Genomic DNA, 115,343 nt, shown 5'->3' with positions numbered 1-115,343 from the left:
TCGACGAAGTGCCCGTTTTCCGGGGGTTCGCTGTCGGCGCCCGTGCAGGTCGGGTCGGTCACGATTTTGTTTACAGTCCATTCGGCCTGCACCTTGCCCTTGGAGTCCAGGGCCCGGGCTGTGTCGCCAGCATGTCTGACAAGGTTGCCCCGTTCATTCAGCTCGGGATTTCGCGTGGATTTGGCGGCTCCGTTGTGCTGTTGCCCCGTCGCCCCGGTGCCGGGGGACCCGCATCCGGACAGGGTGAGCAAGAGTGCCAGGGAGGCGGTGAGGATGGCTGCTGGTCTTTTCATTTCGGCTCCTTGTCCGCAGTGACTCTCAGCAGACTACCAGCCGGGGCGAACCCTCACACCAACCTTAAAGAAACCTGAATTCCGGGTGTGGCGAACAAAGATAGGCTCAGACCGTGAGCGTTAACGGTATCCGGCTGGTCAGCGAGTCGGTCTCTGTCAGCTACCGCAACGGTCCAGGCGGATAGTTCGAGGGGTCGAATACCAGTGATTCCAACGGGTATAACGTTCCCGCATATCGGGAGTGTCGTGTAAGGTTGTTGGAACAAATCAACTAATCCGCCTCGCAGACGGACAGATTAAGGAGCTCCTCTCGGTGAACAACCGCAGTCTCTTGGAATGCGATCGGGCCCAACTGGCATTCCCCATCCAAATTGACACCCGGTCGGCAAAGTCATATCTTTAAATCACCATTCGAACAAAGTGTGTTGGTTTGGTGAAAGCGCTTGGGTCGCTCTGACTCTCTGTAGAGGTGGAGCGCCGATGGCATGTAAAAAGGGGCCCTCTCCCGCCAAGAAGCTGGACCCCTTCAATCACTTACACCTGAAAGGAGGTGCTTGCTATGCAGTCTACACGGATTCTGTTAACAGTGCGTCGGAGTAGTCGCGGAACGCAAAAGACACATAGACAAGGAACTTGAATTGTATACAGCCAACGAAGCACATGTAGTACTAAAGCGATGTAGTGCAGAGAGCTGCACCTGTTTTAGCTTTGTGGTATCGAAGGAGATAAAGAGGCGCTGCGATATGCGAGCAGTGGGGTCGCTGCTTAGTGAGGCGTGTCGGATTCCGATAGCCCGCGAGCCTCGTCCACAATGCCAAATGCGCTCGTGTAGTCAAAAAGCTGGGCGAGAGCGCTTAGGTCATGAGTATCCCACGCATCAAGTCCTCTGATGCGCAATGACACGTATGTAGGGGATTTGCCAATTTGTCCCGCTATATAGGAATTTGACATCCGTTTCTTGGCGGCCAAGGCCTTGACGGAAGCGGAAATGATCCGAGAAAACGGGTCCATTTCGGGTAATTCGCTGTTTCTAACCATATGACGAGATTAACTCAATAGAGTTATTTGTCAACTCTATTGCGCTGTTAGATAGGCCAAGCGGAAGTCCTTTTCCTAAGTGCCAGCTCATATGAGTTGACAAATAACCGGGAAAGGTTACTATAAACAAATACCAACTCAATTGAGTTGAAAAAAGCAACAATGAATGACTTCGCGAAGAACTTGAATAAGGCAATCGAAGCAGAACGAGGCAGGTCAGGCATCAGCAAGAAGGTACTTTCTAGACGCCTTGGCTGGGGGGGGGGGGGCGAAATCTAACCCGACTCAACGCGCGCCTGTCAGGCGATTCTGGCTGGACAACGGCAGAAATTGATCAGGTTTCCAATGCTCTCGGCTTCTCTGATGGCTGGGCTCTTCTAGACCTAGCTCGGCAGGAACAGCGTCTCGCCGACGCCGGTCTGGCGGCGTGAGATGGAGTGGACTGAATTGTTGCAGGATGCGGCGATTGTCTGTCTTGCTGTCTCGGCGGTGTGCAACCCGGTGAGCGTCTCACGTTTGCGGCGTGCTGAGAATCTTGACAGCTGGATGCTTGACGACTGCCGGAGGACCTTGAACGACCTTACGGCTCGCGTCTGCCACTTGCTCGTTTGCTCTACCGGTGACGCAGCTGTCCTGTTCGGTCACGATGGTGCCAGCTCCGATGCAGGAACCACTGCCCGCCCGTTTCGGAGATCCTGCTGGCAATTTCCCATTTGTGAGGTGACGTAGGAATCGAAATGCGCTGATAACGGCAATGATTCAGCCGAGTCGGAGGCGTGACCCAATGCACTTCCAAGGCGCTCGATTTGCACAGGCTGTTCCTTTTCACGAAGACCCATAGGTCGTCGTTAGTGGAGAAGACCCTGTTAATAGTTGGGATATAAGGGTCCTGTTCTGTGCTGATGGTCGTCCTTCCGTAGCAATCGACGAAGGATATGGACAGGTTGTACCCGGCACCATCCCCAACGTTTTGAAGATGATAGGCAACGTGGGCATTCATGAACGTAGTGAATTTGAGAGTGTTGACTTTTTGCAATCGTCGGAACAGAGGTATTGGGCCCAGGTGCTCGATCAGCGTGAACGATGCCTGCGGCCGATGCCTGTTTGGTATCCAGAGGTTGATTACCACGCTGATGAAGGAAATGAACGCGGCCACCCATGCCGCCGTGGTCCCCGTGAAGCTATTCACCCAATGCATAACAACATTTTCTCACAAAAAATGCCGCAGTTGCAGCTGCGGCGATGACAAAGAATGAGATAACTATGTCAACTGACATTATACAGCCCTTCGACTTCAAGGGCCATCAAGTAAGAACCCTGACGTTTGAGACGGGTCAGACCTGGTGGGTGCTCAAGGACGTGTGTGATGCGCTTGAGCTCTCAAACCCGAGTCGGGTGGCGCAGCGTCTGGACTCGGACGAGGTGACCAAGTTTGACCCTAACTCTGGGTTAGGGTCACGTAGCAACGAGCCGGTCAACATAGTCAATGAGTCCGGTTTGTACAAGATCGTCCTCCGTTCGGATAAGCCCGAGGTGCATGAGTTTCAACGTTGGGTGACGCATGAGGTGCTCCCGTCGATCCGTATGCATGGGGGTTACATGCTGGGGCAGGAGCGTATGACTCCCGAGCAGATGGCCTTGGCTTCCATGCGCTGGCTTCAGTCCAAGGTCCGCGAACAGGAGGAGCAGCTTGGCCAGCAAAGGCCGAAGGTACTGTTCGCGGATGCGGTCACTGCCTCGCACGCGGACATCCTTGTGGGCGACCTGGCGAAGATCCTCAAGGGCAACGGGGTGGACACTGGGGCTACCAGGCTGTTCGCCTGGATGCGCGAGCACGGGTATCTGATGAAGTCAGGCAGTTCGAAGAACATGCCCACGCAGAAGTCCATGGAGCTTGGCCTGTTCAGGGTCAAGGAGACGACCGTCGTGCATTAGGACGGCCATACCACCATCAACAAGACCCCCAAGGTCACCGGCAAGGGGCAGTCGTATTTCATCAGCCGCTTCCTCGATCAGAAGGACATGGGGGTGGTCGCATGAGCAGGGAAAAGGAGAAGGATCCTCTCAAAGCCGAGTTCGTCAGCTCGTCCATCCGGCAGGGCCATGAGGTGCGGGCCGCGCGGCTAACTTTCGGTTTTGCTGCGCTCCATAATCCGTTGCGCGTCCTCAAGGATTTGATGTGGCGTAAGACCCATAGCTCCTGCCAGCGAAGCAAGCTGGGTCACCTTTATCTCGCCCTTTGCGCCGAATACACGGTAGATGGCTTGCACGTTCATTCCTGTTTTCTTTGCTAGCTCGTCATATGTAAGACCGCTGACTACTCTAGCGGCATGAAGGGCCTTGGCTGTAGCCTGATTTACATTCATAACTCATATATTACTATCAAAAACGATAAGTGCAATATGACTTTTTGAAACACTCCGGGTTGACAGCATCCATTTGAACGGCGCTATGAAGTTTTAACAGTTCACTATCAAAAATTGATAGTACAACTTCTCTTTTTAAAAGGAGTGGGCATGGACACTGGTAAATATGCCAATCTGCTAGCATCCGCTATCAAGGATGCCATAACCGAGTCAGGGAAATCAATGGGCTCGGTAGCTGAATGTGCAGGCATCCCCTGGGCAACTTTCTCTCGGCGCTTGAACCGAGCCGACCGATACCCATTTACGGTATCGGACATAGTGGCGATATCGGAAGTACTGGGAATCGACTTCTTGCAACTCATGGAAGAAGCTGACCGCCGATACAGGCTGGCGGCTTGATATGGATTGGTTGAGGTTAGGAGAAGGTCTGCTCGAACTTCTCGCTTCGTATCATCCCGAGGGCGCTGGTCCAAGTAACGGCGAGGTCAACACAGAGGTTTCCGGGACCGTAGGATATGAATTTTCCGGTATTGATGTCGTAGTTACATTGCTGGCTGTCTCTGATCTTCTCGCTCAGGCGCGCGCATTTGAACAGAGCGTTTTCGAAGGGGTCCATATAGTTGATGTCGCTTTCAGCTATGGTCATGCCTTTGTGCCGGACGGACACCGTAACGTCCATTGCGGGGTTGGGGCTGTCGTTGGTCACCGTGAGGGTAGAACTCTCCTGGTCGAACTCGAACCTCCAGTCGTAGACCGTCTGGTCCGCGCTGACGGAAAGCGCCCGCTGGCTGATCGAGTTCGCGTCCTTGGCGAGCTGATTCGCCTTGCGCGTCTGGACGATGGCGATGACGGCGGTCACGGTTCCCAGAATGCCTGTCACGGCTCCAATAACAGCGATGATCATGCTCGGCGTCATATCCCCATCCCCTCTGATTCTTGCCCAAGTAAGAAGAATGCCGCAGCTGCAACTGCGGCGATGACAAAGAAAGTAGGTAGATCCAATGTCAACTGACATTATACAGCCCTTCGACTTCAAGGGCCATCAAGTAAGAACCCTCACCTTTGAGACGGGGCAGACCTGGTGGGTGCTTGCCGATGTTGCGAAAGTGCTGGGAGTGCAGAACGCCTCCGATCTCGCCAAGCGGCTGGACCAGGATGAACGGTCTAGATTCAATCTAGGTCGTCAGGGCGAGGGTTGGATCGTCAACGAGTCAGGCCTGTACAAGATCGTCCTACGCTCCGATAAGCCGGAGGCCCGCGAGTTCCAACGCTGGGTGACCCATGACGTGCTGCCCACGATCCGTCGCCACGGCGCTTACATGTCGACGGACGTGATCGAGAACACCCTCTCCGACCCGGACTATCTGATCCGCCTGGCGCAAACCCTCAAGAAAGAGAAGGAAGCCAGGGCGCTCGCAGAGACGAAGGTGGGTGAGCTGGAACCCAAGGCCATCGCACTCGACGTGCTGTCCAACGCCGAAGGCACCTACTCGATAAGTGAAGCGGCAAAGCTGCTCAGCGACACCGGCTGCTCCATGCGCGTCAAGGACCTCACCGACTGGCTGTCCTCCAACAAGTGGATATACCGGCGAGACGGGCACTGGCTCGCCAGCCAGGACCGCATCAAAGCAGGACACCTCCTCATGTGCAGCTACAGCCACCCAGGGCAACGCAAAGACGGAACCACCTTCGCGCTCGCGGCCCAGGTGCGGCTGACCACCAAGGGCCTGAACCTCATAGCCAGCCGCATCACCCGGCAGCGGCTTGAGGCCGTCCGCAGCGAGGATGTGGAGGTGGCGGCATGACCCGGAAGAACGACCCCCTCAAGGAGGAGTTTGTGTCTTCGTCCATCCAGCAGGGTCACCTTTTCTACAACCCGGACGAGATCAAGCAGATGCTGGGCGGGATTCCTGATGGGCAGTTTGACAAGGTGGCTAAGGGGCATGGCCGGAAGATCGGCAACGGGAAGTACTACACGCCGGACGAGGTGTGGGACATCCGTGAGGAGCTTCGCTCGCCGGTGAGGGTGGTGTCTGATGGAATCGTCTGATTTGTCCTTGTTGGAGTTGGAGCGTCTTGATCCGGGCACGCTGGCCTGTTACGGGCTTGGGGGTGGGGCTGGTGGCTCTGATGACTCCGCGTGAGATTCGTGAGGTGAGGTTCACTTCGTGGCCTGGCTGGTTCGGTCGTCCTGACCGGTATGACGCGGATGAGGTGGACCGGGTGCTTGATGATGCTGCGGACACGGTGGAGCGGTTGTCGCGGTCGGTGTTGGTTGCGAACAGTCGCGTGAATGCCGTTAATGCCGGTCGTCGTCATCGTCGCCGTTCGTTGAGGAGCGGTCGCAAGGCAAGGGAATCAAGGAAAGCAGTCGTTAAAGGAGAAAAGAAATGAATGAATGGTATTCCGAATTGGCACTGGAGGAGATGAAGGGCAAGCATGTGCGCGTGCTGCTTGACGGTGGCAGCGTGCTCGAGGGACGGCTCGTGTATGACAAGCAGAGCGGCTTTGTGCGGCTGGATGCCCCGCAGCTTGAGGTCCCGGAGGACAACGGTACGGAACTGGAGACACCTCTCTTCAGTCTGCTCTTCGAAACCGAAGACGGTATCTGGTATCCGCTCAAGGGCATCCAGTCTATAGAGCTGGCCTGGGACGAGCGCGAATGGGAGCAGCTCTGCCCCGACGACGCAGACGTTGCGGAGAGGGTGGTCATCCGTGGGCGAATGTGGCGGGTCGTCGGTCCGGATGAAGGCAGCGGGAGGGTATGGGTTTGTGACAACTCTACGACCTTCAGCGTGGACTCGGGCATGGTACCGCCTACCTGCGGGCCAGGTCGTCCGCACCCGTCTATCCCGGTTTCTACAGGGACAAGAACGGCGCGTACTGGCTGAGGTTGCACCAACAACCAGGGTGGTACTGCCTCGACCCCAACGTGGTATCAGAGGCATGGACACATGGACAGATGGACATGTGTCCATGCCGTTGACCCCCGTTGAAACCGAGTTCAAGGAGATTTTCTGATGGGGTTTGAGATTAAGGAGATGGCGGATCGGGAGTACTTCGCTGACCCGGCGTTGGATCAGTCTGCGTTGAAGCGGTTCATGGTGTCGCCGTTGTCGTATGTGGATTATCTCGATCATGGTCTGGATGTGTCCGGTGATGCTCTGGATTTTGGCAAGGCGGCGCATGCGCTGGTGCTGGGCACTGGTGCGGAGGTCGTCGACAGGCCGAATCTGCGCACGAGGGAGGGTAAGGCGCGCATGGAGGAGCTGCGTGCCTCTGATGCGGCGGTCCTCCGGTCGGGGACGCTGGCAGCATCGCTGCGGCGGTGATCCGTGGCGAGTACGGCAACGACCCGCAGCGGCACGCCCTGTTGGGCAACCGGTACGACGAGGTCATGGCCGCGGTCAACGAGCGGCTGCGAGGCAACACGGGCGGGGGCACCGGGAGCGGCACCTATGTGGTGCGTCCCGGCGACTGCCTGAACATGGTCTTCGGCGGCTCCTGGCCCGTGATAGCCCAGCTCAACGGCATCCGAGCGCCCTGCGTCATCTATCCGGGCCAGCGTCTCGCTACCGGCAGCGGCGGCGGTGGCCGGACCTTGACCGTGCGCCGTGGCGATACGCTCTCCAGGATCGCCGCCAGGCTCGGCTTCCCCCAAAGCCAGATCCACGGCTACCGGTCCGGCAACCCCAGCCTGATCTATGCTGGCGAAACCCTCAACTACTAAGGAGGTGACATACATGACCGATACGATTTCCGAGGACGGGGCAGGCCCTACTGGCTGCCCGACTGGCTCTACCAGATCCTCAAATGGGTGGGACTCGCGTTCCTGCCACTGCTGGGGGCCTTCATCCACAGCGTCGGACCGATATGGGGCTTGCCCCACACGGACGCTATCGTGACTACGATCTACGCGCTGGGAGTGCTCATCGCAGGCAACGAGGCCAAAGCTGCACTCAGCAAATAGTGGACTGTTCATAACACAATCGCCTTCGCTTCGGAAGGCCGGAGCGGGGGCGGTTTTTGTGTTTAGTTGTTTCCGATATGGACTTCACGTGAGTTTAAGGGTACCTGCTTGATGATCAGCCTGCCTTCCAACAGCAGCTTGTGCAGCAGGTTTTTGCCGTGGTCTTTGTTGTCGAGAGTCTGTCCGTATGTAGTGATCAGGTGGTTGACTTTCTCGAACATCTCCTCCTGCGCATTCGCATTTTTCCCATCCGGACGTCTCTCGTTGTAATAGAAAATCAAACGGGTGTTGCTTTCATATAGGCTGACCTCGTCAAAAATGGCTTGGAAGTACGAGTAATCGGCTTCCGCCAACGAATGCCCGAAGAATTTGATTGTGTTTGTCGCGCTGTTCGGGTCGCTGGACAGATAGGGGCTGACCAATGATGGGTGTGGTGTGCTGTTGAGCTCCATGATACGGTAGGTTTTTGTGAATTTGACGATGTTGGCATAGCATTCCTGCTCGGGGATGAGATTCGTCCCGTCTATCCCGAAAATGATGTTTCCGTCCCCGGCCAGGCCATGGACGTTCAAACAGGTAGGGCAGTTCTCCCAGCCCCATATGATTGGTGAGGTGTAATTGAAGTCCAATATGTTGGTGGATCCGGGAAGTCCCGAATACCAGCCTTCCGAATACACCACGTCAAAGATCTTTTCTGGCATTTCGTCGTTGGCCAGGTTCGTAATCAGAGTGTTTGCGCAGGCGGAATAATGACTATGGCAACTGACCTGATTATAGATATATCCGGCAAAACTGGCCTCGAAACGATGCAGCTGGTCCAATAGGATGCCTAGAAGTGGACCAGGCTGTCCGTCCCAGCTGTAGAAATCCGTTGCGTAAGCCAGGACACATGGCTGTGCTTTTACTGGGCACTTTAGGTCAGGCCAATGATATTTGTCGGGTTTCACGAAGGCATCGCAGATTTGTCGCAGGTGCGGACTGCTTGGAGCAGACGGCGAGCTATAGTCCACCCATTCCTTGATGCACTCTTCCACGTCGTACCATGTTCGTAGCTGCTTATCTTCAATAAGAATGAAATCCCATACGGTAAGGTCGTCTCCCCAAAGCAGATAAGATAGATTATTCCCGTGTAATTCGTTGCCGTCTGGCCGCTGGACCGTAATCATCGGAACATCTTCGGAAGACAGCATGGCCTCTATTTTTCCCACCCTGGCGATCCGGGTCTGCATGAAGTCAGCAAAACTTGACTTCAGCCCGCATTGAAGGTCGAAACCATTCCCTAATACCAGCACTTGTCTATCTGACAACAAAATTGCCTCCTATTCCTTCGATGGCTTCAGATGCTATATAAGCTGACTTATCCACATTTTCTAGCCAGGCCATTCTGCGCTGCCGATTGTTGTAGGCGGCCTTCCTCGGGTTCCTGACCCAGCCTATGCCCTTCTTCCCGTACCCGGGTATGAGGGCCTTCTTCGCCTGCCTCTTCCACTTAGCCGTGGTGCGGGCCTTGAACGAGCGCCGGGGACGGGGGCGCATACCGTATTTCATCCGCTGCCTCAATCCTTATCAGAGATGGAAAGCACCAGGTCCTTGCTTTTTGCATCACTGTATTTGCGTTTTCTGGCTTCTTTTGGGTTCGGTCTTGTTCTCTGACAAGGTGCGTGAGGCCTTCGATAAGGTGCTTATGAAGAGCCAGGGTGATTTAGGTGTGTTTGGCTGTAGGAAGTTTAAAACTAAGTTTCGTCAGACTCGGGATCAGAGTTATATTGCTCTGTCCAAGGATCGAGTTGAGGAATTCTAGGTGGTGATGATGAAGTGCTCGTTTGCAGCGCAGAGCTCTGAATCTGCTGAGCAATCATGCTCTTCAGATTCATCCCCTCAGAAGCGCTTGTGATGGTGAGACTAAGCGCGGTCATGCAAGGGATGAATTTGTCTGTGAGGAATTGGACGAATCGGTTCTGTTGTGTTTCATTCGGTAGGTGCGTAGCAACAACGAAAAGCTGGGACTGCAAACGAGAGAACGCAGCGTCCAGTTTGAAATCGCCGGTAATGGCGTATTCGTCGAGGGCAACTCGGACTTCTCGAGCCAGCCGGAGAACATATAAGTGAAGTTCTTGTGGAAGTGAAAGTTGATCCAGCTCGTCCGGTAGAGAATCCAGGAGCTGCTTGACTTTCTCTCTTCGTATAGCAGAATAAGTACTGGTCTTCCCGTCCAACATCTCTTCAGCAATCAATAGAGACATTCGACATTGGCTGGAGAATTCCACCCCCATGTACGGTCCAACATACTCGGCGCACCCATCAAATGCTTGCGCGATACAGTCCCATAGATTGGGCAGCCACTCGACTACTATTGAAGCCTTCTCGTCACCATCTGCTTTTGCTTCGGAAAAGAATCTGGAAACCTCGGCATACGCATTAATCAAATCCCTGAATCTTATGGTGCTAGAACCAGAACCGAAGAAGTTGAGCAGTACTCTTGCTGCGTTCAAGATTCTCTCCTTTAGCTCTTGTCTATGCAAGAAGAATGACGCAGCTGTAGCCGCGGCAGGAACAAAGAAAGCAGATAGACCATCAATGTCAAATTGCATTATACAGCTTTTAGGTTTCGAAGAGTATCGGGGAAGGATGTTTACTTAAGAACCTTGTTAAACCTGGTGTTTGTTTTAGAGCGTATGCGACTCTATCTGGTTATGAACTCATGATTTGCTGTACAACGACTGGATGAGGTTGAAGAGACCCTGCTTGCCTCGTTGACATAACTGGCAGTGATTAGAGCGATCAATGTCAACGAGTCAGGGTTGTTTATGCCGGTACTGAACCAGTTACTATTCGCAAACGCTATCGGAGGAGCGTGGTCATGAGGTAAAGATGCTACGAAGTTCTGAGGAATAAGGTGAACGTTATACTAGTGGAAGTGCCTGAGATTAGTCTGCTAGCAGCGAGTCGGTATCTGTGATGGTGATTAACGGTGTGAACAGGGCCATCGTATCGAGTGCCAGTTTGTGATTTTCCAACGTAGATCCGGCGCAGGCATCGGCCGCCAACCGAACGGCAATGCCTTGATCTGCGGCCGCCAAGGCTGTCTGCAACACACAGGCATCAGTGGCAACACCACAAAGGGCTATCTTCTGGGTTCCCTCCACAGCCGCCTGCAATTCAGGTCCCCACTTGCCGTAAGTGCTGAGTGAGACGATTGGATGTCCCTTGGCAAGTTCAGCGGTCTCAGGTGTGAGGTCGTACATGGGATCGTCGGGGGCCACCAGAAATTCCGACCAGACCTTCATGTATTCCACCCAGGCACCTTTTGGCGGTTGCGGTGCAATGTATCTGGTGTAGGCAACGCGGTTACCGTATGCCTTGGCGAGGCGGGTGTAATTGTTGTCAGTCTGATAGTAGGCGCCGTCGGAGCAGGCCCAACGGGACCACTCATTGTGAGCGAATACCTCCTGGCGGTCAATGACCACCAGCCATTCGTCGTCATTGATCATGGCTGTTTCCTTTCACGCAGAGGGTGCGGAACACATCCCTCTGCGTTTTCAACTTCAGTCAGTGGTTTTAGTAGATTCGGCCGGCTCCCGGATGCCCTCCTGACGGCGGACGCCGCCCTTCTGGAAGAGGAGAGTCCCCAGGAATCCGACAGCCAAGGCTACGATGACACCCAGATTTGCTGCCGCCCAGGTCCCGTCCTTGCCTCCGATGGGGCCCAGGAGGTAGCCCTGCCAGTTGAGCCAGCTGGCTGCAGAGTTCACCACCAGTCCCCATCCGAGGAAGGTGGCGATGGCAAGGATGGCAAAAGCGGTGATGTTCCACGAGCCGTATCGTCCTTCGGGGCGGTAGAGGTCGGTGGTGTCATAGTCCTTCTGGCGGAGCAGTACGTCGGCCACGAACATGCCTGCCCAGGCGGCCATGGGTACGCCGAGCGTAATCAGGAACCCTTGGAAGGGGCCGATGAACGTGGAGGAGAAGAAGGTCACGTAGACTACGCCGATCACGGTGAGTACGGCGGTGATGGCTGCCGCGAGTGTCCGGGGGAGCCGGATGCCGAAGGAGAGCAGGGCCAGACCGTTGGAGTAGTTATCCATGATGGCCCCTGACATCAGCCCCAGCACCGAGACGATGGTGAATGGGATCAGATACCAGGTGGGCAATACACTGGCCATGGCGCCGATGGGATCGTTGCCTACGTTTTCGGACAGGGCCCCGTTGGAGATGGCGAGGAGCAGGCCGTAGACGATGAGGAAGATGTTGGCGATGGATGCGCTGAAGGTTGTCCAGGCGACGATTCCGGTGTTGGAGGCGCTATGAGGCAGGTACCGGGAGTAGTCCGCCGCGATGTTGACCCACCCCAGGCCGAAGCCTGTCATGACGAAGAAGCAGCAGCCCAGCATGGCGGGCAGTGAGCCGGATTGGGCGGAGGAGATTGCCGAGAAGTCGATATTGCCCCAGCCGATGATGAAGAAGCCAGCAATCACGATGGCGGTGACGATGGTGATGACCTGCTGAAGACGCATGATCAGGTCATATCCGTAGATGCCCGCAACCACAACCAGCCCGGTGATTACCAAGGTTGAGATGATTTTGGGGCTTGCCCCTGAACCCCAGCCCAGCTTTTCAATGGTCGAAGACGATGCCAGCACAGCCGTGGTCGTCAAGGATATCTCCCAGCCCAGTGTCGCTATCCATGACATGGCGGACGGCACCTTGGCGCCCTTCACGCCGAAAATGGCCCGGGTGAGGACCATGGTCGGAGCGTTGCCGCGCTTGCCTGCAATGGAGATGATGCCAACAAGCAGGAAGGAGATGACGACACCTGCGATGGTGGTCAATGTGGCCTGCCAGAAGGAGATGCCGAATCCCAGCGCCCAGGCTCCATAGGACATGGCCAGCACCGAGATGTTGGCGGAGAACCAGGGCCAGAAGAGGCTTGAGGGCTTGCCCTTGCGCTCGGACTCGGCGATGGTGTCGATGCCTTGGGCCTCAACGCTTAGGGCTGAGGCTTTGCCGGTCCCTTCTCTTGATGCATTGCGCTCATTCATGTTGCTTCCTTATTCGTGTGGTGCTCGTTGCCGGATTGTCAGGCGCATGTCGTGTTGGTATTGGTGAAGTCCTGGATTTCCTGTGGTGTGGGGCAGGTGGCCGGGCCGGTTTTCGTCACGGACAAGGCCGCGGCTGCATTGGCGTAGGAGATTGCGTCGGACAGGGGCACCCCCTTGCTCAGTAGCGCACAGAGAACTCCAGCATGGCAGTCGCCTGCCCCATTGGTGTCCACCGGAGTGACGGGGAAGCCGGGTATGTGTCGGACCTGGTCGTCCTGACAGAGCCAGGCACCGTGGGGACCGACGTGCACAATCAGAGTCGATCCAAGGGCTTGGGACAGGCGCAGGTAGGCCTCCGGGGCGCCGTCTTCCCCTCCGTCTGTATCGTCAGGCCATTCCATCCCGATTTTCCGTGCGATGATTGGCGCTTCTCGAAGGTTGCAGGACCAGATGGGGAAGTAGCCCACCAGGGCTCGCACCACTGCCTTGTCTTCGGCCTGCCCGAACACGGGTGAGGCATCGAAAATCGTTGTGAAACGCCTTGGGCCTGGGTGGGATTGAAGAAATCGGAGCAGCGCCTGGGCAGTACGGTGCACCAAGGTGTACCCGCTGAGATACACCACGTCCGCGGGCTCGGGGTCTACCTGGTCGAAGGCTTCGGGGTCGCCCTCCGCTTCGGCACCGCGCACGGAGATGAAGGTGCGTTCTGCCTGATTGTCTGTGAGGGCGATGGAGAAACCGTTGTCGCAGTCAAGGCGGGTTGCGCCAATATGCTTGATGTCCTCGTCTTCCAAGGTCTTACGGATGAGTGCGGCATTGGGTCCGGTTCCCAGAAGTCCGGCGAAGCAGGCCTGCTGTCCCATCTGTCGTACAGCGTGGAGAAGGTTGTAACCACCACCCACCTGCTGGGAGGAACTGGAGGCAAAGATGTCTTCACCAGCGACAGGAACACTTGGCACTCGCAGGGTGGTATCCACCACGATCTGGCCCAAAGATATGACATTGCCCATGGTTACTCTGCCCGCCCGTCCTGGCGACTCCGCAGGTTCACCAGCCGCCGGGCGATGGGTGCCAGGTCGAGCTTGGACACGGATTCCACCTGGTCAAGGAGGTCTTTGGGGAAACCGCCGACACCGTTGCAGGCCCCGAGCATGGCACCGGTCATGGCGGCAATGGTATCCGTATCGCCACCCAGGTTGGCTGCGCTAAGAAGTGCTTCCGTGGGCTTTTCCGCGAACCTCCATGCCAGCGCGAAGGCCGCCGGCACGGACTCGTTGGCTTCCACGGAGCTGCCGCACTCCGCGCGTAGCCGGTCCTCGAACTCGTCGTTGCTGATCGAAGCGCTGGCCTGGGCCAGGTCCATGGAGATTCGTGCACGGGTCAGTACGTTGGCCTTGGGGCTCCACGCTGCCGGAACCTGCATACCGGACACTGCGGTGAGCGCCGACTGAAGCGCCTGATGAGTGTCTGCTCCATCTATCCCGTAGCTTACGACTGCAGCGACCAGGGCCGCTCCCTGGAAGCCGGGGAGAGTGTCATGGGTGACCTGGCAGGACTCGTATACGTGCCGGGCGAATCGGTCCGTGTCGCCCTTGATTGGTGTGGCGATGCCCACGGGTGTCACGCGCATGGCGGCACCGTTGGTGCAGCCGGTTTTGCCGGTGCTTGCAATGTCAGCTCCGGCCCGTACCTCCTCCAAGGCAAGCTTGGTGGATGGGCCCAGTAGGTCGTGGGATCCACGGGCTCGCATGCTGTCCTCCCAGCGCAGCAGGCTCTGAGCAAAGGTCTGGGGGTCGATATGGCCTTCGCCCTGGATGAGCAGGTCAGCCACGATGAGGGCCTGATCGGTGTCGTCCGTAACTGACCCGGCTGGCATGTCAGGAACGATGGGTTGCTCGTGCACCGCATCGCGCAGGGTCGAGATGCGCCCGTAGGTCGTTTTGATGTCCTGGTCGCTCATGCTCTGGGTGGGCATACCCAGGGCGTCGCCAAGCGAAAGGCCGGACAGCGCCCCCAGCGCCCGGTCCATGGTCTGGCTGTCACATGTTGTCATGGTTGAGCCTTACCCTGCGATTGGAGTCTGTGACCATTGTCGGTTGGCCTGGTCTTCCGTGTCATATCTTCAGTATCGCAAGAGTTGTGTACCTGTCCAGCCCCGGTCTGGCTCAGTGAGGTTTCCGGGAACTGAGCTGAGGAGGGGCTCTAAAATGTCTTCCGCATGATTGCGATTCGACCAGCCTCTGAACTCACTGCCTAGCTTGGTCTTGCTAGTAGGAGTACAAGGTGCTTCACGGATCCGTAGGATTTGTGTCTTTATGCCAAGTTGTCGTGAAACAGGCAATAATGATATTGAATTGGTGAAGTAATGAGAGACGCTTGCATATTGTACGCAGCTGTTTGGCACTGGCACGCTGTATTTCGGTCCAGGCTTGTGGGGCGAAGAGGGGGCCTGGCAAAGGAGTACGAAGTGACCATACCCGGTACGGTTTTGGAGTCTCATCGATATCCGCAACATGCTCTGCTTCGAGACATCGTCTTGCCCGGTGGAGCGACGCTGTCGCGACTGGAGTGGGAAGACAACTGTTGCGGTCTGGCATGTATCCAGACGATTCTGGATGCCGAAGGGCTTCCTGTACCGACTCTTGATGCCTTGTTGGCTGAGGGGATTGAGAGCGGAGCCTATGATGCTGCGAAAGGGTGGATACTGCGGGGTCTTCTTGAATTGGGACGTTCCTATGGCTTGGATGGTGAGGTTTTCCCTGAAGCATCGATTGGTTTTTTGGAGAGTCTACCTGCAGTCCAAATCACTCCGATTGTTTCCGTGTCCTGCAACTTCCCAATAACCCCAAGTGCAAAAGGCGGACACTTGGTCGTATTCCGTGGCACTCGAGTATCGAACGCAAAAGGTGAAGTCTGCTATTGCGATGATCCCTCGACCCAGGGAGCCATCGTCGATGAAGTGGAGCGGACCAGATTTTGGTCGAGTTTTTCCGGCCGCGCGCTCATTTTGAAAAGCGCGAGAACCTGGCAGAGGCTGAGCTCGGTTATCGCGGATAAGCACTAATAAGCGCAGCTGTTATGCGCAGAAGAAGAGACCGCGGGGGCCCTGCATGAGCTGGTGAAGGCGGGCAAAGATGCGCGCTATCTGGGAGCGAGCGCCACGTACGCCTGGCAGTTCGAGAAAACCCAGTTCGTTGCGGCAGTCCACGGATGGACCCCTTGTTTCCATGCAGAGCAACATGAACCTGTTCTACAGGGAGGAGGAACGTGAGATGATTCCCCTCTGCCAAGCGGATGCAGCGCTTGCAGCGAGCTCAATTGCTGCGATTGCTCAACTCGCGCCAAACGATTGGGGCAACTCCGGTTTCCCGGGTGAAAGCCGCGCTGAATGAGCTGGGGCGCTCGTATCCGACCTGCCGTCCAATCCAGGCAACGTCCTCCTCGGTGGACGAGAGGAGATGGCGGGCCCGGTTCATTCTTCGCTCTCTGATGTACCTGGCCAGACTTGTGCCGGTCTGACTCCTGAAGGCGAGACATAAACGTGTTCGTCCTACATACAGGGACCGGGCTATCTGTTCGAGGGAGAGGTCGCCGCCCAGGTGGGTTTGGATGTGGGTTTTGACCTGTTGGACCAGGTCCTGGTCGCGTGACGATTCGTGGCTATGCGCCAAGGCGGAGGAAGTTTGGGCCAGCCTTGCCAGGAGGAGGTCGATGTGTGCTTTTATGAGGAACTCCGTCTGGTCAGGTCTTCCGGGGGCGAATGTCGACAGGGCGGTTGAAGCTGCCAGGGCAATATCGGACGGCCAGGGTTGGACGAAGGTGTCGAAGAGTCCCTTGACCTGGCCGGGCCACTGGCTTTCCAGCTCCATGAAATACTCGGGCAGGATGCAGATACTCCGGGTCAGCGAGCGTGAGCCCGCCGGTATGCGGTAGGTGACTGATCCCGCCTGTTGGACCAGAGAAACCATATTGCCTTCCTGCATCGTAAACGGTTGCACTCCATAAGGGCAGGCATTGGATGCCGGGCTCTCGTCCATGGTCAGGCAGGCGTAATCGGTCATGGAGTACTCGCTGAAGTTCACCTCGCGCAGGAAGGTGATGTCATGCCATATGACCAGGCAATATGGACCCGCCGGATTGGCTTGGAACCTACCTCGGCAAATGTCGTTATCGACCCGCCCCACCAGTCCTGCCGATAGGCGATGGAGTTTCATGCCGAGTTGCTCCGCCTGGGGGCGGTACAGGGTCTGTAGCTCGCGGGACTCGGAGCGTATTGCGTGGTCTGTCATTGCTCACCTGGTTTCATCCTGCCGGCTTTTACGACAATCTCGGCAGACTTTCGCTTTCGTCCCCACCTTTTATGGATTCATCCGCCGCTCGGTGACGGTCTTTCGACCAGTGGCTTCTCAGATTACGTTCGATGGCAGCGGACGACAAGGGTTTTGGATGAAAATCAGGAGGAAAGAGATGACCGCAGACCAGTCGGATTCGGGAAGCGAACCGAATCCTGTAGAAGGCAGGGCACAGGGCGGGGGAGGTGCGCCCGACCGTGAGAGACCGCATGGGCGTAGCTCCTTGATGCAATTGCTGGATTTCGCCGGACCGCGTAAGGTGTTCTCCTATCTCGGCTGTTGCCTGTCTGCCCTCTCCACGATTGCCGGTTTTGGGCCATACATCTGCATATGGTTGGCGGTAAAGGACCTTCTCGCTGTTGCTCCGGGGTGGTCACAAGCTACGGGAATCGCCGCATACGGATGGATAGGATTAGGGCTTGCGGCGGCTTCCGTCATTCTGTATTGTGCAGGGCTGCTGATGGCGCACCTGGCGGCTTTCCGGAGCGCATCCAACATGCGAAAAGCGGCCATAGGCCACTTGCTGAGCCTTCCTCTGGGGTATTTCGACCTCCATGCCTCCGGCGAGCTGCGCCGAACCATTGATGGCTCGGCGGGTGATACCGAGAATCTTCTCGCCCATATCCTCCCCGACGCGGCTGGATCCTTCGCCATGATTCTGGGCATGCCGATACTGATGCTGGTCTTCGACTGGCGTATGGGCCTGGCCTGCCTCTTCCCCATTCTGATTGCCCTGGTCTGCATCCGCATGATGATGAACGATCAGGGACAGTCCTTTATGACGGAATACCAGGATGCGCTGGTGCGGATGTCGAAGACCGGGACCGAATATGTCCGCGGTATTCCGGTCGTCAAGGTCTTCCAACAGACGGTGTACTCCTTCAAGGCGTTCCATGAGGCCATCGAGCATTACAGCCGAATAGCCAGGACCTATTCCATGAAGGTCTGCCACCTGCCCCAGACCATTCAGATGACTGCCCTGAACGGGACCGTGATCTTTCTGATTCCTGTGGCCATCCTGCTGGCTTCTGGGCAGGGTGACTTCACTTCATTCCTGACTGATTTCGCTTTCTATGCAGTCTTCTCGGGTATGGTTCCTACTGCCATGACCCGTCTCCAGTTCTCCAGCGAGTCCTTCAGCAAGGCCGATGACGCCTTGAACAGAATCACTGGTGTGCTCAGCATTGATCCCCTCGCGGTGTCTACCGAACCGGAACATCCGAAGTCTGCGGATGCTTCCTTGGATCAGGTGTCGTATACCTATCCGGGTGCCGATCACCCGGCACTGAAGCGGATCGATTTCGAGGTGCCGGAGGGTGAAACCGTGGCCCTGGTCGGCCCTTCAGGAGGCGGCAAATCGACCTGTGCCAGTCTGTTGCCGCGTTTTTGGGATGTGGATTCGGGCAGGGTCGCTGTGGGTGGTATTGATGTCAGATCCATCGATCCACACGATCTGATGGGGCAGGTCGCCTTTGTCTTTCAGACCAACAGGCTCTTTTCGACCACCCTCCTGGAGAACGTTCGCGCAGCCAGACCGGAAGCCACTCCTGAACAGGTCATGGACGCGTTGAGAGCGGCTCAGTGCATGGACATCGTTGACAAGCTTCCCGATGGGCTTGACACCATGCTCGGTTCAGGTGGAATCTACCTTTCCGGGGGAGAGGTCCAGCGCGTGGCCCTGGCCAGGGCAATTCTCAAGGAGTCTCCCATTGTGGTCCTGGATGAGGCGACTGCTTTTGCCGATCCCGAGAACGAGGTCTTGATACAGAAGGCTCTGACCAAGCTGACCCGGGCCGAAGGAGACCATCGGCGAACCGTGCTCATGATTGCTCACCGTCTATCGACTGTGGCTGATGTCGATCGAATCCTGGTGCTGGATGGGGGCTGCCTGGTTGAGCAGGGTACTCATCGCCAGCTTCTTGACGCGCAGGGTACCTATGCCCGTATCTGGTCTGATTACGAACGGGCGGTCTCCTGGAAGGTCGACAACTCTCCGAAGGCTGCCAGTGAAGCGGGGCGAAATCCCGCAGACTTCACCGGGGATGAGGAGCACACCGTTCCCGGTACAGGACCATTCGTTGGGGACTTGTCTACCGATGATTCCGACATCCAGAGGGAAGGAGGTGAGGCATAAGTGTTCGCCTCATTCAAGAAGAAGTATGCCCTGTCCGACCAAGGCATGAAGATCGTAGTTCTGGGAACGCTGTGGACCACACTGACCAATCTGATTATCATGGCGGGAACGGCCTCCCTTCTGCTGGTCATGAACGCTTTTGTTGAGCATCTGACGGCAGGGGCGCCTCTGCCGAAAGTCCTGCCCTATCTGGCCGGTCTCCTGGTCTTTGCGTTTATCCTCTTCGGCACCTCCTGGTTCCAGTACAGTTATTCCTACGGTGCGGTTTTCAGTCAGACCGGAACCCAGCGGATCGACCTTGCCGAGCGACTGCGCAAACTGCCGCTCTCCTTTTTCGGGCGGCGTGACCTGGCTGATCTGACCGATACCATTCTGGGTGACGTGGCCACCATGGAACATGCCTACGCCCATGCGCTGAGCCAGCTCTACGGTGCGGTCGTCTCATCCGTCCTGGTCTTCCTTGCCCTTCTGCCCATCAATTGGGCTCTTGATCTGGCTGCCTTCTGGAGTGTGCCGGTGGCCTTCGCCATCATCTTTGCCACTCGGCGATTCGTCGAAGCTGCGTCACAGCGTACGAGACAGGCCCAGATTCGTGTTAGCGACGGTATTCAGGAGGCGCTTGACTGCGTTCGGGAGATTCACGCCACCAACCAGGAAGGCAGGTATCTGGAGAGGCTCTTCTCGACCATCGACGACACCGAAGCCACTACGGTCCGAACCGAGATGACGAATGGTCTCATAATGAACTCCGCCATGGTGGTTTTGAGGTTGGGTGTGGCAACGACCTTCCTGGTGGCTGCCGGATTGATCATTCAGGGCAGGATCGACTTCATGGTCATGTTCCTTTTCCTCCTGATGGTCTCACGGATCTACTCGCCCTTTGATCAGGCGCTGATGCTGGTTTCGGAGCTCTTCCAGTCCCAGGGTTCGGCACGACGGATTCGCTCCATCACCGAGGAACCCGTAGCTGAGGGGAGTATGGAATTCCATCCCGTAGGGCACGATATCGTCTTCAACCATGTTGCCTTCTCCTATCCTGGCCTTGCGGGTAAGGCGGCAGGTGAGCCGGTTCTTGAAGATGTCGGTTTCACTGCCAAAGAGGGGGAGATCACGGCCCTGGTTGGCCCCTCGGGATCAGGGAAATCAACCTGTGCTCGGTTGGCGGCTCGTTTCTGGGATACCGCTTCAGGTTCCATCACCGTAGGAGGGGTGGATGTGAGCAAGGTGGATCCGGAGGTTCTCCTGCGAGACTATGCCGTGGTTTTCCAGGACGTGATGCTCTTTGACGACACGGTCATGGGCAATATTCGAATGGGGCGGTGCGGTGCCAGTGACGAGGAGGTGCTGGCTGCGGCCAGGGCCGCCAACTGCGACCAGTTCGTCTCACGCCTGCCACAGGGGTACGAAACGATGATTGGTGAAAACGGTTCCAGACTTTCCGGAGGTGAGCGGCAACGAATCTCCATTGCCAGAGCCATTCTCAAGGACGCCCCGATTGTCCTGCTTGACGAGGCCACTGCCTCCCTGGATGTGGAGAACGAGACGCAGGTGCAGGAAGCCCTGTCGCAATTACTGGTGGGGAAGACCGTCATGGTCATTGCCCACCGGATGCGCACTGTTGAGCAGGCCGACAAGATTGTCGTTCTTGACCATGGGCGTGTGGTCGAGCAGGGTTCTCCGCAGGAGCTTATGGCCGCAGATGGTGAGTTTGCGCGGATGGTTCGCTTGCAGGGCGAGAGCGCAGACTGGTCCTTATAGGGAGAATCGAGGTTCTACTCATGGTATTGCCTTGTTGTCTATTTCGCCCATCAGTCCCTGTGGCAGATGCAGTCCGAGGAGGTGGGGTAACCGAGGTGGAGACGAGGGCGTTCTGGCCAAATCTGACCCAACTCGCCTGACCAGGTTCCATCCTGGAAGGGTCGGCTCAGCAGGTTCAGTTCCTCTTCGCTGATTCCTGACAGGGTGTTCCAGTCCTTGCCTTCGTTGGTGGCCATCAATCCCTCCCCCTCGTGAGGAACTCCCGTAGGGTTTTGCGTGAAGGAGGAGTCATGGCATGGAAGACCATCCAGAGCCTGGCGTCGTCGTTGACGGAAGCCAGCTCCATCAGCCTTCCCTGCCCGTCGAAGCCCAGGGTCAGCCAGACCTTTCGGCTTCCCTGGCTGTTGATGACCGGTGCTGAAACAAGGGCATTGCGCCAGACCTCCAAGATGTCCTGCTGGTCAATGTCGGGATGCGTACGATGAATCCTCGGATGGATCATGGGCTGAAATTCCATGGATTGCTCCCTGCTGGTATTTTGGCGGGTTTCTTGGGCGGGACCTGGCTGTGCGGCATGTCAGGGCGATTACCGTCTGCGCACCTGCCGATTATAGGATATTCCATTGTGCTAAGTGGGTGTTCGTCCCCGCCTTTGACCGCCGATCGAGCGTAATGGACCGGATATGGTCTGGTCCATTAAAGTAAGGTGGGGTGTTCGACTGGTTGAGTCGTGCTCCTGATGGATGATATTGCTGGAGTATATGAGGCAGGTACCCGGATGTTGGCGGCCGGGAGGGTCTGGAACCCACGCAGAATCAACTTCTGCAGGTGAATCGGGACGAAGAGGTACAGAAGATGGGGAGATCGATGATGGAAGACCAAAACATGAAGGAACAGGCGAAGATGCTGAACAAGGGCGGCAAAGCGTTCGAAGAGGAGCAGGATATGGGGAGGACCTACCATAGTGGTCCGGTCATCATGCGAGGCCCCATGATTCCGTCAAGTGATTCGAACGCCAGCCTGCTCTCCGCGGATGCCGATACGGACTGGCTTCATATGGACCCATGGCGGGTGCTGCGTATTCAGGCCGAGTTCGTCGATGGGTTTGGCGCCCTTGCCGAGCTGGGGCCGGCCGCCACAATCTTCGGTTCAGCCCGGACCGACGAGGGCAGTCCTGACTATCGAGCTGCTCAGCGGATGGGGGCCGGACTGGCCAAGGGAGGCATGGCTGTGATCACCGGTGGTGGCCCGGGCATCATGGAGGCCGCCAACAAGGGTGCCGCCCTGGCCGGTGGAAAATCGGTAGGGTTGGGAATCGAACTTCCTCACGAGCAGGGAATCAACCGGTGGGTCAATCTGGGTATTACCTTCCGTTACTTTTTCGTGCGGAAGATGATGTTCATGAAGTACTCGTCCGGTATCATCGTCTGCCCGGGAGGTTTCGGTACCTTGGATGAGATGTTTGAGGTGCTGACGCTGGTGCAGACCCACAAGGTGGACACCATGCCCATTGTCCTCTTCGACAAGAAGTACTGGGATGGCCTCTTTGACTGGCTGCTGACCACTGTCAGGGACCGTGGCATGATTTCGGATCTGGATCCGGGGCTGGTGGTCCGGACCGACGATCCGGACGAGGCTGTGCAGGTCATACTGCGGAACCGTCAGCCTTAAGGGTGTCACTGCCGCTCTGACTACGGAGCTTGTGGAGGACTGCTGCTGTCATGAGAAACACGGCCGGAGCAATACGTGAAAACCATGCGTTGACATAGCCTCGGATGTGGTCCTACATCGTATGAGAAGTGCGGGAAGGAACTAGGCCTGCTTGTCCTTCGCGGCCAGAACCATACCATTGCCGACAGGAATCAGGCAGGATTCGAGATGGTCCTCCTGCGACAGGGTGTCCATGAGGGTTCGGAGCGTAACTGCCTTGTCGGAGCGATTGGCCGGATTCATTATCCCGCCCTTTTTCGGTTCTGCGTCCAGGGCGAAGGCATCGGTGAAGACCAGCTGACCGCTGCTCTTCAGCAGACGGGGGGCGTGGTCTATGGCATCCTGGTAATTCCGGCAATCCCCGGAAACCACAATCAGGTCGTAGTCGGCAGGGTTCAGCCGGGGAAAATAGGTGCCCGCAGAGGTATTGACCGCGCGCAGACGCAGAACCGAGTTCCTTCGCTCTTCCTCCTGGAAGGTCTGACGAATCAGCGAGGCACCCTCGGGGGAGGAATCGACAGCCGTAAACTGGCCCCGACCGCTTAGACCATCCATGAGACGAATGGCTTCGACCACTGAACCTGTTCCCAGAAGGATGATGGAAGCGGCATCCGCTCTGCCTGCCAGGAATCGCAGGAAGGAGCCCTGTGCCACTGAGCACTGTGGGAACCCTGCTGATTCCGCCCGGGTGCGAAAGGCTGCCAGTGTTCCGGATTCGCTGTTGAGTGTGCTCTTCTCGGCTAGCTCCCACCCTTGGGCATGATTGCTGTATGCGGTCTTATCCATAGTGATAACTCTAACGTCTGGTGTTCACAAATGGCGACATGGGGCCGGTCAGCGGTTGACTGCCTCGACCAATCGCCACATTTCTTCGCCGACGTCAATTCCCTTTGGGCACTGGCGCGAGCAGGCGCGAACGGATTCGCAGGCCAGGATTCCGTCCTCCTGGTTGATGGCGTCGAGGCGTTCCTGGCGGTGCTGGTCACGCGAGTCATTGATGAAGCGGGAGGCTGCAACCAGGGCGGCGGGGCCTGCGAAGGCCTCTCCGCCGGCATAGACGGGGCAGGACCCCTCGCAGATTCCGCATGCAATGCAGTTGCTGAGCAGCTCAAATTTGGACAGCTGGGCCGGGGTCTGCAGGTTTTCCGTTTCGGATTCGGGGCCCGCACCGTCGCGTAGATACGGATGGAAACGGCGGATCTGCTCGAACATGGTGTCGGTGTCGACAATCAGGTCGCGTAGGGGTGTAAAGCCGGGAAGGGGCTTGATTTCTATGATTCCGAGCCAACCTGTACGGACGGTTTCTGTATTTTGCTGCGGCTCGGGGTTGGCATCCCTGGCTTGTCCGGTTCGACGGAATCCTTGCGAGGAGTCGGCTCCCTCGTCTGTTCCCTGAGCCGGCGCCTTGGCATGGTCGCCGATGGTGGCTGTGCAGAGGAGCGTGGGCGTGGAATTGACCAGGACGGCATCCGAACCGCACATGCCATGTCCACAGGAGTAGCGGAAGTTCAGGGTCGGGTCCTGCTCACGTTTGATTTGCAACAGGCAATCCAGGATTGTTTGCTCAGGCGAGGTGTGCACCTTGTACTCCTGAGTCCACCGCTTTCCACGCGGACGTCCTGGTCTGGAGCCGAAAGGCGATGAGGTAGCGGCGAAGGGGTTGGAAGCCGTGCGGCCCGGGCGGGCCTGCCGCGGCGTGAACCTGGCTACGCGTATGGTGACGCTGGTGCTGGTTGTACTGGAGTCTGTGGTGCTGCCGGAGTCGAGGCTTCCGGTGTCTGCGGTCTGTCCGCATGTTCCGATTGAGGGTCTGCTCTGCCCTTCAGCGCCTTCGGATTTCATAGGTTCAGGCTCCGTTTCATCGTGCGCATTGATGGTCCCGTACATCATTCGGGAATCAACCACTCATTCATCCTAGTGACTCGACCCGTCATCGGTCACTCGTCCATTAGGATTTGCCGCTAATCCAAACGAAATCAACGTAATTGAGAGGGCGGCATCCTGGAAGACCGATCAACCGGGTTTGTATTCGATTCCCGCCTTTGCCTGCAATCGAACAGGGACGGCCGTTGTTCCGATACTTCCTGTCAGTACTGCCTGCCTTGTGGAGGCATGTCGACGATGTGAACCGGTTGCCAATCGATGTTGCCATCACAATCGACCATGGAGTGCGAGAGGAAGTGTACGTCGTCGCGTTCCGGGTGGTCCTGGCGGAAGAGGGCTCCGCGTGATTCCTTTCGATCACCGCTTGCAGCCAGGACCGCCTTGGACAGAGTCAGAAGGTTGTCGACCTCCATCATCGCCGTCAGCTCCTGGTTGAGGGCCGCTTCCGTACTATGCGATTTCAATGTGAGAGCCTTGTTGTGCAGGTGGTTGATCTGACTCAAGGCCTTGTCGATGCTGGTCTGATCGCAGCGGACCGCCACCGCCTTCTCCATGATTCGCCCCAGCTCCTGCATAAGCAGGTAGGCGTTGATGTCATCAGACGATTCCACGTCGGGGGAGTCTTCATTCCTGTCTTCGGGCTCCGATGAAGACAGCATGTGGTCCATTGCCGATTGCCTCTTGGACAAGGCCTGATTCATCAGGTCCTCGTTGCGGATGCTCCGGTCATCTTGAGCACGATCGGATGCTGCTTCCATGCCCGGGGATTGGTTCTCCTGATGGGAGGATGCAATGGCGGTGATACGGCTGGCCATGGCTTCACCTGCCCGGGTGCCGAAGAGGCAGGCATCCAGGAGGCTGTTGCCCCCGAGCCGATTGGCGCCATGAACGCTGACGCAGGAGCACTCGCCGGCAGCGTAGAGACCTTCAATGGAACGGCGTTGACCGTCCACCCATCGATAAACCTGCCCTCGGGTGGTGATGGGAATACCTCCCATGGTGTAGTGGGCGGTCGGTTTGACGGGAATCAGGTCGACGGCAGGATTCAGATTCGCATACTTGCGGATGGTTTCATAGACCTGGGGGAGGAGTGACTTCATGCGATCCTCGCCGACCTCCCTCATGTCCAGCCAGACGCAATCGCGCGGACCATCGGGGTCTCTGGGGTCGGCTACGCCTCGGCCCGCATCGATTTCGGCCATGATGGATCGGCTGACCACATCCCTGGCCGCCAGGTCGCCGTGCTCAGGCGCATAGTCCTGCATGAAGGCCCTACCCTCCGAGTTACGGAGGATTCCGCCCTCTGCTCGGGAAGCTTCGGAGAGGAGAAAGCCGGTATGGCCGAGACCGGTCGGATGGAACTGGATGAATTCGATGTCTTCAAGCTGCAGCCCGGCCTTCAAGGCCAGTGCCGTACCATCTCCGGTGAGGTCCCAGGAGTTTGAGGTGGTGTGGAAGAGCCTGCCGGCGCCTCCGGTGCAGAGCATGATGGTGTCGGACGATATGGCGCGGGTCTGTCCGGTATGGGTGTCCAGGACCACCAGACCGCATGCCGTGGCCCAAGGCTGTGCCGGAGTGGTGCCTGCAGCATCATCCTCTGCGGAGGCGTTTTCGGTTTTTGCCTTCTTGTTCGCAGTCTTGGACTTGTCCAGGACCAGATCTGTTACGTACCATTCCTCGGCGAAAGTCACTCCCATCTGTACGCACTGCTGCCAGAGCGAGTGGAGGATCTGATGGCCAATGCGGTCTGCGGCATAAGCCGCCCTTTTTACCGGTTTCCCGCCGAATTCAGACGTGTGACCGCCGAACTTGCGCTGGGCGATACGGCCGTCTTCACGCCGGGAGAAGGCCACCCCCTCATGTTCCAGGCGAGTCACCGTCTTCTTGGCCTCTCGGGCCAATACCTCTACGGCGTCCTGGTCGGCAAGCCAATCACCACCCTTGATGGTGTCGTAGTAATGCCAGTGCCAATCGTCCTGTTCCTCATTGCCCAGGCTGGCTGCGATGCCACCCTCGGCCGATCCGGTGTGCGACCGGAGAGGTTGCAGTTTTGAAATGACGAGAATCGATGGGCTTTCCCCGCCTTCCCGATTGTCCTTTTTCAGTGACCGGGACAGGCTCAATGCTGCTGACATGCCGGCGGCCCCGGCGCCTACGATGATGGCCTCATAGTGATTCTTGATTGTCGCAGGACTCATAAAGCCGATATTCTCACAACCCTTTGATAGCACCAGGAGGTTTGGGCATGTGGTCTTGTCCCTTTGTTCCCGGACAATGAAAAGCATGGGTCGAGAGCAGTCCTTTTCGCAGATGGTCTATCAGGTTGTCAGTCGCATACCTGCTGGCAGGGTCGCCACGTATGGTCAGATAGCGGCTTTGACGGGGAAACCCAGAAATGCAAGATTTGTTGGATTCGCGCTTCATTCCAACCCCGAACCGGGTGTGATTCCATGCCATCGGGTTGTCTTCAAGGATGGTTCCCTGGCTCCGGGCTTTGCCTTTGGTGGTCCTGAGCGACAGAGGGAGCTGCTGGAATCCGAAGGGGTTGTCTTCATTCCACCTGCGCATGACGAGAACGCCGGTCAATCGGGATGGGTGGTTGACCTCGAACGCTGTCAATGGGATGCCTGATCCTGCTTGACCAGGTGCGCTGAACCGTTGACCGTCTCGATTTTCCCTTCGAGCTCAAGCCGTCCGAGATGGCGTAGCACCAACTGGACAGTGTCGACCTGCGATGAAGTAGCCATGCCGGAGAATCGACTCCCTTCCAGCGTTCTGATCAGTGCATCAACCGTTGCAGCTTCGCCCTTTTTGCAGCAGGCTCGTATCGCTTTCAGAATCACCTCCTCCGGGTCCACATGAGGGCAGTTCTCTGCCTCCGTGAGGTATTCCAGTGCCGGAGGTATTTCCTCCAGGGGCGGTAAGTCGTCCTCGCTTCCTTTGCCGGGCTCAAGTTCCTTGTCGGACTTACTGCCGATCTTCTTGCTCTTAGGTTGCCCTTTGACGGCGATTTCCTGCTCGGGGAGCGACTTTTCAATTTGGTCTGAGGTATCTTCTCTCGATTTCGCCGTCCCGGTATCATCCTCAAGGTCCGACGATTGGAAAGAGCCAACGACAGGGTAGGTTCCTGACTGATGCGGAGCATGGCAGATACCGCTTATATCGGTTGCCGAGATAAGAATGGTTGCCTTGCCCTGGTGGATCAGGCGGTTGCATCCGGTGTTCTCCGGAGTGTCGATTCGACCTGGAGCCGCATAGATCTCCCTCCCTAATTCTGCCCCCCAGGTGGCCGTGTTGAGGGCCCCCGATCGGTATCGGGCCTGAGCCACCACTATCGTCGAGGCGAGGGCGGCGATGATTCTGTTGCGGAGGAGGAAGCGGCGGCCTTCGGGGATCGTTTCCGGATGCATCTCACTGATCAAGGCCCCGCCATGTCGTTCAATGGCTTGAAAGAGTTCCCGATTGCGTAGAGGCCCCATTCGTTTCAATCCACCTGCGAATACAGCCACGGTCGATCCGGCATCGCTCGTATATTCCTCTCCTCGGGCGGCTAGGGCGCCCCAGTGTGCTTGTGCGTCGGCTCCCATGGCCCCTCCGGAAACCACCAGGTGGCCTTGGATCGCTGCCTGTCTGCCGATTTCGTGAGCGATGTAGCTGCCATAAAGGTCGCAGGTCCTGGAGCCGACGACTGCGACGGGTTTGCTGCAACTGATCAGACTGTCCTTGTTGCCCCTGCCCCATAGGCAGAGAGGCGGAGCCCAGTCTGATCGTTGGGCGAGGTCGTTGAGCTGGGATGGCCAGGTGTCTGATGTCGGTGTCAGTACCCACAGGGTTCCTCCCTCGGTCAGACTTTCTTTCAACCTGTCCGCATCCCAATTCCGTACGGATTCCACTCGTGATCGCCATGCGGTGCTGACCCGCCGGAAACGGTCCATGTCCTTGCCGTTTATCTGCCTGCCCCATCGGATGGCTCCCTGGATGAAAGCCCGATCCAATTGTGTGCGGGCCTGAGACTGTCGTGCGGAGATGGGTAAGGAAGTGTCTGGTGAGATTTCCAGCAGTGTCTGACATAGGTCCAGAGGGCACTCCGACCCCAGCAGACTGGCGTGCATGAGGGCATCGGGCCCATCAGCCGCGAAGTTCAGTACCGCGCGAGCAAGCCAGTCATCCCTGATTCGTAGGTGGGCAGCTTGAATGCCTGCAGGTCGATTTCCAGCTCGCACAGGTTTCTGTATTTTCGTCGGCGAGGAGTGTCCCGGTCTGGCCTCTTCTGGTTCTTCCGGTATCGTGCCTGTACGCCCCGGTTGTTTCTGTTCCGGCTGCCCGGTCGCCGCCTGCTCCATATCGGACCTTTCGAACTCGGGTTTCTTTTGTTCCGGGCATCCTGCGGCCATCTCATGCCGTCCTTGTCCGCATCATGATTCCGACGGCTACGTCATCGACGTTCGGTCCGTATCTCCCGTCAAGGTCGGCCAGCGTCCATGCCAGACGTAGGGTCCTGTCCGCACCGCGCAGGCTGAGGTGTTTCTTCCGCATGGCTTCGTTGACGACGGCTAGTGACTTCTGCCCCGTATTGGCCCGTAACCACTCGCCGCTGGCTTGGGCGTTGCAGGTCCAACCCTCCTCCTTGAATCGTTTTCCGGCAGCCTCGCGGGCCATGATTACCTGCTGCCTGATTTCGGCGCTGGATTGTCTGTGACCGGCCTCACCATGACCGAGACCGGTCACGTTTGGGCTGGCACCACCCAGGTCGGAAACAGGGGGAACCGTTGTCTGTATATCGATACGGTCCATGATTGGGCCGGAAATCCGGTTCCAGTACCTGGTTCGTTCCCTTGGGGAGCAGGTGCATCGTTCACCTGTCCCATAGCCATACCCGCAGGGGCAGGGATTGGCGGCCATGACCAGCTGGAATCTGGCAGGGAAGGATGTGGACCCCTTGGCCCGGGAGAGGATTATCTCCCCGATTTCCAGCGGTTCACGCAGTGCTTGAAGGACCCGGGGCGAGAACTCGGGGGCCTCGTCCATGAAGAGCACACCACAGTGGGCCTTGGTGATGGCGCCAGGGGTTGCAAGTCCGCTGCCGCCACCGACCAAGGAAGCCATGGACGCGGTATGATGGGGTGCTTCAAAAGGTGGAATGTCGCTGACCCCATACTGCTTCAGGGTGCCGCAGAGGGAACGGATGGATGCGACCTCCAGCTGCTCCTTGGCCCCAAGTGGGGGCAGGATGCCAGGTAGACACCGGGCCATCATGCTCTTGCCTGCACCTGGTGGTCCGACCATGAGTATGTGATGCCCGCCGGCGGCCGCCACGGTCAAGGCCCACTTGGTCCCCTCCTGGCCTATGACCTGGTCCATGTCCAGATTCGTCGCCCCTGGGGCGTTCTGGTCCTGGATGGTTATGTCCGTCGTCTGTCCTGAATCAACTACGGTGTCCGGTATGTGGTAGATCGCGCGACCTCCCATGTGCTCTACCAGCTGGCCGAGGTGCATCAATCCGGTCACTTCGATTCCGGGTACGATTGCGGCCTCCTCCATATTGGCTTCCGGTAGGAAGACCCTTTGCACGCCAAGTTCCTTTGCATAGGCCAGGATGGGAAGAACGCCGGTAATGGGCAGAACGCTCCCATCCAGATTCAGCTCGCCCAGGGCTATGGTCTGTTCGAATCCTTCAACGGGTACCACGCCTCCGGCGCCCAGAACACTTGTAGCGATTGCCAGGTCATGCGAGGAACCGCGCTTGGGGCGCGAAGCCGGTGAGAGGTTGACGGTGACCCTTGTCTGAGGCCAGCGGAACCCGCAGGACGAACAGGCCGATTTGACCCTTTCCCTGGATTCCGACAGGGAGGCATCCGGCAGACCGATGATGGAGAAGTAGGGGAGACCCGGCGAGATGAATGCCTGGGCGTTGATGACAAACGCCTTGAGTCCCACCAGGCCGATGGACTTCGCTGATCCAAGCCGCATCAGAAGGCCTCCCGTATATGACGGAGGAATATGGAGTCGGGAGACCATCCGCATGCCTGGGGCCGGAGTCTTTCGAGGCGGTCATCCGTGGCCGTGTGAATTCTCATATCGGAATCCATGACCCCAGATGATATACCGGAATTGAGTGTCTGGTCCCCAATCGTGAGGGTGACGACATCGAAACGGGTGCCCTGGTGTCGGATAAGAGGATCCCGGTCGTGTTCAATCAGCCACTGCACCGCTGCACGTCTGCAACGTTGCTGTTTCGCCGGCCCCACAGCTTCACAGGGTGGGCCGTACCTGGTCGACCGCCTGGTCTTGACCTCGATGAAGACCAGGTTCGGCGAGGGGTCCAGGGCGATGATGTCCAATTCCCCATATCTGCAGTGCCAGTTGCGGGTGACGATGCGCCACCCTTGATTCTGTAACCATAGGCTGGCATATTCTTCGCCAAGCCTCCCGAGTTCCCTGCCACTCAGGCCGGTTCTCCTGATTAGACGTTCGACTTCGGCCAAGGTGCTGGCCCTGTCATGAACGTCTTCGAGGGGTTTGTGATTGCGGGTTATGGTGTGCTTCCGGGTATCCATGACTCAAGGACACCACGGATAGGGAAAAGAGCATCGCTAATTATGCGAATGTGCGTATGTGGATAAGCCTGGCCCAGTTTCCCTGTGACTTCAAAGGGAATAAGGCCAGGCTATCTGATTCTACGGTTGGTGTTGAAACCTGTCAGAAGAGCCGAATCCCATACTGGGTGGCGCTGGCTGATGAATCGGTGTGCCCGATCAGTCAACCATTCCGGTCAGCAGACCGAGGTCCAGTTCGAAGCTGACTCCCCGCTCCTGGTAGTTGGGCTGGTTGCGGGTGTGCTGCATGGCCGAGCGGACGAACTCACCGGCGATTTCCGCTGCTTCGGAAAGATTCTTCCCGGCGAAGACGGCTCCGCAGAGGGAGGATGCGAAGGCGTCGCCGGTCCCGTGAATCATAAAGGGCAGCTTGTCGTGAACCAGTTCCTGCTTGTCGCTGCTTCCGCCCTGTTGTGCCGAAGCCACGAAGTTGCGCAACTTGCCGTCACCGCGATCGATCCCCTTGATGATTACGTTCCGGGCTCCCATCTCCAAAAGCCGGGACAGGCGCGTCTCAACCTGCTCGTCGCTCAGGTTTTGACCCTCATAGGGCAGGCCGGTCAGGAGGCTGACCTCGGTCAGGTTGGGCATGAGCAGATCCGCCCCGTCCACCAGGCGAATCACGGCCTTGCACATCTCCTCGGTGTAGGTGGGGTACATGGAACCGCCGTCGCCCATGACGGGATCGACCAGGCGCAAGGCCTTGGGGTAGTCCCGATACATGCGCAGGATGATGTCGACCTGTTCGGCGCTTCCCAGGAATCCACTGTAGATGCCGTCAAGATCGACCCCTTCTTTCTGCCAGGCATCCAGGTACCCGGTCAGGATCTCGGTGGTGTCGTGGAAGGTGTAATCCTTGAACATGGTGTGGGCGCTGAACAGGGCGGTCGGCACGGGGCAGACATCACAACCGGCGGCCGAAAGGATGGGGATGGCTGCGGTCAGCGAGCACTTGCCATATCCGCACATGTCATGTACGGCGGCGACCCTGGGGATGTAACCGGCATCGCGCTGGTAGAGCCTGTTCTGATTGTCCCTTTGTCCGGCCATCTTTTGAACTCCTTCATGCCTGCTGCGGCTGTTCGGAACGGAGTCTTCTCCGCTGCTCTCTCGACTCTACAGTGAGCAGGCCGGGCGTGCACCACCCATCTGGCATGGCGAGACGGGAAAGGCCTGCTTTCAACCTTCTGCAAGCTGCCATAAAAAAGGGCGATACCAAAATGTCCCTTCAAGCTTGAACCGACTGTCCTGCGTCGCTTATGGTCACAGGCAAGGGCGGCTGCGGACGCGATCCGGTCCACCCGATCAGCCGGGACACAGATAGGAGTCGATATGACCGACCAGAATCCGCACAAGTACCATTTCGAGACCCTGCAACTCCATGTGGGGCAGGAACAGGCAGATCCCGCCACGGATTCGCGTGCCGTGCCGATCTATGCCACCACCAGCTATGTCTTCCACGACTTCGACCATGCTGAGGCCCGGTTCGCTTTGAAGGATCCCGGTAATATCTATGGCCGTCTGACCAACTCCACCCAGGGGGTCTTCGAGGATAGGATCACCGCCCTGGAGAACGGCACTGCGGGTCTGGCTGTAGCCTCAGGAGCCGCAGCAGTAGAGTACGCCTTCCGCAACATCACCCAGACCGGCGATCATATCGTAGCCTCCAAGAACATCTACGGGGGGACCTTCAACCTCCTCAAACACACCCTGCCGCGTGATGGTGTGGAGACCACCTTCGTCGATCCCTCAGAGCCGGGCAACTTCGAGTCGGCCATCCGGGATACCACCAAACTGGTCTTCTTCGAGACCTTCGGCAACCCCAACGCCGATCTGCCTGATTTCGAGGCCATATCCGCAATCGCCCATGCCCACAACCTGCCGGTTATCGTTGACAACACCTTTGCCACCCCGTACCTGTTCCGGCCTCTGGAGCATGGAGCGGATGTGGTCGTGGAGTCCGCCACGAAGTTCATAGGCGGCCACGGCACCACCCTGGGTGGGGTCATCGTAGAGGGAGGCGGATTCGACTGGGCGGCGGTGCCGGGCAAGTTCCCCACCCTGACCGAGCCGGACCCCAGCTACCATGGTCTGCGCTTCTACCAGGATCTGGGTGCCTCGGCCTTCGTCACCCGGATCAGGGCCATTCTCTTGCGCGATACGGGCGCCGTTCTCTCGCCCTTCGCGGCCTTCCTGCTTCTGCAGGGGACCGAAACGCTCTCCCTGCGGGTCGAACGACATGTCCAGAACGCTCTGAAGGTGGTGGATTACCTGAGGACCGTGCCCGAGGTTGAATCGGTCAGCCACCCCTCCATCCCGGACCGCCCTGACCATGAACTGTACAAGCGCTACTTCCCGAACGGGGCCGGGTCCATCTTCACCTTCGACCTGAGGGGAGGGAAGGATGCGGCAAGGGTCTTCATCGACAACCTCCATCTTTTCTCCCTCCTTGCGAATGTCGCAGATGTCAAGTCCTTGGCCATCCATCCGGCGTCGACCACACACTCCCAGGAGACTCCAGAAGAGCTGGAGGATCAGGCCATCCATCCCGGTACCATCAGACTCTCGATCGGTACGGAGAATATCGGCGACATTCTGGATGACCTTAAAGGAGCATTCCGAGCCGTCAAGGAGTCAGGGCTGGCGGTCGGGCGGTAATCTGTTTCCTTGCCTTGTTGGCAGCTTGCGAGGGCGGCGACCCTAGGACCTCACTTGTGAATCCTTCAGTGGCCGTTCTGTAGAGTACTCTCATTGTCGGCTCGGGCAATCGGCGCCTCACAGCCGGATGCACCTGCTCAAGAGCGACGAAGCAGTGTATACACAATCGGGGTTACCGGCAATGCTGGTAACCCCGATTGGAGTCGGATGTAAGCGGTTTGGTGTTCGGAGTCGAACTCAGGCGAAGCGGTACCTGATTTGTTCCGCTGAGCCGTACGAAGCCTGGGCACCCTGCCCCGTGGCCGCGTAGGCCGAGACATACGAGGCCAGCTGTGCGGACTCTACCAGTGACATGCCTGAGGAGAGCCCGGCCAGGATGGTTCCCATGAAGGCGTCGCCGCATCCGGTGGTGTCAACGGCATCGACCTTGACGGCGTGAATCCGGTAGTTCTTGCCCTGGTCAAGGACCATGGACCCCTCGCCGCCCAGGGTCACGATGGCCCTGTGGAAGCCGAAGTCCTGCATGGTCTGGTTCGTCCGATCCCAGTCGGCCTTGGTCCAATCCCCGTCCTCGGGCTCATCGATGCCCAGGAGCTGGGCCATCTCATGCTCATTGACCAGAATCAGGTCGGAGTAGGCAATCAGATCAGCGGGGAGGTCGGCCCGGAACGGGGAGTCGTTGAGGAGGACGGTCATACCGGCCTCATGCCCCATCCTGGCGGCCTCGGTCACCGTCTCTATGGGGCTTTCCAGGCAAAGTCCCAGGACCTTCGCCGAAGTCAGCGCCTTCTGGGAGCGGTGGGCATAGTCCACGTCGACCTTGGCGTTGGAGCCGGGGGAGTAGACGATGGTGTTCTCCCCCTGGGCGTCCACGGTGATGACTGTGGTTCCACTCGGACCGGGGACGGTCATCACCTGGGAGGTGTCGACTCCCGCGTTGCCCAGCTGTCCCAAAAGGAAGTCTGCATTGGGATCGGACCCTACGGCTCCAAAGAGCTGGACATGGGCCCCGATGCGGGCAGCAGCGGCTGCCTGGTTGGCTGACTTGCCTCCGGGAAGGATCTGCAAGGGGCCACCGTTGATGGTTTCACCCGGGTTGGGCAGCCGGTCTGTGGTGACCGTGTAGTCCGCGTTCATGGATCCGACCACCGAAATGGACCCGTTGATGGTATCCAGTCCTTGCAGCACCTGGTCGGGTGTCGCCGCCATGTCTTGAATCATGTTTCTCCATTCATTGTTAACGATTTGCTGACCTGTTTATCCACGTCAGGGATACTGCCCGGCTTGCCCTGGGGGTTGCCCTACGGAGGCCCGATGGAGATACTTGGTCTTCAACCGGACCGAGTCGGTCTGCGACCCGGCCATCAGGTTCAGGAGCATCCTTACGCAACGGGTTCCCATGGAATCAATCTGCTGTGAGATCGTGGCGATGGCTGGTGTCAGAATCCTGAAGACCGGCAGGTCGTCGAAAGTCACAATGGAGAGGTCGCGCCCGATACCGATACCGATGGCCTGGCAGGCTTTGATGACCTGAATGGCATCCTGCGAGCGCCCGAAGATAACCGCACTGACCCCCTGGTTTCTCCACTGCCGCAGCAGCTCAGGGTTGAAGGCGCCCTCCTCGGAAGGGGTATCGTTTCGGGTGCAGGCAACATCGCGGGTGGGGTCTTGAAGATCGTCCATTTGATTGAGCAGGTCATCGAAGACCTCTTCGCGCTCACGGAAGGTACCGGATTCTTCCAGGGGTCCCGGGACCATGGTGATTCGGCTGTGGCCATGTCTGACCAGGTCCTTGAATGCATCCCTGAGACCTGGAAGGGGATCGGAGTCGATGGAAGGCACTGGGCGGCCGTCGACTTGCCGTCTGTCGCCGCTGGTCCGGTCCACGTACACAACGGGAAGTCCCCGGCGAGTGAGCTCATCCAGCGTTTCCTGGGATCGTGGTCCGGGTACGATGATGGCCCCGTCGATGTGCTGGCCGAGGAGGTTGCGCACCTGAATCCTGCTTTCGTGGGAATCGCCCTGGGTCGAGGTACAAATCAGGGTTTGGAAGCCGTGCGCCAGCAGTTCGCCCTGTATCAGATAGGCCAGGTCGGCAAAATAGGAGTTCCTGATGTCGGGTATCAGCAGGCCGATGGTGCGCGAGTGGGGGGAGTGCATGGATCGGGCCCTGGAATCGGGAACGTAGTGAAGTTCCTTGATGACCTGATTGATCCGGGCCCTGGTCCTCTCCGAAATTCGACCTGAATCATTGAGCGCCCGCGAAACGGTCGATACGGAGACGCCGGCCTGTTGGGCCACATCCCGAATCGTCGCGTATGCCATCATTGCCTTTCGATCTGATCGGCAGTCGGCACCCAGGAGACACCGGCTCTTTGGCCTCGACAGCAGTACCGGCGAGGCTTCGCAACCATTATTTATATCAGTGCGGTAACGATACCGCAAATCGATTCACGTTCAGCCGCATGGTGCCGGGATACCCTTTCCTACTATGCGCTCTTCTGTGCGGGGACTGGGGTCGAAACCGGTTCCAGGCATCGGCCCCCAGTGGGATACGGGTGTACATAGACCTCGACCTTGGGGGAGGAGATTGTATCTTTGCTCCCGTTTGCCGAACTCGTCTGCAATATTCATCAGGATTTCCGCTTTCGGTTTTGCAGGAGGCCGCGGGCCCCTCCAGCCCTTGCAGCGATTCTTGCCAGCGGAAAGGCCATTCAAGTCGGTCAGGCCTTGTCCTTCTTTCCTGCCTGAGTCAAACACGGCGGGCCCCCGTCCAGCGCCATGGGGAGAATGATGCCATCCACGGGTTCGCAGGCTTCACTGGAATAGGGTGTTGATGCGGAGTCGTCTGAGGTGTTCATGAAGGGAGCGGTGATCATGGCAAGCCAGGGATACTACCTGCCGGGACTTTATGTGGAGGAAGGGTCCGTCCCGGTCCCCCTGGACTGGGCTGATTCGGAACCCGGATCGTGGAGACCCGATGGGAACCCTGGTGAGCCGACCATCTCCTGCTTCTACCGGACCATCTGCTCCCCCCAGCATGTCCATGACGACCTACCCCTGCTTGTTTACCTCCAGGGTGGACCGGGGTCCGGGGGACCCCGACCCTTGGACTCGACCAGTGACGGGTGGATTGCCGAGGCCGTCAAGCACTTCAGAATCGTCCTGCCCGACCAGCGTGGTACCGGACGGTCCTCGGCCATCGATTCGCACACCATGCGAGCGCTGGGTCAGCCGCAGGCGCAGGCCTCCTACCTCAAGCACTTCCTGGCCGACTCCATCGTCCGCGACTTCGAGCATCTCCGTCGTACCGTCTTTGCCGGGCGGGCCTGGGTCACTCTGGGTCAGAGCTATGGCGGCTTCCTGACCCTGGCCTACCTTTCGGCCTTTCCCGAAGGGGTGGCTGCGTCCTTCACGACCGGAGGCATCCCACATGTCCCGGCGGACCCGACCGAGGTCTATGCGCACACCTTCCCCAGGATGAAGGCCAAGACGGAGGCCTTCTATCAGCGATATCCCCAGGACCGGGAGCGGGTGGCCGCCATCGCCGACCGGCTGAGTCAGGGCGATGTGACCCTGCCCGGGGGAGACCCGCTGACGGTGGAACGTTTCCAGACCCTGGGTGCCGACCTGGGCAGGCAGTCCGGTGCGGCCCGCCTGCACTGGCTCCTCGATACGGCCTTCCTGGAGGATGACGGATCCATCCCGGCCAAGGGGGGCGTGGTCCTCTCCGATGCCTTCCTGGAGGGGGTGCGGACCGCTACGGCCTCCACGCCCCTTTACTGGCCCCTCCAGGAGTTCATCTATGCGGACGGGGATTGCGGCCCGATTCGCTGGGCCGGGCAGCGCGTACGCGATCAGCACCCCGAGTTCCGGGTTGGTTCCAGCCCCCTCCTCTTTACCGGTGAGGTCATCTTCCCCTGGATGTTCGAACAGGAAGAGGCCCTGAAACCCTTCGCTCCAGCGGTGAATCTGCTTATGGAGGACGGACATTGGGGGAGACTCTACGACCAGAACCGTCTGGCATCCAATTCCGTTCCCCTCCAGGCGGCCGTCTACTTCGATGACCTGTACGTTGACTCCGGCATGCAGTTGGATACCTTGTCGCGCGTGGGGAACTCCCATGCCTGGGTGACCAACCAGTTCGAGCACGACGGGCTTCATGGGAATGAGGTCTTCGCGCACCTTTACGGGGAGGCTTTGAATCGCGGAGACCTGGAGCGACTGTTCTGAGCCACCACGTTGTAGGTAGACTGGGACCATGACTGCAGAGACACTCACCATCGGATTCATCGGATACGGGAATATGGCTCAGGCCATGGCCCAGGGGCTGGTAAGAGCCGGGGTTCTTCCGGGTGAGCGAATTGTGGCCTGTGCCAACCACTATGAGAAGCTGGCCGAAAATGCCGGGAAGCTTGGGGTGCGCCCCCTTCACTCCGCTCAGGAAGTGGCATCGGTTGCGGATATGGTCGTCATCGCCGTCAAACCCGGCCAGGTGGCCAGGGTCTGCGAGCCCATCCGCGATGAGCTGGGAGATGGGGATCGAATGGTCGTTTCCATCGTTGGGGGGTTCCAGATGGAAGACTATGACGGTCTGCTCAATCCGGGCACTCATCTGATCTGTTCCATTCCCAATACCCCCATAGCGGTCGGGAAAGGGATCATGGTCACCCAGGGTGAGGACACCCTGACCAGTGACCAGCGTCGACTCTTCGATCGGATCTTCGAACCGGTGGCTCTGATTGAGCTACTCGGATCCGATCTGACCTCTGTGGCCACGACCATCGCCGGTTGTGCCCCGGCTTACACGGCAATGTACATGGAGGCCCTGGCCGATGCCGGTGTCAAGCATGGTCTGCCGCGTCAGACGGCCTACAGGCTTGCTGCCCGCATGACCGAGGGGACCGGAGCGCTCTACACGGATACGGGAACTATCCCGGCCGCTATGAAAGATGCTGTATGCTCGCCCGGAGGAAGCACCATCCGTGGTGTTGCCGCCCTGGAGAAGAGCGGGTTCAGGGGGAGCGTCATCGACGCCATCGATACGGTCGAAGGGGTCTGACGGGATTCGGTCCCGCGTCTTTCCTGTTTCGGTTTTCTGGTGCTCGGGTGGTGAATCTGAGCTGCGTACCTGCCCGGGGAATATGTGGATTCCAAGGTGCACATGCCGGTCAGGGAGCACTGTCGGCATCGTCGGGATATCCTGCCGCCACGCCAGGGCAGTGCGGGCAATAGACTGGTGGTTATGTCGCTTACCATCGGAATCGTCGGACTGCCCAATGTGGGTAAGTCAACACTGTTCAATGCACTGACCCGGAACAACGTCCTGGCGGAGAACTACCCTTTCGCCACCATCGAACCCAATACGGGCATCGTCCCCCTGCCTGATGACCGGCTGCCGGTCCTGGCCGATCTGGTTCACACCGACAAGATCGTCCCGGCCACCGTCACCTTCGTTGACATCGCCGGCATCGTCAAGGGCGCTTCGGAGGGGGAGGGCCTGGGCAACCAGTTCCTGGCCAACATCAGAGAGGCCGATGCCATCTGCGAGGTGGTACGTGCCTTTGAGGATGACGACATTGTTCATGTCAACGGCAGGGTGGACCCGGGCGATGACATCGAGACCATCAACACCGAACTGATCCTGGCGGACATGCAGACCATCGACAAGGCGCTCCCCAAGCTGGAGAAGGACCTCAGGGGCGGCAAGATCAAGCCGGCCTACCTCGATGCCGTGAAGAAGGCCAGGGAGATTCTGGGGCAGGGTCAGACCATAGACCAGGCGGCGCAGGCCGGCACCATTGACAAGGAGGAACTCTATGACCTCCATCTGATGACGGCCAAGCCCTTCATCTATGTCTTCAACCTGGATGATGACGAGCTTCAGAAGGATGACCTGAAGCAGCGGCTGTCGGAGTCCGTGGCCCCCGCCAAGGCCATCTTCCTCAACGCCCAGTTCGAAGCCGAGCTGACCGAGTTGGACCCGGCTGATGCCCGAGAGATGCTGGCTGATGCCGGTCTGGAGGAGTCCGGTCTCGACCAGCTGGCCCGAGTGGGCTTCGACATACTCGGACTTCAGACCTTCCTGACGGCAGGCGTCAAGGAGGTGCGGGCCTGGCAGATTCACAAGGGTTGGACCGCCCCCCAGGCGGCAGGTGCCATCCATACGGACTTCGAAAAGGGGTTCGTCAAGGCCGAGGTGGTCTCCTACGAGGATTTTGTTGCCGCAGATGGGTCCTACACCAAGGTCCGCGAAGAGGGCAAGATGCGTCTGGAAGGCAAGGACTACATCATGCAGGACGGGGACATTGTGGAGTTCAAGACCGGCATACCCTCAGGGGGCAAGAAATAGCGATACGACTCACTGGGGTAGGGGATTTCTTCCTTGCCCCAGTCGCTGTGCGACAGCAAACGTCGCATCGTATTGCTTCGTCGGGTTACAGTGCCGCTTCCCACAGTACCCAGAGAGACACTCGTCCCAGGCGCGGTTGCGGATGTCATGAGAGATATGCAGGCCCTCGCGCTGAGCATGGTTTCAAGCACAGAAACCGAAATATAAAGTGACTCTACAAAAGGCCGCCCAGGAGGTATCCCAGAACGCCGGTCGCAATGGGGAGAATCAGGCAGGCCAGGAAGTAGCAGATTGCCATTGGTCGGGCCCGTACCCGAAGCATGACCACCACCTCGTTGATGGCTGTCGAGAAGGTTGAAAAGCCTCCCAAGAGTCCTGTTGCCAGGAGTAGATGGATTTGAGGACCCATAAGGGATTGAGAAAAGAGAGCGGCAACCAGGCCTGCGAAGAATCCCGCGGTTAGGTTGATGACCAGGGTGGAGAGGGGGAAAGGGCCTCCCCAACGGGCTTTGATGGCAATGTCAATCAGATACCGCAGGCTGGCACCGAGACCTCCGCACACGCAAATCAGCAGGGTAGTCATCGGCTCTCACCTGCTGATGTTCCGTGCGCACGACGCCCCGCCGCCGTCTGGCCGAGTTCAGCCATGACGGCGGCCAGAGCGAGTGCCAGCATGAAACTGCTCAGAAGATAGACGAGCGAGCCCAGGATATGACCTTCCATCACATCCTGGATAACCTCGACCACCATCGTCGACATGGTGGAAAGCCCTCCGCACAGGCCCATACCCAGGGCCCGACTGGTGTAGTCCCTCCGTAGCCTGGCGATATCGGTCCGTGCGGCCAGGTAAGAGGTCAGGAAGGCGTAGCAGGTGCAGGCCAGCATGTTTGCCAGGAAGGTGCCTGGGTGGAAGCCGCCAATAGGGGCGGCAATGCCACCCAGAACCCAGCGCAGCCAGGTCCCCAGTGCTCCTCCGATGAAGACCACCGGGGCCATGCCCAACCGGGGCCCCTCGGGCGAGGATCCACCGGTCGCTCCGACGGTTTCGCCCGTGTTCCTATCCCTGCTTTGCCCGTGAGCCATGGGCTTATTCGGCCTCCTGGGTATCCTCGGCCGTCAGGGTCAGCCGGTCGTCGTCGGCATCGTAATCGAAGAGCTCACCGTATCGGCCCCAGGTTATGGCCGTCTCGAACTGCTGGATGGCCTCCTTGTCGGAGTGGTGCGAACGGAGCAGGTCCAGGATAAGGCTGCCGTGCAGATTGCCGTGCTCGCTGTTTCTCAGAGCCCGGTCAATCACCCGGATCAGGGGCACCCTGTCCAGGAGCATCTGCGAGAACATCTCCTTGCTTTCCAGAATGTCGGCATCGTGCCAGGTCTGCCCGAGGCTGGTCAGAGAGATGTGACCGTTATCGGCCTGGAAGATTCCCAACATCAGCCCGGCGTCTATCAGGGGGAAGAGGTCATCCACCTCGAAGGAGAGCTGGGCGGCGAGATCGGCCAGATCGATCCCCTTGGGATGGTCCACCAGTACATCGGCAAGTCCGGCCAACCCACCAGGAGTGGCATCGGGCAGGTTCTTCTCGGTCATGTTCTCGTCGCGCAGGGAGTTCTGCACGGCCTCCTTGTTGCGGACCTTGGTCTGTAGCTGCTTGCGGATGTCCTCGGTGTTGTTCTGCCCGGTAAGAATCGAGTAGAGGTAGTCCACACTGGACTGGAAGATGTCGGACTGCTTGTCGCGCGGCCGCTCCATCTTGATCGGCACATCGGCGATGACCCTGCCGGGGTGGGATCCCAGGACGACGACCCGGTCGGCCATCTCGACGGCCTCCTCGATGTTATGGGTCACCAGAAGCACGGACCGGATGCTCCCGGCCTCCTCGGACCAGACCTTGAGCACCTCCTGGCGGAGATTCTCGGCCGTTAGTACGTCCAGGGCGGAGAAAGGTTCATCCATGAAGAGTGCATCGGGCTTGAGCACCAGGGCACGGGCGATGCCCACACGCTGGCGCATGCCTCCGGAGAGTTCCTTGGGGTAGGCGGATTCGAACCCGTCCAATCCGATGGCGTCGATGGCCGCCAGGGCCAGGCGTTCCCGTTCGGCCCTGGGCACCCCGCGGGCCTGGAGCCCAAGCTCCACGTTGTCCTTGACGGTCAGCCAGGGCATCAGGGCGAAGCTCTGGAAGACCAGGGCGACACCTGGATTGGGACCGGCCAGTTCCTTGCCTCGGTAGGATACCTTGCCCGAGCTTGCGGGAACCAAACCGGCCAGAATCCTCAGCAGGGTGGACTTGCCGGCGCCGGACCTGCCGAGGATGGCCACCACTTCTCCCTCGTGCAGGGTGAAATCGATGGAGTCGAGCACGTTCAGGTCACTGCCGGCGTCGGACTTGTAGGTCTTGTTCACCTGTTCGGCCTGGATGATGGGGGCGCGGTCCGTGCCTGCGGTCATGGTTGCGGTGTTCTTGACTTCGATCTTGGTCATGTTCTTGTCCTTTTGCTTTCAATATGTCTGTTCTGTTTCAGTTCAGGGCGTAGCGCCGGCGGGCCAGGCTCTGCATAGGCGTCCAGAAGAGGCGGTCCACCGCCACAACGAAAACGCTCATCACGACCACGCCCACCATCACCCGGGTCATGTCGCCGGTGGCGGTGAACTGTGCGATGTAGGCACCCAGTCCCTTGGCGGTCAGTTCGGTCTTTCCGTAGGTGACCACCTCGGAGACGATGGATGCGTTCCAGGCACCCCCGGCTGCCGTAATGCCACCTGTGCACCAGGAGCTGAAGACGGCGGGGAGGATAAGGGTCTTCCATCGCTGCCAGGTGGTTTGCCTGAGGCTGCGCGACATCTCCAGAAGGTCATCGGGAATGGCCGAAGCCCCTGCAATGACATTGAAGAGGATGTACCACTGGGTACCCAGGGCCATGAGGAAGATGCTTCCCCAGTTGATGTCGATTTTCCAGGCCACGAAGATGAGGGTGATGAAGGGGAAGATGAAGTTGGCCGGGAAGCTGGCCAGGATCTGCACCACAGGCTGGAGGATCCGCGATATCTTCGGATTCATACCGATGATGGCACCGATCGGAACCCAGATAAGGGAGCAGATCACCATCAGGACAACCACCCTGATGAAGGTCAGGCAACCCAGGAGGAGGGCATGACCGACCTCTCCGTATCCAACAGTCGTTTTGATCAGGTCGAAGAGCTCCCAGATGCCCCAGAGGCAGGCCAGACCGACAAGGATATACCAAATCAGGTCGCCGGCACGGCTCTTCCTGCTCTGGACCTTCCACCGGGCTCCGGTCCTGCCCAAGGGTCGGGTGATCCTGTCAAGAGCGTACGAAATCGGCCGCCCCAGGCGGGCCAGCTGATCGTTGATTCCCGAGAGCCGAAGGACCGTCAGCACCAGGCTCCTGCGTGGTTCCGAAGACTGGTTCTGGGTCAACCGGAACTTCTCGGCCCAGGCGGTCAGTGGCTTCCAGAGTACGAAATCAATCAGGACCACCACGATGATCATGGTCAGTATGGCCAGGCCCACCCGGCCCAGGTTCTGCTCACCGGCAGCCTCTTCCACATACGAACCTATGCCGGGAAGGGTCAGGGTCCGGTTGTTCACCGAAATCATCTCCGAGGCCGTCAGGAAGAACCAGCCCCCACCCACGCTCATCATGCAGTTCCAGAGGAGGGGAATCATGGAGTTGGGAACATCCAGCTTCCAGAAGCGCTGCCACCGGGTCAGTCGCAGAATTCTGACCGCCTCATCCAGGTCAGACGGCTCCGTGGTCAGGGAGTTGTAGAAGGAGAAGGCCATGTTCCATGCCTGGCTGGTGAAGATGGCAAAGATGGATGCCGCCTCAACACCCAGGATCGACCCGGGGAAGATGACCAGCCAGATGGAGATGGTCGCCGAGAGGAAACCCAGAATCGGCACCGACTGGAGGATATCCAGCAGGGGGATCAGAACGGTTCCCAGACGCTTGGACCTGGCCGCCGCCAACCCATAGACGAAGGCGAAGATCAGGGAGAACACCAGTGCGATGAACATCCTGAACACGGAGCGGAGGGCGTAATAGGGCAGGTTGGCGGGATCCGTCGATACGTGCGAGGGTATGCCCGACGGACCGATCGGGGCCGAGAAACCCGGAAGGATGTAGGCGATGGCTCCGAGGAGGGCCATGGCTCCCAATGCAACCGCGAAACTGGTCAGGATCCTGGTGCCAGGGGAGGCCTGTTTTCGGTCATCGTTCAGGGTGATGGTGTGTCGAATGATTGGTGCCTGTAGACGCATTATGGCCTCCCTTCAAGGTGCGGATGTCTTTGTCGGCAACCTTGAGGATGGCATGCAGAAGTCGGCGCAAGGCCGACTGGGTCGTCATCGTTCAAGCTTCGGCTTCGCATGGCATTTGGCTCTGCATTAGTCCCAGCCTTGATCCGACTGGGACTGTTGACCTGCGCGGGGTGTCTCCACCATTTTGCGGCAGCAGGCCGTGTCCATGCGGTAGCTTCACCTACCGACTGACCATAAGGATAGGTAGGGGCCGGAGAGATGTCAAGCACCTCGACATGCCGGGGTTTTTCCACGTTTTGGTCTTTGCCTGGCCGCAGAATGGAAGAAAACGTCGCGCTCGTGGACACCAGTCTCATGGATGTTGGCTGGATGGAATGGCCCGCGAACGCATGCATCACGTACAAGGAGATGGGCTACATGAAAATCGTTGCTGTCACTGCAAATCCCGATCCCCTGAGCATGACCAATGCGGCCGGCAATGCCCTGCTGGACGGTGCGGCCGAAGGAGGAGCGCAAACAGAGCTGATTGACCTCTGTGCAGAAGGCTTCAATCCGGTTTACGGCATGGAGGATCGCGAGCACTATCTCGGACGTGGGCCCATGCCTGATGATGTGCTGGCCATGCAGTCGCGGATTCGCGATGCTGACGCGCTGGCCTTGGTCTTCCCCATTTACTGGTACACGATGCCCGCCATCATGAAGGGCTTTTTTGACAGAGTGCTCTGCCGCGGGTTCTCCTATGACGCCGATGGAACACCGGGCGCCTTGGCCGGCAAGACCATCAGGATTGTCATGCTCAGCGGGGGCGGAGAGGACTGGTACCGCTCCAGTGGCATCGGTCAGGCCCTGGACAATCAGATACGCCAGCAGACCTTTATCAAGTACTGCCGGGCGGGCGATGTCTCCTTCACCTACATCGACAACCTCAGATCGGGCGATGACGAACCTGAGGCAAGACAGGCGGCGGATAGGCACCTGGTTTCTCTGGCCCTGATGGGGCGCGAACTGGCCTTGGGCGACAGGACTTCGGCGGAATCTGGTGATGCTGGGGTCCGGTCCTGATCGGAGCGGTTACGGCAAGTCGGGTCCGGTAGTTCGGTGAAGGGGCGATGAGCGCCCGGATATGGATGATGGGGCAGTCTAGTGAGAATAGGGTTCGTGTTCGATGACACCCTGGACGTCTTCGATGGTGTCCAGCAACATATCCTCACCCTGGGCAAGGCACTCAGGGAACGGGGTCATCACGTGGAGTACCTGGTCGGACAGACCGCCCATCCTCCGGTGAGTGGTGTCCATTCCATGTCGCGCAACATGATGGTCTCCTTCAACGGGAACAGGATGCGCATCCCCCTACTGGCCCCGGTCCGCGGTATCAGAAAGGTACTGGATGAAGGGCGCTTTGATGTTCTTCACGTCCAGGCGCCGTACAGCCCGCTGATGGCCGGGCGGGTCATCAAACGAGCCGACCCTGGTACGGGCCTGGTTGCCACCTACCACATCGCACCCACCGGGACCATGCAACTTAAGGGAGGCCAGGTTCTGGGGAGGATCAATGCCGGCAGTCACCGTCGCATCGATCAGGTGATTTCAGTCTCCAAGGTGGCTGCGGATTATGCCAGAACCACGGCTGGGGTGGAAAGCCGAATCATCCCCAATCCCATTGATGTCGCGGCTATCAGGGCCAACAGGGACCGAGCCGGGACCGAGTCCATCGATCGGCTGCATGGTCAGGGTCCGCACCTGGTCTTCCTGGGCAGGTTCGTTGCGCGTAAGGGAGCCGACCTGCTCATTGAGGCCATCGCTCAGGGTGAACGCCGGGGGATACTGCCGGAGGGCCTTCACCTGACCATGGCCGGAAAAGGGCCCCTTCTGGAACGCTGCCGACAGCGTGCCCAAGACCTCGCCACTCCGATTGACTTTCCCGGCTTCGTCACCGAGTCGGACAAACCGGCTCTGTTGGCCAGCGCGGACCTGGCCGTCTTCCCATCCACCGGTGGGGAGTCCTTCGGTATCGTCCTCCTGGAGGCTATGGCATCCGGGGCCGGGGTGATTCTGGCAGGTGACAATCCGGGGTACCGTTCCACCCTCCAGGATGATGAAGAGGCCCTGGTCAGGGTCAACGACCCACAGACCCCGATCATCCTGGCCGAGCGAATCGCCCGTGTATTCGGGAATCCGGACTGGGCCAGGGGTATCCATAGGCGACAGACGGCGCTTTTGAGCCGCTATGACGTGCATTCGGTAGCGGACCAGGTTGAGGAGGTATACGAACAGGCCATACAGGACCGCCTCATCAGGTAGGGTTGGTTTATGTCTTTCTATGATTTGTTCGGAGCCATGTTCGATCCCGACCAGGATCCCCATAAGCGGGGTCGTCGCCGGGATGAGGATGATCCGGTCATCCTCGATGTGCAGACCGATGGTGACCAGGAGGGTTCCACCTCTCGTGGCCCCGACAGGGGGTTCCGGTTCTCAGGGCCCTCAGCTCCTCGGATTACCAGGTCAGGCAGGCCTGAAGGTGGTCCCTCCAAGGGAACCAGGGTTCTGGCTGTGGTTGTTGCCATCGCTCTCGTGGTGTTTGCCCTCCTCTTCGGCTTGAGCAGGTTCATCACGGATGTCATGTGGTACTCCCAACTGGGTGCCGGACGGGTTATCTGGACCCAATTCGGCGTCAAGGTGGGACTGTGGGTCGCCTATGCCCTTGTACTGGCGGCCGTCACCCTCTTCTCGTCCATCCTGGCCATTCGAGCCCGTCCGGACTCTCCTGACGGATCCACGATCCGCGTCAAGGGTGACCTGATAGAGGTCGGCAAGGGCATATCTTCGAAGAGCGCCTTGAAGGTTGCCGTGGTGGTCTCCCTGGTGGTCGGCATCTTCTTCGGTTCGCAGTTCAATGTGGACTGGAAACAGGTTCTTCTCCTCTTCAATTCCCAGTCCTTCGGGGTCAAGGATCCCCAATTCGGTCTTGATACGGGCTTCTACGTTTTCGTTCTGCCGGGTCTGGAACTGGTTGCCTCCTCTGTCATGATGATTCTTCTCGCCGCCCTGGTCTTCAGCCTGGTTACCAACTTCCTCATGGGGGGCATCAGGCTCACCATGCCGGTCGATGGGAAGGGCATCCTGTCGATGACGGGTCGTGCGCGTAGGCAGGTTGCCATCTGGTTCATGCTGTTCATGCTGGTCTGGGGTGGAAGGACGGCCCTGGGCGTTTTCAATAGGCTTACCGAGGAAGGCGACAGGATTACCGGTGCCTCCTACACCGCGGTCAAGGCCAATATCCCCGTCACCCTGGTCATGGCGGTGCTGATTGCCGCACTGGGGATCATTCTCGGGGTCTGGATACTCCGGTCGAAGACCTTGGCGGAGGTCAGACCTGCTGCGGATTCGGTGGCGATGGCGGTGAAGCAGTGGCGTCTGCCCGTCATTTCCATTGCGGCCACCATTGTCGTTGCCATTCTTCTGACCGGTGTCTGGCCGGCAGTGGTCCAGCGATTCCGTGTCAGCCCGAATGCCCAGGAGATGGAGTCGGAGTACATACAGCGCAATATTGCGGCCACCACTCAGGCCTACGGTCTTACCAACCTGAAAAACGAGTCCTACGACGCAACCACTGAGGTTCAGTCCGGAGCCCTGTCGCAGGATGCAGAGACCACGGCGCAGATCAGACTTCTCGACCCCCAGGTGGTTTCCCCGACCTTCCGCCAGTTGCAGCAGTCCAAGCAGTACTACACCTTCGAAGACACCCTTGCTGTTGACAAGTATGAGATCGACGGGATCAGCCAGGATACGGTCATCGGTGCCAGGGAGTTGGATCTGGAGGGTAACGACAATCGCAACTGGGTCAACGACCATACGGTCTTCACCCACGGTTATGGCATTGTGGCGGCCTACGGAAACAAGGTGACCCCTGATGGGCAGCCCGAGTTCTTCGAGCAGGACATTCCCACCAAGGGCAAACTGACCGAGTCCCAGCACTATGAACCCAGGATTTACTTCTCTCCCAATGCCCCCGAGTATTCAATCGTGGGCGCGCCGGAGGGGGCGAGTGGTTGGGAGTTCGATTACCCGACCGGTTCGAAGGGGGCCACCAATACCTTCAAGGGTGATGGCGGACCCTCGGTCGGCAACTTCATGTCCAGGGTGCTGTATGCCATCCGATTCGGCTCCGACCAGATACTCTTCTCGGACCGTGTGACCCCCGACTCCCAGATTCTCTACAATCGCTCACCCAAGGAGAGGGTGGCCAAGGTCGCCCCCTATCTGACCCTGGATGGCAGGGTGTACCCTGCAGTGGTCGACGGCCGTGTCAAGTGGATTGTGGACGGATACACCACATCCGATGCCTATCCGTACTCGCAGAAGGTCGATTTGGGGCCGATCACCCAGGACACCACCACCCTGAGTTCCGAGGCAGTCAAAGGATTGGGATCACAGGATGCCAACTACATCAGGAACTCGGTCAAGGCAACTGTCGACGCCTATGACGGTTCCGTCGACCTCTACGCCTGGGACCAGGACGACCCGGTGCTCAAGGCCTGGCAGCAGGTGTTCCCCGGTCAATACAAGCCGCTCTCGGAAATCTCGGGTGACCTGATGAGTCACATGCGTTATCCGGAGAGCCTCTTCAAGGTTCAACGACAGCTTCTCTCGCGGTATCACGTCAACTCGGCCAGCCAGTTCTTCTCAGGGGAGGATTTCTGGCAGACCCCCGTCGATCCCACAGGAAGCAGCAGGGAGCAGAACGATGGGGTCAAGCAGCCGCCCTACTACCTGACCCTGCAGACCCCGGGAACCGATAAGCCGGCCTTCTCCCTGACCTCGACCTTCATTCCCGCAGGCACCTCCACCCGCGAGATATTGACGGGATTCCTCTCCGTCGATTCGGACGCGGGCTCCAGGAAGGGCGTGATAGGGCCGGATTACGGGACAATCAGGCTGATGGAACTCCCCAAGAACTCCAATGTTCCTGGGCCGGGACAGGCGCAGAACAACTTCAACTCCGATGCGACCGTCTCCACCGAGCTGAACCTGCTCCAGTCGGGATCGACCAAGGTCAAACGCGGCAACCTCCTGACCCTGCCGATAGGAGGGGGCCTCATCTACATCCAGCCGGTCTATGTCCAGTCCAGTGGGTCCACCAGCTTCCCTCTCCTGAAGCGGGTCCTTGTGGCCTTCGGCGACAAGGTCAGCTCGGCCCCCACCCTTGATGATGCACTGAACAAGACCTTCAAGGGGAACTCGGGCGCAGCTGCTGGGGATGCGGAGAACGCCACCGCACAGACATCGGCTGCTGCACAGTCGGCTGCGGGACAAGGCCAGGATAACGGAGACGGGGAGGGGCATAACGCCTCCCAGCCTGCCTCAGCCGGGACTTCAGGAAACACCGAGGCCCTGCGCCAGTCCCTGAATCAGGCCAATCAAGCCATGTCCGATTCTGATGCGGCTTTGAAGAAGGGCGATTTCAGCGCCTATGGAGAGGCGCAGGACCGTCTGAAGGAGGCCCTGAAGCAGGCCACCGAACAGGAGGGCGGGAGGCAGTGACTGCCGCCGGGTCCGATTCGCGGGTCCAGGACCCGATGATCCGGCTCTGCCGTGAGCAGGACCTGGGGCGTCTTACCGAGATATACAACCAGGCGGTACTCGACGGAGGTTCCACCGCCGACCTGGAGCCGGTCAGTCGGGAGGCCCGGCGTGACTGGCTCCGCGTTCACCGGCCTGACCAAGGGCATCCCGTCATGGTGGTCGAGGTCGAAGGTGAAGTGCAGGCTTTCGGTTCCCTGTCTTCGTATTATGACCGGCCGGGCTATGCGAATACCTGCGAACTGGGGTATTACGTTGACCGGTCCGCCCGGGGGAGGGGCCTGGCCACTGTTCTGGTAAGGGCCCTTATCGATGCGGCGAAGAAGTCGGGTATGCGAATGGTCGTCGCAGTCATCTTTGATGACAACCTCGGCACCAAGGGTGTTCTTGGGCATTTTGGGTTCCGGAGGTTCGGCCTTCTGCCGAAGGGGGCATCGGACCGATATGAAGTCCACGATGTCTCATACTGGGTCCTCACCCTCTGAGTGAACAAGGCTGCCGGGCAAGGGAACCGGTCGCGAATCCTGTGTAGAATCTCAACGATCCGACGAGAGCAGGAGGCAGGTACAGGCATGGCATCAGATTTCTGGCTTATAGCCGGACTGGGCAATCCCGGGAGCAGGTACGAAGGAACGCGCCACAACATGGGATTCATGTGCGCCGATGTTCTGGCCGAACGGTGGTCCGTCTCCTTCGCCGATCATAAGGGTCTGGCCATGCTGGGACGGGGGGTCATGAACCTGGATTCCCGTCAGGTCAAGTTCCTTCTTGCCAAGCCGCTGACTTTCATGAACGATTCCGGTAATGCCCTGGCTTCCATCAGTGCGTATTACCATATCGACACCAACCATATCGTGGTCATTCACGACGACATGGACCTGGAATTCGGTAGAATCAAGGTCAAGGCCGGTGGATCTGCCGGCGGACACAACGGCATCCGTTCCATAGACCGGTCCCTGGGCAGTAACGCGTACTCCCGTGTGCGGCTGGGGGTGGGCCATGCTCAGCGCGGGCAGGATGCCCACCGCAAGACGGTCGACTGGGTCCTGGGAGGGTTCTCCGGTGCCCAGCGCAGTGAATTGCCGGACTTCCTGGCTGACGGAGCCGATGCAGCAGAGACCATCGTCTTCAAGGGGGTTCCCCAGGCCCAGGAGCAGTTCAATGGCCGTTGATCACACCACGGATTCAGAGGATTCCCGGCAGGGGGAGACTGAGCACCCCGTTGCCATGGACGGTGCCCTGCATGACCTCCTTGAGCCTCTTTTTGATGACGAGACCTTTGCCCGACTTGCCGACGGGAAGATCGAGCCTCCCGCTTCGGACATAGATCCCTCCCTTCTGGTCCAGGCCCCATTGGGTGCCCGCCCGGCCCTGGCCGTGGCAGCCGCGGGGCAGGGGCCGGTCGTCATGGTGGTGCCCTCCGAGCATGATGCCCAGGAGATGGGCCGATCCATCAGGTCCTGGTACGGGGGCGATCCCCACGATGTGGCCACGCTGGAAGCCTGGGAGACCCTACCCCACGAGCGCCTGTCGCCCAGGGCTGACACGGTGGCCTCGCGAATGGCGGTTTTCCGCCGCCTGGCGCATCCCATAGAGGGTGATCCGATCTTCGGACCGATCAGGATTCTGGTCATGCCCATCCGTTCCCTTCTCCAACCCGTGGTGAAGGGGCTTCAGGACGTGGAGCCCCTGGTATTCACGGTCGGTACCGAGATGGATATGGGCCGTGCCGGTGAAGCCTTGGTCCGTAACGCTTACACCCGGGTCGACCTGGTGATGGAGAGGGGCCAGTTCGCCGTCAGGGGAGGCATCCTGGATGTCTTCGTGCCCACCATGCCCCACCCCGTTCGCATTGAGTTCTTCGGTGATGAGGTTGACACCATCCGTTCATTCCATGCCTCGGATCAACGCACCTTCGGCGATGGGCTGGATCGGATCTGGGCTCCCCCCTGTCGTGAACTACAGCTGACCGACCAGGTGCGGCAGCGGGCCAAGGCCCTGATTGGAAGCATCCCCAACGCTGACGACATGTTGGAGTCCATCGCCCAGGCCATACCGGTCGAAGGCATGGAGTCCCTCCTGCCGGCCCTGGTGCCCGACCTTGTGCCGGTGCAGAGCATGCTTCCCGACAGTGCCCTGGTTCTCCTCTCCGAACCCGAACTCCTGCGCCGGTCGGCCCAGGACCTGACCAAGACCGCGAACGAGTTTCTTGCGGCCAGCTGGCATGTGGCGGCCTCGGGACATGGAGCCGGTGCCCCCATCAGCTTCGACCAGGCCAGTTTCCTGGAGTACGACCAGATCATTTCCGCGCTGGAATTCAGCAAGCACCAGGTATGGAAACTGACGGAGCTGTCTGTGGACACAGACCGCGAGGGGGCGGAACGCCTCGACGCTCAGACGCCTGACGAATACCGCGGCGACGAGGATAAGGCCCGCTCCGGCCTGATGGGTCTGACCAAGGCGGGAGACCGGGTTGTGGTCACAGCAGCCGCCCAAGGGACCCTGAGTCGACTACGCCGGGCTCTGGAATCCGCTGGTATTACCGGGGTGGAGTATCTGCGCTCCATGGCCGTTGACGGATTCGTCGATTCGTCTGCTCGCCTGGCTCTCCTGACCGAGCGTGACCTGACTGGTCGGACCAGTGTGGCCGCAGGTCAGAAGACCTCGGGCAGGCGACGCAAGGCCATCGACCTGACCGAACTCAAACCAGGCGATTTCGTGGTGCATGATCAGCATGGCATCGGAAAGTACCTGGGCATGAGGCAAAGGACCATCGGCAATGGCCCCACGAAGGGCAGCCGAGAGTATCTGGTCCTGGAATACGCTCCGAGCAAGCGCAACGCTCCACCCGACAAGCTCTTCGTTCCGGCCGACCAGCTGGATCAGGTCAGCAAGTACATCGGTGCAGAGATACCGAAGCTCAACAAGCTCGGCGGTTCGGACTGGTCGGCCACCAAGGCCAAGGCGCGGAAGCACGTTCACCAGATAGCCCAGGGCCTGGTCAAGCTCTATTCCGCGCGCCAGCGAACCAAGGGATTTGCCTTCAGCCCGGATACACCCTGGCAGAAGGAACTTGAGGATGCCTTCCCCTTCCAGGAGACCCCCGATCAGCTGACCACCATCGATGAGGTCAAGGCCGACATGGAACGCCCGGTGCCGATGGACCGCTTGATATGTGGTGACGTGGGTTTCGGGAAGACCGAGATTGCCATCAGGGCTGCCTTCAAGGCGGTCCAGGACTCCAAACAGGTCGTGGTTCTTGTGCCGACCACTCTTCTGGTTCAGCAGCACCACCAGACCTTCGTCGACCGCTTCGAGGGATTCCCGGTCAATGTAGCAGCCATGAGCCGCTTCCAGACCGCCAAGGAGAACCAGGCCACCATGGCGGGACTGGCCGACGGGAGTGTCGACGTGGTTATCGGCACCCACAAGCTCCTCAACCCCAAGATCCGGTTCAAGGACCTTGGGCTGATGATCATCGACGAGGAGCAACGCTTCGGGGTTGAAGACAAGGAGACCCTGAAGGCAATCAGGACCAACGTCGATGTTCTCTCCCTCTCCGCCACCCCCATACCCCGTACCTTGGAGATGGCAGTGACCGGAATCAGGGAGATGTCCACCCTCGCCACGCCTCCTGAGGACCGGCTGCCGGTCCTGACCTACGTCGGGGCCTATGAGGATGCCCAGGTCACGGCTGCCGTCCGTCGTGAGCTCCTGCGCGGTGGGCAGGTCTTCTACATCCACAACCGGGTTGAGGATATCGGCAAGGTGTCAGCCAAGGTCCAGGAACTGGTCCCTGAAGCCAGGGTCGGTGTGGCCCACGGCAAGATGGGGGAGAAGCAGTTGGATGGAATCATCCAGGACTTCTGGCGCCGCGACATCGACGTCCTGGTCTGCACCACCATCGTCGAGACCGGTCTGGATATACCCAACGCCAACACCCTGATTGTAGACAGGGCTGATAGGTTCGGCCTCTCTCAGCTGCACCAGCTGCGTGGCAGGGTGGGCCGGGGCCGTGAGCGCGCCTACGCCTACTTCCTCTATGATCCCAGCAAGCCCATGACCCAGACAGCTCATGACCGTTTGGCCACCATCGCCCAGAGCACGGCTTTGGGTTCAGGATACGATGTGGCCATGAAGGACCTGGAGTTGCGCGGAACGGGTAACCTCCTGGGTGATGAGCAGTCGGGGCACATCGAGGGGGTCGGGTTCGACCTATACGTCCGGATGGTCTCCCAGGCCGTTGAGGAGTATAAGGAACCACAGGCTGCCCCATCGGTCAACGTCAGCATCGACCTGCCCATCGAGGCCTCGGTTCCGGTGGACTACATAGACTCCGACAAGCTCCGTCTTGAGGCTTATAGGAAGTTGGCGTCGGCCCGTAACGACCAGGACCTTCAGGATCTCCATGAGGAACTGACCGACCGATACGGTCAACCGCCCGCCGAGTTCGACACCCTCTTCGCCATTGCCCGGCTTCGGGCCAAGGCTCGGAAGTTGGGCATCGCGGAGATTGCCACCCAGGGTGGGCGTGTCCGGGTCAGACCCCTGAATCTGCCTGAGTCGTTGCAGTCGAGGATGGAGCGTATCTACAAGGGATGCCAATACCGACCTGTCACCAGCACGCTGCTGGTTCCCGCCCCGTTCGCAGGGTCCCTGGGATCGGGGCCGATGGATTCCGGCCAAATGGTGGAATGGGTTGACCAGCTTCTGGATGACCTGGCATGGCACCACGAAGAGTTGTGAGCGTGAGCGCTAACGGGTTGGTATTGTATCTGGTCCAACAAAACTAGTATTCTGTAGGAGACATCACAACAACAGTCTTAAAGGAGCAGTTGTGGCAGCAATTGAAAGCGTATATGCGCGCGAAATACTTGATTCCCGTGGAAACCCGACCGTAGAGGTCATCCTGCAGACCGAAGACGGTGCAGAAGGCCGCGGCCTGGTGCCCTCGGGTGCTTCGACCGGTGAGGCCGAGGCCTGGGAGCGTCGCGACGGCGACAAGAAGCGTTACATGGGCAAGGGTGTACTGGACGCCGTCAAGGCGGTCAACGAGACCATCGCCCCCAACGTCATCGGCATGGATGCCAGCGACCAGCGTGCCCTGGACGAGACCATGATCGACCTCGATGGAACCCCCAACAAGGGCAAGCTGGGCGCCAACGCCATCCTGGGCGTCTCCCTCGCTGCTCTCTATGCTGCGGCCGAGTCCGCCGAGCTGCCCCTCTACCGTTACCTGGGCGGCACCAACGGACACATCCTGCCCGTTCCCAACATGAACATCATGAACGGTGGCGCTCACGCCGACTTCGCCACCGACATCCAGGAGTACATGATCTCCCCCTACGGTTTCGATTCCTATAGTGAAGCCCTGCGCGCTGGTGTCGAGGTCTACCACACCCTCAAGGGCATCCTGAAGAAGGACGGACACGACACCGGTCTGGGTGACGAGGGAGGCTTCGCCCCCAAGATGAAGTCCAACGAGGACTCCCTGAAGTACATCGTCGACGCCATTCAGGCCGCCGGCTATGAGCCCGGCAAGCAGATTGGCCTCTGCCTTGATGTGGCCTCCTCGGAGTTCTACAACAAGGACACCGACAAGTACCACTTCGATGGTGCCGATCGTGATGCCGATTACATGCTTGACTACTACCAGGGCCTGGTCGAGCGTTACCCGCTGGTCTCCATCGAGGATCCCTTCGCCGAGGAGGATTGGAACGCCTGGCAAAAGATCACCGCCGCCATGGGCGACCGTCTGCAGTTCGTCGGCGATGACCTCCTGGTCACCAACCCCAAGAGGCTCCAGAGGGGCATCGACCTGAAGGCCGCCAACTCCCTCCTGGTCAAGCTGAACCAGATTGGCACCGTCACCGAGACGCTGGACGCCATCGAGCTGGCCACCGCAAACGGCTTCACCTCCATGGTCTCCCACCGTTCCGGTGAGACTCCTGATACCACCATCTCCGACCTGGCTGTTGCCAAGAACACCCGCCAGATCAAGACCGGTGCTCCGGCCCGTGGTGAGCGTATCGCCAAGTACAACCGCCTGCTGGAGATCGAGGAGGAGCTGGGCTCCACCGCCGAATATGCAGGTTACAGCGCCTTCAAGGCCTGCAAGCAGTACACCAAGTAGTAGAGCAGGGTCCCAGGTTTCGGCTGTTCTGGCCGGAACGTGACACCTTGAAACCCGTGGCGGCCCGAGTCGGCTGCCACGGGTATTTTTATAGGTATGGCCAAGAACTCAACCAAGTCCTCCCGAAAAGGCGCAGGCACTCAGAATGACAGGAAGCGGACCAGTCGCAGCTCGGCCGGTCCCATATCCTTCTTTCTGGCTCTCATCATCATGGCCCTGGGGCTGATTCATCTTGCCGCCACATTCCACTCCTATGCCATCAACCTGTCCGAACTGAACGGTCTGAAAAACCAGGAAGCTCAGTTGGTGGCCAGGAAACAGAACCTGGAGAACCAGATTCAGCGATGGAATGACCAGGCCTACGTCACAGCCCAGGCCAGGGAGCGCCTCGGATTCATCTTTCCAGGAGAACAGGCCATCAGGGTTCTTCATCCCGAAGCCGTGACCGGCCAGGATGACCAGAGCGCCAAGACCAACAAGGGTATTCAGGCCCCACGCAAGAACACCCTGCCCTGGTATCAGGAAATGGCATACTCGTTCAAGAAGGCCGACCAGAGACCTGATGCTCTTGCGTCTGCCCAGGGGGTGACCGCTCCGGGGCAGTCCAGGTCCCAGGGCCAGGTCGGGCAGAATTCCAATCAGGACGGGCAGGATTCATCCATTCCTCCGAACAGCGAAGAGTGGGATGAGGACAGTGAATAGGCAGCGGTAGGCGTACCGTCGGCCAGCGGTCCGGAATTCCTGCTGATAGAAGGAACTTGAAGAGCGGTGGCGATAGACGCCCCGCAACCAGGTTCCTATGCTCAGGAGTCTGGCCTGATTGCATAACGGTCCCATGCTGGACCCTACAGAACAGGGTGAGGTCTCGGCCTTCCCGACTTTACGGATATTCGGACATATAAGGAGCATGAGTACTGATGCAGGATGAGAGAGTGGGAGCAGTCCAGGCCGGATCGAACGAGGCCATGGAGATCCTGGTGGACAGCATCCTGGCACAACCTGCAACCGAAGAGGAGATTGCCGGGGTTCAAAGCCAGTTGGGTCGCTACCCTCGTGGAATGGTGGCCGTTGGCGCGCGGTGTGCCTGTGGCAACCCCCTGGCCGTCGTGACCAGGCCACTTCTGCCAGACGGGACCCCCTTCCCCACAACGGCGTATCTGACCTCTCCAGAGGCCGTCAAAGAGGTCTCCCACTTGGAGGCCAACGGTATCATGAACGATTTCAACCAGGACCTGGCCGATGATGAGGACCTGGCACGGCTATATCGCCAAGCGCATCAGACCTATCTGGACTTCCGCCATGCCCTGGCGCTCAGGCTTGGCGACAGCGAGGAGCATATCCGCAAAATCTCGGCCGGCGGGATGCCGACCAGGGTAAAGTGCCTTCATGCACTGACCGGGCAGTCGCTCGTCATGGGGGCCGGTGTCAATCCTCTGGGTGATCGGGTCCTGTCCATGATCAGGCCGGCCTTCGACCCCATGGTCTGCAGGTGCGCCCGACCCTGGGGAACGGACTTGGAGCAGGAATGAGCAGGATAGCGTCCATCGGAGCGGTCAGGATGCTGTGTGCAGGGCGGCATACGGAAATAGGGGAGGACAAATGACGGATCAGGTGACTGTCGCCGGTGTCGATTGTGGTACCAATTCCATCCGGCTGCTGATTGCGCGGGTGGATGAACAGGGTTTGCATCTCCTGGCACCCAGGAGCATGGAGGTCATACGGCTGGGGGAGGGCGTTGACAGGAACCACCGCTTCGCGGACCAGGCACTTGAGCGGGCCTACCGGGCCTGTCGGCTCTTCGCGGACCAGCTAGATTCGTACAAGGTGGACGGTATCCGTTTCGTGGCCACGTCGGCCACCAGAGACGCGGCCAACCGCAACGATTTCGAAGAGGGAGTACAGTCCATACTCGGTGTCAGACCCGAGGTGATTTCCGGCACCGAAGAGGCCGAACTGAGTTTCCTGGGGGCTATCAGTGTGTTGGAATCGGCCCCTCGCACCACAACTACCCCCAAAGCCCCCTACATGGTGGTCGATTTGGGTGGAGGATCCACAGAACTGGTCGTCGGAGGCGATGGGAATCAATCACCGGTGGACAGGGCCGGATCCTCATACTCCATGAACATCGGTTCGGTCCGGATCACCGAGCGCCATCTTCTCGCTGATCCGCCCACCCAGGATCAGATTGACCAGGCGGTCGAGGACGTGGACCGCCACATCGATCGGGCATTCGAAACTGTTCCCGTTGCGGAGGTAGGCACGCTTGTGGGGGTCTCCGGAACGGTCACCACCATGAGTGCCCTTGCTCTGGGTTGCACCGAGTACGATTCCCGACGCGTTGATGGGGTGGCCGTACCGGTAAGCCAAGCCAGGCAAACCAACCAGGAAGTGCTCCATATGAGCCGACAGGAACGTCGTGGTCTCAGTCCCATACACCCTGGCCGCATCGATGTGATTGGTGGCGGGGCATTGATCTGGGACCGTCTTCTTGAGCGGATATCCCAGGCCTGCCCAGCGGTCCAGGCAGGTGGTGCCTACATTGCCAGCGAACACGGCCTCCTGGACGGGCTGGTTCTGGATTACGGGCGTAGTCTCCTGCATTCTTGACCGGTCTGGTTGCGCGGAGGCTGTTCCGCCTGTGCGCTATGATATGACGGTACGGGTCCTTGGCCCCGGTGGCGAAATGGTAGACGCATCGGACTTAAAATCCGCCGCCTGTACTGGCATGTGGGTTCGATTCCCACCCGGGGCACAAGCGGATAGGTCTCGTTGACCAGGTGGACGAACGTATCGACTTGTGACCAGACCAGTGAACCGATACTCTGGAACGCGACGAAAACCAAAGGAGTTGTCATGAGTGACCAGTCCATGCCCAAGGTGAATGCCGTCTTTGGTGCCACACCCGAGGTTGAGTTTCAGGGGGCGGCCCCCCAAGGTCTGCGAACCGTGGAATTGGTTGAGGGTGACGGCCCCGTTGTGAGGAAGGGCGACACGGTTACCGTCAACTACCACGGGCTTATCTGGGGAACCGACAAGGTTTTCGATTCCAGCTTTGAGCGTCACCAGCCTGCAAGCTTCGGCATCGGTGTCGGTCAGGTTATTCGCGGTTGGGACCAGAGTGTTCCCGGCCACAACGTGGGTTCCAGGCTGGTGGTTTCTATACCGCCCGAATACGGTTACGGCAGCAGGGGTGTTCCCCAGGCCGGTATCGGGGGCGATGACACCCTGGTCTTCGTGATCGACATCATATCGACTCGATGACCATCAATCTGTAAGGTGCCGGTGAGGGCCGGCGCCTTTTCCATATCCCGGTCGTATAGGTGAACGAGTTGGACCGGAAGAGCGAATCGACACAAGGAGGAGACCATGGCTGAGGAAAAAACGATTCTGCTGACACAAGCCGCCTATGACAAGCTGAAGGAGGAGCTGGACCGCCGCCAGGGTGAATACCGAGATGAGATCACCGAGCGAATCGCCGCAGCCCGTGCCGAAGGTGATTTGAGTGAAAATGGCGGCTATCAGGCCGCCCGTGAGGAGCAGGGGAAAAACGAGGGCAGAATCAACGAGCTGATCGTCAAGCTCCGTAACTCACAGATTCTCAAGGCTCCCAAGTCCGGCAAGGTGGGCAACGGCTCCCTGGTGACCCTGACCATAGCCGGAAACGACATGGTCTACGTTCTGGGATCCCGTGACCTGGCCGTGGCCACGGAGTATGACGTAATCAGCCCCGAGTCTCCGATTGGAGCAGCCATTCTTGGTGCCGAGGAGGGCAATACGGTCAGCTACAAGGCTCCCAACGGCAGGGACATTTCGGTTACCGTCAAGGAGGCCAAGCCTCTCAAATAGTGAGGAATCCGGGAGGAGCGCTCCTGTAAGGAAGAATCCAGGCGCCTCGGCCGATTAAGCCGGGCGCCTTTCTTATGACTCGGACCATCCCATACCGGATGGTCATACGGCTTAGCGCAGGTTACAGACCACCAGGAAGATGGCTACGGTGTGACAGACGTACCCGATGACGGTTCCGCAGTGGAATATCTCATGGAACCCGAAAACGCGGGGCCAGGGGTCAGGTCGACGCAGACCGTAGGCAATGGCTCCCAGGATGTAGGCCGCGCCCCCAGCTACAATCAACCAGACTACGGGAGGTCCGGCGACAGGGGACTGCCAGAAGAGTCCCAGGAAGAAGACCCCCGAAACTCCGAAAACCACGTAGACAAGGGTGTACAGCCAGCGAGGGGCATTGATCCAGAAAACGTGGACCACCATGGCGACCAGGGTTGCCGACCACATGCCAATGATGATGGTCCGCCTCCAGAAGGTGTCCAAGGCAAAGGCGACGGGAGTATAGGTGCCTGCAATCAGGAGGAAGATATTGACGTGGTCAAACCGTCGCAGGACATCGGTGACTGCTGGTGACCAATCGCCCAGATGGTAGAGGGCGGAATTGCCAAAAAGGGCCAGTGAAGAGGCCATGAAGACGGTGCAGGCCAGTTTCATGGGCAGGCCCCGGCCCAGGCAGATCAGGACGATGCCGGCCGCCAGCGCCAGAGGAGCGGCAACGGCATGGATCCAGCCTCGCAGGAGGGGCTTGGGGCGGCCGTGAACATCCAGTCTGACCTTCCGCTCAATCTCCTCGCTTGGGAATCCCTCGATTTTGGCAGCCTTGGCTTCGGCCTTGGCCATGATTCTGGCCGCCTTTTCCCTGCCTTTTGCTCGTATGGCATCCGCCTTGGCCTGCATGTGTGCCTCGTGGGCCAGATCAGCATCCTTGCGCAGATATATCAGCTCCTGGCGGCGTTTGCTCCTTCTGAGGTCCAGGTCGGGGTTCTGTTCGGGGTTCGATGATTCGGAGACCGGGGTGGACCCGCGTTGCTGATCCCTTGTTGCCTTGCCTGCCATGGGTCTCCTTCAAGAGTATTGCGAACCCGGGTCGCCTGGCTGGTCCAGGTTCGTCTCCGGCTGTGACGGCTGCAATCCAGCCTACCCCCATACCTGCTTTCCAGGGTGTCATAAGCGGGGCCGTCTTGCCTGGAGAAGACCTGCGTGGGTCGCTGAGGTCAGAGGCTATGATGTTGGATATGGCTGATTTTTCGGAGATTCTGGCTTCATGTGATGATTGCGACGAGGAGGATCGGGAGTGGCTCCACCATCTGGTGGCGGACTGGCAGGTTATTGCCGATTTGAGCTTTGCCGACCTCCTGCTTGTACTGCGGACCAAGGGCGGTACATTCAAGGTGGCCGAACAGTGCAGACCGTCCACGGTCATGTCCTTGCGAACAGAGGACGTTGTCGGCACTGTGCCTCCTGAGGATCGGCAGGAGGAGCTGGAGCAGGCCATGAAATCCAAGGGGGTGCTGCGTTCGAATAAACTGAGCACTTTCGGCAAGGCCACGGTCTGCGATGTCTATGCCCCCATCCGTCACAAGGGGAAAACCCTGGGACTGGTGGTCCGGGAGACCAACATGGCCACCAGGGAGTCCAACGGGCGGTACGAGAGTGAGAGCATCAACGCCGGCAAGGAACTCTTCGAGATGATAACCCGGGGGGAGTTCCCCTATTCGGACTCGGTCCTCAACCAACGCCATAACGCCAGGGTTGCGGACGGGTTCTTTGTGCTGACGGCCGGGGGTATAGTCCGATACGCCTCACCGAATGCCATCAGCTGTTTCCGTAGGCTTGGATCCGTCGACACCATGACAGGGCAGTATCTGAGTGAAATCGGTACCTCCCTCCTGCATAAGAACGATCCCGTCCCCGATTCGCTGCCCCTGGTGCTGAGCGGTAAGGCCGCAGTGGACTCGGAGCTGGACGCCAACGGTTCGGCTGTTTCCATGCGTTCCCTCCCTCTTTACGGGCGGCACGGCAGGATTGGGTCCATCGTCCTGTGCAGAGATGTGACCGAGTTGCGCAGGCGTGAGAAGGAACTTCAGACCAAGGACGCGACCATCTCGGAAATCCACCACAGGGTCAAGAACAACCTACAGGCTGTTTCGGCCTTGTTGAGGCTTCAGGCCCGGCGAACCAAGTCCGATGAGGTCCGAAAGGAGCTGGAGGAGGCCCAGCGCCGTGTGCAGACCATCGCCGTGGTTCATGAGGGGCTCAGCCAGACCGCTGATGAGATTGTGGACTTCGACAAGGTCATATCCAACCTCCTCAAGATGAGTGTCGATCTGGCCACTACGAGCGACCAGCACATCTCCATCTCATACGTAGGCAAGTTCGGCATGATGCCTGCCCAGGATGCCACTCCACTCTCCCTGGTCCTGACCGAGCTGGTCAACAATGCCGTCGAGCATGGGTTCGAGGGGCGCACGGAGGGCCATATCACGATTTCCGTGGGAAGGGGCGGCAACAACCTGAATGTGGTCGTCGAGGACGATGGCAACGGTTACAGCACCGAGTCCGACGAGGGCAGGGCCAAGTCCAGCGGGTCCGGTCTGGGCACGCAGATCATCAACACCTTCGTTACCAACGACTTTGGAGGTACGGTCCGTTGGGAGCCCCGACGCGATGGGGGAACCCGGGCCGTCATCAACATCAAGCTCCGCGTGGCGCAGGATGTCTGACAGGTCATAGGAAAGCGAAGAGGCCGCGGGGTTTAACCCGCGGCCTCTTCTTATTGATAAGATCCGCCTGCCGATGGGGCAGGCACAGAGCCTGAATCAGGACTGCATCTGCATGGCCTGAGAACGCCGTGCCCGCATGGCCCTGCGTTTCAATGCCCTGCGCTCGTCCTCACTCAGGCCTCCCCAGACACCATAATCCTGGTTGGTATCCAGTGCGCACTTGAGGCAGGCATCAATCACCTTGCAGGAGCGGCAAACGGCCTTCGCCTCTTCAATCTGCTGATAGGCGGCACCGGTATTGCCAACCGGGAAAAAGAGCTCCGGATCCTTATCGCGGCAAGCGGCTTTTGCACGCCAATCAAACGCATTACTCATTTACCTGTTCCTCCAAGTCGTTCCACTGGACTCACTTGTTTTTCTGTATGCAAGATAAGCACGAAACGGGATATTTTTCAAGGGTTATTTCCCAAGGAATCACTGGGAAAACACTGAATGGGAAGAGCCTGGCCGGGTGACATGAAGAGCCCCCGACCCGGAATGGTGCAGACTGGGCGGCCCGGGCCGTCGAGGGAGGCGGAAGGTATGCCGCAGGCCATATCCACGCTTCGTTCGCCAAAGGGGAACACCAGGCGTTGCCTGAAACGCTCCGGTCGTCGTATGGCTGCAGCGGAATCCACGGCCAGGATCACCGCCACCCCGTCCATGGACAGGGCCTTGTTCACCTGTCCTGCCAGGGGTTGTCTGCTCATAGGGTCAAGAAGGTCCTGGGCATCGTCAATCAGCCATATCAGACCCTCATAAGGTTCCTTGCTTTTCTCGGGGGACGAAGATGCTCCGGCGGATGAAGTCGCTTGACCGGATAAGACATTTCTGAGGGACGGCTCTGCCCCAGAGGGTGGTGGCAATCGGGATGGGTCGGGAGATGAAGCAGATTGCCTGCGCCTGGTGTACAGGTCGAGGCTGGAATATGCATCACCTTTCCGGAAGGACAGGCGCAAATCAAAGGAATCAGGAATACATGCAGTCTTCGACAGGTCTCCCGGTTTGGATCCCATCTCTTCCAACAGGCGAAGGAGGCGCTGGGTCAGTGCCCCGATGAGGGTGGTCTTCCCCCGCCCCATCGGGCCGATTAGTGCTGTGTTGCCGATAATCGGCATCCTGCAGGTATGAAGTAACACCCCGTCATCCAGCCATCCGATGGGAACCAGTGGGTGCCCGTTCTGAAATGTTGCACGGGTTCCGTATCCGGCGCCCCGCACTCCATTCCGCTCGGTGTCGGGCAGGGGAGTGGAGAAGAGGGGAGGCGCAGGTCTGAATCCGCAGAAAGAGGCCGCTTTGGCTATTTGTGCCACCAATCCGCCTGGATTGTCCGCCTGACAGGTCCTGAAGGCTCTGATTCCATCTCCACCTTCGCAGAAACCCTGTCCAGGGTTGGTGGAGCTGATATGGGCCGCACAGGCTGAGCCCAGAAGTTCCTTGGACTGCACCGGATCGCGGACTCGCAGACAGATACCGAGATTCATATTGGCCCTCATCTGGGCACTGACCTGGCCCATTGTCTGCTGGGTGCATGCAATCAGGTTCATGCCGAGGGACCGTCCTTGTGAAGCCAATCTGACCAGGTCATCCTGGTAGTCGGGCAATTGCTGACGGAGGGCCTGGAACTCATCAATCACAACCAGAAGGCGGGGAGGAGGTGAGACCAGTTCCTTGACATCCGCAACGCCCTCCCGGGCCACCAGAGTCTCCCTGCGTTTCAGCTCTTTCCGGATTCCAGCCAGGGAACGGACGGCCTGTTCGAGGTCAAGGTCGTTGACACAGCCGACCGTGTGGGGGAGCCCTGCAAGGAGGTTGAAACCAGAGCCACCCTTGAAATCCAGCAGCACCATGTTCAGTCTGCTGGGTGGAATGCTGCATGCCAGGGACAGGCACCAGGTCTGGAGAAAGACGGACTTTCCCGAGCCGGTGGTTCCGGCCACCAGGGCATGGGGGCCATCCGCAGCCAGGTCAATCAGAAAGTCCTCGCGTGTCCCGCACCCGATCATGGCCTGGTAGGAAGTGGCCCCCTCCAAGGATGACAGCCAAGTGTGGACGATGGACTGCCAGTGCTGCCCCTTGCCGGTTGGGCGGGGATTGTTGTCGAAGAGCTTGGACTCAAGGCACGGCAGATCCAGAGACGCCAGAGCCGTCATATCCGCATAGGTCGATTCAAGCTCAAGGACATCGTGAGTCCGTGATCCGGGGGAGTACCTCTGGCCTTGCCTGCGTTTGGCGGTCGATTGTGATCTCAGCAGGGTAAGGATGCACAGGGCAAGATTGCCTGCCAAACCCGGTAAGAGGAGGGCAAGGAACACCCATCGCCCTTGAGCAATCATGTACCAGAGCAGGGCTGTCTGGGCCAGAAGAGGGGTGCATTGGGCCAGCACAGTCAGGAAGGTGTCAGCGGATGGACGGAGCTTCCCCGGCCTTTCCGACTGTTCCCCATTTGAATCCTCGAGGTTCTTCATACTGTGAAGAATGACTGACCGCCTGATGTATGTCAGTCAGGGGCGCTTCATGTGGTCGAGTGTGTCCCCATGCCCTGGATAAAGAGGGGTGGAATGGAGGGGGCTTACATTCCCCCGACCTGGCCAGGGGCGTGTGACCCTTGCTCCAGCTCCTGGAAGAGGTTGGTATTGCGTGCGTCGTCCAGGAGGACCGTGGAGCCGATTCCACCGGGGTAATAATCAGGATCGGTCCAGTAGAGGCTGCCGCTGATGCCGCCTTCGCCTGTAGCGTCGCGGAAGGCCATGACCATCCTGAAGAGGGTCCAGGCATTGGACTTTTCGTCCACGACAATGGCATCGAGGCCGGCATCAATGACCTTGTTGGCTGAAGATGGGTTGAGTGCAACAGAAGGTTTCATCACCTTTTTGGATATGGCTCCTATCACCTGCCGCTGGCGTTCAGCCCTGCCGAAGTCGCCTTTGGGGTCCGAGTACCGCATCCTGGAAAAGGCCAGGGCGGCGCCCCCATCAGCGAGATGGCAACCGGGAGTCCACACCATTCCTGAGTTCGGGTCGTCGACGTTGTCGTCGTAGCAGAGCTCAACTCCGCCCATGGCATCGACGAGTCCCCGAAGGCCGCCGAACTTGATGATGGCCACATGGTCGATTTTGTTTCCGGTGATCTCTTCGATGTGCGCCGTCAGTGACTTGTATCCGGATGTATAGGCGAGAGCATTGATTTTCATCGCCTCTCCGTCCTGCTTGACCAGGGAATCCCTGGGGACCGAGATGAGGGAGGCCGCTCCGTGCCTGGGCTTGGTCAGAATCAGGATGGTGTCCGTCCTGAACCCGGTGATTTCCCCGTCTTCTCCTGCCCCGGGTGTTCCATCTCGCTGGTCGGACCCCAGGATAAGCCAGGTAGAGGCTTGCGAACCTGGCATATTGGTCAGCATTTCGCTATGGTTCAGCTTGCCGTTGATCCAGAACCAGCAACTGCCTGCCAGTGCCATGAGCAGCAGCATGAGGATGACCAGAGTGGCCGCTGTGATACGCAGGCCTCGATGACGCTTCCTGACCACGGTTGCGGATGATATCGGTGCCTGCTTATGCAGAGAGACGGCGGGAGATGCTTGTCGGGCGGGTTTGGGTGTGGAAGTGGGCCTGGCAGGTGTTTTCCGAGAGGAGCCCGCTGTTCTGCGTGCCGGGGATGCAGACCCACCTGTCTGGGTGGCCCTTGTTCCGATAGTGGAAGTCGACTTGGGCGAGGAGGTCCGTGAAGAAGGTGAGAAGCTGGGGGGCATCTGGGATTCCGCCGCCGATGGGGCTGCCTGCCTGCGGTGCGACCGACCATGACCGTACGGCATGAAACTCGGTGGCTCCTGCGGGTGTCGGCTTTCATCTGGTCCTGGTTGCATACCTTAATCCCTTGTCCTACTCATCTATCCCAACTAGGTCATGAATACCACTGACTGATATGAGCGTCGGTCACGGACACTATTTCTGCGCGGGAACGGCACAGACCGTTGCGAAGAGGTAACGGTCTGCCATGCCGATGTACTGCCCGGTCACCTTGTCCTTGATGGTTCCGTCCTTTGGATTGACGATGCCTCCGGTGTCGGGATCGATCAGAGTCTTATCGGGCATGGTGATCAGACCTGTAAGGGGATCGGGGGCCGGGGTTTCCGGGGCGTCCTGAGAAGCGTCCGCTGCAGTGTCGGGGGTGGCGGACTGGGTTGACTGAGTCTGCTGGTCCTGGCTTGCTGTCTGCTGGCTCTGCTGGTCGCTGTCGGTGCTGCCGTTGAGTGGCTTGCCCTCCCTGAGGGTTTTCCATACGGTGTCGGCCTCATCCGTCCAGACGACCCGGTTAATATCCTGGGACCAGGGTTCCACTGGCAGGGTACGGGCGTAGATGTTTGAGGGCTGCAGGTCCTTCAAAGAGTCACCCAGTCCAAGAAGGGTCTGGAAGTCGCCCAGGCCACTGCTGATCTGCAGGGCGGAAAGAGAGGTGGTGACCAACCGGTAGGCCTTAGGCAGGTCGGAGAATATATCGACCTTGCGTGCCTCGTTTGCGAGGGTCTTGATCAGGTACTGCTGGCGGGTGGTCCTCATGATGTCCGAGCCGTCGCTGCTGGTATCGTGGCGCATCCTGGCATACTCTGTGGCCTGGGTGCCATCCAAATGGTGCAGTCCCCGTTGCAGGTCAATACCGGTGGTCTCGTCGTAGGTCCTGACTGGAATGCAGACATCAACTCCTCCCAAGGCATCGATAATGGACTTGAACCCATTGAAATCAGCGACGACGAACTGGTCGATGTCCAGTCCGGTCAGGGACCGGACCGCCGTCAGTGTGCAGTTGGCTGCCGATTCCACATCGCCGCCTTGGGAGTACCCGTCGGCGAAGATGGAGTTGAACATGACCTTGTAACGAGCTGGTATGGTCTCGCCCTTGCTGGTGGTGCAGCTGGGTGCGTTCACGATGGAGTCCCTGGGAATGGAGACCACATTGGCATAGGTCCTATCGGCGGAGATCTGCACGACCAGGGCGGTATCCGACTGGTGGTTGCCTTCCAGATCGTCTGTGGCCCCACCTATTGCCGCATTGCCCTCGCCGTCTCGGCTATCCTGCCCCAGGAGCAGGATGTTCAGGGTCTTGCCTTTATAGATGTCTTCGGGCGCCTTGTGCTGGTTCTTCGACGCAACTTGGGGAACAACGGTGAGCCTGCCGTTGAGATCGATCCAGAAGGCGGCAATGGTCGAAGCCACGAAGCAGAGAATGAAGGCCAGTGCCATGCAGACGGCTGAACGCACTCGGTGATTGGTGCGGTACCCAAGGCTGTGCCGGGGCTTGTTGCCTTTGCCTGCCTTGACGTTGGGCGATTGCGCCTGATTGCTTTTGGTCGTCAATGATATGCCTTCCTCATTGGCTGCTATCCAGCAAGCCCGCAGGGGGGTTCCGCCTGCTTGGTCATGCCTATCCGAACTGTTCAAATTGTAGACCTTGGCATGGCGAGAATGGATGTCTTCCTCGCATACCCCCGAATCCCTCACCTATACCGGGACGTATGGGAATCCAAGACGTTTTCCTCTGCCCAGAGCGAACCTTCCCGAAACCATAAGAGAATTTTGATTCTCCTAAAAGAGGGAATCCCGGAACCATTTGAGATAAAGCGATTGACAAAAACAATACATATGCTTGCATTAGCCTCTGCGTGGAGGGTTGTTGCCGATAAACGGTTATCAGTTCCACAAAGTCCGAAAAGCCTTGTGGCGCTTGACAAAGGTCCACCCAGAGTTTCTAATTAAGGTGTGCAATGACACATTAGGGACTGGGGGGTCGCTATGAGTGGTTTTATAGACACTCAATATAACGGAGTAGTTGGGCAGCGTTTGCAGCCGTTGATTGAGTGGTTGGAGTCCAGTAACTCCATGTCCTGGCGCAGTGATGCACTCTGTGCCCAGACGGATCCTGAAGCCTTCTTCCCTGGCAAGGGGGGATCCACTCAGGAGGCGAAAAAAGTGTGTGCAGATTGCACCGTCCGCAAACAGTGCCTTGAGTGGGCTATAGACCACGATGAACGTTTCGGCATCTGGGGAGGTATGAGCGAGCGCGAGCGCCGTCGCTACAAGAAGCGGACGCGTCATCAGTGAGCTGGCAAAATCGCCGGTTCCATGCGGCTGAGTCGGTGTGTGCCGGGGCTTGCGTACACTGGAGCCTATGAGTTCTGTCGCGCCTCAGGCATTGGATATCAAGCAGGTCCTCGCTTCTGTCATAGATGGCCGACCGGCCGACACCACCCAGGAGGTGGATTCCTCGGTTGCGGCCCTGGTGACGGTTGAGCAGGACCTCACCTACCTTTCCGATACGCTTGCCGCACTGGTTGCACAGACCGTGCTGCCAGGGGTCATCATTATCGCCGATTGCTCCGGTTCCATCGCTGAGCCCCTGTATTCCGAGTTCCAGGTCCTCAGACCGCGGCTGACCGATCGCCAGATTGTCGGATCCCGCGATCCCTGTACCGTTGAGGTCCAGGTGGTCAGGGCAAAGGGAGCCTCGTCTTTCGGTGATGCCATTGGCAAGGCCCTCGGATATGCCCGTCTTCCGCAGATGACGCGTGGACTTTGGCTTCTGCATGACGATTCCAGGCCTATGGACCCCAACTGTCTGGAGACCCTGATTGAGTCCTGGCACAGGTCTCCCACGGTTTCGATTCTCGGAGCCAAGCAGTTCAACTGGGAGGGCGAAGGCCTCCAGGATGTCGGTCGATATGCTTACGGGCACTCGACTGTCGGGCTGGTCGTCGATCAGGAGCCCGACCAGGAGCAGTACGATTCCCGGCAGGATGTCTTCTCGGTGAGTCTGGCCGGTTCCCTGGTGCCCCTGGAGACCCTGAAGAATCTGAGGGGGTTGGAACGTTGGTCGGGCACCTTCGGACAGTCCGACGACCTATGCCGGAGAATCTGCCTGTCCGGGGGGAGGGTCGTGGTGGTCCCGGAGGCCAGGGTCGCCCATGCGCAGGCTCGGTACCGTGGTCTGCGAGATAGGGCAGGACGACCGATTGATCCGGAGAACCCTGCAGATGCCTCCATGGCTACGATTGATGCCAGCGAGCGCTATCTCCTTACGGACTTCCCCTCGATCTGGTGGCTTCCTGTCTGGATATGGAGACTGCTTGCGGCTGTCTGGTTCGCGATTGCAAGCCTTATCGACAAGCGCCCGTACACGGCTCTCTGCCATCTGTGCGCCCCCTGGAGACTTCTGGGGCATCTGCGCTCCAGCGTCATGATGCGCCGTAGACTCAGCTCGGTCAGTGTCACGGGTCTGAATCACCTTGATGTCCTCCAGGCCAATCGCCAGCAGGTGCGGCAGTGGCATCAGCGGCAGCAGGCTTTCCGCGACCAACTGGATCACCCCCTGATCGGACACCTGGCCCTGGCTCACCTGAAGAAGCAACGGGCCAGACGAACGGTATGGGCCCTGGGCATGACGGTTCTGGTCCTGCTCGTCCTCCTGGCCACCAACTGGTCCACCTGCCAGGCCGTGTTTTCCGGTGGGTCCATATATTCGAAGACCATGCTCTCCTCCGGAGCCGATTGGAATCAGCTGGTCTCGTCTGCCACTACCTCGTGGACATGGGGTGGTGGAACCGGTATGCCTGCGGCTCCCACTCCGTTCCTGCTTGTGCTGATGGCCTTCACCGCCCTGACCGGCGGCCATGTCGCCTGGGCCATGGGGCTGATGCTCTTGGTGGAGGTGCCCCTATCGGCTCTGTCGTTCTGGGCCCTTGCGGGTATATTCACCAGGTCCAATCCAGTGCGTGTGGCCGTTGGCCTGCTCTGGTCCTGCCTGTCGCTAGCCCTGGGGGTTGTGGAGTCGGTCAACCTTCCCATATTGACGGTTCTGGCCTTTATGCCTGTCGCTTTCGCCTTCGTTTTCAAGGCCGTGGGCCTCTATAGAACGGAATCACCCTCCACACCTCACGCCTCCATACAGGATGCGGCCCTGGCTGCTATCTGCTTCGTGCCGGTCATCCTTGCTGAGCCTCAGCTCCTCCTGGCTCTGATTCCGATTTTCATCATCGTGTTTTGCGTGGTTCCCCGGCACAAGGCCATGCTGATGCTCATTCCGATTCCTTCGGCCCTGGCCCTGGCCCCGACCCTGGTCAACCTGGTCCGTCACTTCCACGATGGACTCTGGCGTCAGCTCTTCGGTGACGTGACCGTCCCCTCCTCGCTGACCCAAGGCCAGCCCCGATCGGACAACCTGGGTGATATGGTGGCCAGAATTCTGGACCTGGACGTATCGCAGGGATGGGTGGGTTGGCTCCACAGCGGAGACTGGCAGGGGTTGATTCTTATGGGAGCCTTGCTGGTGCTGGTCCTCCTGGCCTTTATCTCCCTTTTCCTGCCTGCGGTCGTTCGCGCGTCCAGGATGATGTGGGCCATGGCTCTGATCGGGGTGGTGTTGGCCATGGTGTCTTCGTCCATCACTGTCGGTCTGGATCAGACTGGTCCTGTAGCGGGGTCCCCCCTGCCAGGTCTCCTTCTCGTTCTTCTGTCCTTGATGGCTTGTATCTGCCTGGTTGCGGGCGGGGCTGTCAAACCCTTCCACTCCCTGGCCACCCGCGGGGACAAACATCCCGTGGTTTCCACCTGGCGCACAGGTGAATCAGGCGTCAGGGCCATTGAGGATGGCTCTGTTGTGAATCCCGGATCCGCCGTGACCCTTGTCCTTGTTCGGATGGGTCGTGGACTGCTCACCCTTGCCCTGGTGGCTGTTATGGCTGCCTTGGCACTGGGAAGTCGCGCGGAAGGACATGAGCCCGCTATTCGCGCGGACAGTGACGGCCTGCCCATGGTGGCCGTGGACTATCTCTCCAAGGCGGACAACCACCGCGTTCTGGTTCTTTCCGCCCCTGCACAAAACCAGGTCATGTATGGGTCCATGAGGACATTCCGGGGCGACCTGATTGACGTGTCTCCGGCGGCCAGGGCCCAGGCGGTCGCCGGCAATCTGGACCCAGCGACAGAGGGGCTGTCCTCAGCCAGCGCTTCCCTGATTGTCAGTGCCGACTCGTCGGCCATTGAGACCATCGACGGACTGGGCTACGGGGGCATATACGTACCCAGCGATTCCAGTGAGTCAACAGGTGGGGCCACCACACCCAACGAGGATCTGGTCTCCAATATCACGGCCAGTGACGGGACCCAGCAGGTGGTGAGCAACGCCCAGGGAACCTACTTCAGGTTGACTCTCAACACCTCGAGCAAGCATGGTGTCGACATGTCGGCATACCAAGCTGTGGCGGATTCGCCCTGGCGAGCGGCATGGCTTTGGACGCTGGGGCTGGCCCTGGTTGCATACTGCCTGGTGGCCCTGCCGCATCGTCGTAGTTCAGGACAGGAGCAGTGATGAGCAAGGAAACCAAGAAGCCAGCGGGTCGAGGAAGTCTTTGGAGACTGTCTCTGGGCGGGTTTTCCATCCTGATTGTTGTGGCCCTGGTGGCCTGCCTCGTCTTTTTCCGTCTGCCTTCCTTCATGGTGGACAAGACTGATGCCACGTCCACCAAGGCCCACGAGGTGAGTCAAAGGACCATTACCTCCTACTGTCCGGCCAGGATGAGTCTGGATGACGCCGAAAAGGTCGGTGATGAGCAGTTCCGCGCGTCCGAAGGCGACTTGGCCGCTTCAGCCATGATGGGCTCCTTCGGTTCTGTTCTGACCTCAAGAATTTCACCCATGGGCGATGGGCAGTCCAAGACCCTGTCCGATCCCGACCCTCTGGACGGGGAGAAGGCCATGGTGGGCTCCCACGATGTGGGGTCGGAAGCCCTGGCTTTCACCTCCAACCTGTACAAGGTGGAGTCAGGCGCGGGGAGTACGGCTTCCATGGTCTCCTGGGCGACCGAGGGTGACTTCAAGGGGGTGCAGGGACTGCGCTGCCCGGATGCCGCCATGGAGTCATCCTTCCTGCTGCCCACTACCAGACAGGGGTGGACCCAGCATCTGGTGGCATACAACCCCTCCTCCAAGGCAACCAAGGTCACCATCTCCATCCACGGCTCAGCTTCGGGGTCCAGGATGAATCTGGCGAACGGCAGCATGATGACGGTGGCTCCTGGTGGTCACGCCTCCTTCAACCTGTCCGCGGCGGCACCTGACCAGGATGGAATCTATGTCACCGCCACCAGCTCCCAGGCTCCTGTGGCGCTGATGGTTACCATCAGCGCCATGAGTGGTCTTGAATCGCGTGGCTCCGATTATGCGACCGCATTGGATGCAGCCAGTAGGGACTTGATTATTCCCGGGATCCGTGGAGCCGATAAGGCTCTTCTCCTGGCCCGGTCCGAGAAGAGTGCGTCGTTGAAGTTGACTTGGCTGGATGACCAGGGAGGTCAGGGAACCGATGATCGGAAACTTGAAGCGGGACGGACCGCGGCCATCGACCTGGGCGAGGTGCCTGAAGGCAAGACGGCCCTGCGTATCACCGCGGATGAGCCAATCAATGCCGTGGTAAAGATCCAAGGCGACTCGGAGAAGGATCAATCGGACTTCGCCATCCTCAATCCGGGTGAAGCGGCCGTATCAGGTGCCGTGACTGTACCCGAAAACACCAAGGGACGGCTTACCCTGGTCAACGGTTCGCAGAAGCAGACCTCTGTTTCCCTTACGGGATTCGACAAGACAGGCAAAAAGACGGGTCATAGGGAGGTCGTTCTGGACCCATCCAAGGCCAAGGAATTCGCCCCTGAAGACCTGGGTGCCGACACCACGGCCGTTCGAATGGATGAGGCCGAGCAGGTTATATGGAATGCCCGTATCGAGGTGGACAAGGTTAGAGAAGCGGGGCTGGTCGGTTTGGCATCCGTGATGCCGACAGCCCTTCTGCCGCGAACAGCCGTCATCCATGCCGGTCCCGATTCGGCAATCCTTCCCTGAGCTCACTTACCCCACATGGGGTCGATTTGCTCGGGTGAACGGCCATAGAGCTCGGCAAGTTGCTGAACCAGCTCGTCCCTGATAACGAGCTCCAGCTCCATACGATTTTTGGTCTGATGCTGGATGGGCATCCGGTAGAGGATGATCCTAGGTGGCACGCCCCTGCCTGCAGGGAAGGACCGGGAATATACCCCAGAGGTTCCATCCCACGGTGTCGGGTCGGAAGGCGGCACATCCTCGACACCGAACTGGACGGATCTGACCAGTTCGGGCCAGCCTGCACTGAGTCTACGGATTTGTGCGGCTACCAAATCGTCGAATACCCCGCACCTGGTGCGATATCTGGGCAATCGGGTGCCAAAGGTCGGCCTGCGGACACCTCGTCCGTGGGTGTTGCGGTAGACGGCTCGATGCCAGGGCGGCAGCTCATGGGTCATGATTCCTACCATAGCTGTCGGTGGGTCGGGAGGCATGGTCTCAGGGTGTTCTGTACCATTGGCTGAATCGAATGCGACGCAAGGAGGATCCATGGCAGCAGGCGACGGTGATATCAAGGTGCCGGGGTGGCGCGATATGGACCTGGATGTGGTTTCAGGTAAGGCCGACGTACTGGCCTTCGATCTGGACAACACCCTGGCCCTGTCGAAGACCAGGATGGATGAGGTCATGGCTCGCCACTTTGCCGCTCTGACTCATCTGCGCCCCGTGGCCATCATCTCCGGCGGGCGTTTCCTCCAGTTCAGGAACCAGGTCCTGGCCGCTCTGCCCGAGGACACCGACAAGACACAGCTTCACCTGATGCCGACCAGCGGTACCAGATACTACCGGTGGAAAGGCGACGACTGGGGCCAGGTGTATGCCCATGACCTGAGTGATGAGGACCGTAAGGCCGCCGCCACGTCCCTGGAGAAGCGTGCCCGGGAGTTGGGCGATTGGGAAGAGGAGACCTGGGGGCCACGGATCGAGGACCGGGGGAGTCAGATTACCTTTTCTGCCCTGGGCCAGGAGGCTCCGGTCGGAGCCAAGGAGGCCTGGGACCCGGACAACAAACGTAAGGACCGCCTGGCAGCGGCTGTTGCGGCGGACCTGCCCCATCTGCAGGTTCGCTCGGGTGGGTCCACCAGTGTCGATATCTCCGCCAAGGGGATCGACAAGGCCTACGCGGTTTCGACCCTGGCCGAGATTCTGGGGGTCCAGGTCGACCGGATTCTTTTTGTGGGTGATCGCATGGATCCTGATGGGAATGACTACCCGGCGGCACTTGCGGGCACCTTGGCTGTGAAAGTGGACAATCCTGCCGACACCTTGGAACTGATACGGACCCTGGAGCCTCGTCTGGCACGCTGACGCACTTCTTCTCCTTATGGTCTCCACCCTTGACTGATGATGCTTGCCTGAGTGCATGCGTTTATCTCGTTCTGCAACAAGGGGTTCTTTCCTGACCAAGAGGGTAATCAGGGAATTGACCGGGCTTCTTCTGCCCAGGGGCTGTGCCGGTTGCGATCGGCCCGACGCCCTGCTCTGTCACGATTGCGCCCGACTGTTGACCAGACCGGTCTTTCCCGAGGCCCCCTCCTATGCCCTGGGGCGAGCCCTTGCGTGCGGTGCCTATAGGGGGCCGGTGAGGCAAGCCATCCTGGCCTGGAAGGACCATGATGACCGGGCCTTGGACCGCCCGCTGGGTCATGCCATTTCCCTGTTGGCGGGGCGACTGCTGGCAGGTGGACGTTTTCGTGCCGGTCTGCCGTCCGGCACGAGCGGTACGCCGATTCTGGTCGTCCCTGCCCCCTCGACCCCACGGTCGTTGAGAAGGCGTGGGCGAGCGCATCTGAATCCTGTGGCGGCGGCAGTGGCCCGGACTCTGATGGATGCAGGTTTCCCGTCGGTATCGACACCGGTCCTGACCATGCATGACATCCGTGGGAAGTCCGTAGGGGCAGGAGGTCGTTCGGAGCGTGCCAGTAGGGTTTCGGGGCGTATCGTGGTCAGGGATGCCTCATCAGTGGCGGGGCATCCGATCCTGGTCATTGATGACATCGTTACGACGGGTTCGACAATCCGGCAGTGCGCCCGCGCCTTGACCCTGGCTGGTGGCATCCCTCTTACGTGTCTGACCCTTGCCGCCGCGACCGGGGTTGATCCGGGGATTCAGCGGGCGTAGGCCACGGCCATTTCATCCCACCTGGTGGTGGATCTGGGGGAGAGGATGCGACGGTTCATGGACCAGGTGGCTCCGGCATCATCATCGTGGCGGCCACGACCCCGGATGCCTCCGTAGCCGACCCCTACCCTGAAGGGTCCGAAGCGCTGCGAGGCTGCTTCCAGGATATCTCCCAATTCATGGGTGTCACGGGCTGCGTCCAACCCTTCCAGTGTTTGGAAACTTCTGGCATTACTCAGCTCCAGAAGAACCACGCCGGCCCTGATGTAATGGGCATGGGGGTCCACGTGCCCCTTGATGGCCTGGCTGGCGGCCCTGGAGATGACCAGGGGGTCGTCACTGGGATCCTCCAGGTCGACGGTCCTGCTGATTGCTGAGAACTGCTGGGGGGCGTAGGGGCTGGTCGAGCAGAACACCTTCACCTTGGAGCAGAGGCTGTGCTGTCGGTGCAGCCTGTGGCAGGCTTTCTGGGCGTATATGCTCAGGGCCTGGGCCAGCGACGTGTATCCCTCCACCGGGTGCGAGAACATCCGCGAGCACAGGATCTGATCGGTCCGTATACCCTTGTTGGCATCAGCACCGTCCTCGATGCAGGCCGTCCCGCGCAGTTCCAGTGCCGTGCGCTGGACCATGACGGAGAATCGTCGTCTGATCAAGACCGGGTCGGCATCGCGCAGATCCAAGGCGGTGACGATTCCCATGCTCATCAGCTTCCTGGTCAGTTTGTGCCCCACTCCCCAGACCTGATCGATGGGGACGGAGGCCAGGGCACGGTCCCCATACTCGGCCTCGATCTGGTCCCAGAGGGTCACACCATCAATGCTGGGATGGGTCTTGGCCCAGTGGTTGGCAACCTTGGCCAGGGTCTTGGTGGGAGCCACCCCCACGCTGACGGGTATGCCGGTCGACCGCAGGACCGCGTCATGCAGGTCCCGGCAGATTTGACCGGTCCGCTGGTCATTCCAGATGCTGGTCATGAAGCACTCGTCGATGGAGTATATCTCCTGGTTGGGCAGAAACCGGGCCATGACCCCCATCATGCGCTGGGAGAGGCTGGCGTAGAGCTCATAGTTGGAACTCCGCGCGACCACTCCGTCGTGTGTGGCCTGGTCGCGGATTTTGAACCAGGGGGTCCCGTTGGCGATGCCCAGCTGCTTGGCCTCCCGGTTCCGGGCCACCACGCAACCGTCATTATTGGAAAGCACCACCACAGGCCGGCCCTCCAGGGAGGGGTCGAAGACCTTCTCGCAGGAGGCATAGAAGGAATTGGCGTCCGCCAGAACCACTCGTGGTGTCAGGGCGGCCTCTTCTCCCTGGATTGCCGAGGGGCGGTCGTTCTGTTGCTCAGGCATGGTGCCCCCACTCGGCGGTGGGATAGGCGGGCTGGAAGTGGCTGGTCCTCCTCTTGATCGTGCCCTGCTGTTCGGAGGTGGTCCGGCCCTCCTGCCCCATAGGCGATTCCTGCCTGCCTGGATAGGTGACCTGGGGGAGGGGATGGGTATCGAACCCTCCGGTTGAATCTATCCGCTGCCAGTGGTAATTGCCGGTAACCACCCCCCAGATGACCAGGCACTCACCGTCCTGGGGGATGAAATCGGGATAGGAGGGGTTCTCGGCATGGAGGATGGTGTGTCCGTCCTGCCGGACCAGGCGTTTGACCAGCATTTCGTCATCGAGGATGGCGATGACGATATCGTCCTGGCGAGGCTCCAGGGATCTGTCCACCACCAGGAGATCCCCGTCGAAGATGCCGGCCCCGGTCATGGACTCGCCTGCTACGTGGATGATGTAGGTGGAACTGGGGTGGATGATGACGTTCTGGTCGAAGCTGAAATCCCCGTTGAAATAGTCCTGCGCCACTGAGGGAAAGCCGGCATGGACGGCTTCAAGGGCCACGGGTACCGGGATGGGGCGGCCGCCGAAGGAGGACAGGGCGTCGACCTTACAGGCCCCTGCAAGTAGTGTGCTCGACAGGCGGGACGGGCTGGATAACCTGGACATGAACGCACCTCGACTCATATGCAATCGAACAAATGTTCGACTCCATTATGTGTCGAGATGGGGGGCCGCGTCAATGTGGCGAGTCGGATGGGGAGGTGTCCTTCCTGCCGTCGGACCGCGCGGAGGAGAGGGACTGCTCGTTCTAGTCCTGCTCGATGTGGTACTTGGGCAGGGTGATTTCGAAATCGACCCCTCTCGGGTCATCCACCACCTGCACCTGACCGCCGTGGAGCTGGGCCGCCCACCGCGCGATGGAAAGCCCCAGGCCGGTTCCTCCTGATTCGGTTCCCGGGCCTGCCTTCCCCTTGACGAACCGTCGGAAGATGTCTGTGCGGGCCTCGGGTGGTATCTGTGATCCGAAGTTGATCACGTTGGCTACCACGTTCCCGTTCTCGCGATCTTCATGGGCCTGCACCAGGACAGTGGTCCCGTCGGCCGAGTGCTTCAGGGCGTTCGATATGATGTTGGTGAAGAGCTGGCGGAGTCGGTCCTGGTCGCCTTCCATGGTGATTCCCTCCTCCAAATCCACCTGGATGTCGTGGGCGTGCCCGGCATCGGCGATGATCAGAGGCTCAACGGTCTCATCGATGAAATCGGCAAAGTCGAAGTTCTCGATCTGCAGGCTGGCCGCCCCGGCCTCCATCCGTGAGAGGTCAAGAAGGAAGGCGATCAGATCGGAAAGGCGGTGGGCCTGGTCCAGGATTCCTTCCAGGTTGGCCGGTGTCGGCTCGGTTACCCCGTCCGCCATGTTCTCCACCATGGCCTGAAGTGCCGAGACCGGGGTCCGGAGCTCATGGCTGACATTTGCCACCATGTCCCGTCGCATCTGGTCGGCATGCTGGAGTTCCTCGGCCATCTCGTTGAAGGATACGGCCAGAAGCCCGACCTCGTCACGACTGGAGGCGCTGGCATGGACCCGGACCGTGTAGTCGCCGGCGGCCATGGCTTCGGCCGCGTCCCGCATCTGCCGCAAGGGGGCCGTCAGCCCGCGGGAGAAGAAGTAGGTGATGCCCAGCGCCACAATCAGGGTCAGGGGCATGGCAATCCATCCGCTCCACTTCATCTTGAGCAGGAACCAGGCCATGACGAAGGCGATGGCGGTCGAAATGATGATCAGGACGCTCAGTTCCACCTTCAATGAGGCGAAACTGCCGATGGGGCGCTCGCGGTCAACCCTGTCCCGCAGCGATGAACCGGTACGCCGGGTCTTCCTGTCTGTCATACCTGCTCCCTTACATGCGTGGACCCGGGCCATCCCGCTCGGGGACCCGGGTCCACAGCTTCCAGTTACCGTCTCACAGCATATACCGCGGCTAGTCCTTCTGGCCATCCTCCGGCGGCTCGAAGGCGTAGCCCACTCCGTGTACGGTGCGGATCATCTGGGATCCCAGCTTGTGGCGGAGGGCCTTGACGTGGGAATCCACGGTCCTGGTGCCGGAGGCATCGACCCAGTCCCAGACCTCTTCCAGGAGCTTCTCCCTGGTCAGGACGGACTTGGGCTTACGGGCCAAGGTGGCCAGGAGGTCGAATTCGGTCGGGGTCAGGTGGACCTGCTCCCCGTCGAGGTTGACGATGCGTTGTGCCGGATCGATGACCAGGCTGCCGAAGTCCAGGACCTTCTCGTTCTCGGAGTTCTTGGCGATGACCTTGGCCCGCTCGACCCGACGCAGGAGGGCCTTGCAGCGGGCGATCAGCTCGCGCATGGAGAAAGGCTTGGTCATGTAATCATCGGCCCCGGCGCCCAGACCGATGACCTTGTCCGCTTCGTCATCACGGGCGGTCAGAATCAGGACCGGGACCGGACGCTCGGCCACGATTCGTTTGGTGGCCTCCAGGCCATCCATGATCGGCAGCATGATGTCCATGATGACCAGGTCGGGTTTGATCTGCGAAGCCGCCTGGACGGCACTGGCCCCATCAGAGGCAACACGGGCGGTCCATCCTTCGGCGGTGATGCGCTGGGCGATGGCCGTAGCCAGGGTCGGCTCATCCTCGACCACCAGGATGGTGCTGGGTGTTGTGTAGCGGCTTGTGTTTCTGATCATGCCTACCTCTGTTTTCGGTCTCTTGTATTTCACAAGGCGGATACCCGCTCCTATCGAGGCGGTCCCGGTTCTTCCTTCACACGCGTACTTACAAGGATAGTCGCACCAAGGCATTGGGGAAGCCTCTGCCTGGGCGAATACTGTGCAGGCCCCGCACCTTCCGCAGATTCCTGCCAACCACAGGAAGAGCCGATATGCCATGCCCGCAAGTCCACGCCAAATGACAATATTACATGGTACTTTATAGACTCGTCCTGGAGGATACATGGGTTACAGCGTCGGTGATATGGTCGTCTATCCGCGTCATGGAGCCGCCAGGGTCGATGCCATCACCGAACGGACGGTCAAGGGCATCACCCGGGAGTACCTCCAGCTCACCGTCCTCTCCTCAGACGGCCTGGTCATCAACGTTCCCATCGATAACGCCAAGAAGGTCGGTGTCAGGGACATTGTCGACGCCAAGGAAGTGGCCAAGGTCTTCGAGATCCTTCGCACGCCAGTCGTTGAGGAAAAGGAGATGAACTGGTCGCGCCGTTACAAGCTGAACGTCGAGAAGATCGCCACCGGTGAGGTCAACAAGATCGCCGAAGTGGTACGTGACCTCTCCCAGCGTGATGTGGACGAGCACGGGCTTTCCGCAGGAGAGAAGCGGATGCTGATCAAGGCCAGGAAGATTCTTACCTCCGAGATAGCCCTTTCCGAGAAGCTTGATGAGGATGAGGCCCAGCGTCTTCTCGACGTCAACCTGGGCTATGCCCAACCCCAGCCTGGCGACGAGAAGCACCATAGCAAGTCCCCCAAGGAGCCTGCATCCCAGACCCTGGCACGGGTGGCCGAGGAGGCCAGCAAGGCCAAGACTAAGGCCAAGACGAAGCGGTAACCGCCATGCCGTCCGCAGGGGAGGACCCGGATCGGATGATTCCGGATGTATCGACCGGCATAGGTTTCGATGCCCACAGGTTCGCCGATTCCGGCGAAAGACGCCCCCTATGGCTGGCCTGCCTGCAGTGGGATGATGGCACGCCGGGCATTGCGGGTGACTCCGATGGTGACGTTGCCGTCCATGCGCTGATCGATGCCATGCTGTCGGCATCACACCTGGGCGATATCGGTTCTCATTTCGGTCAGGGTCCGCAATCCAAAGGCGCAGGCATGCATGGTGCCGAAATGCTGCGCTGGACGGCAGATTTTCTCCGCGAACATGGTTGGTCCCTGATAAATGCCTCGGTGGTCGTGGTTGCTCGCGCCCCGCGCCTGTCCGCGCGCCGTGACCAGGCCCAGGAGGCCATGAGCCGGGCTCTGGGGGCGCCGGTTTCCCTGACGGCCACCACGACGGACGGACTGGGATTCACCGGTAGCGGTGAAGGGGTCGCTGCCATGGCGACCGCCTTGGTGCGCCGCCGAGAGGCGGTCTGATTCCCTGTTCCGAACGCTCGGGAAGATTCCTGCGCTGGTGTTGATCGGATTCGTGTGCCTTGCCCTTAGCGGCTGATGGCTTCCCACCCCTTGCCCAGGGCCCAGAAGAGGGTGGAAATGGTCACGATGATGAAGCTGGGTGGAGCCGGGAACATGGCCGAGAGAACCAGGCCGCCCCAGATCGATACCAGGCAGATAAGCCCCGAGAGCAGCATGGACCTGAGAGGCGATGCGGCGAAGATGTTGGCGGTGGCGGCGGGGGTGATGACCAGCGCAAAAATCAGCAGGGTCCCGACCGCAGGGACCGCAATGGTGATGACTCCGGCCATGATGGCCATGAAGACCAGGTTCATGAGCCCAATCGGTACCCCCCTGGCCTGGGCCACCTGCTCGTCCAGGGAGCTGAAGAGGAGGGGTCTGTAGATCACGGCCAGGACGGCGAGAAGGACCAGGTCGAATATCAGGAAACCGATGACCTGGCCCTTGGTGATGGTCAGGATGGATCCGAAGAGGATGGACTGCATCTGTTGTGAGGCCGAGCTGGACATTCTGGCGAAGAAGAGTCCCAGGCCTGTGGCGAAGGCCAGGACGGTACCGGTGGCAATCTCGCGTTGGGAGGCTTTTTTGCCCAGGGCCCCGATGACCAGGGCACCGCCGAGGGCGAAGAGTCCAAGCCCGGCGGAGACGGGAATTCCAAGGAGCACGGCTCCGGTGGCGCCTGGAAGGCCGATATGGGCCAGGGCGTGGGCCGCGAAGGTGGAATGACGTGCGATGGTGAAGTATCCCATGGCCCCTGCGGCGATGGAGATGAAGAGCCCGGCCATAAAAGCGTGGACCATGAAGGGCGCCGTCAGGGTGTCCATCCAATGCGGGTCGATGATGCTCATGTTCATGAAACTCCTCCCTGTCTCAGTCCTGCTGGTTTGCGGTCGGATTTTCGTATGCTTCCCCGGCCTCGGGGTGCCGGGGATGGAGATCGACCATTTCTGTTGTCTTGAACCGGTCATGTGCCACCCCGTCTGATACATCCGTATCCGGGGCCACGAACATGTCACCCTGGGGTGTGGTGACCACCTCTACCTTGGTCCCGTAGAGGTGGGTCAGGAGGTCCGAGTCCAGAACATCGTCCATCCGGGCGTAGTGGGGATGCCCATCGAGTAGGTAGACGGCTCCGGTCAGGATGGGCAGAAGCATGTTCAGATCATGGGCCACCACCTGGATGGTCATGCCGAGTTGTCGGTTGAGTTGAGCCAGGAGGTGCACGGTGGCCCTTTGGCTTGCCAGATCGAGGTTGGCCAAGGGCTCGTCCAACATGAGGAGTTTGGGGTTGCAGACCAGCGCCTGGGCGATGGCCACGCGCTGTCGCAATCCGCCCGACAATTGGGAGAGACGGGCGTGGGCCCTGTCCTCCACTCCGACGAAGCGCATGGCCCTGGCTGCACGTTCCTTGTCCTGCCTGTTTACCGGGTGGATGCCGAAACGGGTCCCCGTCAGTCCCAGGAGTACGGATTGCTCGGCGGTGAGGTTGGAATCGATGTCAGAGGTGTAGCTCTGGGGGACGTACCCGATTCGGTCGTTGGCCTGCCCTGCCGGTTGCCCGAGAACCTCGACCCTGCCGTTCGAAAGGGGAAGGAGGCCCAGCTCGGTCTTCATCATCGTGGTCTTGCCGGTTCCATTGGTGCCCACGATGGCGGTCACCGAGCCGCCGGGTATGGAAAAGGTGCCATCCGACCAGATCAGTCTGCCCGAGCGCTCGACGGAGGCGTGGTCAAAACGGATGCAGACATCATCGCTCGCGGGTTTGCGCATATCTTCCTCCCTGGCATGCTGTCTCCGACCGGTTGTTCGAATCGTGATGGGCGATCGGGGCTTAATGAGCATTGTTCTCATTATGGATGCCGTCCGGGACTTTACCCCATCCGAATTCAGAAGGCATGACCGAGGCGCCGATAAATCGTCCGGCGACGAAGGTTAGGTGGGCCGGACGGGTGCGATTCGAATTCCGATAGTGCACTGTGGTGCCCGCTTTATGGAAGTGCCGAAAGGCAGGTGGGGGCAGGGTACTAGGCTGGTCCTCCATACACCAGGCGGTCCAAGGCCGCCCTGTGGAATCGGAACCCCTGACCCATGTGGAGGAAGGGGCTGGACACGAGAGGGAGTCGGGCTTTGACGGCGTTGAGACTGGATGGTAAGGCGGCGGCCGCACAGGTCAAGGAGGACCTGCGTCAGCGGGTGGAACGTCTGGCGGCCCAAGGGTCGCGTCCAGGCCTGGGAACCATCCTGGTGGGGAACGACCCTGGCTCGGTGAAGTACGTCGAAGGTAAACACAAGGACTGCCAGGAAGTGGGCATAAGGTCCATCCGGGTGGACCTGCCGGGAGATGCCGGCTTCGATCGGATTGTTGAGGCGGTGCGCTCGCTGAATGCGAATCCCGACTGCACCGGTTACATCGTGCAGCTTCCCCTGCCTAAGGGGGTGGACCCAACCACCATCATCGAAGAGATCGATCCGGGCAAGGATGCCGATGGGATGCACCCGTACAACCTCGGACAGCTCGTACTGCACACTGATGGGAAGGTGAATACCCCCCTCCCGTGCACCCCGCGCGGGATACTCTGGCTCCTCGACCATCATGGGATCGATCTGAACGGCAAGGAGGTCTGTGTGCTGGGTAGGGGGCTGACCGTGGGCCGCACAGTGGGCCTGATGCTGACCAACAGGTCCATCAACGCCACCGTCACCCTTTGCCATACAGGTACTGCTGATCCCGGCTCGGCCATGCGTCGGGCCGACCTTATCATCGCGGCCGTGGGTCAGGCCGGCTTCGTCAAACCGGCAGACGTGAAGCCGGGGGCGGTCCTGGTCGATGTGGGCGTCTCGCGGGTTTGGGACGAGGACCAGGGGAGATGGAGGATCAAGGGGGACGTCGATCCGGCCGCCCGTGAGGTCTGCTCCGCATACACCCCCAACCCCGGTGGTATAGGGCCCATGACGCGTGCCATGCTCCTGGCGAATGTGGTCGATGCGGCCGAGCGGGAAGTGCGTATGAGGCCGACCGGAAAGCCCCAGCGCGACACGCCCGGCAGTTTGCGGTGAAAATGACCTTGGTCCCGCCTAGTATGGATTTTGTTCGTGTGTGATTATGCGAACGCTATAACTTAAAACGGAAAAACAACCCACTATACAAGAAACAACTCAATTAATGGCAGAGAACAAGAAGGAAGTTCCCCAGGTCGCTATCAACGATATCGGCACTGAGGAAGACTTCATCAAGGCAGTCGATTCCACCATCAAGAACTTCGAGGACGGGGATCTGGTCGAGGGCACGGTCGTCAAGATCGATCACGACGAGGTTCTGCTGGACATCGGCTACAAGACCGAGGGCGTCATCCCCTCACGTGAGCTTTCCATCAAGAAGGACGTCGATCCCGACGATGTGGTCCAGGTTGGTGACACGATCGAGGCACTGGTCGTCACCAAGGAGGACAAGGAAGGCCGTCTGATCCTCTCCAAGAAGCGCGCACAGTATGAGCGCGCCTGGGGCGACATCGAGAAGATCAAGGATGCCGACGGAATCGTCGAAGGTACCGTCATCGAGGCCGTCAAGGGTGGTCTCATCGTCGATATCGGTCTTCGTGGCTTCCTGCCCGCCTCCCTGGTTGAAATGCGCCGTGTGCGCGACCTCTCTCCCTACATCGGGCAGAAGATCAAGGCCAAGATCCTGGAGCTGGACAAGAACCGCAACAATGTGGTTCTTTCCCGCCGCCAGTATCTGGAGGAGACCCAGTCCGAGGTCCGCGAGACCTTCATGGCCCAGCTCAAGAAGGGGCAGATTCGCGAGGGCACGGTCAGCTCCATCGTCAACTTCGGCGCCTTCGTCGATCTGGGTGGTGTGGACGGACTGATTCACGTCTCCGAACTCTCCTGGAAGCACATCGACCACCCCAGCGAGGTCGTCAAGGTGGGCGACAAGGTCACTGTCGAGGTCCTGGATGTCGATATGGATCGCGAGCGCATCTCCCTCTCCCTCAAGGCCACCCAGGAAGATCCCTGGCAGCGCTTCGCCCGGACCCATGTGCCCGGACAGATCGTCAAGGGCAAGGTCACCAAGATTGTGCAGTTCGGTGTCTTCGTTTCCGTCGAGGACGGCATCGAGGGTCTCGTGCACATTTCCGAGCTGGCCAACCGCCACGTGGAGAACCCGGAGACCGTCGTCAAGCAGGGCGAGGAGATCTTCGTCAAGGTCATCGACGTCGACCTGGATCGCCGCCGCATCTCCCTGTCGCTCAAGCAGGCCGACGATTCCGTCGATCCCTCCTCCGAGGACTTCGATCCGGCAATCTACGGTATGCCCGCCGAGTACGACGAAGAGGGCAACTACAAGTATCCCGAGGGCTTCGATCCGGAGACCAACGAGTGGATCGCCGGTTACGAGAAGCAGCGCGAGGAGTGGGAAGCCCAGTATGCCGCTGCCCACGACCTTTGGGAGCAGCACAAGGCCTTCGTCGCCAAGGAGCTGGAGAACGCCGAGGCTTCTGCGGCCGAGGACAGCAAGTCCACTCCCGCCCCCGCTGCCGCCAACGGCCACGGTGGCAACCACCAGGGTGCCGAAGAGGCCACCAACTACACCTCGGAGACCAATTCCGAGGGCACCCTGGCCTCCGACGACCAGCTTGCCGCCCTGCGCGAGCAGCTCCTCAAGGAGAAGAAGTGACACCATCCGTTCCTTGGACCGCAAGGTCTGAATGAACGATAGTGGTTGAGAAAGGTCCGGCCCACGGCCGGACCTTTCTGTATGCGTGTAGACCTATGCGGCGGCAGTGCGATGCGACCGCCTTCGATTCCGGGCGGTATCCTTGAACCGGTTCGACCATATGAGGAGGAGTCCGGATGATACGGGTGGGGCTGACCGGCGGTATCGCCGCAGGTAAGAGCACGGTTGCGGCCCGCCTTGCCTACGACGGGGCCAAGGTCGTCGATTATGACCGTCTGACGCATCAGGTACTCGGTCCCGGTGGGGCAGGGGTGGACCCGGTCCTGGATCGGTTCGGAAGGGACTGCGCCGATGCCGAAGGAGGGGTTGACCGGTCGGTCCTGGCCGCCAAGGTCTTCGGAGGTTCCGGGAAGGATCAGGCCAGGCACGACTTGGATGCCATCGTGCATCCCCTGGTCTATGACCTGGCGGGTCAGGTCGAGGAACCATGGTTGCACCGCCCACTCGTGGTGGTGCATGATGTGCCCCTTCTCGCCGAGGTCGGCGACTCCATTCCCTTTGCCTTTGACCATGTCATCGCCGTGGAGGCGCCTGATGAACTGCGGATTGCGCGCATGGTGAATGGACGGCATATGACCCGTGCGGAAGCTGTTGCCCGTATTGGTTCGCAGACTTCACAGGAGACCAGACGCCACATGGCCGACCTGATTGTGGATGGGTCGGAGCCAATCGAACAGATGTTCGAGTTTATTGATAGGGTGTATGTACGGCTTCGGTCCGAGGAGGACCGTTCCCGTTGACCTTCCGCCCGGCGGGCCGGTCAGGAATTCCGAAGGAGATTCATGGGTTTCAACATTGAGCGCATCAACAAGCCTTTCGTGGTCAAATCCTCCTACAAGCCTTCGGGGGACCAGCCTGAGGCCATCAATCAGCTGGCCGCCAGGATCGAGAACGGCGAGAACGATGTGGTGTTGATGGGCGCCACAGGTACAGGAAAGACGGCCACCACAGCCTGGCTGATCGAGCGTCTTCAGCGTCCCACCCTGATTCTTGAACCCAACAAGACCCTGGCCGCCCAGCTTTGTGCGGAGTTCCGTGAACTCATGCCCGACAACGCGGTCTCGTACTTCGTTTCCTACTACGACTACTTCCAGCCCGAGGCCTACATACCCCAGACCGATACCTTCATCGAGAAGGACTCCAACATCAACGAAGATGTTGAACGGTTGCGCCATGAGGCGACGGCCAACCTCCTGACCAGGCGGGATTGCGTGGTCGTGGCCACGGTCTCCTGCATATACGGTCTGGGTACTCCCGAGGAGTATGCGGGCATGATGCTCTTCCTCCACGAGGGGGACCAAATCAACCGCGACGACCTCCTGCGTGAGTTCGTTGGCATGCAGTACAAGCGCAACGACATCGCCTTCACCCGCGGCACCTTCCGAGTCAGGGGAGACACCGTCGAAATCATCCCCGTCTATGAGGAACTGGCCATACGTATCGAGTTCTTCGGCGACGAGATTGACCGTATCTCCACTCTCCACCCACTGACCGGCGACGAGATCGCGCATGAAACCTCGGTTCATATCTTCCCGGCCACCCACTATGTGGCGGGACCGGAGCGGATGGCCCGCGCCCTGAAGGGAATCAAGGAGGAAATGGATTGGCGAGTGGGGGAGTTCCGCAAGCAGGGCAAGGAGCTTGAGGCCCAGCGACTGACCATGCGTACAACCTATGATCTGGAGATGCTGTCCCAGGTCGGTGTATGCGCCGGGGTGGAGAATTACTCCCGCCACTTCGAAGGGCGTGAACCAGGGTCGGCCCCTCATACGCTGTTGGACTTCTTCCCTGACGACTTCCTCTTGGTCATCGACGAATCACACGTCACTGTTCCTCAGATCGGAGGCATGTACGAGGGGGATGCCAGCAGGAAGCGCACCCTGGTCGAGCATGGATTCCGGCTTCCCTCGGCCATGGATAACCGTCCGCTCAAGTGGCCTGAATTCCAAGGGAAAATCGGCCAAACCGTCTACCTCTCGGCAACGCCCGGTGATTACGAGGTCGGATTATCCGATGGGGTGGTGGAGCAGGTCATCCGTCCGACGGGACTCCTGGATCCGGAGATCGAAGTCAGACCGGTCAAGGGACAGGTGGACGACCTTCTGGATGAGATCAAGGCACGAGTATCCAAAAACGAACGCGTCCTGGTCACCACCCTGACCAAGAAGATGGCGGAGGACCTGACCGATTATCTTCTTGAACGTGACATCAAGGTGGAGTATCTCCATTCGGATGTGGATACACTCCGCCGTGTCGAGCTCCTGCGTGAGCTGCGCGAGGGGAAGATCGACGTGCTTGTCGGCATCAATCTTCTACGCGAGGGACTGGATCTGCCCGAGGTCTCCCTTGTTGCCATCCTGGATGCTGACAAGGAGGGCTTCCTTCGTTCTTACCGTTCTCTGATTCAGACAATCGGTCGAGCGGCCAGGAACGTCTCGGGCAAGGTCATCATGTACGCAGACGAAACGACCGAATCCATGGAGCAGGCCATCAGTGAGACCAATCGCCGAAGGGCCAAGCAGATCGCCTACAACAAGGAGCACGGGGTCGATCCCAAGCCGCTGCTCAAGAAGATCAGTGATGTCAATGACATGCTGGCCAAGGAGGACGTGGACACCCAAACCCTCCTGGAGGGCGGGTACAGGAACGCCAACAAGGCCGGGAACTCCCACCTGGGTGTGCCCATGTATGACAAGGAGGAGTCCGACAAGCGCCACCAGGAGATCCTCTCGGCCGGTCTGCCCGCCCAGGACCTGGCCGACCTGATACGCCAACTCAGTGACCAGATGCATACGGCTGCCCAGCAGCTCCAGTTCGAGCTGGCAGCGCGACTCCGAGATGAAATCAAGGATCTGAAGAAGGAACTGCGTCAGATGACCGAGGCCAGCAAGTAGTCCTCTCGGCTTAGCTTCGGAAGGGGCTGGAGCCGGGTATGCGGGTCTCGGTCCGGAGGCCGGGTCTCCTGTCTTCTTTGCCCACTAGACTCGGTCATTATGACCGAGACCCCTATGCCCTTCATGGTGGCGACCCTGGCTGTTCTGGCCGTCTTCTTCGCTGTCGACATTTTGGTCATCGGCCGCAGGCCTCACGTTCCATCAACCTCCGAGTGCCTCCGTCATATAGCGTTCTTCGTAGCCATGGCCCTGATTTTCGGAGGTCTGGTCTGGTGGGTGTCAGGGTCGGGGCCGGCCATTGAGTTCTATTCAGGATGGTTGACCGAGTACTCGCTGAGTATCGACAATCTTTTCGTTTTCGTTATCATCATGGGTAATTTCGCCGTTCCCAAGGACCTGCAGAAGTATGTGCTGAGCATCGGCATCACCATTGCCCTGGTCCTGCGCGGCATCTTCATCCTGGCGGGAACGGCATTGATCACCCGCTTCACCTGGGTCTTCTTCATCTTCGGCGGCTTTCTTCTGTACACGGCCTGGTCCATGGTCTCGGGCAAGGACAAGGAAGAAGAGGAGTATCGCGAAAATGGCCTGATCAGGGCCCTGCGCAAGGTCATCCCCATCACCGACGAGTATGAAGGAGAGCACCTGCGCGTGACCAGGAACGGGACTCGGTTCTTCACTCCGCTTCTGGTCGTCTTCCTGGCCATTGGCACCACGGATGTCATGTTCGCCTTCGACTCCATCCCCGCCATCTTCGGACTGACCAAGGACCCCTTCATCGTCTTCACGTCCAATGTCTTTGCGCTTCTGGGGTTGCAGCAGCTTTACTTCCTTCTCGGCTCCCTCCTGGACAAGCTGGTCTACCTGCCCTACGGTCTGGCCGTGGTCCTGGCCTTTATCGGGGTGAAGCTGATTATGGAGGCACTCCACGGCAACACCCTGCCTTTCATCAACGGTGGCGGTCCACTGGAGGCCGTTCCCGAGGTTCCCACCTGGCTGTCCCTCCTGGTCATCGTTCTGGCCATAGGCATAGCCGCTGTAGCCAGTCTGCTCAAGGCGCGAGGGCAAAAGGGGCAAGGATAAGATGACGTTTCAAAAACAAACTCCAGGTAACTGGGAGACAGGCTGTTAGCGCTAACGGAAACGACTGGTCCTTATCCTGCGGACACTGTAGAATAGGCATGTAATTCAATGAAAGGGGTCCCTTGCGGACTCCATACAAGACCTATGAATAGGCAGGCATTAGATGCGCAAAGCCAAGATTGTGGACACTATCGGACCGGCTTCGGAGTCCCTGGAGAACCTCACAAAGCTCGTTGAGGCGGGTATGGATGTCGCCAGGCTGAACCGTTCGCACGGCACCCCCGAGGACCATCTCAAGGTCTACAACAACGTGCGCCAGGCCAGCAAGGAGACAGGGCGCAACGTAGCAGTCCTGGTTGATCTCCAGGGCCCCAAGATTCGTTGTGGCTGGTTCAAGAAGAACGAGCAGGGCGAGGACAAGGTCCAGCTCAAGAACGGTCAGGAATTCATCATCACCACCGACGATGTCGAGGGTGACGAGCACATGACCTCCACCACCTTCAAGGGACTGCCCGGTGACTGCCACCCCGGCGACCCCATCCTGATCGACGACGGCAAGGTCCGCCTGGAGGTCACCAAGGTCGAGGGCAACAAGGTATACACCAAGGTCATCGTGGCCGGCCCCGTCTCCTCCCACAAGGGCATCAACCTGCCCGGCGTGGCCGTCAGCCTGCCTGCGCTGACCGAGAAGGATGAGGACGATCTGCGGTGGGGCATCCGCACCGGTGCCGACATCATCGCCATGTCCTTCGTCCGCTTTGCAAGCGATATCGATCGTGCACATGAGATCATGGACGAAGAGGGACGTCGTATCCCGATCGTGGCCAAGATCGAGAAGCCCCAGGCTGTCGATAATCTGGAAGACATCGTCAAGGTCTTCGACGGCATCATGGTCGCCCGCGGCGATATGGCCGTCGAAATGCCTTTCGAGGAGGTCCCCCTGGTCACCAAGCGCTGCATCGAGCTGGCACGTCAGTACGCCAAGCCGGTCATCGTGGCCACCGAGGTCCTGGGATCCATGGTTCACTCCCCGGTTCCGAGCCGTGCAGAGGCCTCTGACTGTGCCAACGCCGTCCTGGATGGCGCCGATGCGACCATGACCTCCAACGAGACCGCTGTCGGAGACTATCCCGACACCACGGTCACCACCATGTCCAGGATTTCCGGCTACGCCACCACCCATGGCTTCGACAGGATCCCCAGCCTGCAGAACTTCGACATGTCCAATTCCGGTGCAGTCTCCTCGGCTGCCGTGGACCTGGCCGATAAGCTCAACGCCAAGGCCATCGTCGCCTTCACCCAGACCGGCAACACGGTTCACAGGATCTCCCGTGAGCGTCCTGCGGCCCCGATCTACGGCCTGACCACCAACGAGCACACCTTCCACTGGCTGGCCCTGAGCTGGGGCACCGAGGCCTTCCTCTGCGAGGACGACTACCACGACTTCACCAGGGTCAACCTGATGAAGTACGTCGACAAGGCGCTCAAGGATGCCGGTAAGGTCGAGGACGGCGATCAGCTGGTTGTGCTCAGCTGCGCCCAGGGTGAGCACGAGCCCGGCAACACCGACTCCATTTATGTCCACACGGTGGGTGAGACCGAGTGATTCGGTTCTGAATACACAAAGTGCCCGGTTTCCCGAGAGGGGACCGGGCACTTTCGTATGATTATCGTCTGCTTGATTCTTGTCCGACCGTCAGTGCAGATCAGAGAGACCGATTTTGGCTCTGAGCACGGCAATGGTGGTTTTGGCATCCAGGATGGTTCCGGCAATGACCATGTCGTAGGCTTCATCGATGGTAAACAGTCTCACGTCCTGATGAGGTGTTTCCGGTGCCAGGCTGGCCGGGGTGACTGGAGTGAGACCCTCCGCGTAGAAGAGGGTGGTGTGCTGGGTGGAGAAGCTGGGCGTATTGATGAAGCGGGCGAACTGGTTATAGGAGGTGGCTACGTAACCGGCTTCCTCCCTGAGGCGTCTGGTCGCGACATCGATTGGAGCCTCCTTGTCGTTCAGAGGGTGTCCTGCCGGCAGTTCAAGTGTCCACCGGTGTGTGGGGAGCCTGTACTGCTCAACCAGGGGAATCCGACCATCATCGGTGATGGCGAGAACGGCTATGGTGTCACCGTTCTTCTCGCTGACGATGCTCCTGTCGAACTGCTCATTGTCGCTGGAGGCATAGGTGACCTTGTCGACGCTGAAATAGTGGCTGTCCATTATCTGCTTGCGTGACTTCTCTTCGACAGGGGATGGACGCCACGGATCGAACCGCCTATAGATCTGGCTGGTCATCATGCTCTCCTTTGATAGATGAAAGGGATACGTTCCCTCCTTTTGTATTGTAAGGCTGAATCAACACGAAAGCACTTGCTTCGTCTCTAAAGTATGCTAAATTCACTGTGGTATGGAAAGCCCCCGTATCCCAATTGGTAGAGGAAACGGCCTCAAAATCCGTGCAGTGTGAGTTCGAGTCTCACCGGGGGCACGATAAAATGAGCCCCGTGCTCTTGACGTCCACTTGGATGGGGAGCGCGGAACATGATGAAATGAGGTTTGAAAGTGGCTTCGGATATTGCGGACCGCGACGATTCCCCCAAGGGGCGCACAGTAGTCGTGGCTGAGGATGAGGCTTTGATCAGGCTCGATACCGTTGAAGCACTTGAAGATGCCGGATACGACGTGGTTGGGCAGGCTGCCAGCGGGCAGGAAGCCATCGACCTTACCCGTGAGCTGCGCCCGGATGTGGTGGTCATGGACGTCAAGATGCCCGGCACCGATGGCATTACCGCAGCCACCGAAATTGCCGAGGAGAACCTTGCGCCGGTGGTCATGCTGACGGCTTTCTCCCAGCAGAACCTGGTGGAAAAGGCTGCTGATGCAGGGGCCATGGCCTACGTGGTCAAACCGTTCGCCCCCGAGAAGCTTCTTCCCGCCCTTGAGGTGGCCATTTCACGCTTTGACCAGATCAACACGCTCAAGGATGAGGTCACGGACATGAAGGCCCGGTTCGAAGCCCGCAAGCGGGTGGACAGGGCCAAGGGCCTCCTGATGGAGAATATGGGGCTGACCGAGTCCGAGGCATTCCGCTGGATTCAGAAGACCTCGATGGACCGCCGTCTGACCATGCAGGAGGTTGCAGACGCGGTGATTTCCCAGGTCCAGGGCTCAGACAACTAAGCGGCGCGTGATGGAAGAGGCCAAGACCCAAAACGGTGCAAGCGGCAAGCTTCTGGTCGTGGACGGTCATTCTTTGGCCTTCAGGGCTTTTTACGCCCTTCCTGTCGAGAGCTTCACCACCACGACCGGCCAGCCGACCAATGCGGTCTGGGGCTTTGCCACCATGCTCGCCGATATCATCGCCAAGGAGAAGCCCACCCATATGGGAGTCGCCTTCGATGTCAAGGGCGGCACCTTCCGCAACAAACTCATGCCCGACTACAAGGGCACCCGTGAGGCTGCGCCTGAGGATCTCCTTTCCCAGCTGCCCCTGGTGGAGGACCTTCTTGAGGGTCTCGGCATCACCTACATCGTCAAACCCGGGTACGAAGGTGATGATGTCATCGGCACCCTGGCCACCATGGGAGAGGCCGCGGGCTTCGACACGTTGGTCCTCTCCGGCGATAGGGATGCCTTCCAGCTGGTGAGCGACAAGGTGACGGTCCTGTACCCCGGTCACCATTTCAAGAACCTCAAGCACATGACCCCGCAGGCCATCGTCCACAAGTACAAGGTGACCCCCAGCCAGTATCCGGATCTGGCGGCCATGCGCGGTGAGGGAGCGGACAATATCCCGGGTGTGCCCGGAGTCGGTGACGGATTCGCGGCTAAGTGGATCAACACTTACGGCAGCCTGGAGAACATCCTCGATCACGCGGAGGAGATAGGCGGCAAGAAGGGGCAGGCCCTGGCAGAATGCAGGGACCAGGTCATGCTGAATAGGAAGGTCAACGCCCTGGTGCGTGACCTGGACCTGGGGGTCACGGTCAAGGACCTCGCCTTCGGAACCATCCATACCGATAAGGTGGTGCCGATTTTCGACAAGCTGCAGTTCAGCCCCACTACACGCAAGAAGATTCTTCGTGGATTCAATACGGTGGAGGATTACGACTACTCGTCGGCCTCGGCCGTGGCAGGCGGAGAGGACCAGGTGGTCTTCAAGGAGCCCGTTGCGGACACGGTCGATGATCCGAAGGCCCTGGAAGAATGGGCCGACAAGCATCTGCCTGACAAGGAAGGGTCGATTCGCTCGGCCCAACAGGTCAACGACATGGCAGATACCCTTAGCCGGGATGTGGACACCAGGCAGTCGGCCGACAGGGATACGGAATGCGCCGAGGCCATGAAGGATCACTGGGTCCTGTATGCCAGAGGCGCCTCCAATCATGGTGACTACAACCTTCGGGAACTCTCCATCCTGTCCATCGACGGCCATGGAATCGCCTTCGCAGCCGATGACCTGGATGCCGGTATGGTGGAGGCCATCCAGGGATTGCTGGATGCTCGCGTAGGTTCATGTGTCGTGCACGGATACAAGGAGCACCTGCATTTCCTGGGAAGTCGGAACCTGCATGTTCCCATGCCCCTCTTCGATACCAAACTGGCCGGGTATCTGGCCGAGCCGGATTTCCACGCCGATGATGTGGAGGGGGCGGCAGCCCACTTCCTGGGCATTCCCATCGAAAAGGAACCTGAGGCGACCCAGGGCAGTCTCTCCCTTGACGGGTCCCCCGAAGAGGACAAGGAGAGCCGAGGGTCCAGGATTCTTCGTCAGGCGCAGTATGTGATGATGCTGGCCGACCGGCTCCAATCACTCATTGATGAGCGTCATCAGTATGGCCTGCTCCGTACCATTGAGCTGCCCACCTCCAGGGTCCTTGCAGATATGGAGACCGAGGGGGCCAAGGTGGATGATGCCCGCCTCAAGGCCATGCATGACCAGTTCTCATCGGAGGCCAGACAGGCCCAGGACATTGCCTGGCAGCGTGCCGGTACACAAGTCAATCTTCAGAGCCCCAAGCAGCTGCAGAAGGTCCTCTTCGAGGATATGGGCCTGGCTCCCTCCCATAGGACGAAGACCGGTTCCTATTCCACCAACGTTGCGGTCCTTCAGGACCTCTACGTCAAGTCCGTAAACAATGAACGGGCAAACGACTTCCTTGGTGCCCTGCTCAAGCACAGGGAGACCAATAAGCTCAAGCAGATCGTCCAGACGCTTCGCGAGGCCATAAACCCGCACGATGGTCGTCTCCACACCACCTACGAGCAGACTGTGGCTGCCACGGGCAGACTGAGCTCGGTTGACCCGAACCTGCAGAACATCCCCAACAGGGATGCCCGAGGCCGGGAGATTCGTTCCGCCTTCGTTCCCGGTGAGGGGTACGAGGCCCTGCTGAGTTCGGATTACTCCCAAGTGGAGTTGCGCATCATGGCCGACCTGTCCGGCGACCAGGCTTTGATTGAGGCATTCAAGTCGGGTACGGACTTCCACCGTTACGTGGCAAGTCTGGTCTATGACATACCCATGGATGAGGTCAGCAGCGACCAGCGTTCGCACGTCAAGGCCATGAGCTACGGCCTGGCTTACGGGCTCAGCACCTATGGGCTGGCCCAGCAGCTTAAGATAAGCCCGGCTGCGGCCGATGTGCTGAAGGCCAAGTACTTCGCCACCTTCGGCAAGGTCCACGAGTATCTTGAGTCCCTGGTGGCGGATGCCCGTGAGAAAGGCTATACGGAGACCATGTTCGGCAGGAGGCGCTACTTCCCCGGATTACGCTCCAACCGACGCCCGACACGTGAGGCGGCTGAACGCGGCGCCCTGAACGCACCCATCCAGGGGTCCGCTGCCGACATCATGAAGATCGCCATGATCAAAGCCAGCCGTGCCCTCGATCGGGAGGGTTTGAAGAGCCGTATCTCCCTGCAGATCCATGACGAACTTCTGGTGGAGATTGCGCCGGGAGAGGCCGAAAAAGCCACCAAACTGGTCAAGGACTCCATGGAGCACGCGGTCAGCCTTGCCGTCCCGCTGGATGTGTCTACAGGCATCGGGCAGGACTGGCAGCTGGCGGCTCACTGATTCAGGTAGGAGGGGGGGCAGTCCATGTCGACCGATGAGAGCCGCAAGGGAGCCGTTGCGCCTGTTCTGGGTCAGGTGGTCAAGGTCCTTGAAGCACTCTACCCACTGGACTATGCCGAAGACTGGGACCACCCAGGGCTTGTTATTGGCGACCCCTCCTGGCCGGTTCGCCGGATCGTGTGTGCCGTTGATCCCAGACCTGATGTGGTCGAGGAGGCCATCGCTCTGGAAGCGGATCTTCTGATCACCCATCATCCGCTCTTCTTCCGGTCGGTCCATGAGGTGTCCGGCATGGGCTTCCGCGGGGCCATCGTCAATAGGTTGATAAGTGGCCATTGCGGGCTCTGGGTCGGACATACCAATGCCGATGCGGCCTATAGGGGAGTGGCCCAGGCTGCGGCGGATCTCTTTGGTCTTCAGGAGACCAGACCCCTGGTTCCCGCCGGAACGTCGGACCATGACCTTCACGCCGGAGAGGACATCCAGGTCGGGCTGGGACGTCTGGGAAGGCTCTCTGAGCCCCTGTCGTTGGTGGATTTGGCACGCCGGGTGGCTGATATTCTGCCCAAGACCCAGATGGGTATCCAAGTGGCCGGCCCCGAGTCCGCCATGGTTTCCACAGTGGCGGTCCTTCCAGGTTCTGGTGATTCGGAATTCGAAGCGGTCCGGACCGCGGGGGCGGATGTCTACATCACCAGCGACCTCCGTCACCATCCCGCAACCGATGCCTTCCAGGAGGCCTTGTACGCGGCCGGGCTGTCGGATTCCATTGGGGCGGACGGACCGGAGGAGCACCATCCCAGGCCCATGCTGATCAACACTCCCCATTCGGCCATCGAGGGATTATGGTTCCGCTACGCCTTGGAAGACATACCAGCGGCCGTCCACGAGGCGACCGGATTCACTCCCGACATACGGGAGTCATCGATACAGACCGATCCATGGACTCTGGTGCTGCGCTGATTCTTCGGCAGTGCTTCTGAACCTGATTCATGAGTCCACCCTGAACGTCGGCCATAAGCCGGTCGGCAGCGCCCGTTGCCCGGGGCAGGGATGTTTGGAAGGACAGTGGGAGAAATGACCGATACCAAATACCAGGCGAGTCTTGAAAACACCCACGGCACCGATGGTGCCGCCGGGCCCACCATTGATCAGCGTCTGGCTGAGCTGGGTGGGGAGGGGACCGACATGTCCATCGAACCCCGGGAGATCCATAGCCAAGAGGTCTTTTCGGGTCCCATTTTCACTGTTCTGGACAAGCTCATAGAGCTGCCCCAGACCGACGGTTCCACGGACCGTATTCGGCGACAGCTGATCCATCATGGCCCCTGTGTGGTCATACTGGTTCATGACTTGGCCGTCGACACCTACCTACTGACCAGGGAGTACAGAGTCGGTGCGGGTGGGTACGTCCACGGTCTGCCCGCCGGCTTCATCAACCGGGGAGAGACACCGGTCCAGGCCGCCCTGCGCGAGCTGCATGAGGAGACCGGTCTGGTGCCGGGCAGTGAGAAGTCTCACGGCTCTGCGGAGGGTGGTCGGTTGGACCTCGACCAGGACTCAGGCTTCTTCGACAAGGGTCCGGGGGTCTACTCTTCCCTGGGAATGAGCGATGAGTTCGGTCATACCCTGGTCTTGCACTTGCGTAAATGGCACAAAGAGGGGCGACGTTTCGACCCAGGAGAGCACATCCAGTCGACCTGGGTGACATGGGAGGAATTGGTGGCAGCTCGTATCCAGGATTCCAAGGCTGTTGTGGCCATCCAGCACGAGGCCATCAGACGCCTCCAGGAGGGGAAGAGTCGGGCTAGCCGGATTTGAACCGGCGACATCCTGCTCCCAAAGCAGGCGCGCTACCAAGCTGCGCTATAGCCCGTTGCCCGGAGGTGGTCCCGCCAGGCACAATTCATCAATATAGCACGATGGCCCAACCGTCTGGTTTCGGTCAAGCTCCGCGCTTGCGGCTATCATGGGGACCATGACAGTGGAAGAGACATGGGCGGCACCGCAGGCCACCGAATCCTTGAATGCCAAGGTAACCATACCGGGGAGCAAATCCCTCTCCAACAGGTATCTGGTTTTGGCGGCACTGGGAAATCGACCTGTCAGACTGACCGGTCTGCTCAGGTCACGGGATACGGACCTGATGATCCGGTCCCTGGAGGCTCTCGGGGTGGATTGCCGGATCGATCCGGACAACCCGACGAGTTTGGAGGTCCTTCCACCAGCTGATGGTCGCTTCACCGGTGGGGCCCGGGTGGACTGCGGGCTTGCCGGAACCGTCATGCGGTTCGTGCCTGGTCTGGCCATGCTGGCGGATGGCCCCACTCGCTTCGACGGGGATCGTCAGGCCTATCATCGTCCCATGGGCCCCCTCCTTGACGGGTTGGCCCAGCTGGGGGCCAAGATTGAGTATCTGGGGGAGGAAGGGTTTCTTCCCTTTGTGCTGACGCCACCGGATCATCTGACCGGCAGAGTAGTCACCATCGATTCTTCGGCCTCATCACAGTTCATTTCCGGACTTCTGCTTCTGGCTGCCAGGGCGGATGGCACCATGACCATCGTCCACTCAGGTGAGCATCTTCCCAGTCTTCCGCATATCGCCATGACCGTTGAGGATCTTCGCCAGGCCGGGCTCGAAGTCATGGCGGATGAAGCACACTGTCGGTGGAGTGTTGAAGGCAGGGGAGCGGCGGGGACGCAGTTACCCAATCGGGTCCAGGTGGAACCCGACCTGTCGAATGCCGCTCCCTTCCTCGGGGCTGCCCTGATAGGAGGCGGACAGGTCTGTGTGCCCAACTGGCCTGACCGGACGACCCAACCTGGCGGCCTGCTGCCGGGATATCTGGAGACACTGGGGGCGACGGTTGAGATGGTTCCCGACGGGCAGGGGGGCACCTCATGCAGGGTAACGGGCGGAGATGTCATCCACGGCCTTGGTGACTTCGACTTGTCACCGGCAGGTGAGATTGTTCCCTCCATTGCGGCGATGCTGGTCTTTGCGGACGGTCCGAGTCGCCTTCACGGCATTGCCCATTTGCGAGGACATGAAACCAACAGGCTCAAGGCGTTGGTGACGGAAATCACCAAGGTGGGAGGCTGCGCCTGTGAACTGGATGATGGACTGGCCATTGAACCCGTACCCATCCAGGACATGCATGGGGCTGTCATGGAGACCTATGCGGATCATCGCATGGCCACCTTTGCCGCAATGATTGGACTGAGGATACCTGGTATCCGGGTGCGCAACATCGGCACCACGGCCAAAACCATGCCCGACTTCCCCGGCATGTGGGCTGGGATGCTGTCGGAAGGCAGGCGAGGCTGAGCCGCCTCGGGGATTCAGCGAAAGGAACCATATCATGAGCATCGAGGCTGAGGAGTGGTCCTTGCAGGACGATCTGGACCTGGCCATTGCCATGGCCGGACAGGCGGACCTGGTCACTACGGACTATTTCAAGTCGCCGCATCTCCACGTCGAACGGAAAGCGGACAATACACCTGTCACCCAGGCCGATAGGGAAGCGGAAGCGGTGATCCGTCGCATACTGGCCGAGGTCAGGCCTGATGACACCGTCTATGCAGAAGAGCTGGGAAGGCAGGAGTCCAACGGACGACGATGGATCATCGACCCTATTGACGGAACCAAGAACTATTTGCGTGGTGTCCCCGTATGGGCAACCCTGATAGGGCTGGAAGTGGATCACCAAATGGTGGTCGGTGTGGTTTCCGCCCCTATGCTGGGTACCATCTGGTACGCCGCCCGAGGGATGGGTGCCTATATGGTGCGGCAGGGCGAAGCCCCCCAGGCAATCCACGTATCCAAGGTGGATCGTATGGAAGATGCCTCCATGTCCATATCGTCCCTGACCGGGTGGAAGGCCATCGGCCGGCGGGAGCAGCTTATCGACCTGACGGATAGGATATGGCGTTTGCGCGGATTCGGCGATTTCTGGCAGTACATGCTCCTGGCCCAGGGAGCCATCGATCTGGCTGCCGAGCCGGAGCTGGACCTCTACGATATGGGGGCGCTGGTCCCCATTGTGACCGAGGCAGGAGGCACCTTCACAGACCTGTCAGGCAATCCAGGTCCCTGGGGAGGCAATGGCCTGGCCAGTAACGGACTTCTGCACAAGGAGGCCTTGTCGGCTTTGGGCTGATGACGATATGAAATGAGGTCGTCAACCACATTTGAACTGTGGTTGACGACCTCATTTCATACCTGACCGCCTACCCTATGGTCTTACTCCCCGGAGGGGATAAGGCGAGGGTTGGAGAGCCCGGTCTCAGGCCTGGAACTTGTTGCCGTAGGAATCACCCTCGTTGGCGACGACCTCTGCCTGACGGGCGATGGAGAGCTCTTCGTTGGTGGGGACGATGCAGACCTTGACCGAACTGTCGGGGGTCGAGATGATTCTGCGTTCCTTGGACCGCACATCGTTCTTGGCCTCATCCAGCTTGATGCCGAAGGGAGCGAGCTGCTGGATGACGCGTCTGCGGACGATTTCATCGTTCTCACCGACACCAGCGGTAAAGGTGATGGCATCCAGGCCGCCCATCTGAGCGGTGTAGTTTCCGATGTAGCCGACGATGCGGTGAACATAGATGTCGAGTGCCAGCTTGGCATCCTTGTCGCCCTCGGCGATCAGACGGTGAATCTCACGCATGTCACCGAAGCCGGTCATGCCGGTCATGCCGGAACGCTTGTTGAAGAGGGTGTCCAGTTCGTCGACGCTCATGTGGGCGTTGCGAATCAGGTGGAAGACCACGGCGGGGTCGATGTCGCCGGTACGGCCGCCCATGACCAGACCTTCCAGGGGGGTCAGGCCCATGGAGGTCTCAATCGGCTTGCCGGAGACCTGTGCAGAGGCTGAAGCCCCGTTACCGATGTGCAGCACAATCTGGCGCAGACCTTCGGCGGGCTTGCCGATCAGGTCGGGGACCAGCTGACCCACATACTGATGGCTGGTGCCGTGGGCACCGTAGCGACGGATCTGATACCGCTCGGCAATCTCCTTGTTCAGTGCGTACGTGGAGGCTTGCTTGGGCAGATCGAAGAAGAAGGAGGAATCGAAGACGAAGACCTGCGGAGTATCGGGCATGAGCTTGCTCATGACTTCGGCCCCCTCGGCCTCGGGACCGTTGTGGAGGGGAGCAAGAACCGCCAGATCCTTGACCTGGCTCAGGGTCTTTTCTGTCAGCAGTGCAGGCTTGGGGAAGAGGGAGCCGCCCTGGACCACCCTGTGACCGACAGCGATGATTCCGGCTTCGTCCAGATTCGGGCCATACTCTTTGAAGAAGTCCAGAACACGCTTCAGGCCGGTCTCGTGGTTGTGGATGGGCTCTTCCAGCTCATGCTTCTGACCCTGATACTCATGCTTGTAATGTCCGTCAACGGGTTCGCCGATCTTCTCGACCAGGCCGGAGGCCAGGGCCTGGCTGGTCTCCAGATCCACCAGCTGATACTTGATCGAGCTGGAACCCGAATTGATGACTAGGACGGTTTTCGCCATTGGGGCATCCTCCTGATGTACTGGATGGAGCATACAGCTCCTCAATCAGTCAACAGATTACTCGCCACCCCTTACAAATGGCTTTGAAATGCTGTTTTTGATACCTGAGCTTCCGGTGGTTCCAAACCCAAGCGAGAGGCCCCGGCCTGTAAAGTGCCGGGGCCTCAGAAGGATGCTGTACAAACCCTGTAAGTGTGTGTCGCTATCGGGCTCATTCCTGCTGGGCTTCGACGGCGGTCAGGGCCACGGTATTGATGATGTCGGCCACCAAAGCACCACGGGAGAGGTCGTTCACCGGTCGGTTCAGACCCTGCAGGACAGGGCCGATGGCCAGGGCACCCGAGGTGCGCTGGACGGCCTTGTAACCGATGTTTCCTGCACAGAGGTTGGGGAAGACGAAGACGTTGACCTGGCCGGCGACGGGGTCGCCCTGGGCCTTGGTGGCGGCCACGCTGGGGGACCAGGCCGCGTCGAACTGGATTGACCCGACGATGGGCAGGTCAGGGGCCTTCTCCTTGGCCAAACGGGTGGCCTCCTCGACCAGATCCACATCGGGACCCTTACCGGAGCCCAGTGTGGAATATGAGAGCATACCGACCTTGGGCTCGATGCCAAACGACTTCGCGGTCTGGGCCGATTGGATGGCGATATCGGCCAGCTGCTCGGCGTTGGGGTTCAGGTTGATTGCACAGTCGGCGAAGACGGCCACATGGTCTCGGAAGCACATGAGGAAGGCCCCGGAGACGAGGGTGGCATCAGGTTTGGTCTTGATGACCTGGAGGGCGGGACGGACTGTATTGGCTGTGGAGTTGATGGAACCGGAGACCAGACCATCGGCCCTGCCCATGATGACCAGCATGGTACCGAAGTAGGAGGCATCGGCCAGCTGCTGACGTGCCTGGTCGTGGGTCATTCCCTTCTTGGCTCTGAGTTCACAGAGTTTATCGGTCATGGGTTCCAGGACACTCTCGTCGTCCATGGCCTGGAAGGTGGCCTTGTCAAGACTGGTCAGCCCCAACTCCTTGCCGCGTGCCAGGATGGCATCCTCTTCGCCGACGATGATCAGATCGACGATGTCGCGGGCCAGCAGGTAGTCGGCGGCCTTGATGATGCGGTCCTCGCCTCCCTCAGGCAGCACAATGGTCTTCTTGTCTGCCTTGGCTCTGGCCAGGAGGTCGTTCTGGAAGGCTACAGGGGTGGTAACTTGAGGATTAGACTCCTCAACGGCCTTGAGCACCTGGTCGATGTTGACATCGCTGCTGAATGCGCTGTAGGCCTCTTCGCGTACCTGCTCAGCTTCCGGGGCAGTGTCGAATTCCCTCTTGGAGACGGTCCAGATCGGGCGATCATAATCCCTGAAGGCTTCTTGCAGGGGTTCTTTCTGCTCTTCCTCGCACCCTGAGATGAATACCCCGGCCAGGGTGGTGCCACTGGCTTCGACGGTCTTGCGGCAGGCCTGAACGGTCTTCAGAACCTGCCCGGGTTCGCGTCCGATGGTGCAGACCACCAGAAGGACGGGGGAGCGGAGGTCTGCGGCGATGTCGGAATTCAGCTCCATGATCTCAGGGTCAAATACTTTGGAATGGTCGCTGCCTACTACCAGAAGCATATCGGGGTCGGTCTGCGCAATGACCCGGTCGCGGGCCACCAGGGCATCTGCGCGGGTCTGGACCGTGTCCTGTGTGGCCTTGCAGGGGCATGTTCCTCGACTGTCCGCTGCGGTCAGGTCCTGAGCACTGCTGGCTGCGATGAGGGTGTTGGTCAGCATCTCCTTGTGGCAGGCCACCGGACGCAGGATGGCCGTCTTCATCCGGGCTGAAAGGGCCTTTGTCAGACCGTAGGCCACGACGTTACGGCCGTTTGCCGCCTCCGGGCTGATGATGGTGATGCTTGTAGGTCTCACTGTGCCTCTCCCGTTCATACGTTGTATGTGACTGCCTTGTTCACAACCATTCATCAGTATAGTGCCGATGGCAGCCGAAGTGCCTGCCTGTTGTGCACGCCGATGTCATGCCTTTCGGCAAAGTAAATCGACCTGATGGTTTTCAGAAGCCGCCCCAGGGGATCTTCATGGATAGGGAAAATCCCCACCGCCCGAAGACGGTGGGGATTTTGGAGTTTACCGGTGCCGGGACTGACGAATCAGCCCAAGGAACTTACCGGTGATATTACTCGTTGTCTCCGGCGGTCGCGGCGGTTGCGGAGATGGTCTCCTGTCCGGCGCGGTTGGCATCGGGCCAGACCCAATCGGTGTAATCGGGGTGGTCGTAACCCTTGTCCACGGCGAACTGGAAGGCCTCGTCGCGGAACTTGGTCCACTTGTCGATCTGGTCGGCGTACTTCTGTGCGTCCACCATCTGCAGGGCGGAGGCCGCCAGGCACCAACGATCCATGTTGTTGACGCGCACCATATCGAAGGGTGTGGTGGTGGAACCCTGCTCCTCGTAACCGTGAACCTTGAAGCTGTCATGGTTGGGACGGCCGTGGATCAGTCGGTAGATCGAGCCCGGATAGGCGTGGAAGGCGAAGAGGACGGGCTTGTCCTTGCTGAAGAGCTCAGTGAACTCCTCATCGGACAGGGCCTGGTCGTTCTCCTCGACATCCTGGATCTTCAGCAGGTCGACAACATTCACGAACTGGACCTTCAGACCCAGCTTCTGAAGCATGTCATCGGCTGCCAGAGCCTCCTGGGTGGGGACGTCACCAGCGGTGGCGATGACGACGTCGGCATCCTCGGCGTCCTTGGCGTTGGAAGCCCAATCCCAACGTGCAGCGCCCTTCTCCAGCTCGGCTGCCGCTTCGTCCACAGTCTGATAGGTGGCTGCGGGCTGCTTGCCGGCGAAGATGGCGTTGATGCAGTTGGTGGACTTGTAGCAACGCTCACCGACGTTCAGCAGCATGTTGGCATCCGCGGGGAAGTAGATGTTGCTGACGTGGTCGTTGTTGAAGTTCTTGTTCAGCAGGATGTCGACGAAGCCGGGATCCTGATGCGAGAACCCGTTGTGGTCCTGGCGCCAGACATGCGAGGTGACCAGGAGGTTCATGCCGGCGATGGGCTTGCGCCACGGAATCTCGCGGACCGTTGCCTCCAGCCACTTGGCGTGCTGGTTGATCATCGAATCGACAACGTGCACGAAGGACTCATAGGAGCTCCAGATGCCGTGACGACCGGTCAGGAGGTAACCCTCCAGGAAGCCTTCCATCTGGTGCTCGGAGAGCTGCTCGATGATCTGGCCGGTGTGGGCCATGTGCTCGTCGGTCAGCTCGGAGAGGTAGTCGGCGTCCCACTGCTTGTTGGTCACATCGAAGGCGGCGGCCAGACGGTTCGAAGCCGTCTCGTCGGGGCCGAAGATGCGGAAGTCGGTGGGGTTCTTGGCCATGACGTCGCGGGTGTAGTAACCCAGGACGCGGGTGGCCTCGGTGGCGCCCCAGCCATGACCGTGCTTCTTGACGTCGATCTCGTAGTCGTGAACGTCAGGCAGCTCCAGCGGCTTCAGGAGACGTCCGCCGTTGGCATTCGGGTTCTCGCCGATACGCAGGTCGCCCTTGGGCATGAAGCTGGTCACCTCGGGCCGCAGAGCGCCCTTCTCGTCGAAGAGCTCGCTGGGGTTGTAGGAGGACAGCCAGTCCTTGAGGACCTGGAAGTGAGCCTCGGTGTCGCGTGCGGAAGCCAGCGGCACCTGGTGCGAACGCCAGGAGCCCTCGGTCTTCTTGCCATCGATGAACTTGGGGCAGGTCCAACCCTTGGGCGTGCGGAAGATGATCATCGGGTAGAAGGGACGAGTCATATCGTCGGTCTGTGCACGAGCCTTGATGTCGCAGATCTTGTCGAAGACGGTCTCCATGAGTTCGGCGAACCGAGCGTGGATGGAGATGTGGTCCTCATCGTCGAAGCCGGCGACGAACTCGAAGGGCTCGTAACCCATACCGTGGAAGAACTCATGGAGTTCCTCGTCGGAAATGCGCGACAGGATGGTCGGGTTGGCGATCTTGTAGCCGTTCAGGTGCAGGATCGGCAGGACGATGCCGTCGGTGCGGGGGTTGACCAGCTTGTTGGACTGCCAGCCGGTGGCCAGGGGGCCGGTCTCAGCTTCGCCGTCGCCGACGATGCAGGGCACGAAGAGGCTGGGGTTGTTCATGATGGCGCCATAGGCGTGGGAGAGGGCATAGCCCAGCTCGCCGCCCTCGTGGATGGACCCGGGGGTCTCCGGGGCGAAGTGAGAGGGGATGCCGCCCGGGTAGGAGAACTGGCGGAAGAACTTCTGCATCCCGGACTCATCATTGGTGATCTGGGGGTAGTACTCGTTGTAGGTACCGTCCAGGTAGGACTGGGAGGTACCGGCGGGGCCGCCGTGGCCCGGTCCCATGATGATCACGGTGTTCTGCTGATGGTCCGCAATCAGTCGGTTGATATGGCCCAGCAGGAAGTTCAGGCCGGGGGTGGTGCCCCAGTGGCCTACCAGACGGTGCTTGACATCCTCCCGGGTGAAGGGTTCCTTCATCAGGGGGTTGCTGCGAAGATAGATCTGTCCGATGGAAAGGTAATTGGCGGCGCGCCAATACTTATCGACGGCCTCGAGGGTCTCCTCGGCGATGGGGGTTTCCAGCTTCGCCCAGGGGGTGCCAATAACAGGATTCGTCATGTGTACTCCTGCACTTTAGTGCGATTGTTTATTATCCTCGGTTACAGGTCATAATGTCGTTTCTTCAACGCCAGTCAGGACCCATATCCAATGCCTCTTATGGTACGTGAGAGAGCCGACTTTCTGAGCGTTTTCTTACTGTGGGTGTTCACTATTGTGAGGAAAAGCGCATATTTTGTCTGGTTTCACTCATCTTGGTAGTCTGGAACAAGGCCATTTGAGTCTGAATGTTATAGGACCGAAAAGCCTACGGGGGTTTACGTGGCATCCGTGTGCCTCAACCAGTCAACGGGGGCGAATGCGGGTACTATCATTGTCTGAAACACCGGCAATACTATAGGTATCCTTATGTCCGGAATCCAGGTTCCGGTGCAGGTAAGGTCACCAAGCTAGATACACGTATATATAAGGAGTCATATGGCACAGGGTCCCGTCCTGGTGGTCGATTTCGGCGCACAGTATGCACAGCTTATTGCCAGGCGCGTCAGGGAGGCGGGCGTCTATTCGGAGCTGGTTCCGCATTCCATGTCAGTGGATCAGATGCTGAACAAGGACCCCCAGGCCATCATCCTCTCGGGCGGACCTGCCTCTGTGTATGTGGACGGCGCCCCCACCATCGATAAGCGCATCTTCGAAGCGGGCGTACCTGTGTTGGGTATCTGCTACGGCTTCCAGGTCATGGCTCATGAACTTGGCGGGCGGGTCGACAAGGCGGCCCTGGGTGAGTATGGCAAGACGGAAGCTGCGATTGATGCCTCCAAGGGAATTCTCCAGGATTCCCCGGCAAGTCAGGATGTCTGGATGAGCCATGGTGTGGCTGTCATCCAGGCCCCTGAGGGCTTCGAGGTTCTGGCCCATACCGAGGGGGCCCCGGTCGCGGCCATGCAGGATCCGGACAGGGGACTCTATGGGGTTCAGTGGCACCCCGAGGTCACCAACACTCCTTTGGGGCAGGACCTCATCGAACACTTCCTTCATGACTGTGCCGGTCTGCCCTCCAACTGGAACGCCTCAAATATCATCGAGGATCAGGTTCAGGCGATCCGCTGCGAGGTAGGTCTTCACCAGGTCATCTGCGGACTCTCGGGCGGTGTGGACTCGGCCGTTGCGGCCGCCCTGGTCCATAAGGCGGTAGGGGATCAGCTTACCTGCGTCTTTGTTGACCATGGCCTCCTGCGTAAGGGTGAGGTGGAGCAGGTCAAGCATGATTTCGTCAAGGCCACCGGCATCAAGCTGATTGCCGTGGACGCTTCAGATGACTTCCTCGCCGCCTTGAAAGGCGTTTCCGAGCCTGAGCGCAAGCGGAAGATCATCGGCGAGAAGTTCATCCGTACCTTCGAGAAGGCTGCAAGACAGGTTGTCGAGCAGGCCGGGCAGAAAGGGAAGGAGGTCCGCTTCCTGGTCCAGGGAACCCTCTACCCGGATGTGGTGGAGTCCGGTGGCGGGGATGGCGCCTCCAACATCAAGTCGCACCATAATGTGGGTGGTCTTCCTGATGATTTGAACTTCACCCTTGTGGAACCTCTGCGTGCCCTATTCAAGGATGAGGTACGGGCCATCGGCACCGAGCTGGGGCTGCCTGACGAAATCGTCTGGCGTCAGCCCTTCCCCGGTCCCGGCCTGGGCATCCGCATCATCGGTGACATCACCCGGGAGCGGCTTGACCTCTTGAGGGATGCTGATGCCATCGCCCGCGAGGAAATGACCAAGGCCGGCCTGGACAGGGACATATGGCAGTGCCCGGTGGTCCTTCTGGCCGATGTCCACTCCGTCGGTGTCCAGGGAGATGAACGCACGTACGGTTCACCCATCGTTCTGCGCCCCGTCAGTTCGGAAGATGCCATGACGGCCGATTGGTCCAGGCTTCCCTACGATGTGCTGGCCACCATCTCCACGCGAATCACCAACGAGTGCACTGGCATCAACCGTGTGGTTTTGGATGTCACCTCCAAGCCGCCGGCAACCATCGAGTGGGAGTGATTCCGCTCAGTGCCGTCACTTGGTGTGAAATGGAAGACAGGGTGAACAATTCCAGTTCATCCTGGATAGTGCCGCATAGAGAATAGCGGACCGATACGGTGAGTCTCTAAAAAGCGTCAGATGGTGTGATTCCACCTGACGCTTATGTTTACCGTCGATACGGCTATATCGGAAGAGGAATTCAGTCCTCGTTGGGAGCGAAGGTGACGGTTCCGGTATCCGCATCCATGCTCTCGACAATGGCCAGCGACTTGAGGTTGTATCCCTCCCGTCGAAGGCCCTTGCCGCCCTCCTGGAAGCCTTTTTCAACGGCGATGCCGATGCCTTCGATGATTACCTCGGCATCATGGCAGATGTCGATCAGGCCGTGCAGGGCGTTCCCCTTGGCCAGGAAATCATCGATCAGCAGCACGTGCTCGCCCTTGGTCAAGAAACGCTTGGCAACGATGACGGGGTAGACCTTCTGCTTGGTGAAGGAGTAAATCTCGGCCATGTACTGGTCTCCATCCAGGTTGATGGATTGGGTTTTCTTGGCAAAGACGACCGGTACGTTGCCGAAGTGCCTGGCGGCCAGGCAGGCGATGCCGATGCCTGAGGCTTCGATGGTCACAATCTTGTCCACTTGGCGGTCTTTGAAAAGCCGGGCCCATTCGGCGCCCATCTGATCGAAGAGGGATACGTCGCATTGGTGATTGAGGAAGGCATCCACCTTAAGTACATTGCCGGGCTTGACCGTTCCCTGGCGTCGGATTCTCTCCTCAAGTTCCTTCATAGTGCATTCCTTACATGTTCATGCGACCGGGCTCGCGCCCCCAACGATAGCCTCCAAGATAACCCTGCAGGAAGACCATGCCCGAGACGAGGATGGGCAAAAGAAGCGAGTCGGGAGTTTCCTGGCCCCATTTTGGCGTGTCACCCCGTAAATCCGCGGATTCAGACCAGGCGTTGCTACTGTGAAAAATGAAACGAATGGTCACGTATCTTTCAGATACGTTTACATACAAAGGAGGACCATATGGGGATTCTGAATGATGCAAAGGATGCCATGAAGTCTGCCGGCGAGAAGATTGCTGATGTCGCCGGGGACGTCAAGGACAACGTCATGGACAAGGCTTCCGACGCCAAGGACGCCGTTGCCGACAAGCTTGGCGATGCCAAGGACGCTGCCTCCGATAAGATGGGCGATGCCAAGGATGCCGCCTCTGACAAGATGGACGAGGCCAAGGCCAATGCGAATGTGGCCCAGGCCAAGGCCAAGCAGGGCGCCACAGAGGCAGCCAACAATGCCAAGGAACAGTTCCGCGACTGAACCTTCCCATACTCATCTTCCTGGAAACCCCGCCGGTCCAAGTGACCGGCGGGGTTTCCCTTTGCTCTGCGATTGGCGTTTGGAGCCCGGCACCCGTTGCAGGACGATGACCGGATTCCCGACAGGATTTCGGCAGGCATGTTTGACACTGCTCTGTGGTACAAATGACTACTCGGTGGGTGATTCCCATTCATCGTACCCAAGCAGCTGTGACAGATGGCAAGAGGTGGCATGTGAGCGAAGAACCGGACATGATCCAGCGCAGTGCAGGGGACCTGCTCAACGGCCTTAACGACAGGCAGGCGGAGGCTGTCCAGTATCGGGGACCCGCCCTGCTGATCGGAGCAGGTGCAGGCTCGGGCAAGACCCGCGTGCTGACCCGCCGAATCGCTTGGATACTCAGTCAGTTCGGTGCCTGGCCCAGCCAGGTCCTGGCCATCACCTTCACCAACAAGGCCGCCGCGGAGATGCGGGAGCGTCTGGGTGGGCTCATTGGCCCTGTTGCTGAGCGCATGTGGGTCTCCACCTTCCATTCGGCATGTGTCAGAATCCTCAGACGCGACGGGAATGCCATCGGTCTGCGTTCCGGGTTCTCCATCTATGACACTGCTGATTGCGAGCGGCTCATCAAGCTGATCGGGCAGGACCTGAATATTGACCTGAAACGGTATACCCCCAGGAACATCCTTTCCCACATCTCCGATTACAAGAACAACCTCCAGGGTTGGCAGACCCGGCTGGCAGAGTACGCTCCCGATTACAAACCCGGCGAAAAGGGACAGCAGATCGTTGCTCGGTTCGGCAATGAGGAGGAGCTCTATTCGGTCGTCTATGCCGAGTACCAACACCGGTTGGCCATGGCCAATGCCGTGGACTTTGACGACCTGATAGTCCGAACCGTGGAACTCCTGCAGAAGGCACCCATGGTGGCCCAGTACTACCATCGTCGCTTCCGATATATCCTGGTCGATGAGTACCAGGACACCAACCACGCCCAATATGTGCTCATGCGAGAACTGGCTGGGGTAGGTCAGGGGCGGGAAACCCATGAAGATGTACAGCACATGAATGGGTTCGGTGCTCCTGGGGCCCCTGGAGCGAACGCGGCCGCCATCCCGCTAGGAGCGGGGAGTGAGGGTCCCGCCTGGATTACCGTGGTCGGTGATTCCGATCAGTCCATCTATGCCTTCCGAGGTGCGGATATCAGCAATATCCGCGATTTCGAGAAGGACTTCCCCGGAGCCAGGACCATCCTTCTGGAGCAGAACTATCGGTCCACGCAGACCATTCTGGACGCAGCCAATGCCATCATCGTCAAAAACGAGGGCAGGAAGCCAAAGAAACTCTGGACAGCACTGGGCAAAGGGGAACCGATTGTCGGCTACGCGGCCGACAATGCCCAGCAGGAGGCCGCCTGGATTGCGACCGAAATCGCCCGTCTCCGCAATGAGGAAGGCATACACTACTCCGACATGGCCATCATGTACCGGGCCAACGCCCAGTCGCGGGCACTTGAGGAGGCCCTGATCAATGCTGGATTGCCCTACCAGCTGGTCGGTGGGACGAAGTTCTATGAACGCCGGGAGATCAAGGATGCGCTTGCCTACCTGCATGCCATAGCCAATCCCGAAGATGATGTGAATATGAGGCGCATACTGAATGTGCCCAAACGCGGCCTGGGTGCAAGGGCTGAGGCGGCGGCTGCCACCTATGCCGACCTTCATGGCACGAGTTTCTGGACCGGGGTGGAGCGCCTGGACGAGGTGGAGGGTATCTCCACGCTTACCTCCAAGCGGATGGCCACCTTCCGAGATCTCATCAGGTCCCTGACCGCCTTTGCCGCCGAGCATGACTCCAAACCCTCGGAGATTGTGGCGGAGGTACTTGATGAGTCGGGGTTGCTGGACGAGCTGAACAAGTCGACCGATCCACAGGATGCCTCCCGGGTCGAGAACCTGTCGCAGTTGCAGTCCGTGGCAGCGGAATTCGAGCAGAAGACCCCGGATGCCTCCCTGGCCGGGTTCCTGGAGACCACCGCCCTGGTTGCCGATTCCGATCAGCTGCCAGGTATCGGTGACGATTCAGGGAAGGTGACCCTGATGACGCTCCATACGGCCAAGGGACTTGAATATCCAGTCGTCTTCCTCACTGGCATGGAGCAGGGCACATTTCCCCATTCCCGAAGCCTGGAGGATGCAACCGAACTGCAGGAGGAGCGACGTCTGGCTTATGTCGGTGTCACCCGAGCCAAACAACGGCTCTACCTGACCAGATCCGCCGTCCGTGCCCAGTGGGGGCAGTCCAACGAGATGCTGCCCAGCCAGTTCCTCGATGATATTCCCGAAAGCCTCCTTGATTGGAAGCGTAAGGAGGCGGGCTTCGAACGCATGCACTCAGGCTGGGGCTTTGGCGATGATGACGATGAGTTCGGCGGGTTCGAAGACGAAGGTGACGGAGCCTCCTTCGGCGGCAGGGCCTTCGGTGGAAGCGGTACCGAATCGCGATCGGGATCCTCCTGGTCACGTGGGTCCAGTCGCTCGGGCGGTTCCTCACGCAGTTCATACGGGTCCAGAGGGTACGGTTCTCAGCGGGGTGGTGGATCGTGGTCTTCCGGTTCAAGGCGGAATGGAAGGATCACCACCAGGCGCAGCGGTCAGGGTTCGGGATTGAAATCCAAGCCAGCCGCAGCGCCCGCCGAGCCCAGATCGAACGGGCTGTCCATTCAGGACTTCTCTATCGGCGACAGGGTGGCCCATGATCAGTATGGGCTGGGCAAGGTGGTTGATGTCCAGGATAAGGGACACAACTCGGTACTGACCGTGGACTTCGGCTCCGAGGGAACCAAACGGCTGATGCTACGCCTGGCCCCCATCGAGAAGCTCTGAACCCTGCGATTGTTCATTGGGAACGGAAACAGCCTCCGATTCGTCCTGAAATCACGAATCGGAGGCCGTTGAAGTCGGTAGAGCCTCAGAACAGGACTTTCCGGCGTATGGCAAAGGCTCCCATTGCTGTTGCGCACAGTGATGCGGCCGCTGCAGCGGCGATCAGGGAATCCGAACCGGTAAGAGCGAGGCGCCCCGGACCTCCGGCAGGTGCTTGGGACACGATACGCTGGTCTGAGGGTTTTGCCGGCTTTCCGGTCTGGGATATGCCGGTGCCGGGGGTTCCGGTCACGACACCATCAAAGGGGCGATTATCGACTCCGAGACCTCCGGAAACGAGTGCTGCGGTGAGCTCCTGGTAGGCTGCCGCACGCTCAGCAAGGGCATCTGCAAGATTCCTCCGGGCTGTTGCGAGGTTGCCGTCGGCCAGAGCGATTGCATGATTGGCCTTGCTCAGGTTGTCATTGGCCTCATTGAGTGCCTGCAGGGCAGCGACAACATCAGGGTCCGAGTCCACTGCCGCCTGGGCTGCGGTCAGGGTGGCCTGGGCGTTGGTCAGGTTCGAGGCGGCTGCGTCCAGGTTGGTGCGAGCCAGGTCACGGGCACTCCTGGCAGCGATCAGTCCAGTGCTTGGGGAGGGGCCGGATTGGGCCGCATCAAGCGCCCTCTGCCTCGCATCCAGGTCAGCCCGAGCCGCTGTCTCCGCCGCTTGGGCACTGGTCAACTCGGCTTGGGCGTCGTCAAGGAAGTTCAAATAGTCGTTGCTGTCCTGGAAGTAGTCTGCCGTGCTGCTGTTGTGGTTCCCCGCCCAGTAGAGGTTAGGGTCGAGGGACCGCGTCACTGATGGCGCAGTGAACTGGAAGGTCTGGGCCATCGTTATCATGCCATTGGATGCGTTTGAGATCGCGAATCCGGTGAATGCGTAGTTGTCATTGATGACGTTCTCGTAGTGGCCGGTTTCACCCTCGCCTTTTACCTTGTTTCCCTTCTCTTCGGTATACCAGTAATCGAACGGGTTGTATCCCGAGGTAGGGGAGGTCCAAATCAGATTCTCACCGATAGGGAATACCCTTGCATGGTCATTATTGTTGTCTCTGCTCCAATCCGCATCGGCCTGTGCCATGGCCATCAGAGTATCGGAGACCTGTAGTTCGCGCTTTCCTTAAGCCGCCCTGATTCGATTGGCTTCATCCAACCACTGCAAGGTCTCTAACATCTGATCGATGCTGGTCGCATCCCCGCTCTGTCCGAGTTGGATGGAGCCGTGGGTCTTGTCGCTGTATCCCGAATCGGTCAGGATGTTGTAGGCGCCGGTTGCACCTTTATGCTTGAAGTAACCCGCGGTTCCCTGAGGTCTGAGCTGGTCGGCTTCGGCTGCGGCCGCCCGACTGCTGGCTGTGGTGAGTTCGGCATGGTCCAGAGCGGCTTTTGCCTGGTCCCGGGCCTCAGTGAGTTCGGTGATGGTGGCACCGGATCCGGATTCCAGATGCTCCAGACGCGTGACCTCCTGCTGCGCCGCGTCGAATGCAGCCTTGGCCTGTTCATGCTCGGCGGTGGCGGTTTCGACATTGTGCCGCGCCTGCGTAAGGGCCGGGGTGTTTCTTGCCTGGTTGTAAGCGGTCTGCTTCTCGTCAAGGATCCTGGCTGACCGGGCCTTGTCTGAGGCGGCCTTTGTCTGCTCTTCCTGGGCGGTGTCAAAATCCTGTTGGGCCTTGGTCAGGGCTGCTTCGGTCTTGTTGAGTCGGTGCTTGGCGGCCTCCAGTTTTGGGTTTTCCGCGCTGGTCATCCCTTCGGATTGCGCCGGATTCACATCCGTGGCACTCTGATCCGCCACTGCCGGAGTAGCGCATCCCAGTAGTGCAGCGCCGGCAACTGCGGATGTCAGAGCCAACCGTCGAACCGGTCGAGATTGCTGTTTGCCGGATTGTATTATCGTCTCCCCTTGAATTAATCAGGTTGCTTCCCCAACCGAACCACTCTACGCAAGAAGGGCAATCACGCCAGGTATGGCTGGTGTCGGCACGGAAGAAACCTCTTGGCAATCACCTACAGGGGGGTGCTTGCAGTTTGGGTGTTCAGGGCTTGCTGACCTGGAATCGCTCCTCACCCGGGAGAACCATATTGAGTATGACAGCCACCACGAAGGCTACTGCAATGCAATTGTTGGAGAAGATGGACTGGAAGAGGGCGGGGAAGGCCACAAAGATATCCTTCACCTGAGTGAACCCTATACCGATGGTTAGGGAGAGGGCCGCAATCGTGATGTTGCGCTGGGTGAATCCTGCCTCGGCAATCATCTGGAAGCCGGAGAGGATGATGTTGCCGAACATCATGATTGTGCACCCGCCGAGAACGGCCTGGGGGAGTGAGTCGAAAACAGCCGCAACACCGGGAACGAAAGAGGCCAGAATCAGAATCAGCCCCCCGGAGAGAATGACCTTGCGGTTGACCACCTTGGTCATGGCCACCAGGCCGATGTTCTGGGCGAAGGATGTCAGTGGAAGGCAACCGAAGAGCCCTGAGACCATGGAGATGAATCCGTCACCTGCGATGGCGCCGCTCATTTCGCGGTCTGTCGGCTTGCGGTCCATGCCGACCTTGCAGAGGGCTGTGGTGTCGCCGATTACCTCGACCGAAGACACCACGTAGAGCAGGGAGAAGGAGATGATGGCTCCCGCGTCGAACTCAGGCTTGAACGGCATGAGCCGTGGCAGTGAGACGATTTGGAGGTTTTGGAATCCGGAGAGGTCCACCTTGCCCATGAACAGGGCCACTACATAGCCGACCACCAGGCCGAAGAGCACGGAGAGCTGCTTGGCGGTTCCCTTCATGAGGAGCTGGAATGCCAGGCATGCCACCAGGGAGATGACCGCCAGCGTCAGGTTCTGCCAGGACCCGAAATCCTCGGCTCCGGCGCCGCCGCCGAAGGAT

The 115,343-nt window shown here is 59.4% G+C and carries 97 protein-coding genes, 3 tRNA genes, 1 pseudogene and 1 riboswitch (2 of these 102 running past the window's edge); of the genes and pseudogenes, 54 read left to right on the top strand and 47 right to left on the bottom strand.

What is annotated here, in order from left to right:
• A protein-coding gene (locus bcor_RS04295; protein ID WP_033498506.1) for a hypothetical protein crosses the window boundary here: on the bottom strand, window positions 1-293 show its 5' portion. Its footprint begins 286 nt before the window's first position; 293 of the gene's 579 nt are visible here — the first part of the coding sequence; the start codon lies at window positions 291-293; its stop codon lies beyond the left edge, outside the window.
• A 2,014-nt stretch (window positions 294-2,307) separates the two neighbouring features.
• On the opposite strand from bcor_RS04295, the gene bcor_RS07535 reads away from it, so the two are divergent.
• Window positions 2,308-2,577, top strand: coding sequence for a hypothetical protein (locus bcor_RS07535; RefSeq protein ID WP_152595932.1), 270 nt, complete (start codon window positions 2,308-2,310; stop codon window positions 2,575-2,577).
• 17 nt (window positions 2,578-2,594) lie between these two features.
• Entirely contained in the window at window positions 2,595-3,266 is a 672-nt protein-coding gene (locus tag bcor_RS04280; protein ID WP_238548537.1) for a phage antirepressor KilAC domain-containing protein, read from the top strand.
• Window positions 3,267-3,454: 188 nt separating this feature from the next.
• Here the strand turns inward: bcor_RS04280 and bcor_RS07490 are convergent, their stop codons facing one another.
• Both bcor_RS07490 and bcor_RS04270 read right to left on the bottom strand, forming a co-directional pair.
• Window positions 3,455-3,697 (bottom strand): helix-turn-helix domain-containing protein, encoded by a 243-nt coding sequence (locus tag bcor_RS07490; RefSeq protein ID WP_148303955.1) that lies wholly within the window; start codon window positions 3,695-3,697, stop codon window positions 3,455-3,457.
• Window positions 3,698-4,112: 415 nt separating this feature from the next.
• Window positions 4,113-4,613, bottom strand: coding sequence for a hypothetical protein (locus tag bcor_RS04270; RefSeq protein ID WP_033498510.1), 501 nt, complete (start codon window positions 4,611-4,613; stop codon window positions 4,113-4,115).
• Between the two features lie 85 nt (window positions 4,614-4,698).
• On the opposite strand from bcor_RS04270, the gene bcor_RS07260 reads away from it, so the two are divergent.
• The 6 genes from bcor_RS07260 to bcor_RS07405 all read left to right on the top strand — a co-directional run bounded on the left by bcor_RS07260 (window position 4,699) and on the right by bcor_RS07405 (window position 7,667).
• Window positions 4,699-5,502 carry a BRO family protein gene (locus tag bcor_RS07260; RefSeq protein ID WP_051875671.1) on the top strand — a complete coding sequence of 268 codons (804 nt, stop codon included), beginning with the start codon at window positions 4,699-4,701 and terminating at the stop codon, window positions 5,500-5,502.
• Window positions 5,499-5,747: a hypothetical protein gene (locus bcor_RS04260; protein WP_033498511.1), complete on the top strand. Its 249-nt coding sequence runs from the start codon at window positions 5,499-5,501 to the stop codon at window positions 5,745-5,747. The genes bcor_RS07260 and bcor_RS04260 overlap by 4 nt, the downstream gene beginning before the upstream one ends.
• Window positions 5,748-6,087: 340 nt before the next feature.
• Window positions 6,088-6,588 carry a hypothetical protein gene (locus bcor_RS04255; protein ID WP_033498512.1) on the top strand — a complete coding sequence of 167 codons (501 nt, stop codon included), beginning with the start codon at window positions 6,088-6,090 and terminating at the stop codon, window positions 6,586-6,588.
• 129 nt (window positions 6,589-6,717) lie between these two features.
• Window positions 6,718-7,029: a hypothetical protein gene (locus bcor_RS04250; RefSeq protein WP_033498514.1), complete on the top strand. Its 312-nt coding sequence runs from the start codon at window positions 6,718-6,720 to the stop codon at window positions 7,027-7,029.
• Window positions 7,026-7,427 carry a lytic transglycosylase gene (locus bcor_RS07655; protein WP_051875670.1) on the top strand — a complete coding sequence of 134 codons (402 nt, stop codon included), beginning with the start codon at window positions 7,026-7,028 and terminating at the stop codon, window positions 7,425-7,427. Before bcor_RS04250 ends, bcor_RS07655 begins: the two co-directional genes overlap by 4 nt.
• Before the next feature lie 9 nt (window positions 7,428-7,436).
• Complete coding sequence (locus bcor_RS07405) at window positions 7,437-7,667, top strand: phage holin (protein WP_148303998.1); 231 nt, start codon at window positions 7,437-7,439, stop codon at window positions 7,665-7,667.
• 62 nt (window positions 7,668-7,729) lie between these two features.
• Here bcor_RS07405 and bcor_RS04240 read toward each other — a convergent pair whose 3' ends face one another.
• The 7 genes from bcor_RS04240 to bcor_RS04210 all read right to left on the bottom strand — a co-directional run bounded on the left by bcor_RS04240 (window position 7,730) and on the right by bcor_RS04210 (window position 14,759).
• Window positions 7,730-8,974, bottom strand: coding sequence for an AbiH family protein (locus tag bcor_RS04240; protein WP_158332629.1), 1,245 nt, complete (start codon window positions 8,972-8,974; stop codon window positions 7,730-7,732).
• Window positions 8,964-9,215: a hypothetical protein gene (locus bcor_RS04235; RefSeq protein ID WP_051875669.1), complete on the bottom strand. Its 252-nt coding sequence runs from the start codon at window positions 9,213-9,215 to the stop codon at window positions 8,964-8,966. The genes bcor_RS04240 and bcor_RS04235 overlap by 11 nt, the downstream gene beginning before the upstream one ends.
• Window positions 9,216-9,400: 185 nt before the next feature.
• A complete protein-coding gene (locus bcor_RS04230) occupies window positions 9,401-10,159 on the bottom strand; it encodes a hypothetical protein (RefSeq protein WP_033498517.1) in 759 nt (252 codons plus the stop codon).
• 435 nt (window positions 10,160-10,594) lie between these two features.
• Window positions 10,595-11,158, bottom strand: a complete 564-nt coding sequence (locus bcor_RS04225) for a cysteine hydrolase family protein (protein WP_033498518.1) — start codon at window positions 11,156-11,158, stop codon at window positions 10,595-10,597.
• Between the two features lie 54 nt (window positions 11,159-11,212).
• Window positions 11,213-12,706 carry a purine-cytosine permease family protein gene (locus tag bcor_RS04220; RefSeq protein WP_033498519.1) on the bottom strand — a complete coding sequence of 498 codons (1,494 nt, stop codon included), beginning with the start codon at window positions 12,704-12,706 and terminating at the stop codon, window positions 11,213-11,215.
• A 38-nt stretch (window positions 12,707-12,744) separates the two neighbouring features.
• The gene (locus tag bcor_RS04215) at window positions 12,745-13,716 is read right to left on the bottom strand and encodes a PfkB family carbohydrate kinase (protein WP_033498520.1); all 972 of its coding nucleotides are present in this window, start codon (window positions 13,714-13,716) and stop codon (window positions 12,745-12,747) included.
• Between the two features lie 2 nt (window positions 13,717-13,718).
• Window positions 13,719-14,759 (bottom strand): ADP-ribosylglycohydrolase family protein, encoded by a 1,041-nt coding sequence (locus bcor_RS04210; RefSeq protein ID WP_033498521.1) that lies wholly within the window; start codon window positions 14,757-14,759, stop codon window positions 13,719-13,721.
• 414 nt (window positions 14,760-15,173) lie between these two features.
• On the opposite strand from bcor_RS04210, the gene bcor_RS07255 reads away from it, so the two are divergent.
• The gene (locus tag bcor_RS07255; protein WP_051875668.1) at window positions 15,174-15,770 is read left to right on the top strand and encodes a cysteine peptidase family C39 domain-containing protein; all 597 of its coding nucleotides are present in this window, start codon (window positions 15,174-15,176) and stop codon (window positions 15,768-15,770) included.
• A 250-nt stretch (window positions 15,771-16,020) separates the two neighbouring features.
• On the opposite strand, the gene bcor_RS04200 is transcribed toward bcor_RS07255, so the two are convergent.
• The gene (locus bcor_RS04200; RefSeq protein WP_033498522.1) at window positions 16,021-16,995 is read right to left on the bottom strand and encodes a helix-turn-helix domain-containing protein; all 975 of its coding nucleotides are present in this window, start codon (window positions 16,993-16,995) and stop codon (window positions 16,021-16,023) included.
• A gap of 178 nt (window positions 16,996-17,173) precedes the next feature.
• Here bcor_RS04200 and bcor_RS04195 point away from each other — a divergent pair, with 178 nt between their 5' ends.
• Window positions 17,174-19,192 carry an ABC transporter ATP-binding protein gene (locus bcor_RS04195; protein ID WP_051875667.1) on the top strand — a complete coding sequence of 673 codons (2,019 nt, stop codon included), beginning with the start codon at window positions 17,174-17,176 and terminating at the stop codon, window positions 19,190-19,192.
• Complete coding sequence (locus tag bcor_RS04190) at window positions 19,193-20,950, top strand: ABC transporter ATP-binding protein (protein ID WP_033498523.1); 1,758 nt, start codon at window positions 19,193-19,195, stop codon at window positions 20,948-20,950.
• 50 nt (window positions 20,951-21,000) lie between these two features.
• Here bcor_RS04190 and bcor_RS04185 read toward each other — a convergent pair whose 3' ends face one another.
• Both bcor_RS04185 and bcor_RS04180 read right to left on the bottom strand, forming a co-directional pair.
• Window positions 21,001-21,186: a hypothetical protein gene (locus tag bcor_RS04185; RefSeq protein WP_033498524.1), complete on the bottom strand. Its 186-nt coding sequence runs from the start codon at window positions 21,184-21,186 to the stop codon at window positions 21,001-21,003.
• A complete protein-coding gene (locus bcor_RS04180; RefSeq protein ID WP_052115188.1) occupies window positions 21,186-21,467 on the bottom strand; it encodes a hypothetical protein in 282 nt (93 codons plus the stop codon). Before bcor_RS04180 ends, bcor_RS04185 begins: the two co-directional genes overlap by 1 nt.
• A 386-nt stretch (window positions 21,468-21,853) precedes the next feature.
• On the opposite strand from bcor_RS04180, the gene bcor_RS04175 reads away from it, so the two are divergent.
• Complete coding sequence (locus bcor_RS04175) at window positions 21,854-22,621, top strand: LOG family protein (RefSeq protein ID WP_033498562.1); 768 nt, start codon at window positions 21,854-21,856, stop codon at window positions 22,619-22,621.
• A 141-nt stretch (window positions 22,622-22,762) separates the two neighbouring features.
• Here the strand turns inward: bcor_RS04175 and bcor_RS04170 are convergent, their stop codons facing one another.
• The 3 genes from bcor_RS04170 to bcor_RS04160 all read right to left on the bottom strand — a co-directional run bounded on the left by bcor_RS04170 (window position 22,763) and on the right by bcor_RS04160 (window position 26,742).
• Entirely contained in the window at window positions 22,763-23,446 is a 684-nt protein-coding gene (locus bcor_RS04170) for an O-methyltransferase (RefSeq protein WP_033498525.1), read from the bottom strand.
• A gap of 48 nt (window positions 23,447-23,494) precedes the next feature.
• Window positions 23,495-24,502 carry a succinate dehydrogenase/fumarate reductase iron-sulfur subunit gene (locus tag bcor_RS04165; RefSeq protein WP_081870415.1) on the bottom strand — a complete coding sequence of 336 codons (1,008 nt, stop codon included), beginning with the start codon at window positions 24,500-24,502 and terminating at the stop codon, window positions 23,495-23,497.
• A gap of 245 nt (window positions 24,503-24,747) precedes the next feature.
• Entirely contained in the window at window positions 24,748-26,742 is a 1,995-nt protein-coding gene (locus tag bcor_RS04160) for an FAD-binding protein (protein ID WP_033498564.1), read from the bottom strand.
• Between the two features lie 85 nt (window positions 26,743-26,827).
• On the opposite strand from bcor_RS04160, the gene bcor_RS04155 reads away from it, so the two are divergent.
• Window positions 26,828-27,175 (top strand): MGMT family protein, encoded by a 348-nt coding sequence (locus bcor_RS04155; RefSeq protein ID WP_033498526.1) that lies wholly within the window; start codon window positions 26,828-26,830, stop codon window positions 27,173-27,175.
• Here the strand turns inward: bcor_RS04155 and bcor_RS07250 are convergent.
• The 4 genes from bcor_RS07250 to bcor_RS04135 all read right to left on the bottom strand — a co-directional run bounded on the left by bcor_RS07250 (window position 27,160) and on the right by bcor_RS04135 (window position 32,190).
• On the bottom strand, window positions 27,160-28,479 hold the full coding sequence (locus tag bcor_RS07250) for a DNA-processing protein DprA (protein ID WP_238548592.1): 1,320 nt from the start codon (window positions 28,477-28,479) through the stop codon (window positions 27,160-27,162). The genes bcor_RS04155 and bcor_RS07250 overlap by 16 nt on opposite strands.
• A 460-nt stretch (window positions 28,480-28,939) precedes the next feature.
• Window positions 28,940-30,514, bottom strand: coding sequence for a YifB family Mg chelatase-like AAA ATPase (locus bcor_RS04145; protein WP_033498527.1), 1,575 nt, complete (start codon window positions 30,512-30,514; stop codon window positions 28,940-28,942).
• The gene (locus bcor_RS07395) at window positions 30,514-31,101 is read right to left on the bottom strand and encodes a YraN family protein (RefSeq protein ID WP_081870344.1); all 588 of its coding nucleotides are present in this window, start codon (window positions 31,099-31,101) and stop codon (window positions 30,514-30,516) included. The genes bcor_RS04145 and bcor_RS07395 overlap by 1 nt, the downstream gene beginning before the upstream one ends.
• A gap of 198 nt (window positions 31,102-31,299) precedes the next feature.
• The gene (locus bcor_RS04135) at window positions 31,300-32,190 is read right to left on the bottom strand and encodes a pyridoxamine kinase (protein ID WP_033490251.1); all 891 of its coding nucleotides are present in this window, start codon (window positions 32,188-32,190) and stop codon (window positions 31,300-31,302) included.
• Between the two features lie 282 nt (window positions 32,191-32,472).
• On the opposite strand from bcor_RS04135, the gene bcor_RS04130 reads away from it, so the two are divergent.
• The gene (locus bcor_RS04130) at window positions 32,473-33,798 is read left to right on the top strand and encodes an O-acetylhomoserine aminocarboxypropyltransferase/cysteine synthase family protein (protein WP_033498528.1); all 1,326 of its coding nucleotides are present in this window, start codon (window positions 32,473-32,475) and stop codon (window positions 33,796-33,798) included.
• A 237-nt stretch (window positions 33,799-34,035) separates the two neighbouring features.
• Here bcor_RS04130 and bcor_RS04125 read toward each other — a convergent pair whose 3' ends face one another.
• Together bcor_RS04125 and bcor_RS04120 are read right to left on the bottom strand one after the other, a co-directional pair.
• A complete protein-coding gene (locus tag bcor_RS04125; protein WP_420796632.1) occupies window positions 34,036-35,019 on the bottom strand; it encodes a ribokinase in 984 nt (327 codons plus the stop codon).
• Between the two features lie 45 nt (window positions 35,020-35,064).
• Window positions 35,065-36,126, bottom strand: coding sequence for a LacI family DNA-binding transcriptional regulator (locus tag bcor_RS04120; RefSeq protein ID WP_051875664.1), 1,062 nt, complete (start codon window positions 36,124-36,126; stop codon window positions 35,065-35,067).
• A 549-nt stretch (window positions 36,127-36,675) separates the two neighbouring features.
• On the opposite strand from bcor_RS04120, the gene bcor_RS04115 reads away from it, so the two are divergent.
• From bcor_RS04115 to ychF, 3 genes are all read left to right on the top strand, one after another.
• Window positions 36,676-38,031, top strand: a complete 1,356-nt coding sequence (locus bcor_RS04115) for an alpha/beta fold hydrolase (protein WP_081870343.1) — start codon at window positions 36,676-36,678, stop codon at window positions 38,029-38,031.
• A gap of 28 nt (window positions 38,032-38,059) precedes the next feature.
• The gene (gene proC / locus bcor_RS04110) at window positions 38,060-38,860 is read left to right on the top strand and encodes a pyrroline-5-carboxylate reductase (RefSeq protein WP_033498531.1); all 801 of its coding nucleotides are present in this window, start codon (window positions 38,060-38,062) and stop codon (window positions 38,858-38,860) included.
• A 183-nt stretch (window positions 38,861-39,043) separates the two neighbouring features.
• Window positions 39,044-40,150 (top strand): redox-regulated ATPase YchF, encoded by a 1,107-nt coding sequence (gene ychF, locus bcor_RS04105; protein ID WP_033498532.1) that lies wholly within the window; start codon window positions 39,044-39,046, stop codon window positions 40,148-40,150.
• Window positions 40,151-40,364: 214 nt separating this feature from the next.
• On the opposite strand, the gene bcor_RS04100 is transcribed toward ychF, so the two are convergent.
• Genes bcor_RS04100 through bcor_RS04085 form a run of 4 tightly spaced genes read right to left on the bottom strand, consistent with a single transcriptional unit; the run spans window position 40,365 to window position 44,433 of the window.
• Entirely contained in the window at window positions 40,365-40,733 is a 369-nt protein-coding gene (locus bcor_RS04100; protein ID WP_033498533.1) for a fluoride efflux transporter FluC, read from the bottom strand.
• Window positions 40,730-41,233, bottom strand: a complete 504-nt coding sequence (locus tag bcor_RS07245) for a FluC/FEX family fluoride channel (RefSeq protein WP_051875663.1) — start codon at window positions 41,231-41,233, stop codon at window positions 40,730-40,732. Before bcor_RS07245 ends, bcor_RS04100 begins: the two co-directional genes overlap by 4 nt.
• 4 nt (window positions 41,234-41,237) lie before the next feature.
• The gene (locus bcor_RS04090) at window positions 41,238-42,632 is read right to left on the bottom strand and encodes an ABC transporter ATP-binding protein (RefSeq protein WP_033498534.1); all 1,395 of its coding nucleotides are present in this window, start codon (window positions 42,630-42,632) and stop codon (window positions 41,238-41,240) included.
• A 37-nt stretch (window positions 42,633-42,669) separates the two neighbouring features.
• Window positions 42,670-44,433: an ABC transporter permease gene (locus bcor_RS04085; RefSeq protein WP_033498535.1), complete on the bottom strand. Its 1,764-nt coding sequence runs from the start codon at window positions 44,431-44,433 to the stop codon at window positions 42,670-42,672.
• A gap of 76 nt (window positions 44,434-44,509) precedes the next feature.
• Window positions 44,510-44,669, bottom strand: a riboswitch (M-box (ykoK) riboswitch).
• A 181-nt stretch (window positions 44,670-44,850) separates the two neighbouring features.
• Between bcor_RS04085 and bcor_RS04080 the strand changes: the two genes are divergently transcribed.
• The 13 genes from bcor_RS04080 (at window position 44,851) to bcor_RS04020 (ending at window position 59,992) form a co-directional block, all read left to right on the top strand.
• A complete protein-coding gene (locus tag bcor_RS04080; protein WP_051875804.1) occupies window positions 44,851-45,495 on the top strand; it encodes an NAD(P)H-dependent oxidoreductase in 645 nt (214 codons plus the stop codon).
• Window positions 45,496-45,591: 96 nt separating this feature from the next.
• On the top strand, window positions 45,592-46,734 hold the full coding sequence (locus bcor_RS04075) for a glycosyltransferase family 4 protein (RefSeq protein ID WP_238548535.1): 1,143 nt from the start codon (window positions 45,592-45,594) through the stop codon (window positions 46,732-46,734).
• A gap of 9 nt (window positions 46,735-46,743) precedes the next feature.
• Window positions 46,744-49,974 carry a UPF0182 family membrane protein gene (locus tag bcor_RS04070; RefSeq protein WP_033498537.1) on the top strand — a complete coding sequence of 1,077 codons (3,231 nt, stop codon included), beginning with the start codon at window positions 46,744-46,746 and terminating at the stop codon, window positions 49,972-49,974.
• The gene (locus bcor_RS04065; protein ID WP_051875662.1) at window positions 49,971-50,498 is read left to right on the top strand and encodes a GNAT family N-acetyltransferase; all 528 of its coding nucleotides are present in this window, start codon (window positions 49,971-49,973) and stop codon (window positions 50,496-50,498) included. The genes bcor_RS04070 and bcor_RS04065 overlap by 4 nt, the downstream gene beginning before the upstream one ends.
• 87 nt (window positions 50,499-50,585) lie before the next feature.
• Window positions 50,586-51,185 (top strand): aminoacyl-tRNA hydrolase, encoded by a 600-nt coding sequence (gene pth, locus bcor_RS04060; RefSeq protein ID WP_033498538.1) that lies wholly within the window; start codon window positions 50,586-50,588, stop codon window positions 51,183-51,185.
• The gene (gene mfd, locus bcor_RS04055; protein WP_081870342.1) at window positions 51,175-54,759 is read left to right on the top strand and encodes a transcription-repair coupling factor; all 3,585 of its coding nucleotides are present in this window, start codon (window positions 51,175-51,177) and stop codon (window positions 54,757-54,759) included. Before pth ends, mfd begins: the two co-directional genes overlap by 11 nt.
• A 91-nt stretch (window positions 54,760-54,850) precedes the next feature.
• Window positions 54,851-56,146: a phosphopyruvate hydratase gene (eno, locus tag bcor_RS04050; RefSeq protein WP_033490232.1), complete on the top strand. Its 1,296-nt coding sequence runs from the start codon at window positions 54,851-54,853 to the stop codon at window positions 56,144-56,146.
• Window positions 56,147-56,242: 96 nt separating this feature from the next.
• Window positions 56,243-56,848, top strand: a complete 606-nt coding sequence (locus tag bcor_RS04045; RefSeq protein ID WP_051875661.1) for an FtsB family cell division protein — start codon at window positions 56,243-56,245, stop codon at window positions 56,846-56,848.
• A gap of 215 nt (window positions 56,849-57,063) precedes the next feature.
• Window positions 57,064-57,675, top strand: a complete 612-nt coding sequence (locus tag bcor_RS04040) for a DUF501 domain-containing protein (protein ID WP_238548534.1) — start codon at window positions 57,064-57,066, stop codon at window positions 57,673-57,675.
• A gap of 70 nt (window positions 57,676-57,745) precedes the next feature.
• Complete coding sequence (locus bcor_RS04035; RefSeq protein WP_033498539.1) at window positions 57,746-58,753, top strand: Ppx/GppA phosphatase family protein; 1,008 nt, start codon at window positions 57,746-57,748, stop codon at window positions 58,751-58,753.
• 62 nt (window positions 58,754-58,815) lie between these two features.
• Window positions 58,816-58,898 (top strand) — tRNA-Leu (locus tag bcor_RS04030).
• 101 nt (window positions 58,899-58,999) lie between these two features.
• Window positions 59,000-59,407 carry an FKBP-type peptidyl-prolyl cis-trans isomerase gene (locus tag bcor_RS04025; RefSeq protein ID WP_033490226.1) on the top strand — a complete coding sequence of 136 codons (408 nt, stop codon included), beginning with the start codon at window positions 59,000-59,002 and terminating at the stop codon, window positions 59,405-59,407.
• A 105-nt stretch (window positions 59,408-59,512) separates the two neighbouring features.
• Window positions 59,513-59,992, top strand: coding sequence for a GreA/GreB family elongation factor (locus bcor_RS04020; RefSeq protein ID WP_033498540.1), 480 nt, complete (start codon window positions 59,513-59,515; stop codon window positions 59,990-59,992).
• A 111-nt stretch (window positions 59,993-60,103) separates the two neighbouring features.
• On the opposite strand, the gene trhA is transcribed toward bcor_RS04020, so the two are convergent.
• The gene (trhA, locus tag bcor_RS04015) at window positions 60,104-61,045 is read right to left on the bottom strand and encodes a PAQR family membrane homeostasis protein TrhA (RefSeq protein WP_081870341.1); all 942 of its coding nucleotides are present in this window, start codon (window positions 61,043-61,045) and stop codon (window positions 60,104-60,106) included.
• Window positions 61,046-61,224: 179 nt separating this feature from the next.
• Between trhA and bcor_RS04010 the strand changes: the two genes are divergently transcribed.
• Window positions 61,225-62,712 (top strand): sensor histidine kinase, encoded by a 1,488-nt coding sequence (locus bcor_RS04010; protein ID WP_033490898.1) that lies wholly within the window; start codon window positions 61,225-61,227, stop codon window positions 62,710-62,712.
• A gap of 96 nt (window positions 62,713-62,808) precedes the next feature.
• On the opposite strand, the gene bcor_RS04005 is transcribed toward bcor_RS04010, so the two are convergent.
• The 4 genes from bcor_RS04005 to bcor_RS03985 form a co-directional block, all read right to left on the bottom strand.
• A complete protein-coding gene (locus tag bcor_RS04005; RefSeq protein WP_033490224.1) occupies window positions 62,809-63,087 on the bottom strand; it encodes a WhiB family transcriptional regulator in 279 nt (92 codons plus the stop codon).
• Window positions 63,088-63,164: 77 nt separating this feature from the next.
• Complete coding sequence (locus bcor_RS04000; protein WP_051875660.1) at window positions 63,165-65,219, bottom strand: FtsK/SpoIIIE domain-containing protein; 2,055 nt, start codon at window positions 65,217-65,219, stop codon at window positions 63,165-63,167.
• 104 nt (window positions 65,220-65,323) lie between these two features.
• Window positions 65,324-66,277, bottom strand: coding sequence for an LCP family protein (locus tag bcor_RS03995; RefSeq protein ID WP_238548533.1), 954 nt, complete (start codon window positions 66,275-66,277; stop codon window positions 65,324-65,326).
• 415 nt (window positions 66,278-66,692) lie between these two features.
• Window positions 66,693-68,102: an LCP family protein gene (locus tag bcor_RS03985; protein WP_051875802.1), complete on the bottom strand. Its 1,410-nt coding sequence runs from the start codon at window positions 68,100-68,102 to the stop codon at window positions 66,693-66,695.
• 522 nt (window positions 68,103-68,624) lie between these two features.
• Here bcor_RS03985 and bcor_RS03980 point away from each other — a divergent pair.
• From bcor_RS03980 to bcor_RS03970, 3 genes are all read left to right on the top strand, one after another.
• On the top strand, window positions 68,625-68,846 hold the full coding sequence (locus bcor_RS03980; RefSeq protein ID WP_081870414.1) for a WhiB family transcriptional regulator: 222 nt from the start codon (window positions 68,625-68,627) through the stop codon (window positions 68,844-68,846).
• A gap of 67 nt (window positions 68,847-68,913) precedes the next feature.
• Window positions 68,914-72,108 carry a glycosyltransferase family 2 protein gene (locus tag bcor_RS03975; protein ID WP_033498542.1) on the top strand — a complete coding sequence of 1,065 codons (3,195 nt, stop codon included), beginning with the start codon at window positions 68,914-68,916 and terminating at the stop codon, window positions 72,106-72,108.
• Complete coding sequence (locus bcor_RS03970) at window positions 72,108-73,634, top strand: DUF5719 family protein (protein WP_033498543.1); 1,527 nt, start codon at window positions 72,108-72,110, stop codon at window positions 73,632-73,634. Before bcor_RS03975 ends, bcor_RS03970 begins: the two co-directional genes overlap by 1 nt.
• A 2-nt stretch (window positions 73,635-73,636) precedes the next feature.
• On the opposite strand, the gene bcor_RS03965 is transcribed toward bcor_RS03970, so the two are convergent.
• Window positions 73,637-74,071 (bottom strand): metallopeptidase family protein, encoded by a 435-nt coding sequence (locus bcor_RS03965; protein WP_237742922.1) that lies wholly within the window; start codon window positions 74,069-74,071, stop codon window positions 73,637-73,639.
• 91 nt (window positions 74,072-74,162) lie between these two features.
• On the opposite strand from bcor_RS03965, the gene bcor_RS03960 reads away from it, so the two are divergent.
• On the top strand, window positions 74,163-74,981 hold the full coding sequence (locus bcor_RS03960) for an HAD-IIB family hydrolase (RefSeq protein WP_033498544.1): 819 nt from the start codon (window positions 74,163-74,165) through the stop codon (window positions 74,979-74,981).
• A 55-nt stretch (window positions 74,982-75,036) separates the two neighbouring features.
• Window positions 75,037-75,795 (top strand): ComF family protein, encoded by a 759-nt coding sequence (locus tag bcor_RS03955; RefSeq protein ID WP_081870339.1) that lies wholly within the window; start codon window positions 75,037-75,039, stop codon window positions 75,793-75,795.
• Here the strand turns inward: bcor_RS03955 and bcor_RS03950 are convergent.
• The 4 genes from bcor_RS03950 to bcor_RS03935 all read right to left on the bottom strand — a co-directional run bounded on the left by bcor_RS03950 (window position 75,783) and on the right by bcor_RS03935 (window position 79,841).
• Complete coding sequence (locus tag bcor_RS03950; RefSeq protein WP_081870338.1) at window positions 75,783-77,147, bottom strand: Y-family DNA polymerase; 1,365 nt, start codon at window positions 77,145-77,147, stop codon at window positions 75,783-75,785. The two genes, bcor_RS03955 and bcor_RS03950, sit on opposite strands and share 13 nt — an antisense overlap.
• Window positions 77,140-77,796, bottom strand: a complete 657-nt coding sequence (locus tag bcor_RS03945; protein WP_148303954.1) for a LexA family protein — start codon at window positions 77,794-77,796, stop codon at window positions 77,140-77,142. The genes bcor_RS03950 and bcor_RS03945 overlap by 8 nt, the downstream gene beginning before the upstream one ends.
• 142 nt (window positions 77,797-77,938) lie before the next feature.
• Window positions 77,939-79,018: a sensor histidine kinase gene (locus tag bcor_RS03940; RefSeq protein WP_045921332.1), complete on the bottom strand. Its 1,080-nt coding sequence runs from the start codon at window positions 79,016-79,018 to the stop codon at window positions 77,939-77,941.
• 91 nt (window positions 79,019-79,109) lie between these two features.
• Window positions 79,110-79,841: a response regulator transcription factor gene (locus tag bcor_RS03935; protein ID WP_033490211.1), complete on the bottom strand. Its 732-nt coding sequence runs from the start codon at window positions 79,839-79,841 to the stop codon at window positions 79,110-79,112.
• Window positions 79,842-80,106: 265 nt separating this feature from the next.
• Between bcor_RS03935 and bcor_RS03930 the strand changes: the two genes are divergently transcribed.
• Entirely contained in the window at window positions 80,107-80,721 is a 615-nt protein-coding gene (locus tag bcor_RS03930) for a CarD family transcriptional regulator (protein WP_033490210.1), read from the top strand.
• 35 nt (window positions 80,722-80,756) lie between these two features.
• Window positions 80,757-81,257, top strand: coding sequence for a 2-C-methyl-D-erythritol 2,4-cyclodiphosphate synthase (gene ispF / locus bcor_RS03925; RefSeq protein WP_033490208.1), 501 nt, complete (start codon window positions 80,757-80,759; stop codon window positions 81,255-81,257).
• Window positions 81,258-81,322: 65 nt separating this feature from the next.
• Here ispF and bcor_RS03920 read toward each other — a convergent pair whose 3' ends face one another.
• Complete coding sequence (locus bcor_RS03920; RefSeq protein ID WP_110444803.1) at window positions 81,323-82,150, bottom strand: metal ABC transporter permease; 828 nt, start codon at window positions 82,148-82,150, stop codon at window positions 81,323-81,325.
• Window positions 82,151-82,166: 16 nt separating this feature from the next.
• Window positions 82,167-83,066 (bottom strand): metal ABC transporter ATP-binding protein, encoded by a 900-nt coding sequence (locus bcor_RS03915; RefSeq protein WP_051875799.1) that lies wholly within the window; start codon window positions 83,064-83,066, stop codon window positions 82,167-82,169.
• A 357-nt stretch (window positions 83,067-83,423) separates the two neighbouring features.
• Here bcor_RS03915 and bcor_RS03910 point away from each other — a divergent pair, with 357 nt between their 5' ends.
• From bcor_RS03910 to pyk, 6 genes are all read left to right on the top strand, one after another.
• Complete coding sequence (locus bcor_RS03910) at window positions 83,424-84,353, top strand: bifunctional methylenetetrahydrofolate dehydrogenase/methenyltetrahydrofolate cyclohydrolase (protein ID WP_033498545.1); 930 nt, start codon at window positions 83,424-83,426, stop codon at window positions 84,351-84,353.
• A 106-nt stretch (window positions 84,354-84,459) separates the two neighbouring features.
• The gene (gene rpsA / locus bcor_RS03905) at window positions 84,460-85,971 is read left to right on the top strand and encodes a 30S ribosomal protein S1 (RefSeq protein WP_033490204.1); all 1,512 of its coding nucleotides are present in this window, start codon (window positions 84,460-84,462) and stop codon (window positions 85,969-85,971) included.
• Window positions 85,972-86,147: 176 nt separating this feature from the next.
• A complete protein-coding gene (coaE, locus tag bcor_RS03900) occupies window positions 86,148-86,771 on the top strand; it encodes a dephospho-CoA kinase (protein ID WP_033498546.1) in 624 nt (207 codons plus the stop codon).
• A gap of 42 nt (window positions 86,772-86,813) precedes the next feature.
• Window positions 86,814-88,925 carry an excinuclease ABC subunit UvrB gene (gene uvrB / locus bcor_RS03895; protein ID WP_033498547.1) on the top strand — a complete coding sequence of 704 codons (2,112 nt, stop codon included), beginning with the start codon at window positions 86,814-86,816 and terminating at the stop codon, window positions 88,923-88,925.
• A gap of 99 nt (window positions 88,926-89,024) precedes the next feature.
• Window positions 89,025-90,008 carry a TerC family protein gene (locus bcor_RS03890; protein ID WP_033498548.1) on the top strand — a complete coding sequence of 328 codons (984 nt, stop codon included), beginning with the start codon at window positions 89,025-89,027 and terminating at the stop codon, window positions 90,006-90,008.
• A 163-nt stretch (window positions 90,009-90,171) separates the two neighbouring features.
• Window positions 90,172-91,614: a pyruvate kinase gene (gene pyk / locus bcor_RS03885; RefSeq protein ID WP_033490199.1), complete on the top strand. Its 1,443-nt coding sequence runs from the start codon at window positions 90,172-90,174 to the stop codon at window positions 91,612-91,614.
• Window positions 91,615-91,704: 90 nt separating this feature from the next.
• Here pyk and bcor_RS03880 read toward each other — a convergent pair whose 3' ends face one another.
• On the bottom strand, window positions 91,705-92,298 hold the full coding sequence (locus bcor_RS03880) for an NUDIX domain-containing protein (RefSeq protein ID WP_033490889.1): 594 nt from the start codon (window positions 92,296-92,298) through the stop codon (window positions 91,705-91,707).
• A 119-nt stretch (window positions 92,299-92,417) separates the two neighbouring features.
• Between bcor_RS03880 and bcor_RS03875 the strand changes: the two genes are divergently transcribed.
• From bcor_RS03875 to bcor_RS07390, 5 genes are all read left to right on the top strand, one after another.
• Window positions 92,418-92,491: transfer RNA gene (locus bcor_RS03875), tRNA-Leu, on the top strand.
• 68 nt (window positions 92,492-92,559) lie between these two features.
• Complete coding sequence (locus tag bcor_RS03870) at window positions 92,560-93,183, top strand: ANTAR domain-containing response regulator (RefSeq protein ID WP_033490198.1); 624 nt, start codon at window positions 92,560-92,562, stop codon at window positions 93,181-93,183.
• A gap of 10 nt (window positions 93,184-93,193) precedes the next feature.
• Window positions 93,194-96,082: a DNA polymerase I gene (polA, locus tag bcor_RS03865; RefSeq protein ID WP_033498549.1), complete on the top strand. Its 2,889-nt coding sequence runs from the start codon at window positions 93,194-93,196 to the stop codon at window positions 96,080-96,082.
• A 24-nt stretch (window positions 96,083-96,106) separates the two neighbouring features.
• Window positions 96,107-97,045 carry a Nif3-like dinuclear metal center hexameric protein gene (locus bcor_RS03860; protein ID WP_051875657.1) on the top strand — a complete coding sequence of 313 codons (939 nt, stop codon included), beginning with the start codon at window positions 96,107-96,109 and terminating at the stop codon, window positions 97,043-97,045.
• A 114-nt stretch (window positions 97,046-97,159) separates the two neighbouring features.
• Complete coding sequence (locus tag bcor_RS07390) at window positions 97,160-97,903, top strand: NUDIX hydrolase (protein WP_081870337.1); 744 nt, start codon at window positions 97,160-97,162, stop codon at window positions 97,901-97,903.
• Here the strand turns inward: bcor_RS07390 and bcor_RS03850 are convergent.
• Window positions 97,885-97,958, bottom strand: a tRNA-Pro gene (locus bcor_RS03850). The genes bcor_RS07390 and bcor_RS03850 overlap by 19 nt on opposite strands.
• A gap of 93 nt (window positions 97,959-98,051) precedes the next feature.
• Here bcor_RS03850 and aroA point away from each other — a divergent pair.
• Window positions 98,052-99,410: a 3-phosphoshikimate 1-carboxyvinyltransferase gene (gene aroA, locus bcor_RS03845; protein ID WP_148303952.1), complete on the top strand. Its 1,359-nt coding sequence runs from the start codon at window positions 98,052-98,054 to the stop codon at window positions 99,408-99,410.
• 34 nt (window positions 99,411-99,444) lie between these two features.
• The gene (locus bcor_RS03840) at window positions 99,445-100,242 is read left to right on the top strand and encodes an inositol monophosphatase family protein (RefSeq protein WP_033498552.1); all 798 of its coding nucleotides are present in this window, start codon (window positions 99,445-99,447) and stop codon (window positions 100,240-100,242) included.
• 126 nt (window positions 100,243-100,368) lie between these two features.
• Here bcor_RS03840 and bcor_RS03835 read toward each other — a convergent pair whose 3' ends face one another.
• The 3 genes from bcor_RS03835 to bcor_RS03825 form a co-directional block, all read right to left on the bottom strand.
• A complete protein-coding gene (locus bcor_RS03835; RefSeq protein ID WP_033498553.1) occupies window positions 100,369-101,595 on the bottom strand; it encodes an acetate/propionate family kinase in 1,227 nt (408 codons plus the stop codon).
• Window positions 101,596-101,806: 211 nt separating this feature from the next.
• Window positions 101,807-103,516, bottom strand: coding sequence for a phosphate acetyltransferase (pta, locus tag bcor_RS03830; RefSeq protein WP_033498554.1), 1,710 nt, complete (start codon window positions 103,514-103,516; stop codon window positions 101,807-101,809).
• A gap of 247 nt (window positions 103,517-103,763) precedes the next feature.
• Window positions 103,764-106,238 (bottom strand): phosphoketolase, encoded by a 2,475-nt coding sequence (locus bcor_RS03825; protein ID WP_033498555.1) that lies wholly within the window; start codon window positions 106,236-106,238, stop codon window positions 103,764-103,766.
• 417 nt (window positions 106,239-106,655) lie between these two features.
• Here bcor_RS03825 and guaA point away from each other — a divergent pair, with 417 nt between their 5' ends.
• The gene (gene guaA / locus bcor_RS03820) at window positions 106,656-108,218 is read left to right on the top strand and encodes a glutamine-hydrolyzing GMP synthase (protein WP_033498556.1); all 1,563 of its coding nucleotides are present in this window, start codon (window positions 106,656-106,658) and stop codon (window positions 108,216-108,218) included.
• Window positions 108,219-108,399: 181 nt separating this feature from the next.
• Here guaA and bcor_RS03815 read toward each other — a convergent pair whose 3' ends face one another.
• The gene (locus tag bcor_RS03815; RefSeq protein ID WP_033490186.1) at window positions 108,400-108,990 is read right to left on the bottom strand and encodes a xanthine phosphoribosyltransferase; all 591 of its coding nucleotides are present in this window, start codon (window positions 108,988-108,990) and stop codon (window positions 108,400-108,402) included.
• 243 nt (window positions 108,991-109,233) lie between these two features.
• Here bcor_RS03815 and bcor_RS03810 point away from each other — a divergent pair, with 243 nt between their 5' ends.
• Both bcor_RS03810 and bcor_RS03805 read left to right on the top strand, forming a co-directional pair.
• Window positions 109,234-109,527, top strand: a complete 294-nt coding sequence (locus bcor_RS03810; RefSeq protein WP_033490184.1) for a hypothetical protein — start codon at window positions 109,234-109,236, stop codon at window positions 109,525-109,527.
• Between the two features lie 233 nt (window positions 109,528-109,760).
• Window positions 109,761-112,412, top strand: coding sequence for a UvrD-helicase domain-containing protein (locus tag bcor_RS03805; RefSeq protein ID WP_033496922.1), 2,652 nt, complete (start codon window positions 109,761-109,763; stop codon window positions 112,410-112,412).
• An 85-nt stretch (window positions 112,413-112,497) separates the two neighbouring features.
• On the opposite strand, the pseudogene bcor_RS03800 reads toward bcor_RS03805, so the two are convergent.
• The 3 genes and pseudogenes from bcor_RS03800 to bcor_RS03790 all read right to left on the bottom strand — a co-directional run.
• Window positions 112,498-113,559, bottom strand: a pseudogene (locus tag bcor_RS03800) (CAP domain-containing protein); the annotation flags it as partial.
• Window positions 113,560-113,574: 15 nt separating this feature from the next.
• Window positions 113,575-114,246: a hypothetical protein gene (locus tag bcor_RS03795; protein WP_038459184.1), complete on the bottom strand. Its 672-nt coding sequence runs from the start codon at window positions 114,244-114,246 to the stop codon at window positions 113,575-113,577.
• 241 nt (window positions 114,247-114,487) lie between these two features.
• On the bottom strand, window positions 114,488-115,343 hold the 3' portion of the coding sequence (locus bcor_RS03790) for a nucleobase:cation symporter-2 family protein (protein ID WP_238548590.1). Its footprint extends 434 nt past the window's final position; only the last 856 of its 1,290 coding nucleotides appear in the window; its start codon lies beyond the right edge, outside the window; it ends in the stop codon at window positions 114,488-114,490.

This window comes from Bifidobacterium coryneforme (assembly GCF_000737865.1).
In the GTDB taxonomy this organism is placed as follows: Bacteria; Actinomycetota; Actinomycetes; order Actinomycetales; family Bifidobacteriaceae; genus Bombiscardovia; species Bombiscardovia coryneformis.
The sequence above is the reverse complement of the archived record's forward strand: the minus strand, read 5'-3'. Positions and strand labels throughout refer to the sequence as shown.

Bases quoted from the DNA above. Each gene is read 5' to 3' on its own strand.
- bcor_RS04025 (WP_033490226.1), top strand. From the start codon at position 59,000: ATGAGTGACCAGTCCATGCCCAAGGTGAATGCCGTCTTTGGTGCCACA.
- bcor_RS07245 (WP_051875663.1), bottom strand. From the start codon at position 41,233: ATGGCTCACGGGCAAAGCAGGGATAGGAACACGGGCGAAACCGTCGGA.
- bcor_RS04280 (WP_238548537.1), top strand. From the start codon at position 2,595: ATGTCAACTGACATTATACAGCCCTTCGACTTCAAGGGCCATCAAGTA.
- bcor_RS04255 (WP_033498512.1), top strand. From the start codon at position 6,088: ATGAATGAATGGTATTCCGAATTGGCACTGGAGGAGATGAAGGGCAAG.
- polA (WP_033498549.1), top strand. From the start codon at position 93,194: ATGGAAGAGGCCAAGACCCAAAACGGTGCAAGCGGCAAGCTTCTGGTC.
- bcor_RS03970 (WP_033498543.1), top strand. From the start codon at position 72,108: ATGAGCAAGGAAACCAAGAAGCCAGCGGGTCGAGGAAGTCTTTGGAGA.
- bcor_RS04035 (WP_033498539.1), top strand. From the start codon at position 57,746: ATGACGGATCAGGTGACTGTCGCCGGTGTCGATTGTGGTACCAATTCC.
- bcor_RS04045 (WP_051875661.1), top strand. From the start codon at position 56,243: ATGGCCAAGAACTCAACCAAGTCCTCCCGAAAAGGCGCAGGCACTCAG.
- bcor_RS04070 (WP_033498537.1), top strand. From the start codon at position 46,744: ATGTCTTTCTATGATTTGTTCGGAGCCATGTTCGATCCCGACCAGGAT.
- bcor_RS03810 (WP_033490184.1), top strand. From the start codon at position 109,234: ATGGGGATTCTGAATGATGCAAAGGATGCCATGAAGTCTGCCGGCGAG.
- bcor_RS04125 (WP_420796632.1), bottom strand. From the start codon at position 35,019: ATGATTCAAGACATGGCGGCGACACCCGACCAGGTGCTGCAAGGACTG.
- bcor_RS03825 (WP_033498555.1), bottom strand. From the start codon at position 106,238: ATGACGAATCCTGTTATTGGCACCCCCTGGGCGAAGCTGGAAACCCCC.
- bcor_RS04180 (WP_052115188.1), bottom strand. From the start codon at position 21,467: ATGGAATTTCAGCCCATGATCCATCCGAGGATTCATCGTACGCATCCC.
- bcor_RS04085 (WP_033498535.1), bottom strand. From the start codon at position 44,433: ATGCGTCTACAGGCACCAATCATTCGACACACCATCACCCTGAACGAT.
- bcor_RS07250 (WP_238548592.1), bottom strand. From the start codon at position 28,479: ATGGACCGTTTCCGGCGGGTCAGCACCGCATGGCGATCACGAGTGGAA.
- uvrB (WP_033498547.1), top strand. From the start codon at position 86,814: ATGGGTTTCAACATTGAGCGCATCAACAAGCCTTTCGTGGTCAAATCC.
- bcor_RS04115 (WP_081870343.1), top strand. From the start codon at position 36,676: ATGGCAAGCCAGGGATACTACCTGCCGGGACTTTATGTGGAGGAAGGG.
- bcor_RS04160 (WP_033498564.1), bottom strand. From the start codon at position 26,742: ATGAGTCCTGCGACAATCAAGAATCACTATGAGGCCATCATCGTAGGC.
- bcor_RS03940 (WP_045921332.1), bottom strand. From the start codon at position 79,018: ATGACAGACAGGAAGACCCGGCGTACCGGTTCATCGCTGCGGGACAGG.
- bcor_RS03815 (WP_033490186.1), bottom strand. From the start codon at position 108,990: ATGAAGGAACTTGAGGAGAGAATCCGACGCCAGGGAACGGTCAAGCCC.
- bcor_RS07395 (WP_081870344.1), bottom strand. From the start codon at position 31,101: ATGGATACCCGGAAGCACACCATAACCCGCAATCACAAACCCCTCGAA.
- trhA (WP_081870341.1), bottom strand. From the start codon at position 61,045: ATGGCAGGCAAGGCAACAAGGGATCAGCAACGCGGGTCCACCCCGGTC.
- bcor_RS04135 (WP_033490251.1), bottom strand. From the start codon at position 32,190: ATGGCCGGACAAAGGGACAATCAGAACAGGCTCTACCAGCGCGATGCC.
- bcor_RS04040 (WP_238548534.1), top strand. From the start codon at position 57,064: ATGCAGGATGAGAGAGTGGGAGCAGTCCAGGCCGGATCGAACGAGGCC.
- ychF (WP_033498532.1), top strand. From the start codon at position 39,044: ATGTCGCTTACCATCGGAATCGTCGGACTGCCCAATGTGGGTAAGTCA.
- bcor_RS03935 (WP_033490211.1), bottom strand. From the start codon at position 79,841: ATGATCAGAAACACAAGCCGCTACACAACACCCAGCACCATCCTGGTG.
- bcor_RS04210 (WP_033498521.1), bottom strand. From the start codon at position 14,759: ATGACAACATGTGACAGCCAGACCATGGACCGGGCGCTGGGGGCGCTG.
- guaA (WP_033498556.1), top strand. From the start codon at position 106,656: ATGGCACAGGGTCCCGTCCTGGTGGTCGATTTCGGCGCACAGTATGCA.
- bcor_RS07390 (WP_081870337.1), top strand. From the start codon at position 97,160: ATGACCGATACCAAATACCAGGCGAGTCTTGAAAACACCCACGGCACC.
- bcor_RS04145 (WP_033498527.1), bottom strand. From the start codon at position 30,514: ATGCGGCTTGGATCAGCGAAGTCCATCGGCCTGGTGGGACTCAAGGCG.
- bcor_RS03955 (WP_081870339.1), top strand. From the start codon at position 75,037: ATGCGTTTATCTCGTTCTGCAACAAGGGGTTCTTTCCTGACCAAGAGG.
- pth (WP_033498538.1), top strand. From the start codon at position 50,586: ATGGCATCAGATTTCTGGCTTATAGCCGGACTGGGCAATCCCGGGAGC.
- bcor_RS03980 (WP_081870414.1), top strand. From the start codon at position 68,625: ATGTCCTGGCGCAGTGATGCACTCTGTGCCCAGACGGATCCTGAAGCC.
- bcor_RS03915 (WP_051875799.1), bottom strand. From the start codon at position 83,066: ATGCGCAAACCCGCGAGCGATGATGTCTGCATCCGTTTTGACCACGCC.
- bcor_RS07260 (WP_051875671.1), top strand. From the start codon at position 4,699: ATGTCAACTGACATTATACAGCCCTTCGACTTCAAGGGCCATCAAGTA.
- bcor_RS03835 (WP_033498553.1), bottom strand. From the start codon at position 101,595: ATGGCGAAAACCGTCCTAGTCATCAATTCGGGTTCCAGCTCGATCAAG.
- bcor_RS03930 (WP_033490210.1), top strand. From the start codon at position 80,107: ATGGGTTACAGCGTCGGTGATATGGTCGTCTATCCGCGTCATGGAGCC.
- bcor_RS04200 (WP_033498522.1), bottom strand. From the start codon at position 16,995: ATGACAGACCACGCAATACGCTCCGAGTCCCGCGAGCTACAGACCCTG.
- bcor_RS04120 (WP_051875664.1), bottom strand. From the start codon at position 36,126: ATGATGGCATACGCGACGATTCGGGATGTGGCCCAACAGGCCGGCGTC.
- bcor_RS04195 (WP_051875667.1), top strand. From the start codon at position 17,174: ATGACCGCAGACCAGTCGGATTCGGGAAGCGAACCGAATCCTGTAGAA.
- bcor_RS03840 (WP_033498552.1), top strand. From the start codon at position 99,445: ATGAGCATCGAGGCTGAGGAGTGGTCCTTGCAGGACGATCTGGACCTG.
- bcor_RS04170 (WP_033498525.1), bottom strand. From the start codon at position 23,446: ATGGATAAGACCGCATACAGCAATCATGCCCAAGGGTGGGAGCTAGCC.
- bcor_RS04235 (WP_051875669.1), bottom strand. From the start codon at position 9,215: ATGAAATACGGTATGCGCCCCCGTCCCCGGCGCTCGTTCAAGGCCCGC.
- pyk (WP_033490199.1), top strand. From the start codon at position 90,172: ATGCGCAAAGCCAAGATTGTGGACACTATCGGACCGGCTTCGGAGTCC.
- bcor_RS03860 (WP_051875657.1), top strand. From the start codon at position 96,107: ATGTCGACCGATGAGAGCCGCAAGGGAGCCGTTGCGCCTGTTCTGGGT.
- bcor_RS04100 (WP_033498533.1), bottom strand. From the start codon at position 40,733: ATGACTACCCTGCTGATTTGCGTGTGCGGAGGTCTCGGTGCCAGCCTG.
- aroA (WP_148303952.1), top strand. From the start codon at position 98,052: ATGGGGACCATGACAGTGGAAGAGACATGGGCGGCACCGCAGGCCACC.
- bcor_RS04270 (WP_033498510.1), bottom strand. From the start codon at position 4,613: ATGACGCCGAGCATGATCATCGCTGTTATTGGAGCCGTGACAGGCATT.
- coaE (WP_033498546.1), top strand. From the start codon at position 86,148: ATGATACGGGTGGGGCTGACCGGCGGTATCGCCGCAGGTAAGAGCACG.
- pta (WP_033498554.1), bottom strand. From the start codon at position 103,516: ATGAACGGGAGAGGCACAGTGAGACCTACAAGCATCACCATCATCAGC.
- bcor_RS04220 (WP_033498519.1), bottom strand. From the start codon at position 12,706: ATGAATGAGCGCAATGCATCAAGAGAAGGGACCGGCAAAGCCTCAGCC.
- bcor_RS04080 (WP_051875804.1), top strand. From the start codon at position 44,851: ATGAAAATCGTTGCTGTCACTGCAAATCCCGATCCCCTGAGCATGACC.
- bcor_RS04010 (WP_033490898.1), top strand. From the start codon at position 61,225: ATGGCTGATTTTTCGGAGATTCTGGCTTCATGTGATGATTGCGACGAG.
- bcor_RS04185 (WP_033498524.1), bottom strand. From the start codon at position 21,186: ATGGCCACCAACGAAGGCAAGGACTGGAACACCCTGTCAGGAATCAGC.
- bcor_RS04130 (WP_033498528.1), top strand. From the start codon at position 32,473: ATGACCGACCAGAATCCGCACAAGTACCATTTCGAGACCCTGCAACTC.
- bcor_RS04090 (WP_033498534.1), bottom strand. From the start codon at position 42,632: ATGACCAAGATCGAAGTCAAGAACACCGCAACCATGACCGCAGGCACG.
- bcor_RS03950 (WP_081870338.1), bottom strand. From the start codon at position 77,147: ATGCCTGAGCAACAGAACGACCGCCCCTCGGCAATCCAGGGAGAAGAG.
- bcor_RS04000 (WP_051875660.1), bottom strand. From the start codon at position 65,219: ATGAAGAACCTCGAGGATTCAAATGGGGAACAGTCGGAAAGGCCGGGG.
- bcor_RS03920 (WP_110444803.1), bottom strand. From the start codon at position 82,150: ATGAACATGAGCATCATCGACCCGCATTGGATGGACACCCTGACGGCG.
- bcor_RS03890 (WP_033498548.1), top strand. From the start codon at position 89,025: ATGACCGAGACCCCTATGCCCTTCATGGTGGCGACCCTGGCTGTTCTG.
- bcor_RS04175 (WP_033498562.1), top strand. From the start codon at position 21,854: ATGCTGAACAAGGGCGGCAAAGCGTTCGAAGAGGAGCAGGATATGGGG.
- bcor_RS04250 (WP_033498514.1), top strand. From the start codon at position 6,718: ATGGGGTTTGAGATTAAGGAGATGGCGGATCGGGAGTACTTCGCTGAC.
- bcor_RS07490 (WP_148303955.1), bottom strand. From the start codon at position 3,697: ATGAATGTAAATCAGGCTACAGCCAAGGCCCTTCATGCCGCTAGAGTA.
- bcor_RS03975 (WP_033498542.1), top strand. From the start codon at position 68,914: ATGAGTTCTGTCGCGCCTCAGGCATTGGATATCAAGCAGGTCCTCGCT.
- bcor_RS04260 (WP_033498511.1), top strand. From the start codon at position 5,499: ATGACCCGGAAGAACGACCCCCTCAAGGAGGAGTTTGTGTCTTCGTCC.
- bcor_RS04225 (WP_033498518.1), bottom strand. From the start codon at position 11,158: ATGATCAATGACGACGAATGGCTGGTGGTCATTGACCGCCAGGAGGTA.
- bcor_RS04020 (WP_033498540.1), top strand. From the start codon at position 59,513: ATGGCTGAGGAAAAAACGATTCTGCTGACACAAGCCGCCTATGACAAG.
- bcor_RS03965 (WP_237742922.1), bottom strand. From the start codon at position 74,071: ATGACCCATGAGCTGCCGCCCTGGCATCGAGCCGTCTACCGCAACACC.
- bcor_RS03880 (WP_033490889.1), bottom strand. From the start codon at position 92,298: ATGACCAGCCAGATCTATAGGCGGTTCGATCCGTGGCGTCCATCCCCT.
- bcor_RS04155 (WP_033498526.1), top strand. From the start codon at position 26,828: ATGGGTCGAGAGCAGTCCTTTTCGCAGATGGTCTATCAGGTTGTCAGT.
- bcor_RS07535 (WP_152595932.1), top strand. From the start codon at position 2,308: ATGATAGGCAACGTGGGCATTCATGAACGTAGTGAATTTGAGAGTGTT.
- rpsA (WP_033490204.1), top strand. From the start codon at position 84,460: ATGGCAGAGAACAAGAAGGAAGTTCCCCAGGTCGCTATCAACGATATC.
- ispF (WP_033490208.1), top strand. From the start codon at position 80,757: ATGATTCCGGATGTATCGACCGGCATAGGTTTCGATGCCCACAGGTTC.
- bcor_RS03960 (WP_033498544.1), top strand. From the start codon at position 74,163: ATGGCAGCAGGCGACGGTGATATCAAGGTGCCGGGGTGGCGCGATATG.
- bcor_RS04165 (WP_081870415.1), bottom strand. From the start codon at position 24,502: ATGAAATCCGAAGGCGCTGAAGGGCAGAGCAGACCCTCAATCGGAACA.
- mfd (WP_081870342.1), top strand. From the start codon at position 51,175: ATGGCCGTTGATCACACCACGGATTCAGAGGATTCCCGGCAGGGGGAG.
- bcor_RS04005 (WP_033490224.1), bottom strand. From the start codon at position 63,087: ATGAGTAATGCGTTTGATTGGCGTGCAAAAGCCGCTTGCCGCGATAAG.
- proC (WP_033498531.1), top strand. From the start codon at position 38,060: ATGACTGCAGAGACACTCACCATCGGATTCATCGGATACGGGAATATG.
- bcor_RS03945 (WP_148303954.1), bottom strand. From the start codon at position 77,796: ATGTCCAGGTTATCCAGCCCGTCCCGCCTGTCGAGCACACTACTTGCA.
- bcor_RS04215 (WP_033498520.1), bottom strand. From the start codon at position 13,716: ATGGGCAATGTCATATCTTTGGGCCAGATCGTGGTGGATACCACCCTG.